This window comes from Kytococcus sp. Marseille-QA3725, assembly GCF_054950055.1.
The window spans coordinates 1,363,408-1,477,106 of sequence record NZ_JBUCLA010000001.1; the positions used below are offsets into that span (position 1 = coordinate 1,363,408).

Annotated in this window: 104 protein-coding genes, 2 pseudogenes and 1 riboswitch (2 of these 107 only partly in view); of the genes and pseudogenes, 36 read left to right on the forward strand and 70 right to left on the reverse strand. The window is 72.4% G+C overall.

Features of this window, described 5'->3' with window-relative positions:
• Together ACY8FT_RS06240 and ACY8FT_RS06245 are read left to right on the forward strand one after the other, a co-directional pair.
• Positions 1-237, forward strand: the 3' end of a protein-coding gene (locus ACY8FT_RS06240; RefSeq protein ID WP_462418035.1) for a hypothetical protein. It extends 312 nt beyond the left edge of the window; the window shows 237 of its 549 coding nt (coding positions 313-549); its start codon lies off the left edge, out of view; it ends in the stop codon at positions 235-237.
• Positions 238-267: 30 nt separating this feature from the next.
• Entirely contained in the window at positions 268-762 is a 495-nt protein-coding gene (locus tag ACY8FT_RS06245; protein WP_462418036.1) for a DUF2505 domain-containing protein, read from the forward strand.
• A 101-nt stretch (positions 763-863) separates the two neighbouring features.
• Here ACY8FT_RS06245 and pruA read toward each other — a convergent pair whose 3' ends face one another.
• The 4 genes from pruA to ACY8FT_RS06265 form a co-directional block, all read right to left on the reverse strand.
• Positions 864-2,492, reverse strand: a complete 1,629-nt coding sequence (gene pruA, locus ACY8FT_RS06250; RefSeq protein WP_462418037.1) for an L-glutamate gamma-semialdehyde dehydrogenase — start codon at positions 2,490-2,492, stop codon at positions 864-866.
• Positions 2,493-2,615: 123 nt separating this feature from the next.
• Positions 2,616-3,008 (reverse strand): hypothetical protein, encoded by a 393-nt coding sequence (locus tag ACY8FT_RS06255; protein ID WP_462418038.1) that lies wholly within the window; start codon positions 3,006-3,008, stop codon positions 2,616-2,618.
• A 4-nt stretch (positions 3,009-3,012) separates the two neighbouring features.
• Entirely contained in the window at positions 3,013-4,215 is a 1,203-nt protein-coding gene (locus ACY8FT_RS06260; RefSeq protein ID WP_462418039.1) for an AAA family ATPase, read from the reverse strand.
• Positions 4,212-4,850 (reverse strand): SAF domain-containing protein, encoded by a 639-nt coding sequence (locus ACY8FT_RS06265; protein WP_462418040.1) that lies wholly within the window; start codon positions 4,848-4,850, stop codon positions 4,212-4,214. Before ACY8FT_RS06265 ends, ACY8FT_RS06260 begins: the two co-directional genes overlap by 4 nt.
• Before the next feature lie 223 nt (positions 4,851-5,073).
• Here ACY8FT_RS06265 and ACY8FT_RS06270 point away from each other — a divergent pair, with 223 nt between their 5' ends.
• Entirely contained in the window at positions 5,074-5,283 is a 210-nt protein-coding gene (locus tag ACY8FT_RS06270; protein ID WP_462418041.1) for a helix-turn-helix domain-containing protein, read from the forward strand.
• Between the two features lie 3 nt (positions 5,284-5,286).
• Here ACY8FT_RS06270 and ACY8FT_RS06275 read toward each other — a convergent pair whose 3' ends face one another.
• Positions 5,287-5,829, reverse strand: a complete 543-nt coding sequence (locus ACY8FT_RS06275; RefSeq protein WP_462418042.1) for a hypothetical protein — start codon at positions 5,827-5,829, stop codon at positions 5,287-5,289.
• Positions 5,830-5,981: 152 nt separating this feature from the next.
• On the opposite strand from ACY8FT_RS06275, the gene ACY8FT_RS06280 reads away from it, so the two are divergent.
• Positions 5,982-6,707, forward strand: coding sequence for a LysM peptidoglycan-binding domain-containing protein (locus ACY8FT_RS06280; protein ID WP_462418043.1), 726 nt, complete (start codon positions 5,982-5,984; stop codon positions 6,705-6,707).
• On the forward strand, positions 6,704-7,090 hold the full coding sequence (locus tag ACY8FT_RS06285; RefSeq protein WP_462418044.1) for an Rv3235 family protein: 387 nt from the start codon (positions 6,704-6,706) through the stop codon (positions 7,088-7,090). Before ACY8FT_RS06280 ends, ACY8FT_RS06285 begins: the two co-directional genes overlap by 4 nt.
• Position 7,091: 1 nt before the next feature.
• Here ACY8FT_RS06285 and secA read toward each other — a convergent pair whose 3' ends face one another.
• Positions 7,092-9,794, reverse strand: coding sequence for a preprotein translocase subunit SecA (gene secA / locus ACY8FT_RS06290; RefSeq protein WP_462418045.1), 2,703 nt, complete (start codon positions 9,792-9,794; stop codon positions 7,092-7,094).
• Positions 9,795-9,924: 130 nt separating this feature from the next.
• On the opposite strand from secA, the gene ACY8FT_RS06295 reads away from it, so the two are divergent.
• A complete protein-coding gene (locus ACY8FT_RS06295) occupies positions 9,925-12,492 on the forward strand; it encodes a GNAT family N-acetyltransferase (protein ID WP_462418046.1) in 2,568 nt (855 codons plus the stop codon).
• A 90-nt stretch (positions 12,493-12,582) separates the two neighbouring features.
• Here the strand turns inward: ACY8FT_RS06295 and ACY8FT_RS06300 are convergent, their stop codons facing one another.
• The 10 genes from ACY8FT_RS06300 to ACY8FT_RS06345 form a co-directional block, all read right to left on the reverse strand.
• Entirely contained in the window at positions 12,583-13,938 is a 1,356-nt protein-coding gene (locus ACY8FT_RS06300) for a winged helix-turn-helix domain-containing protein (RefSeq protein WP_462418047.1), read from the reverse strand.
• Positions 13,874-14,623 carry a ribosome hibernation-promoting factor, HPF/YfiA family gene (hpf, locus tag ACY8FT_RS06305; RefSeq protein ID WP_462418048.1) on the reverse strand — a complete coding sequence of 250 codons (750 nt, stop codon included), beginning with the start codon at positions 14,621-14,623 and terminating at the stop codon, positions 13,874-13,876. Before hpf ends, ACY8FT_RS06300 begins: the two co-directional genes overlap by 65 nt.
• Before the next feature lie 168 nt (positions 14,624-14,791).
• Positions 14,792-15,481, reverse strand: coding sequence for a ComF family protein (locus ACY8FT_RS06310; protein WP_462418049.1), 690 nt, complete (start codon positions 15,479-15,481; stop codon positions 14,792-14,794).
• Between the two features lie 69 nt (positions 15,482-15,550).
• Complete coding sequence (locus ACY8FT_RS06315; protein ID WP_462418050.1) at positions 15,551-17,311, reverse strand: LpqB family beta-propeller domain-containing protein; 1,761 nt, start codon at positions 17,309-17,311, stop codon at positions 15,551-15,553.
• Positions 17,308-18,927, reverse strand: a complete 1,620-nt coding sequence (gene mtrB, locus ACY8FT_RS06320) for an MtrAB system histidine kinase MtrB (protein WP_462418051.1) — start codon at positions 18,925-18,927, stop codon at positions 17,308-17,310. Before mtrB ends, ACY8FT_RS06315 begins: the two co-directional genes overlap by 4 nt.
• Positions 18,928-18,931: 4 nt before the next feature.
• Positions 18,932-19,648, reverse strand: a complete 717-nt coding sequence (mtrA, locus tag ACY8FT_RS06325) for an MtrAB system response regulator MtrA (RefSeq protein WP_462418052.1) — start codon at positions 19,646-19,648, stop codon at positions 18,932-18,934.
• A gap of 50 nt (positions 19,649-19,698) precedes the next feature.
• Complete coding sequence (locus ACY8FT_RS06330; RefSeq protein ID WP_462418053.1) at positions 19,699-21,102, reverse strand: mycothione reductase; 1,404 nt, start codon at positions 21,100-21,102, stop codon at positions 19,699-19,701.
• Between the two features lie 52 nt (positions 21,103-21,154).
• The gene (locus ACY8FT_RS06335; RefSeq protein WP_462418054.1) at positions 21,155-22,309 is read right to left on the reverse strand and encodes an SIS domain-containing protein; all 1,155 of its coding nucleotides are present in this window, start codon (positions 22,307-22,309) and stop codon (positions 21,155-21,157) included.
• Between the two features lies 1 nt (position 22,310).
• Positions 22,311-23,774: a phosphomannomutase/phosphoglucomutase gene (locus ACY8FT_RS06340; protein ID WP_462418055.1), complete on the reverse strand. Its 1,464-nt coding sequence runs from the start codon at positions 23,772-23,774 to the stop codon at positions 22,311-22,313.
• A gap of 20 nt (positions 23,775-23,794) precedes the next feature.
• Positions 23,795-24,193 carry a DUF3499 family protein gene (locus ACY8FT_RS06345; RefSeq protein WP_462418056.1) on the reverse strand — a complete coding sequence of 133 codons (399 nt, stop codon included), beginning with the start codon at positions 24,191-24,193 and terminating at the stop codon, positions 23,795-23,797.
• Positions 24,194-24,207: 14 nt separating this feature from the next.
• Here ACY8FT_RS06345 and ACY8FT_RS06350 point away from each other — a divergent pair, with 14 nt between their 5' ends.
• Positions 24,208-24,624: a hypothetical protein gene (locus ACY8FT_RS06350; protein ID WP_462418057.1), complete on the forward strand. Its 417-nt coding sequence runs from the start codon at positions 24,208-24,210 to the stop codon at positions 24,622-24,624.
• Between the two features lie 20 nt (positions 24,625-24,644).
• Here the strand turns inward: ACY8FT_RS06350 and ACY8FT_RS06355 are convergent, their stop codons facing one another.
• Both ACY8FT_RS06355 and ACY8FT_RS06360 read right to left on the reverse strand, forming a co-directional pair.
• Positions 24,645-24,911: a WhiB family transcriptional regulator gene (locus ACY8FT_RS06355; RefSeq protein WP_462418058.1), complete on the reverse strand. Its 267-nt coding sequence runs from the start codon at positions 24,909-24,911 to the stop codon at positions 24,645-24,647.
• A 140-nt stretch (positions 24,912-25,051) separates the two neighbouring features.
• On the reverse strand, positions 25,052-26,056 hold the full coding sequence (locus tag ACY8FT_RS06360; RefSeq protein ID WP_462418059.1) for a DNA-3-methyladenine glycosylase family protein: 1,005 nt from the start codon (positions 26,054-26,056) through the stop codon (positions 25,052-25,054).
• Between the two features lie 115 nt (positions 26,057-26,171).
• On the opposite strand from ACY8FT_RS06360, the gene ACY8FT_RS06365 reads away from it, so the two are divergent.
• The 3 genes from ACY8FT_RS06365 to ACY8FT_RS06375 are packed head-to-tail and all read left to right on the forward strand — an operon-like array spanning position 26,172 to position 28,348.
• Positions 26,172-26,873 carry a TIGR03089 family protein gene (locus ACY8FT_RS06365; RefSeq protein ID WP_462418060.1) on the forward strand — a complete coding sequence of 234 codons (702 nt, stop codon included), beginning with the start codon at positions 26,172-26,174 and terminating at the stop codon, positions 26,871-26,873.
• 52 nt (positions 26,874-26,925) lie between these two features.
• Positions 26,926-27,708: a CoA transferase subunit A gene (locus ACY8FT_RS06370; RefSeq protein ID WP_462418061.1), complete on the forward strand. Its 783-nt coding sequence runs from the start codon at positions 26,926-26,928 to the stop codon at positions 27,706-27,708.
• A 1-nt stretch (position 27,709) separates the two neighbouring features.
• Positions 27,710-28,348 carry a CoA transferase subunit B gene (locus ACY8FT_RS06375; RefSeq protein ID WP_462418062.1) on the forward strand — a complete coding sequence of 213 codons (639 nt, stop codon included), beginning with the start codon at positions 27,710-27,712 and terminating at the stop codon, positions 28,346-28,348.
• A 78-nt stretch (positions 28,349-28,426) separates the two neighbouring features.
• Here the strand turns inward: ACY8FT_RS06375 and ACY8FT_RS06380 are convergent, their stop codons facing one another.
• A complete protein-coding gene (locus tag ACY8FT_RS06380) occupies positions 28,427-29,401 on the reverse strand; it encodes a glycosyltransferase family 2 protein (protein ID WP_462418063.1) in 975 nt (324 codons plus the stop codon).
• 92 nt (positions 29,402-29,493) lie between these two features.
• On the opposite strand from ACY8FT_RS06380, the gene ACY8FT_RS06385 reads away from it, so the two are divergent.
• Positions 29,494-30,747: an LCP family protein gene (locus ACY8FT_RS06385; protein WP_462418064.1), complete on the forward strand. Its 1,254-nt coding sequence runs from the start codon at positions 29,494-29,496 to the stop codon at positions 30,745-30,747.
• 61 nt (positions 30,748-30,808) lie between these two features.
• On the opposite strand, the gene ACY8FT_RS06390 is transcribed toward ACY8FT_RS06385, so the two are convergent.
• From ACY8FT_RS06390 to ACY8FT_RS06410, 5 genes are all read right to left on the reverse strand, one after another.
• Positions 30,809-31,942: a polysaccharide deacetylase family protein gene (locus ACY8FT_RS06390; protein WP_462418065.1), complete on the reverse strand. Its 1,134-nt coding sequence runs from the start codon at positions 31,940-31,942 to the stop codon at positions 30,809-30,811.
• 300 nt (positions 31,943-32,242) lie between these two features.
• The gene (locus ACY8FT_RS06395; protein ID WP_462418066.1) at positions 32,243-33,412 is read right to left on the reverse strand and encodes an acyl-CoA dehydrogenase family protein; all 1,170 of its coding nucleotides are present in this window, start codon (positions 33,410-33,412) and stop codon (positions 32,243-32,245) included.
• A 103-nt stretch (positions 33,413-33,515) separates the two neighbouring features.
• A complete protein-coding gene (locus tag ACY8FT_RS06400; protein ID WP_462418067.1) occupies positions 33,516-34,088 on the reverse strand; it encodes an NYN domain-containing protein in 573 nt (190 codons plus the stop codon).
• Positions 34,089-34,106: 18 nt separating this feature from the next.
• Entirely contained in the window at positions 34,107-34,670 is a 564-nt protein-coding gene (purE, locus tag ACY8FT_RS06405) for a 5-(carboxyamino)imidazole ribonucleotide mutase (protein WP_462418068.1), read from the reverse strand.
• Positions 34,667-35,884 carry a 5-(carboxyamino)imidazole ribonucleotide synthase gene (locus ACY8FT_RS06410; protein WP_462418069.1) on the reverse strand — a complete coding sequence of 406 codons (1,218 nt, stop codon included), beginning with the start codon at positions 35,882-35,884 and terminating at the stop codon, positions 34,667-34,669. Before ACY8FT_RS06410 ends, purE begins: the two co-directional genes overlap by 4 nt.
• A 63-nt stretch (positions 35,885-35,947) precedes the next feature.
• Between ACY8FT_RS06410 and ACY8FT_RS06415 the strand changes: the two genes are divergently transcribed.
• Positions 35,948-36,604 (forward strand): GtrA family protein, encoded by a 657-nt coding sequence (locus tag ACY8FT_RS06415; RefSeq protein WP_462418070.1) that lies wholly within the window; start codon positions 35,948-35,950, stop codon positions 36,602-36,604.
• 4 nt (positions 36,605-36,608) lie between these two features.
• On the opposite strand, the gene ACY8FT_RS06420 is transcribed toward ACY8FT_RS06415, so the two are convergent.
• The 5 genes from ACY8FT_RS06420 to ACY8FT_RS06440 form a co-directional block, all read right to left on the reverse strand.
• The gene (locus ACY8FT_RS06420; protein WP_462418071.1) at positions 36,609-37,646 is read right to left on the reverse strand and encodes a sensor histidine kinase; all 1,038 of its coding nucleotides are present in this window, start codon (positions 37,644-37,646) and stop codon (positions 36,609-36,611) included.
• Positions 37,647-38,369, reverse strand: coding sequence for a response regulator transcription factor (locus ACY8FT_RS06425; RefSeq protein WP_462418072.1), 723 nt, complete (start codon positions 38,367-38,369; stop codon positions 37,647-37,649).
• Positions 38,366-39,175 carry an enoyl-CoA hydratase/isomerase family protein gene (locus tag ACY8FT_RS06430; protein ID WP_462418073.1) on the reverse strand — a complete coding sequence of 270 codons (810 nt, stop codon included), beginning with the start codon at positions 39,173-39,175 and terminating at the stop codon, positions 38,366-38,368. Before ACY8FT_RS06430 ends, ACY8FT_RS06425 begins: the two co-directional genes overlap by 4 nt.
• Positions 39,168-40,379 carry an adenylate/guanylate cyclase domain-containing protein gene (locus tag ACY8FT_RS06435; protein WP_462418074.1) on the reverse strand — a complete coding sequence of 404 codons (1,212 nt, stop codon included), beginning with the start codon at positions 40,377-40,379 and terminating at the stop codon, positions 39,168-39,170. Before ACY8FT_RS06435 ends, ACY8FT_RS06430 begins: the two co-directional genes overlap by 8 nt.
• Positions 40,380-40,445: 66 nt before the next feature.
• Positions 40,446-41,396, reverse strand: coding sequence for a biotin--[acetyl-CoA-carboxylase] ligase (locus ACY8FT_RS06440; protein ID WP_462418075.1), 951 nt, complete (start codon positions 41,394-41,396; stop codon positions 40,446-40,448).
• Positions 41,397-41,549: 153 nt separating this feature from the next.
• On the opposite strand from ACY8FT_RS06440, the gene ACY8FT_RS06445 reads away from it, so the two are divergent.
• Entirely contained in the window at positions 41,550-43,163 is a 1,614-nt protein-coding gene (locus ACY8FT_RS06445) for an acyl-CoA carboxylase subunit beta (RefSeq protein ID WP_462418076.1), read from the forward strand.
• Positions 43,160-43,525, forward strand: coding sequence for an acyl-CoA carboxylase subunit epsilon (locus tag ACY8FT_RS06450; protein WP_462418077.1), 366 nt, complete (start codon positions 43,160-43,162; stop codon positions 43,523-43,525). Before ACY8FT_RS06445 ends, ACY8FT_RS06450 begins: the two co-directional genes overlap by 4 nt.
• A 272-nt stretch (positions 43,526-43,797) precedes the next feature.
• On the opposite strand, the gene ACY8FT_RS06455 is transcribed toward ACY8FT_RS06450, so the two are convergent.
• Both ACY8FT_RS06455 and ACY8FT_RS06460 read right to left on the reverse strand, forming a co-directional pair.
• Positions 43,798-44,304 carry a DUF559 domain-containing protein gene (locus ACY8FT_RS06455; protein WP_462418078.1) on the reverse strand — a complete coding sequence of 169 codons (507 nt, stop codon included), beginning with the start codon at positions 44,302-44,304 and terminating at the stop codon, positions 43,798-43,800.
• Positions 44,305-44,915: 611 nt separating this feature from the next.
• Positions 44,916-45,572, reverse strand: a complete 657-nt coding sequence (locus ACY8FT_RS06460) for an MOSC domain-containing protein (protein WP_462418079.1) — start codon at positions 45,570-45,572, stop codon at positions 44,916-44,918.
• Between the two features lie 151 nt (positions 45,573-45,723).
• On the opposite strand from ACY8FT_RS06460, the gene ACY8FT_RS06465 reads away from it, so the two are divergent.
• The 3 genes from ACY8FT_RS06465 to ACY8FT_RS06475 are packed head-to-tail and all read left to right on the forward strand — an operon-like array spanning position 45,724 to position 48,507.
• Positions 45,724-47,442, forward strand: coding sequence for a DUF885 domain-containing protein (locus tag ACY8FT_RS06465; RefSeq protein ID WP_462418080.1), 1,719 nt, complete (start codon positions 45,724-45,726; stop codon positions 47,440-47,442).
• 34 nt (positions 47,443-47,476) lie between these two features.
• Entirely contained in the window at positions 47,477-47,815 is a 339-nt protein-coding gene (locus ACY8FT_RS06470; RefSeq protein WP_462418081.1) for a cupin domain-containing protein, read from the forward strand.
• Entirely contained in the window at positions 47,812-48,507 is a 696-nt protein-coding gene (locus ACY8FT_RS06475) for a Maf family protein (RefSeq protein WP_462418082.1), read from the forward strand. The genes ACY8FT_RS06470 and ACY8FT_RS06475 overlap by 4 nt, the downstream gene beginning before the upstream one ends.
• Before the next feature lie 24 nt (positions 48,508-48,531).
• Here the strand turns inward: ACY8FT_RS06475 and ACY8FT_RS06480 are convergent, their stop codons facing one another.
• The 4 genes from ACY8FT_RS06480 to ACY8FT_RS06495 all read right to left on the reverse strand — a co-directional run bounded on the left by ACY8FT_RS06480 (position 48,532) and on the right by ACY8FT_RS06495 (position 53,999).
• Complete coding sequence (locus ACY8FT_RS06480) at positions 48,532-49,587, reverse strand: lipase family protein (RefSeq protein ID WP_462418083.1); 1,056 nt, start codon at positions 49,585-49,587, stop codon at positions 48,532-48,534.
• Between the two features lie 487 nt (positions 49,588-50,074).
• Entirely contained in the window at positions 50,075-51,688 is a 1,614-nt protein-coding gene (locus ACY8FT_RS06485) for an acyl-CoA carboxylase subunit beta (RefSeq protein ID WP_462418084.1), read from the reverse strand.
• Positions 51,689-51,695: 7 nt separating this feature from the next.
• Entirely contained in the window at positions 51,696-52,880 is a 1,185-nt protein-coding gene (locus ACY8FT_RS06490; RefSeq protein ID WP_462418085.1) for an acyl-CoA dehydrogenase family protein, read from the reverse strand.
• 153 nt (positions 52,881-53,033) lie between these two features.
• Positions 53,034-53,999 carry a PfkB family carbohydrate kinase gene (locus ACY8FT_RS06495; protein WP_462418086.1) on the reverse strand — a complete coding sequence of 322 codons (966 nt, stop codon included), beginning with the start codon at positions 53,997-53,999 and terminating at the stop codon, positions 53,034-53,036.
• Between the two features lie 56 nt (positions 54,000-54,055).
• Here ACY8FT_RS06495 and ACY8FT_RS06500 point away from each other — a divergent pair, with 56 nt between their 5' ends.
• The gene (locus ACY8FT_RS06500; protein ID WP_462418087.1) at positions 54,056-55,840 is read left to right on the forward strand and encodes an acetyl/propionyl/methylcrotonyl-CoA carboxylase subunit alpha; all 1,785 of its coding nucleotides are present in this window, start codon (positions 54,056-54,058) and stop codon (positions 55,838-55,840) included.
• A 783-nt stretch (positions 55,841-56,623) separates the two neighbouring features.
• Here the strand turns inward: ACY8FT_RS06500 and ACY8FT_RS06505 are convergent.
• Positions 56,624-58,057 carry an NAD(P)H-quinone dehydrogenase gene (locus tag ACY8FT_RS06505; RefSeq protein WP_462418088.1) on the reverse strand — a complete coding sequence of 478 codons (1,434 nt, stop codon included), beginning with the start codon at positions 58,055-58,057 and terminating at the stop codon, positions 56,624-56,626.
• Positions 58,058-58,141: 84 nt separating this feature from the next.
• On the opposite strand from ACY8FT_RS06505, the gene ACY8FT_RS06510 reads away from it, so the two are divergent.
• Both ACY8FT_RS06510 and ACY8FT_RS06515 read left to right on the forward strand, forming a co-directional pair.
• On the forward strand, positions 58,142-58,990 hold the full coding sequence (locus ACY8FT_RS06510; RefSeq protein WP_462418089.1) for a purine-nucleoside phosphorylase: 849 nt from the start codon (positions 58,142-58,144) through the stop codon (positions 58,988-58,990).
• A 59-nt stretch (positions 58,991-59,049) separates the two neighbouring features.
• The gene (locus tag ACY8FT_RS06515; protein ID WP_462418090.1) at positions 59,050-60,774 is read left to right on the forward strand and encodes a phospho-sugar mutase; all 1,725 of its coding nucleotides are present in this window, start codon (positions 59,050-59,052) and stop codon (positions 60,772-60,774) included.
• 64 nt (positions 60,775-60,838) lie between these two features.
• Here ACY8FT_RS06515 and ACY8FT_RS06520 read toward each other — a convergent pair whose 3' ends face one another.
• Positions 60,839-61,507 carry a PH domain-containing protein gene (locus ACY8FT_RS06520; protein WP_462418091.1) on the reverse strand — a complete coding sequence of 223 codons (669 nt, stop codon included), beginning with the start codon at positions 61,505-61,507 and terminating at the stop codon, positions 60,839-60,841.
• A gap of 79 nt (positions 61,508-61,586) precedes the next feature.
• Between ACY8FT_RS06520 and ACY8FT_RS06525 the strand changes: the two genes are divergently transcribed.
• Both ACY8FT_RS06525 and deoC read left to right on the forward strand, forming a co-directional pair.
• The gene (locus ACY8FT_RS06525) at positions 61,587-62,240 is read left to right on the forward strand and encodes a uridine kinase family protein (RefSeq protein WP_462418092.1); all 654 of its coding nucleotides are present in this window, start codon (positions 61,587-61,589) and stop codon (positions 62,238-62,240) included.
• 98 nt (positions 62,241-62,338) lie between these two features.
• Positions 62,339-63,148: a deoxyribose-phosphate aldolase gene (gene deoC, locus ACY8FT_RS06530; RefSeq protein ID WP_462418093.1), complete on the forward strand. Its 810-nt coding sequence runs from the start codon at positions 62,339-62,341 to the stop codon at positions 63,146-63,148.
• Between the two features lie 76 nt (positions 63,149-63,224).
• Here the strand turns inward: deoC and ACY8FT_RS06535 are convergent, their stop codons facing one another.
• From ACY8FT_RS06535 to ACY8FT_RS06565, 7 genes are all read right to left on the reverse strand, one after another.
• Entirely contained in the window at positions 63,225-64,526 is a 1,302-nt protein-coding gene (locus ACY8FT_RS06535; protein WP_462418094.1) for a thymidine phosphorylase, read from the reverse strand.
• A gap of 110 nt (positions 64,527-64,636) precedes the next feature.
• Entirely contained in the window at positions 64,637-64,741 is a 105-nt protein-coding gene (locus ACY8FT_RS06540) for a methionine/alanine import family NSS transporter small subunit (protein WP_462418095.1), read from the reverse strand.
• Entirely contained in the window at positions 64,738-66,360 is a 1,623-nt protein-coding gene (locus ACY8FT_RS06545; protein WP_462418096.1) for a sodium-dependent transporter, read from the reverse strand. Before ACY8FT_RS06545 ends, ACY8FT_RS06540 begins: the two co-directional genes overlap by 4 nt.
• 172 nt (positions 66,361-66,532) lie before the next feature.
• Positions 66,533-66,940: a cytidine deaminase gene (locus tag ACY8FT_RS06550; RefSeq protein WP_462418097.1), complete on the reverse strand. Its 408-nt coding sequence runs from the start codon at positions 66,938-66,940 to the stop codon at positions 66,533-66,535.
• A gap of 62 nt (positions 66,941-67,002) precedes the next feature.
• Positions 67,003-68,667 carry a Na+/H+ antiporter NhaC family protein gene (locus ACY8FT_RS06555; RefSeq protein WP_462418098.1) on the reverse strand — a complete coding sequence of 555 codons (1,665 nt, stop codon included), beginning with the start codon at positions 68,665-68,667 and terminating at the stop codon, positions 67,003-67,005.
• Between the two features lie 123 nt (positions 68,668-68,790).
• Positions 68,791-69,960, reverse strand: coding sequence for a quinone-dependent dihydroorotate dehydrogenase (locus ACY8FT_RS06560; protein WP_462418099.1), 1,170 nt, complete (start codon positions 69,958-69,960; stop codon positions 68,791-68,793).
• The gene (locus ACY8FT_RS06565) at positions 69,957-71,105 is read right to left on the reverse strand and encodes a mannose-1-phosphate guanylyltransferase (protein WP_462418410.1); all 1,149 of its coding nucleotides are present in this window, start codon (positions 71,103-71,105) and stop codon (positions 69,957-69,959) included. The genes ACY8FT_RS06560 and ACY8FT_RS06565 overlap by 4 nt, the downstream gene beginning before the upstream one ends.
• 65 nt (positions 71,106-71,170) lie before the next feature.
• On the opposite strand from ACY8FT_RS06565, the gene ACY8FT_RS06570 reads away from it, so the two are divergent.
• Entirely contained in the window at positions 71,171-72,337 is a 1,167-nt protein-coding gene (locus ACY8FT_RS06570; protein WP_462418100.1) for a glycosyltransferase family 4 protein, read from the forward strand.
• 48 nt (positions 72,338-72,385) lie between these two features.
• Here the strand turns inward: ACY8FT_RS06570 and ACY8FT_RS06575 are convergent, their stop codons facing one another.
• Together ACY8FT_RS06575 and trpS are read right to left on the reverse strand one after the other, a co-directional pair.
• On the reverse strand, positions 72,386-72,913 hold the full coding sequence (locus ACY8FT_RS06575; protein WP_462418411.1) for a 2'-5' RNA ligase family protein: 528 nt from the start codon (positions 72,911-72,913) through the stop codon (positions 72,386-72,388).
• An 18-nt stretch (positions 72,914-72,931) separates the two neighbouring features.
• The gene (gene trpS, locus ACY8FT_RS06580; protein ID WP_462418101.1) at positions 72,932-73,975 is read right to left on the reverse strand and encodes a tryptophan--tRNA ligase; all 1,044 of its coding nucleotides are present in this window, start codon (positions 73,973-73,975) and stop codon (positions 72,932-72,934) included.
• 139 nt (positions 73,976-74,114) lie between these two features.
• Here trpS and ACY8FT_RS06585 point away from each other — a divergent pair, with 139 nt between their 5' ends.
• Positions 74,115-75,107 carry a malate dehydrogenase gene (locus tag ACY8FT_RS06585; protein ID WP_462418102.1) on the forward strand — a complete coding sequence of 331 codons (993 nt, stop codon included), beginning with the start codon at positions 74,115-74,117 and terminating at the stop codon, positions 75,105-75,107.
• 59 nt (positions 75,108-75,166) lie between these two features.
• Here the strand turns inward: ACY8FT_RS06585 and ACY8FT_RS06590 are convergent, their stop codons facing one another.
• The 4 genes from ACY8FT_RS06590 to purN form a co-directional block, all read right to left on the reverse strand.
• Positions 75,167-75,511, reverse strand: coding sequence for a DUF3017 domain-containing protein (locus ACY8FT_RS06590; protein WP_462418103.1), 345 nt, complete (start codon positions 75,509-75,511; stop codon positions 75,167-75,169).
• On the reverse strand, positions 75,495-76,343 hold the full coding sequence (locus tag ACY8FT_RS06595; RefSeq protein WP_462418104.1) for a bifunctional 5,10-methylenetetrahydrofolate dehydrogenase/5,10-methenyltetrahydrofolate cyclohydrolase: 849 nt from the start codon (positions 76,341-76,343) through the stop codon (positions 75,495-75,497). Before ACY8FT_RS06595 ends, ACY8FT_RS06590 begins: the two co-directional genes overlap by 17 nt.
• 57 nt (positions 76,344-76,400) lie before the next feature.
• Positions 76,401-78,029, reverse strand: a complete 1,629-nt coding sequence (purH, locus tag ACY8FT_RS06600; RefSeq protein ID WP_462418105.1) for a bifunctional phosphoribosylaminoimidazolecarboxamide formyltransferase/IMP cyclohydrolase — start codon at positions 78,027-78,029, stop codon at positions 76,401-76,403.
• A 22-nt stretch (positions 78,030-78,051) separates the two neighbouring features.
• Positions 78,052-78,130, reverse strand: a riboswitch (ZMP/ZTP riboswitch).
• Position 78,131: 1 nt separating this feature from the next.
• Positions 78,132-78,743 carry a phosphoribosylglycinamide formyltransferase gene (gene purN, locus ACY8FT_RS06605; RefSeq protein ID WP_462418106.1) on the reverse strand — a complete coding sequence of 204 codons (612 nt, stop codon included), beginning with the start codon at positions 78,741-78,743 and terminating at the stop codon, positions 78,132-78,134.
• A gap of 72 nt (positions 78,744-78,815) precedes the next feature.
• Between purN and ACY8FT_RS06610 the strand changes: the two genes are divergently transcribed.
• The gene (locus ACY8FT_RS06610; RefSeq protein ID WP_462418107.1) at positions 78,816-79,520 is read left to right on the forward strand and encodes a prepilin peptidase; all 705 of its coding nucleotides are present in this window, start codon (positions 78,816-78,818) and stop codon (positions 79,518-79,520) included.
• A gap of 121 nt (positions 79,521-79,641) precedes the next feature.
• Here the strand turns inward: ACY8FT_RS06610 and ACY8FT_RS06615 are convergent, their stop codons facing one another.
• Entirely contained in the window at positions 79,642-80,508 is an 867-nt protein-coding gene (locus ACY8FT_RS06615) for a DUF2382 domain-containing protein (protein ID WP_462418108.1), read from the reverse strand.
• A gap of 208 nt (positions 80,509-80,716) precedes the next feature.
• On the opposite strand from ACY8FT_RS06615, the gene ACY8FT_RS06620 reads away from it, so the two are divergent.
• Entirely contained in the window at positions 80,717-81,124 is a 408-nt protein-coding gene (locus ACY8FT_RS06620) for a hypothetical protein (protein ID WP_462418109.1), read from the forward strand.
• Here ACY8FT_RS06620 and ACY8FT_RS06625 read toward each other — a convergent pair.
• The gene (locus ACY8FT_RS06625; RefSeq protein WP_462418110.1) at positions 81,111-82,382 is read right to left on the reverse strand and encodes a cell division protein PerM; all 1,272 of its coding nucleotides are present in this window, start codon (positions 82,380-82,382) and stop codon (positions 81,111-81,113) included. The two genes, ACY8FT_RS06620 and ACY8FT_RS06625, sit on opposite strands and share 14 nt — an antisense overlap.
• Before the next feature lie 404 nt (positions 82,383-82,786).
• Between ACY8FT_RS06625 and ACY8FT_RS06630 the strand changes: the two genes are divergently transcribed.
• From ACY8FT_RS06630 to ACY8FT_RS06645, 4 genes and pseudogenes are all read left to right on the forward strand, one after another.
• Positions 82,787-82,924 carry a hypothetical protein gene (locus tag ACY8FT_RS06630; protein ID WP_462418111.1) on the forward strand — a complete coding sequence of 46 codons (138 nt, stop codon included), beginning with the start codon at positions 82,787-82,789 and terminating at the stop codon, positions 82,922-82,924.
• 202 nt (positions 82,925-83,126) lie between these two features.
• Entirely contained in the window at positions 83,127-83,888 is a 762-nt protein-coding gene (locus ACY8FT_RS06635) for a hypothetical protein (RefSeq protein WP_462418112.1), read from the forward strand.
• A gap of 811 nt (positions 83,889-84,699) precedes the next feature.
• A pseudogene (locus ACY8FT_RS06640) lies at positions 84,700-85,705 on the forward strand (IS110 family RNA-guided transposase); the annotation flags it as partial.
• Between the two features lie 157 nt (positions 85,706-85,862).
• Positions 85,863-86,162 (forward strand): hypothetical protein, encoded by a 300-nt coding sequence (locus tag ACY8FT_RS06645; protein WP_462418417.1) that lies wholly within the window; start codon positions 85,863-85,865, stop codon positions 86,160-86,162.
• Positions 86,163-86,268: 106 nt separating this feature from the next.
• Here ACY8FT_RS06645 and ACY8FT_RS06650 read toward each other — a convergent pair whose 3' ends face one another.
• The 3 genes from ACY8FT_RS06650 to ACY8FT_RS06660 all read right to left on the reverse strand — a co-directional run bounded on the left by ACY8FT_RS06650 (position 86,269) and on the right by ACY8FT_RS06660 (position 88,834).
• Entirely contained in the window at positions 86,269-86,436 is a 168-nt protein-coding gene (locus tag ACY8FT_RS06650) for a hypothetical protein (RefSeq protein ID WP_462418113.1), read from the reverse strand.
• A 54-nt stretch (positions 86,437-86,490) separates the two neighbouring features.
• The gene (locus tag ACY8FT_RS06655) at positions 86,491-86,718 is read right to left on the reverse strand and encodes a hypothetical protein (RefSeq protein WP_462418114.1); all 228 of its coding nucleotides are present in this window, start codon (positions 86,716-86,718) and stop codon (positions 86,491-86,493) included.
• An 808-nt stretch (positions 86,719-87,526) separates the two neighbouring features.
• Positions 87,527-88,834, reverse strand: a complete 1,308-nt coding sequence (locus tag ACY8FT_RS06660) for an ISL3 family transposase (RefSeq protein WP_462417288.1) — start codon at positions 88,832-88,834, stop codon at positions 87,527-87,529.
• 85 nt (positions 88,835-88,919) lie between these two features.
• On the opposite strand from ACY8FT_RS06660, the pseudogene ACY8FT_RS06665 reads away from it, so the two are divergent.
• A pseudogene (locus tag ACY8FT_RS06665) lies at positions 88,920-89,990 on the forward strand (IS30 family transposase); the annotation flags it as partial.
• A 79-nt stretch (positions 89,991-90,069) separates the two neighbouring features.
• Here ACY8FT_RS06665 and sucD read toward each other — a convergent pair.
• From sucD to pcrA, 3 genes are all read right to left on the reverse strand, one after another.
• Positions 90,070-90,963, reverse strand: a complete 894-nt coding sequence (gene sucD / locus ACY8FT_RS06670; protein WP_462418115.1) for a succinate--CoA ligase subunit alpha — start codon at positions 90,961-90,963, stop codon at positions 90,070-90,072.
• A gap of 2 nt (positions 90,964-90,965) precedes the next feature.
• Entirely contained in the window at positions 90,966-92,150 is a 1,185-nt protein-coding gene (sucC, locus tag ACY8FT_RS06675) for an ADP-forming succinate--CoA ligase subunit beta (protein ID WP_462418116.1), read from the reverse strand.
• 137 nt (positions 92,151-92,287) lie between these two features.
• Positions 92,288-94,795 carry a DNA helicase PcrA gene (gene pcrA / locus ACY8FT_RS06680; RefSeq protein ID WP_462418117.1) on the reverse strand — a complete coding sequence of 836 codons (2,508 nt, stop codon included), beginning with the start codon at positions 94,793-94,795 and terminating at the stop codon, positions 92,288-92,290.
• A gap of 57 nt (positions 94,796-94,852) precedes the next feature.
• Between pcrA and ACY8FT_RS06685 the strand changes: the two genes are divergently transcribed.
• Positions 94,853-95,206, forward strand: coding sequence for a hypothetical protein (locus ACY8FT_RS06685; RefSeq protein WP_462418118.1), 354 nt, complete (start codon positions 94,853-94,855; stop codon positions 95,204-95,206).
• Here the strand turns inward: ACY8FT_RS06685 and ACY8FT_RS06690 are convergent.
• Positions 95,169-95,936 (reverse strand): NUDIX hydrolase, encoded by a 768-nt coding sequence (locus tag ACY8FT_RS06690; RefSeq protein ID WP_462418119.1) that lies wholly within the window; start codon positions 95,934-95,936, stop codon positions 95,169-95,171. The two genes, ACY8FT_RS06685 and ACY8FT_RS06690, sit on opposite strands and share 38 nt — an antisense overlap.
• Before the next feature lie 80 nt (positions 95,937-96,016).
• On the opposite strand from ACY8FT_RS06690, the gene ACY8FT_RS06695 reads away from it, so the two are divergent.
• Complete coding sequence (locus ACY8FT_RS06695; protein WP_462418120.1) at positions 96,017-97,114, forward strand: lysylphosphatidylglycerol synthase transmembrane domain-containing protein; 1,098 nt, start codon at positions 96,017-96,019, stop codon at positions 97,112-97,114.
• A gap of 245 nt (positions 97,115-97,359) precedes the next feature.
• Here the strand turns inward: ACY8FT_RS06695 and ACY8FT_RS06700 are convergent, their stop codons facing one another.
• The 7 genes from ACY8FT_RS06700 to guaB form a co-directional block, all read right to left on the reverse strand.
• Positions 97,360-97,836, reverse strand: a complete 477-nt coding sequence (locus tag ACY8FT_RS06700; protein ID WP_462418121.1) for a hypothetical protein — start codon at positions 97,834-97,836, stop codon at positions 97,360-97,362.
• Between the two features lie 413 nt (positions 97,837-98,249).
• The gene (gene guaA / locus ACY8FT_RS06705; RefSeq protein WP_462418122.1) at positions 98,250-99,839 is read right to left on the reverse strand and encodes a glutamine-hydrolyzing GMP synthase; all 1,590 of its coding nucleotides are present in this window, start codon (positions 99,837-99,839) and stop codon (positions 98,250-98,252) included.
• Between the two features lie 43 nt (positions 99,840-99,882).
• Complete coding sequence (locus tag ACY8FT_RS06710; protein ID WP_462418123.1) at positions 99,883-100,254, reverse strand: DUF3817 domain-containing protein; 372 nt, start codon at positions 100,252-100,254, stop codon at positions 99,883-99,885.
• A 31-nt stretch (positions 100,255-100,285) separates the two neighbouring features.
• Positions 100,286-101,065, reverse strand: coding sequence for an SURF1 family protein (locus tag ACY8FT_RS06715; protein WP_462418124.1), 780 nt, complete (start codon positions 101,063-101,065; stop codon positions 100,286-100,288).
• On the reverse strand, positions 101,062-102,456 hold the full coding sequence (locus ACY8FT_RS06720; RefSeq protein WP_462418125.1) for a YncE family protein: 1,395 nt from the start codon (positions 102,454-102,456) through the stop codon (positions 101,062-101,064). The genes ACY8FT_RS06715 and ACY8FT_RS06720 overlap by 4 nt, the downstream gene beginning before the upstream one ends.
• 118 nt (positions 102,457-102,574) lie before the next feature.
• Positions 102,575-103,696 (reverse strand): GuaB3 family IMP dehydrogenase-related protein, encoded by a 1,122-nt coding sequence (locus tag ACY8FT_RS06725; RefSeq protein WP_462418126.1) that lies wholly within the window; start codon positions 103,694-103,696, stop codon positions 102,575-102,577.
• A gap of 71 nt (positions 103,697-103,767) precedes the next feature.
• Positions 103,768-105,264, reverse strand: a complete 1,497-nt coding sequence (guaB, locus tag ACY8FT_RS06730) for an IMP dehydrogenase (RefSeq protein ID WP_462418127.1) — start codon at positions 105,262-105,264, stop codon at positions 103,768-103,770.
• Between the two features lie 150 nt (positions 105,265-105,414).
• Between guaB and ACY8FT_RS06735 the strand changes: the two genes are divergently transcribed.
• Positions 105,415-105,708, forward strand: coding sequence for a WhiB family transcriptional regulator (locus tag ACY8FT_RS06735; RefSeq protein ID WP_462418128.1), 294 nt, complete (start codon positions 105,415-105,417; stop codon positions 105,706-105,708).
• 42 nt (positions 105,709-105,750) lie between these two features.
• Here ACY8FT_RS06735 and ACY8FT_RS06740 read toward each other — a convergent pair whose 3' ends face one another.
• From ACY8FT_RS06740 to ACY8FT_RS06755, 4 genes are all read right to left on the reverse strand, one after another.
• Positions 105,751-105,981 (reverse strand): RNA-binding S4 domain-containing protein, encoded by a 231-nt coding sequence (locus tag ACY8FT_RS06740; protein WP_462418129.1) that lies wholly within the window; start codon positions 105,979-105,981, stop codon positions 105,751-105,753.
• A 95-nt stretch (positions 105,982-106,076) separates the two neighbouring features.
• Positions 106,077-107,693, reverse strand: coding sequence for a chaperonin GroEL (gene groL, locus ACY8FT_RS06745; protein WP_462418130.1), 1,617 nt, complete (start codon positions 107,691-107,693; stop codon positions 106,077-106,079).
• A 111-nt stretch (positions 107,694-107,804) separates the two neighbouring features.
• Positions 107,805-108,101, reverse strand: coding sequence for a co-chaperone GroES (groES, locus tag ACY8FT_RS06750; RefSeq protein WP_462418131.1), 297 nt, complete (start codon positions 108,099-108,101; stop codon positions 107,805-107,807).
• Positions 108,102-108,314: 213 nt separating this feature from the next.
• Entirely contained in the window at positions 108,315-109,547 is a 1,233-nt protein-coding gene (locus tag ACY8FT_RS06755) for a phospholipase D-like domain-containing protein (RefSeq protein ID WP_462418132.1), read from the reverse strand.
• A gap of 165 nt (positions 109,548-109,712) precedes the next feature.
• Between ACY8FT_RS06755 and ACY8FT_RS06760 the strand changes: the two genes are divergently transcribed.
• Together ACY8FT_RS06760 and ACY8FT_RS06765 are read left to right on the forward strand one after the other, a co-directional pair.
• Positions 109,713-110,990 (forward strand): THUMP-like domain-containing protein, encoded by a 1,278-nt coding sequence (locus tag ACY8FT_RS06760; RefSeq protein WP_462418133.1) that lies wholly within the window; start codon positions 109,713-109,715, stop codon positions 110,988-110,990.
• Positions 110,991-111,072: 82 nt separating this feature from the next.
• Positions 111,073-113,699, forward strand: partial view of an efflux RND transporter permease subunit gene (locus ACY8FT_RS06765; protein WP_462418134.1) — the 5' portion only. It continues 544 nt past the right edge of the window; only the first 2,627 of its 3,171 coding nucleotides appear in the window; the start codon lies at positions 111,073-111,075; the stop codon falls past the right edge of the window.

Sequence of the window (113,699 nt, forward strand, 5' to 3'; positions counted from 1 at the left end):
GCCCGCGCCCTGGAGCACGAGGGGGCGGCTCCTCACCTGCTGCCGGCCCTGCACGGGCTGGCCGACGCACTGGGCACCTTCGCCGACGACCTGACCGAGATCTCGCTGCGGCACCGGGCCGCCAGCCCGCGCGGGGACGGTCCGGCGGCCCAGCCGATCGGCTCGCTGCGAGCCGCCAAACGGCTGGCGGCCTCCTGCCGACGGGTGACCGAGGCGCTGGAGCGCTCCGACGGCTAGCGTGAGCCACCACCCCACCCAGGAGGAACCGTGAGGATCGAGCACCGCTTCACCCTGCCCGCAGACGTCGACCGCGTGATGGCCATGGTCGCGGACCCCGCCTACGTCGAGGACAAGATCCGCCGCACCGGTGCGCTGGAGCACTCGGTGGACGTCTCCACCGACGGCCCCGGACCGGTCATCCGCACCACCCGCAAGATGGGCGGCGAGCGCCTGCCGCAGGCGGCCCGCCGCCTCGTGGGCGACGGCGTGACCCTGCACGAGGAGCAGGAGTGGGACGCCCCCGCCGCCGACGGCACCCGCACCGGCCGCCTCGTCGTCACCACCGCCGGCGCCCCGGCCCGCCTGGAGGCCGACCTGCGCCTCGAGCCGAAGGGCGACCAGACCGACTTCGTGACCACCGGTGACTTCACCGTCAAGGTGCCCCTGCTGGGCGGCCAGCTGGAGAAGCAGGCCGAGCCCTACGTGGGCAAGGTCATCGGCCTCGAGGAGCGCGCCTCCCGGGAGTGGCTCGCCACCCACTGAGCACCGAGCGGGCGGGTCGCCACGCGATCGCCCCACCCACGCACTGAGGCGGCCGCCCCGGGAATGTCCCGGGACGGCCGCCTCAGTGCGTGACCGTGGCCTCAGCCCATGTAGGGGTAGGCCTCGGTGGTCGGGGCGTCCCAGGTCTCCTTGATGGAGCGGGCGGACACCCAGCGCAGCAGGTTCATCTTGGAACCGGCCTTGTCGTTGGTGCCCGACGCGCCGGAGCCGCCGAAGGGCTGCTGCCCGACGACCGCACCGGTCGGCTTGTCGTTGACGTAGTAGTTGCCGGCCGAGAAGCGCAGCACCTTCGAGGCCTCCTGGATGACCGTGCGGTCGCGGGCCATCAGTGCGCCGGTGAGCGCGTAGTCCGTGACGTCCTTCATCTGCTCGAGCATCGCGTCGAACTTCGCGTCCTCGTAGACGTACACCGCGATGATCGGGCCGAAGTACTCGGTGGTGAGCATCTCGTGCTCCGGGTCGTCCACCACGACGACGGTCGGGCGCACGAAGTAGCCGACCGAGTCGTCGTAGGTGCCACCGGCCACGATCTCGACCTTCGGGTCGGCGTGGGCCTTGTCGATGGCCTCCTTGTGCTTCGCGAAGGCACGGTCGTCGATGACGGCGCCCATGAAGTTCGAGAAGTCCGTGATGTCACCCATCGGCAGCGCGTCGGTACGGCGGGCGACCTCGTCCTTGATCTCGGCCCACATCGACTTCGGCACGTAGGCGCGCGAGGCGGCCGAGCACTTCTGGCCCTGGTACTCGAAGGCGCCGCGCAGCATGGCGGTGATGACCTTCGCCGAGTCCGCGCTCGGGTGGGCGACCAGGAAGTCCTTGCCACCGGTCTCGCCGACGATGCGCGGGTACTGGCGGTAGGTGTCGATGTTGTCGCCGATCTGCTTCCACAGCGCCTTGAAGGTGCCGGTGGAGCCGGTGAAGTGCAGGCCCGCGAAGTCCGGGTCGTTGAGCACCACGTCGGAGATGGCCGGGCCGGTGCCGTGCACCAGGTTGATGACGCCGGCGGGCATGCCGGCCTCCTCCAGCAGCTCCATGACCAGCTGGGCCGCGCGGGCCTGGGTGGTCGACGGCTTCCACACCACGGTGTTGCCCATCAGCGCCGGGGCGGTCGGCAGGTTGCCGGCGATGGCGGTGAAGTTGAACGGGGTGACGGCGTAGACGAAGCCGTCCAGCGGACGCCAGTCGGTGCGGTTCCAGGTGCCGTTCGGGCTGACCGGCGGCTGCTCCTCGAGGATCTCGCGGGCGAACTGGACGTTGAAGCGCCAGAAGTCCGCCATCTCGCAGGCCGACTCGATCTCCGCCTGGTGCGGGGTCTTGGACTGGCCGAGCATGGTGGCCGCGTTGATGCGGGAGCGCCACGGGCCGGTGAGCAGGTCGGCGGCCTTGAGCAGGACGGCGGCGCGCTCGTCGAAGGACAGTGCCTGCCAGGCCGGGGCGGCCTCCTTGGCGGCGGCGACGGCCTTGCGGGCGTCGGCCTCGGTGCCGTCGCGCAGGGTGCCGAGCACCTTGGCGTGGGCGTGGGGCTGCACGACGTCGATCTTCTTGCCGGAGCCGGTGACGCGCTCCCCACCGATGATGTGCGGCAGGTCGACCGGGTTGCTCGCGATCTCCGCGAGCGCGACCTCCAACTCGGCCCGCTCCGGGCTGCCCGGGGCGTAGTCCTTGACCGGCTCGTTGTACGGCAGCGGCGGGTGCGTCACAGCATCCATGGATTCTCCTTCGCGCGATGCAGGGGGTGAGTGCCGGTCGGTGAACGCCGGCGGAGCGTCGGCTGTTCCCGCCGACGGACTCGACTCAATCGTGTCACGCGCGCAGGCGGCGCGGGAGCGGGGTCAGCCCAGCAGGCGACGCACCTCGTCCACCTCGGCGACGTCGTACCAGGAGAGCTCCCAGGGAGCCTCGGCCGGCAGGCGCCCGCCGGAGACGACGTCGTCGCCCAGGTGGAAGGCGGCCACGTCCGCGAGCCGGACCTCCACCGCCGAGGGGGTGGCGCCAGCGGGGGCCTCGACGTCCGCGGCCACGACGACGACCGGCCAGCCGTGCTCGGCCGCGTCGTCGGCGGCGGCGTCCATGCCCTCCTCCGCGGCCTCCTCCTCCGGCTCGACACCGGGCTGCCCGACCGGGTGCCAGCCGGCGGCCGGTGCCAGCGACCCGCCACCGGCCAGGGTCTCCAGCTCGGCGGAGGTGAGGGCGGCGAAGGCTCGGAGGCTGGGGTGGTTGCTCATGCGCTCATCGTGGCACGCGCTGCGCCACGGTCGCCGTGACGCCCGCCAGTCGGCGCCCCAACGACGAGCGCGGGGACTGCCAGACGACCGGCTCGCCGGACAGCAGGGCGCGGTCGACCACGGCCCGGTCCTCCGGCACCACGTGGTCCACCGGGCGCGTCAGATGGCGCTCGGCGGTCTCCCGCAGCTCGATCTCCCGGGCGGCGCTCCGGCGGGCACGGTTCAGCACCACCACCTGCGGGGTGCCGGGCACCACCGCGTCGAGCAGGTCCAGACCCCGCACGAGCCGCTGCAGGGCCACCGCGTCGGCACCACCCACGACCAGGACGAGGTCCGCGGCGGCCAGCACCGTGAGCGCCGCCGCGTTCCGGCGGGGTGCGCGGGTGTCGTAGGAGAGCAGCTCGTCGTCCTCCAGGGGTGAGGCGAGGTCGACGACGACCACCTCCGCCAGCAGCCGGGCGTTGTCGAGCACTGCCTCCAGCGCACTGGGGCGCACCTCCGGCCACCGGTCGGCGCGACCGATACCGCTGAGGAAGCGCAGACCGGGACGGACCTCCCGGGCCGCCCCGGCCAGCGCGGCCACGTCGAGCCGCCCCTCGTCCGCCGACCGGGTGGCGGCGACGAGCCCCGAGACCTCGTCGAGCAGGGCCAGGTGCTGGCCGAGGCCGGGTGCGTGGGTGTCGCCGTCCACCAGGAGGACCTCCCGCTCACCGGCGAGCCCGGCAGCGAGCTCGATCGCCAGCGTGGTGCGCCCCGGTGCGCCCGGTGGCCCCCACACGGCGACCACGCTCCCCCTGCCCTCCGGCTCGGCAACGTGCTCCTCGACCGGCCACGCGTCGGTCTCCTCCGGGCCGTCGGCCTCCACGCGCCCCAGGGTGTCGACCCACTCCTCCACGGTGGCCGTGTACGGGGCGACGGTGCCGATCCCCCACTGCGCCAGTCGGCGCTGGGCCGCCTCGTCGTGCGCCTCGTGGACACCCACGACGGCCACGTCGACCGAGCGCAGCGCGTCCACGCACTCGCGGTCCATGTCCCGCAGGGCGGCCGACACCACGGCGACCGTCCCGATCCCGGCCTCCGCCACCCCGAGGAGGTCGGCCACGTCCACGCAGCGACGGACCACCCGGGCACCCGGCACCTGGCTGAGGGTCGCCGCCAGCGGCGGGTCCCACTCGGGCTCGACCGCGATGAGGAGGTCCTGGCTCACGACTCCTCGCCGTCGCCCGGGACGCCGGTGACCGGCACGGCGGTCAGCGTCACGTCACCCGCGGTGGCCGCGAGCACCCCGACGACCTGGCTCGGTCGGACGAGGAGGTCGACCGCCACGGTCTGCTGGCCTCCGGCCAACCGCGCATCGGGCTGGTGGACCTGCACGACCTCCGCGGCCCGCAGCACCTGCTCCGGATCAGGGCGCGCGTCCTTCTCCGCCGGAGCGCGGGTGGCCCACAGGTCCACGCGCGTTCCGGGCGAGAGCACGGCGGCACCGCCCGGGGCGATCTCCAGCGAGACCTGGCGAAGGTCCACCTCGTCCCGGGCCCCCAGGTCGGCGGTCGCCACGTACTCCCCGGCCCGGATCGGCTGGAGGAGGGTCCGCTGGCCGCTCGGGGGCAGCGGGCTGTCGCCGGTGAGGTAGACGTCCTCCGGGGAGTCCCCGCTCACGGGCTCGAGGTCCTCCAGGGTCAGCTGGTGCCCGGTGGGCAGGTCCCGCGCGGCCACCCAGTGGCGCGGCCCCTCCCCCTGCCCCAGGAGCGAGGCACCGGTGAGGGTGGCCGAGAGCACGAGGGCGGCACCGACCAGCAGCCGGGCGTCGGTCCACCGGGGACGTCGGAGCCGTTGCGCCACCGGGCTCCGGGGAGCCTCCGAACCGTCCTGCTCTCTCCGCTGCACGTTCCTGCCGAACACCATGCCCCGCTCCCGGTCTGCTGTGGACGAACCCGACCCGCCACCACCCTGCCCGCCTAGGATGAATGCGGGATGTCCAGCGGGTCAGGGTTCGGTGTGGAGTCCCGACGCGCGCACCGGCCAGCCCGATGGGCCACCCGGCCGCCCGAGCACAGGAGGAAGCATGGCCCGACGTTTCATGGCGCTCAGCGACGTCGCCGAGACCCTCGACGTCTCCGCCAGCCAGGCCTACGCGCTGGTCCGCTCGGGCGAGCTCCCCGCGATCAAGGTGGGTGGTCGCGGCCAGTGGCGGGTGGAGATCGAGGAGCTGGAGAAGTACATCCAGCGCCAGTACGAGGCCACCCGCGCGATGGTCGAGGCCCCCGAGGGCTGAGCCTCAGTCGTCGCGGCTGCTGATCCAGCAGACGGCCGCGAAGGCGACGGTCTCCGTCGCGGTCCCCCGCCGGGGGTCCTCGCCCGCCACCAGGTCCAGGTGGTCGCCCATGACCCGGTCGATGCGCCCCTCGACCACGTGACCGGCCACGGAGGCGACCCGGACCGGCACCCGGTCTCGGGAGAGCCCGCGCAGCACCGTCACCCAGGTGAGCCGCCTCCGGGCGTCCCCCTCTGCCGGGCGGGAACGCGGGCCGAGACCGAGCACGGTGTGCACTGCCGTCAGCGGCACCACGAGGGTGGTGCGCCGGCCGCCGAGCCGGAGCCAGTCCCGGCCGAGGTCCCGCAGGGTGCCGGTGAGCGTCCCGCCGTCCGCGGTGCGCAGGGTCACGCCCCGGTCCAGGTGGGCCGCGAGGCGGTCGGCCAGGACGATGCCCGCGCGCTCGACGCGCACCCGCTCGGCCACCTCGTCCTCGAGCTCCGCCCTGCGCTGGGCGGCCAGCTGCCCCTCCAGGTCGGCGAAGAGGTCGTCCCAGCGGGAGGTCATGCGGTCACCGTAGCGAGGACTCCGAGCACGCCGTCCTCACGCCATCCACAGCCTGTGACGACAGGCTTCATCAAACGACACCAAACCGCTACATTCACCACCAGACGGTGACCACGGGGGTGGACACGCCCCTTCGACGACGGGTGATGGCGATGGAGTGGACGGACACGGCCCCGCAGCGGGTCGCGGGAGTGCGCCCGGTGGTGGCGCGCGTGCTGGTGGCCCTGGTGGCCACCGGGTGCTGCCTGGCGGCCTGGGTGGTGGGGCACGACGCGGTCGCCGGGGCGACGGCCGCGTGGCACGCGCCCGACCCGGTCGAGCCGCTCGGGTGGCTGGTGCGAGCGGGTCTGGCGGTCGTGGTGGCCTGGCTGGCGGGAGTGTTCACGCTCGAGGCCCTGGCCGGACTGCCGGGCTGGGTGGGCAGGAGCGTCGGCGAGGTCCGCGACCGGCTGGGCCCCTGGGGCGGCGGCGCGCTGGTCTCGCTGTGCTTGGGAGTGCTGGGCGCCCCGGCGGCGGCCCACGCCGACGGGCCGCAGGACCCGCTGGACCTCACCTCGCTGACGGCTCCGGCCTCGGCCTCCGCCCCGGCCGCCGAGGCTCGCCCTGCGGAACCGTCCACCTCCCGGGAGGGAGCCGAGTCACCCGGGACGGAGTCGACGACCGCGGATGAGGCGGTGGCCGTGGTGGTGCAGGAGGGCGACACTCTGTGGGACATCACCGCCCGTCACCTGGGCCCGGGCGCCTCGGCGGCCGACGTCGCCCGGGAGTGGCCGCGGTGGCACGAGGCGAACCGGGAGCGGCTCGGGGACGACCCCGACCTGCTGCTGCCGGGCACCCGGCTGATCGTCCCGACCGAGCCGGCGGCAGGTGCCCGGTGAGCACGCGGGGACTCGCTCCGGCCGTCGACTTCTTCGACCGGCAGCCCACCGCCACCCGGGACCTGCCGCCCGCCCTGCCCTGGGCGGCCCACCTGAGTCGCAGCATGGTCGAGGTGATGGAGGGCTCCCGAGACGCCCAACAGCTCGCCCGCTGGGTGACCCCGGAGATCCTCACGAGACTGGCACGCCGCAACACCCTGTCCCGGCGCCTCGGCACGGCCACCGGGTCCACCGGGGTGCGGACCGTGCGCGCCTGCCACGTGCGCGACGGCATCGTGGAGGTGACCGCCGTCGTCGTGGTGCGGGGTCAGGTGCGCGCGCTGGCCCTGCGCCTGGAGGGACTGGACGGCCGCTGGCTGCTCACCGTCCTGGAGATGGGCTGACTCAGCGCCCCTGCCGGGCGGCGCGTCGCTGGGCGCGGTTGCCCTGCTCACCGCTCCCGGTGCGGCGCTCCACGGTGCCCTCGGCGGTGGGCGCAGTGTACTGCCACCGGGCCTGGTCCTCGTTGGCGTCCACCGCCCCGCCGTGCTGACGGCGCCGCTGACCGGTGGAACCGCTGCCCTCGTCACCGGGCTCCACGTGGAAGAGCCCCATGACGGCCTCCTCCTTGATGGAGTCGGCCATGACGCCGAACATCTGGTAGCCCTCGCGCTGGTACTCCACCAGCGGGTCGCGCTGCGCCATCGACCGCAGGCCGATGCCCTCCTTGAGGTAGTCCATCTCGTAGAGGTGCTCGCGCCACTTGCGGTCCAGCACGCCGAGCACGACCCGGCGCTCGAGCTGCCGCATGGTGTCCTCACCGGTCTCCCGCTCGCGGTCGTCGTAGGCGTGCTGGGCGTCCGAGGTGAGCTCGTCGATGAGCATCGTGGCGTCCACGCCGCCGATGCCGCCGGCGTCCTCGACGATGTCGTCCACCGTGAGCGACACCGGGTAGAGCTCCTCCAGGGCGCCCCAGAGGGTGTCGAAGTCCCAGTCCTCGGCGTACCCGGAGGAGGTGGCCGCCTGCACGTAGTCGACGATCACGTCGTTGATGAAGTGGCGCACCTGGCTCTCCAGGTCGGCCCCCTCGAGCACCCGCTTGCGCTCGTCGTAGATGACCTCGCGCTGCCGGTTGAGCACGTCGTCGTACTTGAGCACGTTCTTGCGCGACTCGAAGTTCTGGCTCTCCACCTGCGTCTGGGCCCGCTCGATGGCCTTGGTGAGCATGCCGTACTCCAGCGGCTCGTTCGGGTCCGTCCCCGCCATCGCGCGCTGCATGAGCCCGGAGTTGAACCGGACCATGAGGTCGTCCTCGAGCGAGAGGTAGAAGCGGGACTCCCCCGGGTCGCCCTGGCGGCCGGAGCGGCCGCGGAGCTGGTTGTCGATGCGGCGGGAGTCGTGGCGTTCGGTGCCCAGCACGTACAGGCCGCCGAGCTCGAGCACCTCGTCGTGCTCGGCCTGCACGGCCTTCTCGGCCCGCTCCAGCGCCTCGTCCCAGGCCGCCTCGTAGGCTTCCGGCTGCTCGTCGGGGTCCAGCCCGCGCTTCTTGAGCGAGGCCACGGCCATGAACTCCGGGCTGCCGCCGAGCATGATGTCGGTACCGCGACCGGCCATGTTGGTGGCCACCGTGACGGCACCCTTGCGGCCCGCCTCGGCGACGATCGCGGCCTCCTGCTCGTGGTACTTCGCGTTGAGCACCTCGTGCTTCACGTTCCGTTGCTTGAGCTTCTCCGAGAGGTACTCGGACTTGCCCACGCTCGTGGTGCCCACGAGCACCGGCTGGCCCTTGCGGTGGCGCTCGACGATGTCCTCGACCACCGCGTTGAACTTGCCCTCGGCGTTCGCGAACACCAGGTCCGACCGGTCCTCCCGCTGCATCGGGCGGTTGGTCGGGATCGGCACGACCTCCAGCTTGTAGATCTGGTGCAGCTCGGCGGCCTCGGTCTGCGCCGTACCCGTCATGCCCGAGAGCTTGTCGTACATGCGGAAGTAGTTCTGCAGGGTGACCGTCGCCAGGGTCTGGTTCTCCTGCTTGATCTCCACCTTCTCCTTGGCCTCGATGGCCTGGTGGATGCCGTCGTTGTAGCGGCGGCCCTTCAGCAGACGCCCGGTGTTCTCGTCGACGATGTGGACCTCGCCATCCATGACGACGTAGTCCTTGTCCTTCTTGAACAGCTCCTTGGCCTTGATGGCGTTGTTCAGGTAGCCGATGAGCGGGGTGTTCCGGGCCTCGTAGAGGTTGTGGACACCGAGGTAGTCCTCCACCTTCTCGATGCCCGACTCGAGCACGCCGACGGTGCGCTTCTTGACGTCCACCTCGTAGTCACCGGTGGCCTCGATGCCCTTGAGGCGGTCCGCGGCGGTGCCCTTCTCCAGCATCTGGGCGACGGTGGCGAAGGTCGAGTACCAGCTGGTCGCCTGGTCGCCGGGGCCGGAGATGATCAGCGGCGTGCGCGCCTCGTCGATGAGGATCGAGTCGACCTCGTCGACGATCGCGAAGTGGTGCCCGCGCTGCACGAGGTCGTCGGGCGACCAGGCCATGTTGTCGCGCAGGTAGTCGAAGCCGAACTCGTTGTTCGTGCCGTAGGTGATGTCCTTGGCGTACTCGGCCCGGCGCTGGGCCGGGGTGAGCTTGGAGAGGATCACTCCGGTCTCCAGGCCGAGGAAGCGGTGGACGCGGCCCATCAGCTCGGCCTGGTACTCGGCCAGGTAGTCGTTGACGGTGACGACGTGCACGCCCTCGCCGGAGAGGGCGTTGAGATAGCTGGGGAGGGTGGCCACCAGGGTCTTGCCCTCACCGGTCTTCATCTCGGCCACCGAGCCCTGGTGGAGCGCGGCGCCGCCCATCACCTGCACGTCGAAGTGCCGCTTGCCCAGGGTGCGGACGGCCGCCTCGCGCACGGTCGCGAAGGCCTCGGGCAGCAGCGCGTCGAGGGACTCCCCGTCGGCGATGCGGGCCTTGAAGCGGTCGGTCTGCTCACGCAGCTCGGCGTCGGTGAGGCCCTGGACCCCCGCCTCTTGGGCGTTGACCGCATCGGCGATGCCCTGCAGGCGCTTCAGGACGCGGCCCTCGCCGGCGCGCAGGACTCGGTCGATGATCTTCGGCACGGGTGGTCTCCTCCAGGTGTTCCGGCGCCGTGGCGGGGCCCTTGCGGCGCCGACGGCCCGGTCAGCCTAGTTGACGCACTCCCGTGCAACCTGCGCGACCGGGCGGGGCGCGCGGTGTTGGATGGGGCGCATGCCCGAGACGCACCCGCCGCACCCCGACGACGCCCGCGAGACGGGACGCCCCGGTACCTCCCCGGAGACCGCCTGCCCGACGCTGGAGGCCGACGGCGTGCGCCTGCGCCTGCACCGGGCCGACGACGTCCCCGCGGTCGTGGAGACGAGCAACGACCCGGTGAGCGTGTACTGGACGACGGTCCCCCAGCCCTACGGCACCGGTGAGGCCGAGTGGTGGGTGGGCCACATGCGCGAGGAGTGGGCCGAGCGCGCGGCCGGGGACGCCTCGAGGGTGATGGGCTGGGCGATCGACGCCCGCGACGAGGCGGGTGAGTGGACCTTCGCCGGTCAGGTGGAGGTGCGCCCCATCGGCGGTGGGGTGGGCGAGCTGGGGCTCGTGCTGCACCCGGCCCTCCGCGGACGCGGGCTCATGGTCCGCGCGGGTCGGCTGGCCATGCTCTGGGCCACCGAGCACGGGGGCCTGTCGGTGCTGCACTGGAAGACGGCGGTCGGCAACTGGGCGTCACGCCGGGTGGGCTGGCGGCTCGGCTTCCGGTTCTCCGACGCGGTGCGTGGGCTCATGCCGCAGGAGCGCGCCACCTTCGACGGGTGGGTCGGCACCTGGCGCGCCGGTGAGCCGACCGAGCCCGTCCACCCCTGGAACGTGCCGGCCCCGCTGGAGGCAGCCGCCGGGGCGGACGCGTCCGGTCGGCCGACGGCGGCCGTGCGGCTGCGCGCGTGGACCGAGGACGACCGGCCGGCCACCGACCAGACCGACGAGCTGGGCGAGCGCTTCATGTCCGGCATGGTCGCGCCGAGCGAGCCGGAGGCGTACACGGAGTGGCTGACCGGGCAGCGGACCCGCATGGCCCTCGGGGAGATGGTGGGCTGGGCGATCGTCGATCCGGTGACCGACGAGGTGGCCGGCGCGATCCAGCTCTTCCGACTGGGCCACCCGTTCACCCCCGGGACAGCCGAGCTCGCCTACTGGCTGTTCCCACGAGGCCGTGGGCGGGGCCTGGTGCACGCCGCGCTCGTGCGGCTGACCGAGCACGCGTTCACGCCCGCAGCCGAGGGCGGGTTGGGGCTGGCACGGATCTCCGCCCGGTGCGACGCCTCCAACCACGGCTCGGCGGAGGCGCTGCAGCGAGCCGGGTTCGACCTGGTGGGCGTCGAGCGCGACAGCGGTGGGCGGGGCGAGGCCCTGGACGACCGCTTCCTCTTCGAGCTGGTGAGCGCCGCCGAGCCGGCCCGCACCCCGGGGGGTGCCCGCCCGCAGCCCCCGGCACCACGCCCCGCCGCGGTGGCGCGGGCCCGCGACGCCCGGGTGCTGACCGCGCCGACGCTGACCGGGGAAGACTTGGTGCTGCGCACGTGGCGGGAGGACGACCTGCCGGCGCTGGCAGACGCCTTCGCCCGCGGCTCCCTCGGGGAGTACGTCCCCGACGCCGAGGGGACCCGGCACTGGCTGCGGCAGCGGCGCGAGCGCATGGTGCGGGGCACCGACGTGGTGTGGGCGGTGGAGGGCGCCCCGGGCACGGCCGTCGCCGGGCAGCTGCTGGGCGGGGTGAACGCCCAGAAGCTGGCCGACCGGTTCGCGCCGCACGCCGTGGAGATCGGCTACTGGACCCACATCGACCACCGTGGGCAGGACGTCCCCGGCCGGGCGCTGGAGCTGCTGCTCCCCCACCTCATGGCACCGGTCTGCGAGGGCGGACTCGGCCGCACGCAGGTGGACGCCGTGACGCACGACGACAACCTCGCCTCGCAGCGGGTCCTCATGAAGGCCGGCTTCGAGCGAGTCGGCGAGCGGGCACCGCGGGCACCGGCCCCGGCCGACTCGGCCCCTAACGCCGCTGCACCGGTCGAGTCCCTCTCCCTGCGCGGTGCCGTGGACGACGGGTCGCGCCGCCCTCGCCTCGTGGACTGGCGGCTGGACGCCGGCCAGGACCGCGCCGAGCAGGCCCGTCGCCACGAGGAGCGGCGCGTCGTCGTGGCGGAGCTCGCCGCGACCACGGGCCGGAGCGAGGAGCTGGCGCTGACGGCGCTGTCCACCGACGAGGCCGACCTGGAGCGGGTGGTCGAGGCCTGCCGGGACCCCGAGTCCATCCGCTGGCTGGGAGGGCCGGGCATCATCCGCCCCGACTACTCCCGGAACGACGCGGAAGGCTACGCCGTGGGCCTGGCCAACGGGGCGCTCACGGGCACCTGGGTGGGCTGGGCGATCCGCGAGGACGACGGGCGGCTCGTCGGCATGATCGACGTGCAGGGTCTCGGCGAGGCCCACGAGATCGGCTACTGGGTGCACCCGGACGCACGGGGCCGCGGCATCGTCGGTGCCGCGCTGCGCGCCGTGGTGCGGCACGCCCTCACGCCCCGGGCCGACGGTGGGCTGGGGCTGCCACGGCTGTTCATCCGCCACGCCGTCGGGAACGCGGCCTCCCAGCGGGCCATCGAGGCAGCGGGGTTCCGGCGCATCGGCACGGCACGGCGATCGGCCCGCCTGGGCGACGGGTCCCTGGTGGACCACGTGCACTACGACCTGCTGCCCGAGGACCTGGAGGGCCCCGCCCCCGTGGCGTGAGCAGCGTGCCGACGAGCCCCGCCCGGGGCCGGCCCGGAGGGAGCGGCCCTCGCCACCGGGCTCGGTGTACCGGCGCACCGCCTCCCGCGCTCAGGCCTCCGGGTTGGGGCGGGGTGCGGCGCGGTCCACCTGCCCCAGGCCGAGCCAGGCCGCCATCTCCGCCAGTGCGTCGTCGAGCTCGGGGAGCATGGCGGGGTCCCAGCCGGGCTCGGTGTGGAGGGTCGGGGCCCGCAGCACACCGGCCGCCCGGTCGGCCTTGAGGTCCACCCGGGCCACCAGGGCGTCGCCGAGCAGGAAGGGCAGCACGTAGTAGCCGTGCACCCGCTGCTCAGCCGGGGTGTAGATGCCGATGCGGTACCGGAAGCCCCAGAGCGCCTGCGCCCGCTCCCGCTGCCAGACGACCGGGTCGAACGGGCTGAGCAGGGCCCTCGCACCGACCGGCCGGGGACGGGGTGCGTCCCGGTGCAGGTAGACGGGCGTCGAGGGCGTCGACCAGCCGGGCACCTCGACCTCGACCAGCTCACCGGTGGCCACGAGCTGCTCCACCGCCGGAGCCGACTGCGCCACCGAGAGACGGGCGTAGTCCCGCAGGCAGCGCAGCGTCCCGATGCCGTGGGCCCGGGCCGCCCGACGCACCAGCTCCACGAAGGCCCGCTCCTCCGGCAGCGGCTCCTCCCCCAGCGGTCCCGCCGCGACGACCTCGGCGGGTAGCACTTCCTGCGGACGTGCGAAACGGCGCGCGAAGGACGCGGTGCGCCCGGTCGAGGTCAGCTCCCCGGCCCAGAAGAGGTGCTCGCAGGCCGCCTTCACCAGCGACCAGTTCCACCCCCAGTGCTCGTTCCCGACCTCCTCGGTGTGCTCGAGCACCTGCTCCACCTCGGCCGCGGTGAGGGGCCCGTGCTCCGCGACGGCACCGCGCACGCGCTCCACCAGCCCGGGGTGCTCCCGGGCGACCGCGCGCATGCCGCCCCAGGCCTCGCGGTGCGCTCGGCGCATGCGGAAGCCGTACAGCGGCCAGTCCTCCACCGGGACCAGTGACGCCTCGTGGGCCCAGTACTCCACGAGGCGGTGCCGCGCACGGCGGCCCGTCGGTCCGCGCCCGTCGCGCAGCCCGTCCAGCTGGGTCGTGTCGTAGGGACCGAGGCGGGCGAGGAAGGGCAGGTACTGACTGCGTGCCAGGACGTTCACCGAGTCGATCTGCACGATCCCCATCCGCCGGGCGGCCGCCACCAGCTGGAGGCGGCCGACGTCGGCGGGGCGGGAACGGCCCAGCCCCTGGGCCAGCAGGGCCACGCGGCGCGCCGCCCGCAGCGTCAGACGCTGCGGGCGGCGCGTGGTGGGAACCGGGCCGGTCACCTCCAGCCCACCCGTGTGGAAGACGTCACGCGGCGTCGCTCCCAGCGGCGTCCCGGTCGGCCGACTGCGCGCCCGCGCCGTCGGCGGCACCGGTCTGCTCCTGGCCCTGGTCGAGGTGGATCACGCCGTAGCTCCAGCCCCGCCGGCGGTAGACCACGCTCGGCCGCTGCGTCTCGGCGTCCACGTAGAGGTAGAAGTCGTGGCCGACGAGCTCCATGCGGGCGAGGGCCTGGTCGAGGGTCATCGGGTCCGCCTCGTGCACCTTCGTGCGGACGCTGATCGGGCAGTTCACGTCACCGCCCAGCCCCGCGACGACGGGGTCGCTGGGCAGCATCTCCAGGTCCACGCCGGCCTCGACGAGCTCGGCCTCCTTCTGGTGGCGCTTCGCCTCCTCCACGAGCGACTCGCCCGTGGGCACCGTGTCGAGGTCCGCGGTGGCCTCCGCCACGGACGCGGCCTTCGGGCGCCCCTTGTGGATCTTGCGGCGGTCCTTGAGGCGGCGCAGGCGCTCGGTCACCTTCGCGAGCGCCGCGTCGAGGGCCTCGTACTCGCGCTCGGCCGACGCCTCGGCCCGCACCACGGTCTTGCGGTCCTGGCAGGTGATCTCGATGCGCTCGGCCCCCTCCGCGCGGCGGGGGTTCGGCTCGTGGCTCCACAGCACGTGACAGGCCGTGACGTCCGGGGCGATGCCGGCCAGCTGCTCCAGCTTCTCGTCGAGATGACGGCGGAAGCGGTCGGTGACCTGGGCACGGCGGCCGGTGACGGTGATCTGCATGAGTCCTCCTGAAGGTGGGGCCGCCGGTTCGGGCGGCCGAAACGCGGTGGTCGGTGCACCTGCTGGTGTGTTCCTCAACCACCCCCTTCACTGCGGGGCTCCATGGAGAAACACTACGTCGCCCCCGGCCCCCGGACAAGGGTGGAGACCCTCCCCTCACGCGGCCGTTCAGGGCACCCGTGCGCAGCACACGGCGCCCACCCACCGCGGGTGCAGCGGCGCCAGCGCGTCCCGGCAGGCCCGCAGCGTGGACCCGGTGGTCACGACGTCGTCGAGCACCACGACCGCCTCCGGCAGCCGGGGCGGCGGGACCCGGCCCCGCACGTGCACGCGCCCGGCGAGGTTCTCCCGCCGCTGGCCCCGGCCCAGTCGCGACTGGTCCCGCACCGCGCCGGCCATCCGCAGCGCTGGCAGCACCCGGACCGTGGGCGTCCCGGCACGGGCCGCCGCGGCCCGCGCGAGGTCGGCGACGGGATCGTCACCCCGGGCCCGACGGGCGGCGCCGCGCGAGGGGGCCGGGACCACCAGCAGCTCGATCCGGTCGACGGCGAGGCCGAGGTCGGCGGCGGCCGCCGCCCGCGCCACCTGCAGCACCGGGGCCGTCACCGCGGCCAGCACCGCCCGCACGTCCCGTCGCTCGCCGTCCTTGTATGCCCGCACCAGGGCGCGCAGCGAGCCCGTGTAGTCCCCGGCCGCCCACAGGGGCACGCCGCCGAGCCGCCCGGTCACGACGCCCGGGGCCAGCTCCACGGCCAGGGACTCCAGGCAGTCCCCGCACCAGCGCCCGCCCGGCGCCCCGCACCCGGCGCAGGAACCGGGCACCGCGAGGTCACCGAGTCGCGCGATTCCGTCCAGCACGTCCCCACCCCACCGCACCGGCGGCGGGCACGGGGACGAGCCGGAGCCCGGCTGTGGATGAGCGCCCGGTCAGCGCCCCGGGACCACGACCTCGCTGGCCACGTTGGCCACGAACCAGGTGGATCCCGCCCGCGTCAGAACGCGGCCACCGTCGGTCGTCACGAGCAGGCCGTCCTCCCGCTCGGCGGGGTAGCCGCTGATCGACACGGCGTTGTCCACGGTGCCCTGCAGCTCGGTCCAGCCGCCCAGCTCGGTGCGCCAGACCTTCTGCTCCCCGCCCGGGCCGGCGGTCCCCAGCACCGCGAAGGCCTGCTCGTCGATCCACGCGATGTCCTCCACACCCGAGTCCACCTCGGGCGCCACCCGCGACGGCTCGGTCAGCGAGGTCGGCTCCCCGTCGGAACCGCGCTCCACTCCGACCAGCGCCACGCGCTCGCCCTCGTCGCCCTCCAGGACCACGAGGGCCCGGGTGCCGTCGGGAGCGAGCCGGATCTCCCGGATCCGCCCCCGGTCCAGCCACGGCACCTCCAGCGACTCCGGCCGCGCCTGCTGGCTCCCGGTGTCGAGCACCAGCACCTCCGAGTCGTCGTCGGTCTCCTGCGTGGTCCAGAGGAAGCCCAGGCGGTCCAGGCTGGGGGCCGACAGGGCCCCCTCGGTCTCGTGCGTCGTGGGCCGGCCGTCCCGCCAGACACCCAGTCGTCGGTCGTCGACCGCGGCCAGCGTGCGGAAGTCGCTCGACACGGCCAGCCGCTCCCAGCTCGCCGGCAGCTCGGGCACCTCGAGGGCCTGGGGCCGGGGCGCCGACTCGAGCTCGGCCGAGGCGGGGTCCGCCGCGCGGAGGCGGTCCCGTTGGTGCAGCAGCACCAGCGGGACGTCCACCGAGACCACCGAGTAGCCGGCGCCCTGCGGGTAGGCCAGCGTGTCGCCGATGGCGTCGCTCGCCGTGTCCAGCGTGCTCCCGCCCGCCTCCAGCGAGACCGCGTCGACCGACGGCAGCTGCCGCATGGTGGCCGTGTACTGGGCCCAGGCGAGGTCCCGGTCGGCGCCGTCGGCGGAGGTCATCGCCTCCGAGAGACGCAGGGTGGCGACCCCGTCGGAGACCGGGACCGCGGCCGACTCCAGGCGTGCCCCCGGCGGGACGCCCGTGGTCAGCGCGCCCTCCAGCCCCTCGGGCACCGCCTCGGACTGCAGCCGACCCAGCGCGCTGGCCATGCCCTCGCCGTCGCGCACCCAGCGCTGCTCCGGCACGAGCTCCTCGGTGACCGCCGACCCCCAGTGCACCTGGACCGGCTTGTACAGACGCTGGAAGTCGGCCCGGGACATGACGCTGCCGACCTCCTCGGGCAGGTCGTCCACCCGCCACTGCCCATCCACCTGGCGGACGTGGAAGGTGAGGTCCTGCTGCTCACCCGGCGGCATCTCCCGGAAGCGACCGTGGGCGTCGACGCTGCCGATCATGCCCAGGTCCAGGCGCACCCGCTCCCCCGCCACCTGTGTCACGGCCTGCTGGGTGCGGTCGTCGTAGACCATGATGCGCCGCTCCGGTCGCCAGTCCGCGCTGGCGGCGTCGGTGAGGTACTGCCGCGCCACCCGGTGGTCCCCGCTGTCGTCGATGCCCGCGCGCAGGAAGCCGGCGACCACCTCCTCCGGGGTCGCATCCTTCTGCGGCGGCTCGACCTCCACCGAGACCTCCTGCCGGGGTGTCTCGTCCAGTGCCGGCCCCTGCTCCACCGGCGACTGCTCCGGGATGGCCGAGCACCCCGCGGCCCCCAGGGCCACCGCGGCGGCCCACGCGACGGCTGCGGCCGCCCTGCGCTGTCCCCGGTTCACGGCATCTCCTCGATCTGGTTCCGACAGGTGTCGTCGGACGGGTGCGGGGCACGCAGCGCGATGGGTGACCCGCCCACGTCCTGCCCCTCGCGGCGGGGCACGGTCAGCCGGAAGGTCGCACCCTGCCCCGGCCGGGAGGACACCTGCAACCAGCCGCGGTGCTCTCGGGCGTCCCCGGCGCAGATGCTCAGGCCCAAGCCGGTGCCACCGGCCGTGCGGTTGCGGGCCGGGTCCGCCCGCCAGAAGCGGTCGAAGACCCGGTCCATCTGGTCGTCGTCCATGCCGATGCCGCTGTCGGACACCGCGACCGCGACCGCCGAGTAGTTGCCGTCGAGGCGGACCACGACGGGCTCCCCCTCCGCGTGGTCGATCGCGTTCACCACCAGATTGCGCAGGACGCGCTCGATGCGGCGCTCGTCCACCTCGGCCACCACCGCGGCCTCGGTGCCCGGGTGCTCCACCCGCAGCTCCACACCGGCCCCGGCCGCCAGCTCGGCGTGGGCGTCGACCACCCGCTGCGCGACCTCCGCGAGGTTGACCGCGCGCCGCTGCAGCTGCACCTGTCCCGCGTCCTGGCGGGAGATCTCCAGCAGGTCGGTGAGCAGCTGGTCCAGGCGCTCGACCTCACCGTGGAGCAGCTCCACCGAGCGGGTGTTCACCGGGTCCAGCTCGTCGCGCCCGACGTGGAGCACGTCGCTGGCCATGCGGATGGTGGTCAGCGGCGTGCGGAGCTCGTGGCTCACGTCGCTGACGAAGCGCTGCTGCAGGTTGGACAGGTCGCGCAGCTCCACGATCTGCCGCTGCACCACGTCCGCCATCGTGTCCACCGAGGTGCCCAGGCGCCCCAGCTCGTCGTGCCCCCGCATGCCGGTGCGTCGGTCGAGGTCGCCGGTGGCGATCTGCTCGGTGGTGCGGGTGACCCGCGAGAGGGGGTCCAGGGCGATGTGCGTGACCACGAAGGTGATGAGCCCGGCGATGCCGAGCAGGCCCAGCCCGCCGAGGGCGAACGAGGAGCCGACGATGCCGAGGGTCCGCTGCTCGTTCTCCAGCGAGTGGAAGAGGAACATGTCGTGCGGTCCGACCCCGGGGACCTCCACGCGGGCCGCCACCAGCACCGTCGGCCCCTCCTCGCCGGTGGCCGTCGTGCGCGTGATGATCGAGTGAACGTGGTCGGGGTCCTCCTGGAGCCGCTCCACCAGCTCATCGGGCACCTCGGTCACGGACGCGTCGGGACGCTCCACCGGCGAGAGCCCGTCGTCGTTGCCCGGGGAGCGCACCAGGGCCACGCGCCGGGAGGGATCGTCGCCGGGGGTCGAGTTCGCCCGGACGACGTCGGTGGCCGTCGTGTAGAGGGTCGCGTTGTCCGCCCGGTCGAGGGAGTCGAACTCGCGCTGCGCCTGCCCGACGGCGGTCACCGACTCCGCCATGGCCGCGTCCACCCGGCTGCGCAGCAGCCGCTCGCCGATGGCCTGGTACAAGGACACCCCGAGCACCAGCGAGAGCAGCGCCGTCAGCAGCAGGCTGACGACGATGGTGCGGAAGCGCAGCGAGGTGCGCCAGGCCCGCCGCAGCGTGCGGACCAGGGCCACCGGGGCCGCGAGCGGACGCAGGAGCACGGCCTCAGGCCGAGGGCGCGCCGGCTCGGTAGCCGACGCCGCGCACCGTCTGCACGATGCAGGGGTTCTCCGGGTCGCGCTCGATCTTCGCCCGCAGGCGCTGGACGTGGACGTTCACCAGCCGGGTGTCGCCCGCGTGCTGGTAGCCCCACACCTGCTGCAGCAGCGTCTCGCGGCTGAACACCTGCATCGGCTTGCGGGCCAGGGCCACGAGCAGGTCGAACTCCAGCGGGGTGAGCGAGATGACCTCGCCGTCCCGCGTCACCATGTGGCTCTCGACGTCGACGGTGAGGTCCCCGACCGTCAGCTTCGACTGCTGCGGCGGCGTGTAGCGACGCATGCGGGCCCGGGTGCGCGCGAGCAGCTCCTGCGGCCGGAAGGGCTTCTGCACGTAGTCGTCGGCACCCGACTCGAGGCCGGTCACCACGTCGTGGGTGTCGGTCCGCGCGGTGAGCATGATGATCGGCACCCCGGACTCGGCCCGGATCTCGCGGCAGACGATCATGCCGTCCTTGCCGGGCAGCATGACGTCCAGCAGCACCAGGTCCGGCTCCGCCTCGTGGAAGGCGTCCAGGGCACGGGCCCCGTCCCCGCAGGTGGTGACCTCCCAGCCCTCCTTGCGCAGGACGATCCCCAGCATCTCCGCGAGCGCGGAGTCGTCGTCGACGACGAGGACGTGTCCCTGCGCCGACCCTGCGGGCGGCGGAGTTGCGGCAACCATGCCCGCAGGATATCGAGACCCCCGGGGACGGGTCCGCGGGCCGTGCGGGGTCAGTCCGTGTCCGACCCGAAGGGCGCCAGGTCGAGCCCGAGGAGGGCGTTCTCCACCACCTCGGACAGGGCGGGGTGCGGCCAGTAGCGGCCTCGCGCCCAGCGGTGGGCGTGCTCGCCGCTGAGCACGGCCTCGCCGAGGAGGTTCACCAGCGTCGCGGCCTGGTGGCCCATCACCCAGCCGCCCAGCACGGCCCCGGAGTCCGCGTCGGCCACCACCTGGCAGCGCCCGACCGTGTCCTCCATCGCCCAGCCGTAGGCGACGTGCGCGTACTCCTGCTCGGCGGTGACCACGGTGCGGCCCTGCTCCCGGGCCTCCTCGGCGGACAGGCCGATGACGGCGATCTCCGGGTGGGTGAACACCGCTGCGGGTATGGGGACGGCTGGGAAGCGCTGCAGGTCGTCGGGGTGCACGACGTTGTGGGAGACGGCGCGGGCCTGCGCATTGGCGACGTGCTTGAGCATGACCGGGTCGCAGACGTCACCGAGCGTCCAGACCCCCTCGGCCGAGGTGCGCCCGAACTCGTCGGTCACCACGAAGCCGCGGCCGTCGGTCTGCACCCCCGCGGCCTCGAGCCCGAGGTCGGCGGTGTTCGGCACCCGGCCGGCGGCCACCAGCACCGCGTCGGTGTCCAGGGTGGAGCCGTCGGACAGGGTGAGGCGGGCGCCTTGCCCCGTGCTCTCCGAGGCAGTGACCTCCGCGCCCAGCCGCACGTCCCAGGTGGCCTGCGCGAGCGGCAGGAAGTGGTCCTGCAGGGCCTGCGGCAGGTCGGTGAGCAGCCCGTCGCCGCGGACGAGCAGCGTCACGCTGGAGCCGAGGGCCGAGAAGATGTGCGCGAACTCGACGGCCACCACGCCCCCGCCGACGACGACGAGCCGCTCGGGCAGCTCCTCCAGCCGCATCACGGTGCGGTTGGTGTGCCCCGCCGCGCCCATGATCGGCTCCAGCGCCGGGGGCACGCGCGGGGAGGAGCCGGTGGCGACGACCACCTGGTCGGCGGTCAGGGTGGCCGTGCCGCCAGCGTGCAGGGAGACCTCGAGCTCCCGCTCGCCGGAGAACCGCGCCCAGCCCTCGTAGAGGTCGGTGTCACCCCCGTCGCGGCGGTACTCGGCCCCGCCGGCGCTGATCGGGTCGATGCGGGCGAACACGCGGTCCCGGACGTCCTGCCAGCGCACGCCGTCCAGCGTCGCGTCCACCCCGAGGCGCCCGGCGTCGCGGATGCCGTCGGCGATCCCGGCGGCCCAGACGAACATCTTGGTGGGGGTGCACCCGTTGTTCAGGCAGGTGCCCCCGAAGACGCCACCCTCGACGATGGCGACCCGCTTCCCCTGCCACGCGTCGGTGGGCAGGGAGTTGCCCGAGCCCGAGCCGATGATGACGACGTCGTAGTGCTCCTGAGCCATGCCCGCAGCCTATGCGGCCGCCGTCCGACCGGTGGGACGCGGTGCGACGGGGTCAGCCGAGGTCGCGCAGGTCGGCCAGGTGGGGCGACCGGGACGGGTCGAGACCGAGGCCGACGGCCAGGTAGGTGGCGGTGAAGTCGACCCGCGCCACCAGCCAGGCGAGGTCCACCAGCGGCTCGTGGCCGGCGGTCAGTCCGTCCAGGACGCGCACCCCGGCGCCCGTCGCGATGGAGGAGACCCGCTGCGCCATGGGGCCGAGCTCGTCCCGGCCCAGCAGCCACAGGCCCAACGGGGGCCGGGAGGGCGCGTCGAGGAAGGGGTCGGCGAAGATGTCGCGACCGCCGTCGGCCGCCCGCCCCTGGGTGGCCCGGGAGCCCTCACCGGTGGCGTAGGGCCCGTCGAAGCACGCCACCACCTCGCTGGCGGCGTAGGGCAGCTCCCCGGAGGTGGCCGGGATGCGCCCGGTGCGGCTGAGCATGCTCGCCGCCCGGCGGGCCGCCACCCCGGCGGCCGGACCGTCACCGAGCACGATCGGCAGCGTCTCGGCCAGTGACAGCGCGGTCGACTTGGCGGGGTTGACGAAGGCCTCCGAATCCGGCCGGCACTCCTCGGCCACCGAGTCCAGGGTGGAGGCGATGCCCTCCCAGAGATCGCCGGTCGCCTCCAGCAGCCCGACCTCCCTCAGGGCCAGCAGCACCGGGACGAGCATGCCCCACAGCGCGGTCCGGGAGCTCACCGGTCCCGCACCGACCGGGACGTGCACCCCGCGCGCCCGCTGCGCCGCGTCGGACAGCGGGGTGTCGGACGCCCCCACCGTGAGGACCGCGGCGCCGCGTCGGGCGGCCTCGTGGGTCAGCTCCACCGCGCCGGCCTCGTGCCCGGAGAGGGAGAGGCCGACGACCAGGTCCAGCGGCCCCACCCAGGCCGGCAGCGGACCCGCGGTGAGCACGTGGACGGCCGTCGGCGAGCCCTGCCCGACGACGAGGTCGACCACCTCCCCCACGATCGTCGACCCGCCGGCGGCCACCACGACCACGGCCCGCGGCCGGTGCGCGACGGCCAGCCGATCGATGCCGGCCTCGTCGGCCAGGGTGAGCGCCTGACGCACCTGGGCACCGGCCGTCGCCAGGGCCCGCAGGCTGCCCGCGGCGTCGCAGCGGGCCAGGTGGTCCGGGTCGTCCAGCAGGGCCTCGTCGACGAAGGGCACGTCAGTCCTCCTGCCGCACCAGCGCGAGCACCGCGTCGCGCACCCGGTCGGTGAGCTCGCGGGAGTCCGACTCGACATTCAGCCGCAGCAGCGGTTCCGTGTTGGAGGCGCGCAGGTTGGCCCGCCAGTAGCCGACCTCCTCCCCGTCGAGGGCGGAGCCGGTGAGCGTGAGCCCGTCGAGCCCGTCGCTCTCCGCACCCTGCTCGACACCCCAGGCACGCACCCGCTCGGTGGCCGCGACCGCGTCCCGGATGCGGGAGTTGATCTCCCCGCTGGCGGGGTACTTCTCGTAGGGCGCCATGACCTCCGAGAGCGGCCGGTCCTGACCACCGAGCGCGGCGAGCACGTGGAGCGCGGCGAGCATGCCCGTGTCCGCGAACCAGAAGTCCTGGAAGTAGTAGTGCGCCGAGTGCTCTCCCCCGAACACCGCGTCGTGCCGCGCCATCTCGTCCTTGATGAAGGAGTGGCCCACCCGGGTGCGCACGGGGCGGGCACCCGCCGCCTCGATGACCTCCGGGACCACCCGGGAGGTGATCGCGTTGTGCACCACGGCCACGTCCGAGGGGTCTGCTCCCGCCTCGACGGCGCGGGCGATCTCCCGCTGCGCCACCAGGGCGGTGATCGCGCTCGGGGTCACCGGCTCCCCGCGCTCGTCGACGACGAAGCAGCGGTCGGCGTCGCCGTCGAAGGCCAGACCGAGGTCCGCCCCGGAACCACGCACCGCGGCCTGCAGGTCGCGCAGGTTCTCGGGCTCCAGCGGGTTGGCCTCGTGGTTCGGGAAGCTGCCGTCCAGCTCGAAGTAGAGGGGCTCCACGCGGAGTCCGTCGACCACGACGTCGTCCCCGCCCCCCAGCACCTCCGGCACCGTGTGGCCGGCCATGCCGTTGCCGGCGTCCACGACCACGTGCAGCGGGCGGGAACCGGACAGGTCCACGAGCGAACGCAGGTGCTCGGCGTACTCGCTCGTCAGGTCCCGTGCGGTGAGCCCACCGGGGCGCTCGGCGGCGGCCCGCTCGTGCAGGTCGCCCCGGTCGAGGATCCACTGGGCCAGGTCACGCACCTCGGCCAGACCGCTGTCCTGCCCGACCGGCCGGGCGCCGGGGCGGCAGAGCTTGATGCCGTTGTACTGCGCCGGGTTGTGGGAGGCGGTGAACATGGCCCCCGCCAGCCCGAGGTGGCCGGCCGCGAAGTACAGCCCGTCGGTGGAGCACAGCCCGATGGGCGTGACGTCCACCCCGTGCAGCGTCAGGCCGGCGGCGAAGGCCTCGGAGAGCTCCGGGCTGCTGGGACGCATGTCGTGCCCCACGGCGACGCCCTCGATCCCCTCGGGCAGCACGACGGTCTGCGCGAAGGCCTCCCCCAGGGCCCGGGCGACGCGGGGGTTGAGCTGCTCGGGCACGAGCCCGCGGACGTCGTAGGCCTTGACGAACTCGGCGAGCGGGGGCTGGGGGGACTGGGTGCTCATGGACGCAGGGTAGTGCGCCCTCAGCCGTCGTCGCCCCCGGAGACCAGACGGAGCCGCGGGCCGTCCGCACCGTCGCCGCGACGACTGGCAGGATCGGGGCGCCCGGCCTGCTCGTCCGCCCCGCGCGCGTCGCGGTGGTCGCGCACGGCGTCGGCCAGTGCACCGATGTCGGCGACCGCACCGGTCGGGTCGTCCAGGTCGACCTGCAGCCGCATCACCTGCCACCCGCGGGGTGCGGTGAGGCGGGCCGTGTGCTCGGCGCAGAGGTCGTACACGTGGGGCTCGAGCTCCGCCACGAGGGGACCGACGACGACGGTCTGCTCGGCGTAGACGTAGGTCAGGGTGGAGGCCGCCGGCTGCGCACACCCCACCTTGCTGCACAGTCTGGGGCTCGGGTCTTGGGCAGGCACAGGTCGCACACTACGCTCGCCGCATGACCAGCCGCGCCTCCCGCGCCGGGAACGCCGGACGTCGGCGCATGCTGCGCCGCGGGCGGGACCTGCGGGGACCCCTGCTGCCGGCCGGCTCCCCCGGCCGGAGGGACCGCCACGACCAGTTCGCCGAGGTGGCGCACGAGGCCACCGCCAGGGTCGCCGAGCGTGCCGGGCTCCGGCCCGACGAGTGGGGGCTGACGGTGCTGGTGGCGCCGCACCACGACGTGCCCCCGGAGCACCGCCTCGGACACGTCGAGGCGGCGGGCTCCCGGTGGGAGGTCGTCCTGCACCGCCTGGCGCTCACCGTCGACCTGGACCCGGCAGCGGACCCGGAGCTCGTGGTGGAGTGCACGGTCGCCCGACTGCTCGGTGCCGCCCTGGGACGCCCGGCAGAGGACCTGCACCCCGACGCCTGAGGCCGGGAGCCGCGGATCGCTCAGGCGCTGAAGACCGCACGGCGCTTGAGCTTGCGCCGCTCGCGCTCGGACAGCCCACCCCAGATGCCGAAGCGCTCGTCGTTCTCGAGCGCGTAGTCGAGGCACTCCGAGCGCACGTCGCAGCCGGTGCAGACCCGCTTGGCCTCCCGGGTGGAACCGCCCTTCTCGGGGAAAAAGGCCTCCGGGTCGGTCTGGGCGCACAGCGCCCGCTCCTGCCAGCTCGGAGCCGCCTGATCGGCGAACCCGATGATCTGAAGTTCGTGCACGGTTTCCTCCTCGACCCTGGGGCCCGTCAGCACGTGGTGATCTCGGTTGCGATGGACGCCACCACTCGCACAGGTGGCACCCGCCACCCCTCTCGGGCGGCGGTGTTGCGTGGAATTACACCGGTGCAACTCCCCGCGTGTCAAGCCGGTGAACGAGGCCCCGATGGTGTATGGCCACCCCGCGCGGTGGGCAGGTGCGTGCGCGGCGCGAGCCGGGGACCGCGACGTCCGGCGGGGTCCGCCGACCACCGTCCGAGCAGCATCTGCACCCGGTAGCGCTGCCCCGCGTAGGGGGCCAGGACCCGCGCCAGGTGACGGTCGTCCCCGGCCTCCCCGGTGAGCACCGCGGTGACGCGCCCGGCGACGTGGTAGTCGCCCCAGCTCACGGCATCGGGGTCACCCAGCGCCCGCTGGGCGACCTCCGCCGCGGTCCACGGGCCGATGCCGGGCACGGTCCGCAGCGCCCGGTGGGCGGCGTCGAGGGCCTCGCGGTCGTCGGGGCGGGCGCGGTCAGCCAGTCCCTCCAGCCGGGTGGCCACGCGGGCGGCCCGCTGCAGCGCGTCGGAGCGGGCCGAATCGATGCCGCACCGGCTCCAGGTCCACGAGGGCACGCGCAGGACGGCCGCGGGGTCCGGCGGGGCGAGCAGGCCACGCTCCCCCGCCGGACCGGGCGCCCGGGTGCCGGCCGCCCGCACGAGCGCCCGGTACCCGGCGAAGGCCTCCTGCCCGGTCACCTTCTGCTCCAGCACCGCCGGCAGGAGGGCGTCCCACACCCGGCGGGTCCGCGGCACGCGCACCCGGGGCGACCAGCGGGCGTGGGCCCGTTCGAGCACCGGGTGGCGCGGGTGGAGCCGATCCGGCCGGTCCAGCGCACCGACCAGCTCGGGCACGCCGTCCAGCAGCCACTCCACCACCCCGGGGCGGCCCCAGGCCCGGGCAGCCAGGGGTCCCGCGGCGCCTCGCAGCTGCAGCGTCCCCGGCCCGTCGGGCGTGGTGACCCCGAGCACGAGCTCGTCCGGCCCGAGCCGCAGCACGGTCGGGTCACCCGCACCGCGTCGCAGCGGGGAGAGGGTGTCCACGAGGTCAAGCGCCCAGGGAGCCCGCCACAGACGGGTCCCCTCGTGCACGCGCGCTGCGGAGGTCATCGGTCCAGTGTCCCCGCCGGGCCGTACGATGCACGAGGACGCCAGCCGTCCACCCACCGCGCGAGATGACGCGCACCCCCTCACGCACGCGCCCCGGGCGCGGGAAGGCCCCCAGATGACCACACCGGCGACGGTGCTGGAGCAGTTCACCACCCAGGATCCCCAGTCCCCCCGACTGACCTGCTTCGACGACGTGCGCGGCGAGCGCATCGAGCTCTCGGGGGCGGTGCTGGCCAACTGGACCGCCAAGGCCGCCAACGTCCTCCAGGAGGAGTTCGACGTGGAGCCCGGTTCGGTGGTGGTCGTGGACCTGCCCCGTGGCCACTGGCGGACGGCCTACTGGGTGCTGGCCACCTGGGCCGTCGGGGCCGTCGTGGCGCTGGACCCCCACGAGGGCGCGGACGTGCTGGTCACCACCCGCCCCTCCTCCGACCTCGCGGACGACTCCGACGAGGTCGTCGCGGTCACCCTCCACGCCCTGGCCCGCGGCTGGGAGGGCGAGGAGCTGCCGACCGGCGTCTTCGACGACGCGGCGGAGCTCGCCAGCTTCGGCGACGGGTTCACGCCCTGGCACGAGGTCGAGGACGACCACGTCGCCCTGGTGCTCGGCGGCGAGCGCTGGACCATGGCCGAGGTGGCCGAGACCGTCGAGGCGGGACGCGTGCTGGTGCACCCGGACGACCCCGTCCGCCACGTGCGCACGCTGCTCGGCGTCTGGGCCGCTGGCGGCTCGGTGGTCACGGTCGTCTCCGAGGGGCCGGTCGACCCCGACCAGCCGCGCTTCACGGCCGAGGGCGTCACGCGCTCGGCGACCTGAACCCCTGAGCACCCGGAACGTGAGGCGCGTCACTCCCGGTTAGGCTGCGGCCATGGACAAAGTGGTCGCTTCAGCACAGGAGGCCGTCGCCGGCCTCGAGAACGGAATGCGCGTCGCCGTCGGGGGCTTCGGCCTGTGCGGCATCCCGCAGACCCTGATCGGCGCGGTGCACGAGGCGGGCGTCACCGACCTCGAGGTCGTGTCGAACAACTGCGGGGTCGACGGCTGGGGCCTGGGGGTCCTGCTGGACGCCGGCCGCCTGCGCCGCGTGGTCGCCTCCTACGTCGGCGAGAACAAGGAGTTCGCCCGCCAGTACCTGGAGGGCGAGCTCGAGGTGGAGCTCACCCCGCAGGGCACGCTCGGCGAGAAGCTGCGCGCCGGCGGCTCGGGCATCGCGGCGTTCTGGACCCGCACCGGCGTCGGCACCCCCGTCGCCGAGGGCGGCATGCCGTGGAAGTACGACGCGCAGGGCGCGGTGGCCGTGGAGTCCCCCGCCAAGGAGACCCGCGAGTTCACCACCCTGGGCGAGACCCACGAGTACGTGCTCGAGGAGGCCCTCCCCTGCGACTTCGCGCTGGTGCGCGCCGCCAAGGGCGACCGTCACGGCAACCTCGTGTTCAACAAGACCGCCGCGAACTTCAACCCGGTGGCCGCCATGGCCGGTCGGGTCACCGTCGCGGAGGTCGAGGAGCTCGTCGAGCCCGGTGAGATCGACCCGGACGACGTGGACCTCCCCGGCGTGTTCGTCAAGCGCGTGCTGGCCCTCACCCCGGAGCAGGCCGCCGACAAGCGCATCGAGAAGCGCACCGTCACCGAGACCACCCAGGAGGCCTGACATGTCGCTGACCCGTGAGCAGATGGCCGCCCGCGCAGCCCGGGAGCTGCACGACGGCGACTACGTGAACCTCGGCATCGGCATGCCGACGCTCGTGCCCAACTACGTGGACGACGACGTCGAGCTGGTGCTGCAGTCCGAGAACGGCATCCTGGGCGTGGGGCGCTACCCCACCGAGGACGAGGTCGACCCCGACCTCATCAACGCCGGCAAGGAGACCGTCACCGTCCGACGCGGTGCCAGCTTCTTCGACTCGGCCCTCAGCTTCGGCATGATCCGGGGCGGCAAGATCGACGCCGCGATCCTGGGTGCCATGCAGGTGTCCGAGCAGGGCGACATCGCCAACTGGATGGTGCCCGGCAGGATGGTCAAGGGCATGGGCGGGGCGATGGACCTCGTGCACGGCGCCAAGAAGGTCGTGGTGCTCATGGACCACACGGCCAAGGACGGCACCCCCAAGATCGTCCGCGAGTGCTCGTTGCCGCTGACCGGCAAGCAGGTCGTGCAGCGCATCATCACCGACCTGTGCGTCATGGACGTCACCCCGCAGGGCCTGGTGCTCCGCGAGCTGGCGCCGGAGGTGACCGAGGAGCAGGTGCGCGAGCGCACGGACGCACCGTTCACCGTCGACCTCGACTGAGACACACCACGCAGGGACGCCCCCGGGACCGATGGTCCCGGGGGCGTCCCTGCGCGTGGTCGAGCGGGCCCCTGGGGCTCAGCGTCCGACGATGCGGCGGCGCAGCTCGCGCGGGCTGGTGAGGAAGCCCCAACCCCAGGCCATGTGCATGGTGGCGATGACGGCGGGCACGCGGGCGGCCACCACCGGCTCCTGGTCCCGGGCCTCCCAGAGCCCGCCCGCGGTCACGGCCGCGAGGTAGGTGGCCGGCACCACCAGGGCCGGGCGCCACCGCGTCCCCACCAGCGCCCCTGCGGCACAGGCCAGCAGAGCGGTCGGCGGTGCGAGATAGCGCGCGTTGATCGACCCCTCGTGCAGCGCGGCGACGACGCGGCGCCACCGGCCGTAGTCCCGGTACTGCCGCGCGAGGGCGGGGATGCTGCGCCGCGGCCGGTAGTCCACCCGGAGCTCGGGCGTGAACCAGACGAGTCCACCGGCCTGCCGGATCCGCCAGTTCATCTCCCAGTCCTGCGCGCGGTCGAAGCGCGTGTCGTAGCCACCCACCCGGTCCAGCCACTCACGGCGGAAGCACCCGAGGTACACGGTGTCCGACTCCCCCTCGGCCCCGCCGGTGTGGAAGCGCGCCCCGCCGACACCGATGCGCGAGCCCATCGCCACGGCCACCGCGCGCTCGAAGGAGGTCCGGCCCACGGCGTGCATGATGCCGCCGACGTTGGCCGCCCCGGTGCGCTCGAGCACCTCGCAGGCGGTCCGCAGGTAGCCCGGTGAGAGCTCTCCGTGGGCGTCCACGCGGACCACCACGGGGTGCCGGGCGGCCGCCAGAGCGGCGTTCAGGGCGTCCGGCGTGCGGCCACTGGGGTTGTCGACGACGACCACCCGCGGGTCGCGGGCGGCCAGGTCCGCGGCGATCTCCGCCGTCCGGTCCCGGGACGGACCGACGGCCAGCACCACCTCGAGCTCTCCGGGTGCGTCCTGGGCGAGGACCGCCGCGACGGAGTCCGCCAGATCAGCCTCCTCCTCGAGGACGGGCATGATCACGCTGATGGCACTCATGCGGACATTGTGCGTTCGCCCGCCTCACAGATCGCGCACACACGCCGCGGTCGTACCCGGGGCTCACAGGACCGTGTCCTAGTCTTCGTGAGGTGACCGACCGCCATGACGACCGTGACCTCAGCGCCTGGGAGGCCGCCGGGTCCCACCGGGACCTCGACGGACAGGGGCGCCGCCGGGTGACCTCCCGGGGCCGGGCGACCGCGCCGCGGTCCTCCGACTCCCCGGCCGTCGGGGGCCGAGCACCCCGGGACACCCCCCGAGCAGGCGCCGGCCCCCGCCCGTCCCGACGGTCCGACGGCATGCGCTCGGCGGACACCCGGTACGACGACCGGAGGTACGCAGGCGCCCCGTACGACGACGCGCCGTACGACGAGGCCCCGCGTCGCGCCCGACGCTCCCGGTTCCGCCGCGTGCTGGCGGTCGTCGCCGGTCTGCTCGCGCTCTGGCTCGTCGCGACCGCCTGGGCGGTCGTCGACTCCTGGCGCCAGGTGGGTCGCACGGAGGCCATGCCCACCTGGGAGGGGCGTCCCGACGACACCGCGGGACGCAACTACCTGCTGGTGGGCTCGGACTCCCGGGAGAGCCTGTCCGACGAGGACCGGTTGCGCCTGGGCACCGGCGGCGGCGAGGGACGTCGCACGGACACGATCATGCTCGTGCACGTGCCGACCTTCGGCGCCCCGACCTTGGTGTCGATCCCCCGCGACTCCTACGTGCCCGTCCGCGGCATGGGGAAGAACAAGATCAACTCAGCCTACAACGTCGGCGGGGCCCCGCTGCTGATCGACACCGTCGAGCAGAACACCGGCCTGCGGATCGACGGGTACAGCGAGATCGGCTTCGGCGGCTTCACGGACGTCGTCGACAGCCTGGGCGGGGTGGAGCTGTGCCCAAAGACCGACATCAACGACGCCAAGGCGCACCTGGACATCAAGGCCGGCTGCCAGGAGATGGACGGTGTGACCGCCCTGGCCTACGTGCGGGCCCGCTACTTCGACCCGCGTGGCGACCTGGGACGCGTCGAGCGACAGCGCGAGTTCCTCAAGGCCATCAGCTCCGAGGCCCTGAAGCCCACCACCCTCCTGCTCCCCTGGGAGCTGCACGACGTGGGCACGGCGGTGACGCCCAACCTGACCGTCGACGAGCACGACTCGATGCTGGAGATCGCCATGGCCCTGAACGCCGTCCGGCGGGCGAGCGGTGGTGACCGGCAGGTGACGGTCCCGGTCAGCGACTCGACGCTTCCCACGCCGCACGGCTGGGCCGTGCAGTGGGACGAGGAGCGGGCCGGTGAGCTCTGGAAGGCCCTGCGCGAGGGCGAGGACCCGCCCGCCGTCGAGTGAACCCACGTCGAGGGCCCCGCCGGAACACATCCGGCGGGGCCCTCGACGGGCGGTCAGCGGATCAGCACATCGGCAGGGTCCTGAACGTGTAGCCCTTCGCACGCAGGCGCTTGATGACGTCGTCCAGCGCGCCCACGGTCTGCGAGCGGTTGCCACCCCCGTCGTGCATCAGGGCGATGCCACCGGGGGTCATGCGGTTGACGATCTCGTCGGCGATGGCGCGCTCACCGGGACGCTCCCAGTCGTTGCCGCCGGCGGACCAGAGCACCGAGTACTCGAAGCCCGCGGCCCCGGCCACCGAGTGGACGCGGTCGTTGGTGGCACCGTACGGCGGGCGGAAGCACTTGCGGCCCCCGCCGATCTGGTTCTGGGTGCGCACCAGCTCGTTGCGGATCTGGCTGTCGCTGCGCTTCCGCAGGTCCGGATGGTTCCAGGAGTGGTTGGTGACCTTGTGCCCCTCGGCCCGCGCCTGCTTGACCAGCCCCGGGTAGGACTGGGCCCAGCTGCCCACCGCGAAGAAGGTGGCCGGGACGTCGTAGCGGTCCAGGACGTCCAGGACGCGCGGCGTGTAGACCGGGTTGGGACCGTCGTCGAAGGTCAGGTAGGCGACCTTCTGACCGGTCGGCCAGGTGGTGACGCGCTCGGACGGCTTCGTGCCGGGGTCCGAGCGGGTCACGGCGGTGGAGACCCAACGGTGGTCGCCCACGCGCTGCCATCCGTTCACCACCGGCCCGGTGAGGCGGGTGCCCCCGGACAGGCGCTGCACGGCGGAGTACTCGGTGGACGGACCGAAGCGCACGTTGGTGGTGCCGATGGTCCAGCGCGTCCGGCTGGCCCCGGGGCCGTCGGTGTGACCGAGGTACACCCACTCGCCGGCACGGAGCCGGCCCCAGCCGTTGGCCACCTGCGAGTACTCCACCGGCTTGCCCGGGGACAGCACCCGGACCGCCTTGTAGCTGCTGCGGGGACCGGTGCGCACCGTGGTGGACCGGTCGGTCACCCGGAGCGTCCAGCTGCCCGCGGGCGTGACCTTCTCCTGGTGCTCGGTGCCCTCGCCGTGGCTCGGGGCCGCCCGACCCGACTCGGTACCGGGCGGCGTGATGTCGTCGGCGGCGTGCGCGGCGACGGGCGTGCCCGTCATGACGAGTGCTGCGAACAGGGCCGCGATGCGGCGCGGCGTGCGGTGTGCGGACATGCTGGTTTCTTTCCCCCTCCGGGCGGTCGACCCGTCGTCAGTGGACGGGGCCGCGACCGGCCGCGGACGCACGACGACGCCCTTGGACCCCCCGGTACCGCGCCCCCGTGCGGTACGTCTCGATGCTAGTGGCACCTGCGCGCACCACCCTCACCGGGCCCTCACGAAGCACTCACAGCTCGCTCACGGCCACGGTCCCGGCCGTCCGGTCACCGCCGTGACCCCGCACGCGACGGTCCCCGGTGACCTCCGCGGGGAGGCACCGGGGACCGGGTGGGCGAGCCGCTGGCGGGCGCTCCGTCAGGAGGGCAGCCCCTTGAGCAGCTGACGCGCCATCACCACGCGCTGGATCTGGTTGGTGCCCTCGTAGATCTGGGTGATCTTCGCGTCGCGCATCATGCGCTCCACCGGGAAGTCCTTGGTGTAGCCGTAGCCACCGAACAGCTGCACCGCGTCGGTCGTGATCTCCATGGCCACGTCCGAGGCGAAGCACTTGGCCGCCGCACCGAAGTAGCTCAGCGCGGGGTCGTCACGCTCGGACTTGGCCGCGGCGTTGTACACGAGCTGCCGGGCGGCCTCGAGCTTCATGCCCATGTCCGCGAGCATGAACTGCACGCCCTGGAAGTTCGAGATCGACTGGCCGAACTGCTCGCGCTCCTTGACGTAGTCCAGGGCGGCGTCGAGGGCTCCCTGCGCGATGCCGATCGCCTGCGCCCCGATGGTGACGCGGGTGTGGTCCAGCGTCTGCAGCGCGATCCGCAGGCCCTGACCGCGCTCCCCCACCATGCGGTCGGCAGGGATCACGCAGTTGTCGAAGAGCAGCTCGCGGGTGGGCGACCCCTTGATGCCGAGCTTGCTCTCCGGCTCGCCGAAGGAGAAGCCCTCGTCGTCCTTCTCCACCACGAAGGCGGTGATGTTCTTGCCGCGCTCGCCGTCGGGATCGGTGACCGCCATGACCGTGTAGTAGTCGGAGACGCCCGCGTTCGTGATCCACGACTTCTGGCCGTTGAGCACGAACGAGCCGTCGGCCTGCTCGGTGGCGGAGCAGCGCATGCCCGCGGTGTCCGAGCCCGCGCCGGCCTCGGACAGGCCGTAGCTGAACATCGCCGCGCCCTCGGCGACCGGCGGCAGGTACTTCTGCTTGAGCTCCTCGCTGCCGGCCAGGATCAGCGGCATGGTGCCCAGCTTGTTGACCGCGGGGATCAGCGAGCTGGAGGCGCAGCCGCGGGCAACCTCCTCGATGACGATGGCGGTGGCCAGCGCGTCGGCACCCAGGCCCTCGTACTCCTCGGGGATGTGCGGGGCGTGGAAGGCCGTCTCGCGCAGCGCGTCGTAGGCCGCCTGCGGGAACTCGCCCGTCGCGTCCACCTCGGCCGCGGCCGGGGCGATCTTGTCGCGCACGAGCGGGCGCAGGGCCTCGCGGACCGTCTCGTGGAACTCGTCGGGCGTGTACAGGTCGAAGTCGCTCACGGGGTCATCGTACGGCGCGCCCCCAACGGGGCGTGAGCCGCGTCACGAGGCGTGGCGCGAGTGCGCCCGGGGCCGGCGACCGACCACCGGGACGACATGCGGCTCAGAGGAACTCGAGCGGGTTGAACTCCGAGATCGGGATGATGCGCATGCGCGGCAGGCGCGCGTTGAAGGCCTTCACCTCGTACTCGAGGTCGAAGGTCTCCATGCCCTGCTCCTCGAGCTCGACGAAGCCGGCGTTGCGGTACTCGCGGAAGCCCATGAGACCCAGGCGACGGTCCTCGTCGTCCAGCAGCCGGGTCATCTGCGGCAGGAAGTCCCCGTCGTGGCTGACCAGCACCACGTCGTCAGTGCGCTCGGCCAGGGCCTCCAGCGTGCGCTGGATGGCGATGTCGACGACCTTCTCGTCCGGTCCGCCCGACAGCGGGATCGGCTTGTAGCCGATGGCCATGAGGGCCTGCACGAAGTTCATCGGCAGGTGGTCCTCGATGGCGGCCAGGAAGAACAGGCCGTTCACCGGCTGGTCCCAGGCCCCCTGGATGTGGGTGAGCAGCCGCTCCCAGCGGGGCCGCTCGTCGGGCTGGGGACGCCGTCCGAGGCAGTTGCCCAGGGTGGCGTCGATGTTCTCCCCGTCCACCAGGAGATAGGTGTTCCGCTCGGTCACGGAGGTGCTCATGGTCTCGTCCTCGACTCGTCAGCGGGGCTCGCCGGGGGCCTCGTCGCCCGCCGTCCCGTGCAGCCTACGCGTGAGCGCCTCGCCCTTCGCGTGGGCCGCGTCCCGCAGCGAGGCCTGGAAGCCGACCATCCGCTCGCGCAGCGCCAGCGCCTGCTCGTCGGTGCCGGCGGCCAGCATGCGGGCGGCCAGCAGCCCGGCGTTGCGTGCCCCGCCGACGCTGACGGTCGCCACCGGCACGCCCGCCGGCATCTGCACGATCGACAGCAGCGAGTCCATGCCGTCCAGGTGCTTCAGCGGCACCGGCACCCCGATGACCGGCAGCGGGGTGACGCTGGCGAGCATGCCGGGCAGGTGGGCCGCTCCCCCGGCCCCGGCGATGATGACGCGGTACCCGGCATCGGCGGCCTGCTCACCGTGGCGCAGCATCTCCTGCGGCATGCGGTGCGCCGAGACCACCTGGACGGTGTGGCTCACCCCGAGCTCCTCCAGCGCCTGTGCCGCGGCCTCCATGACCGGCCAGTCGCTGTCGGAGCCCATGACGATGGAGACGTCGGCGGGTGCGGTGGCGTGCAGGTGGGTCATGCGTTCGCTCCTTCGTGGGTGCCTTCCAGGACGCCCCGGGCGGCCTCGGCACGCTGCCGGAGCTCCTCCAGGTCGTCGCCGCAGACGGTGACGTGCCCGACCTTGCGTCCGGGCCGCACCTCCTTGCCGTAGAGGTGCACGCGGGCCGCAGGGTCCTCCGCGAGAAGGCGGCGGGAGGCCGCGTGCAGGCCCGTCACCGAGCCGCCCAGGACGTTCGCCATGACCGTGTGGGTGCTGCGCGGGCAGGTGTCCCCCAGCGGCATGTCCAGCACCGCGCGCAGGTGCTGCTCGAACTGGCCGGTCACCGCACCGTCCTGCGTCCAGTGCCCGGAGTTGTGCGGCCGCATCGCCAACTCGTTGACGACCCACCCCCGGTCCTCGTCGGTCGGCGTGCCGGTCTCGAACAGCTCCACGGCCATCACCCCGGTCATGTCCAGGGTCTCGGCCAGCTGCTCGGCGGTGCGACGCACGTCCTCGCCGAGCGCCTCGTCGAGCTCCGCGGCCGGCGCCTCGACCCGGGTGCAGATCCCCTGCTCCTGGACGGTCTCGACCACCGGCCACGAGCGCACCTCGCCGGAGGGGGTGCGGGCGACCATCACCGCGAGCTCGCGCCGGAAGGGCACGGCCTGCTCGGCCAGCAGGGGCTCCCCCGCGGCCCGCTCGAACCAGGAGCCGGCGCGGTCCAGCGAGGCGGCGTCGTCCAGCAGCATGACGCCCTTGCCGTCGTAGCCGCCGCGCGGCGTCTTGAGCACCACCGGCCACTCGCCGCCTGCGAACTCCTCGAGCTCGGCAGCGGTGGTCACCTCGGCCCAGCGCGGCACGGGCAGCCCGGCCTCCTGCAGGGCACGGCGCATCACGATCTTGTCCTGCGCGTGCAGCAGGGCGCCGGGCCCGGGGTGGAGCGCGACGCCCTCGGCGGCCAGCTGCTCCAGCAGGTCGGTGGGCACGTGCTCGTGGTCGAAGGTCAGGACGTCGCTGACGCGGGCGAGCTCGCGCAGCCGATCGAGGTCGTCGGCCTGACCCACCGGGGTCTGGGCGTACACCTGGCCGGCGGCGGCACCCGTCGACTCGACGAGCACGACGACCCCGAGACCGAGCTCGGTGGCCGGACCGGCGCACATGCGGGCGAGCTGGCCGCCGCCGACGATCCCGACGACGGGAGCCCCCTGGGGGACGAGCGGGCGGGCCACGGACGTGAGGGAGGCATCTGTCACAGGCGGAGGATATCCACCGCGCGGTGGAGCCCCGCCGTGGGACCGCCGCGTACCGTGGGCCCAATGAGCAGCGAGCCCCCTCACCACACCGGCCTGCGGCGCCTCATCGACGTCCTCACGAGGGAGGTCAGCAAGTTCGGCGTCATCGGGCTGCTCGCCTTCATCATCGACGCCGGGCTCTACAACCTGCTCATGTACGGCCCCGCCCTCTCGACCCACGCCACCGCGGACGGGGCCCTCGGTGAGCACCCCCTGACCAGCAAGGTGCTCGCCACCGCGACCGCCACCGCGTTCGCCTGGCTGGGCAACCGCTACTGGACCTTCCGGCACGCCCGCCGCTCCGACGTGGCCCGCGAAGCCGTGCTCTTCGTCGTGTTCAACGTCCTCGGCCTGCTCATCGCCCTGGTCTGCCTCTGGTTCAGTCACTACGTGCTCGACTTCCGCTCGCAGCTGGCCGACAACATCTCCGGCAACGGGGTCGGGCTGGTGCTGGGCACCCTGTTCCGCTTCTGGGCCTACCGCACCTTCGTCTTCACCGAGGAGCTGGGTCAGGAGGAGGCCGCCCGCCACCGGGAGGACGACCTGGGCGCCCCCACGCCCTTCGACGGGGTGGACCTGGTGACGCACGACGACGCCGGCCTGGTGCGCCCCTACGGGGTGGAGGACGACGACGTGCTCACCGGCGAGGGCGGCCCGCGACCGGTGGACAACGCCGCCTGAGGGCTCAGCGGGTCGGGGACTCCGCCGGCTCGGACAGGAACACCCCGAAGGTGGCGTGGCGCTCGTCGAGCAGCTCCAGCCGGCCCCCGACGGCGCTGATGATCTGCCGGGCCAGGGCCAGGCCCCGACCGGTGCCCGCACCGGCCGTCACGTCGCGCTCGAAGATCCGGTCGGCGATGTCCGGCGCGATGCCCGGGCCCTCGTCGCTGAGCACGAGCTGCACCGAGGGGCCGTTGTGCTCGATGTGCAGCGTGATGATCCCGGCGCCGTAGGTGATCGAGTTCTCGATGAGCGTGGAGAGCACCTGCGAGAGCACGCCACGGGGGCACGCGACGTGGACCCCGTAGGCGCCGGTGACCCGCATGCCTCTGCGCCGAGAGGTCAGCAGCGGCTGCCACTCGTGCTGCTGGGCCGCGATGATCTCGTCCAGCGAGAGCACGTCGGTGCTGGCCAGCGCCGAGCTCTTGGCGCTCTCGAGCATCTCCTCGACCACCGCGGTCAATCGCTCCACCTGCGTGTGGGCGCCGTCGGCGAGCTCGCGGGCCTCCTCGGCCGACTCGGCCAGGGCCAGCTCGTCCAGACGGATCGTCAGCGCCGACAGCGGGGTCCGCAGCTGGTGGGCGGCGTCCCCCGCGAGGCGCCGCTGCGAGGTGACCATCTGGGTGAGGTGCACCGCGCGGCGCTGGACCGCGTCGGCGAGCTCGTCGATCTCGGTGATGCCGGTCGGCTCCGGCCGGGCCCGGGTGCTCTCCCCCGTCCCCATGCCGGGGATGCGGCGGGCCAGCGCCTGGATGGTGGTCTCCGGGGCGGCCAGCGCCTCGTCCACCCGGCCGGCGTTGAGGACCGCCGTCAGCCGCAGGCCGGCGAGCACGGCCAGCGGCACGGCCAGCCACGCCCACAACGGCGGGCCCGGCAGGTCCGAGGTCGCCCAGAGGCCGATCACGACCGCCACCAGCAGCGGCAGCAGGGCGCAGAGCTGCGCCACCCGGACCGACCGGGAGACGACGGACAGCCAGAGCCGCCGCAACGTGACCCGCGCCACCTACCCCTCCGTCACGAGTCGGAAGCCGACACCGCGCACGGTGGCGACGAAGCGCGGGTTCGTGGGGTCGTCGCCCAGCTTCTTGCGGAGCCCGGAGACGTGCATGTCCAGCGTCTTGGTCGAACCCACCCAGTCGGTCTGCCAGGCCTCGCGCATCAGCTGGTCCCGGCTGACCACCCGGCCGCGGTCGCGGACCAGGATGTGCAGCAGGTCGAACTCCTTGGCGGTGAGCATGATCTCCTCACCGTCCACCCAGACCCGACGGGCGGAGGAGTCGATCCGCAGCCCGGTGTCGTCGTCCCCGGTCTCGGGGACGGGCTCCCGCGGGGCACGGCGGCGCAGCAGCGCCCGCACACGGGCGTGGAACTCGGCCAGCCGGAAGGGCTTGGTCACGTAGTCGTCCGCGCCGGCGTCGAGACCGACGACCGTGTCGATCTCCCCGGCGCGCGCGGTCAGCATGAGCACCGGGAAGGTGTGGCCCTCGGCGCGCAGCCGACGGCAGACCTCCAGCCCGTCCATGCGGGGCAGACCGATGTCCAGGACCAGCAGGCTGCAGCCCTCCCGCGCCGTGAGCAGCGCGGTGGGGCCGTCGTTGACGACCTTGACGTCGAAGCCCTCCCGGCGCATGGCGCGAGCCAGCGGCTGCGCGATGTCGTCGTCGTCCTCCGCCAGGATCGCGACGATCGGGTCGCCCGTCTCCTGCACGGTGCTCTTGTCGTTCACTTGCCCGGCCACCTCGGTGCTCGCTTCTCGGCGAAGGCGGCCACGCCCTCGGCCCGGTCTCCGGAGAAGGCGGTGGCCCGCCAGCACGCGTCCTCGACCTGCAGCCCGGTGCGCAGGTCGACGTCGGAACCCAGCCGCATCGCACGCTTGGCGCTGCGGAGACCCACCGGGGAGTTGCGCCCCACGACGGCAGCCATCTCCAGGGCACGCTCACGGGCGCTCCCGGCCTCGACCAGCTCGTCGACGATGCCCAGCTCGGCGGCCTCCGCGGCGGGGTACTTGGCCGCGGTGAAGATCGCCCGCGCGGCCCGGCTCCACCCGATGCGCCGGGTCAGCAGCTGGGTGCCGCCACCGCCGGGGATGACGCCGACGGAGACCTCCGGGAGGCCGAGCAGCGCGCCCTCGCCGGCGACGATGACGTCGCAGGACAGGGCGATCTCGAGCCCACCGCCCAGGGCGAAGCCGTCGACGGCGGCGATGGTCGGCATCGGCAGGTCGAGCACCCCGCCGTAGGCGCGCTGGGTGACGGGGCGCTGCTCCATCAGGTCGGCGTCGGTGAACGAGTTGCGCTCCTTGAGGTCCGCGCCCACGCAGAAGGCCTTCTCGTGGGCGCTGCTGACGACGACGCAGCGCACGTCACTGGCCGCGAGCTCGTCCGTGGCGGCGGAGAGCCGGCGGGCCATCTCCGTGCTGATCGCGTTCATGGCGCCGGTGCGGGCGAGCACCAGCTCGGCCACCTCACCGTCCTCGCCGTGACGCTCCACGCGGACCCAGTCCGCGGCGTCCACGGGGGTGGGGTCACTCATCTCTCTCTCCCAACGTCGGGTGGTCCCGGACCGAGGCTCCGGGAGGGACGGACAGCAGGTGGTACGGCGTCACCGGGCCGATGCCGTGGAGCGAGCGCTGCGGAAGCTCGGCGAACCGCCAGGCCGGGTCCTCCGACAACGCGCCGGCGGTGGCCGGGTCGGTCAGCACGGTCCCGGCGGCAGCGGAGGTGGTGAGCCGGGCCGCCCGGTTGACCGTGTCACCGTAGACGTCCCCCAGCCGCAGCAGCACGCGACCCGTGGACACGCCGACGCGGAGCGGCGGCAGCATCGGGTCCTGGTTGGCCGAGCGCACCAGGTCGTGGGCGATGAGGACGGCCGAGCGGGGGTCCAGCGCCTGGTAGAGGACCTCGTCACCGATGGTCTTGACCACGCGGCCCCGGTAGCGGGCCACGACGTCCACCGTCAGCTCCTCGAAGCGGGTCACCAGACGCGCGATCTCGCCCTCGTTGGAGTGGGCGACGCGCTCGGAGAACGAGACCATGTCGGCGAAGCCGACCGTGCGCGTCACGCCCGCGGCGAGCTCCTCCGAGGTGGCGTCGGCGAACAGGGTGGACAGCGAGGCCGTCAGGTGGCGGCGCCAGGCGTAGCCGATGAGCTGCTCGAGGTCGTCGGCGAGGTCGGCCAGCACCAGGCCGGTCGAGGAGGCCACCTCCGGGGTGACCCGCTCGGCGATCCCCTCCGAACCGCCGGTGACCGCGGTGATCGCGGCCTCCTCACCCTCCTCGCGGGTGCGCCGGGAGCGTGCCCCCTCGAGACTCTGGAGCCGCTCGGCGATCACCTCGGCCTGCCAGGTCGCGAGCCGCTCGGTGGTGGTGCCGATGCCGCGGGTCAGCCCGATGAGGACGTCCTCGTCGATCTCGTGGCGCTCCAGCAGCCGGCGGGCGACGGTGAGCGCCTCGAGGTCGGCGTTGCTGAAGACGGTGTCCTCGGCCCGGACGTTCTGGAAGCCCAGCGAGCGCCACAGACGGCGGGCCACGCGCAGGGGGACGCCGGCGTGGCGGGCGACCTCGCCGCGACGCATGGTGCGGCGGCGACCGAAGATCCGCTCCGCGATCGCATCCATGGTGCGCGCGGGCTGTTCGGAGCGGTCAGCCGCACGGAAAGGGGGGACGACGGAGGGGAGCGAGTGGTTCAGGAGCGGCTGCTCACCGTGGATGGGCCGCACGTCACGCATGCCCTCCATCTGGCTCCTCTTCCCACGACGCTCCGGACCGACCCCATAGTGTCACGTACATCACGTCCGGGTACATCACGTCATCCTTCGCAGGTGCACGACGTCGGCCGCCCCGTACTCCTGCGCAGAAGGGGCTCCCGGACCCTCACCGCGCACGAGCAGCCCGCCGGATTCCGCCAGGCCCTCGGCCGTGCCCCGCACCTCGTCGCCGCCGGGCAGGTGGAGCCGGACCCGCTCCCCGACCGTGAGGCTCACGGCCGAGAGACGGTCCACCAGCGTGGGACCGGACCGGCCGTCCCCCTCCTGCTGCCAGCCGGTCGCGAGCCACGCCGCGTGCCAGACGGCCAGCCGGTGCAGGACGGCGACCATCACACGCTCGCGCAGGTCGGCGGGCGGCGCCGCGGCCGGCGTGTCGGCACCCGCCCCGGCAGCACCGGCGCCCTCGCGCGCCACGGCGGCCAGCTCCCCCTCCACCGAGGCGTAGCGGTCCGCCACCTCCCCGAGGTCGCCGGCGGGCTCCCACACGTTGAGTCCGATCCCGGCGACGACGGTGCGGCCGCCGTCCCCGACCTGGCAGAGGATGCCGCAGAGCTTGCGGCCGGTGGTGCGCGAGAGCACGTCGTTGGGCCACTTCACGCCGGTGCGCAGCCCGAGGCCGGCCAGGGCCTCGTGGACCGCGGCCCCGACGCACAGCGGGACCTGCCCCCGCTGGGGCGCCCGGCTGGCCGCGAGCGCCTGCCCGACGGCCTCCGCACCGTCGTCCAGGGGCAGCACCACCGACATCGCGAGCCCGGACCCGGGCGGGTTCTCCCAGCCGCGTCCCAGCCGACCGCGACCGGCGGTCTGGTGATCGGTCGAGACCACCGTCCAGGGGCGGGAGGAGGCCGCGGCGAGCGGCTGGGTGCTCGGCAGGGCGGCGTGGTGGTCCAGCCCGGCCGCCAGGGAGAGCAGGGCGCCGGCGACGGCGTCGGCGGGGCCGCCCCGGTCGGCCGCGGCGGCGCGGAGCCCGTCCCGCACGGCGGCCACGTTGGCTCTGCTGTTGTTCCCAGATGGCTGGTCTTGGTTTGTTTTTTTTTTTTTTTTTCCAAGCAAAAGACGGAATACGAGTTGAAGAGAGGTCTGGGGGCCTGGGAGTTGTGTAAAAGAGGTCTGTCACAGGGCAACGTTAAGGTGACCGCCATGACCGACCACGGATCCCCGGGCAGCGAGCCCGAGATCGACCTGACCACCACCGCCGGCCGCCTCGCGGAGTTCGAGCGGCGCCGCCACGAGGCCGTGCACGCGGGCTCCGAGCGCGCCGTCGAGAAGCAGCACGCGAAGGGCAAGAAGACCGCCCGCGAGCGCATCGAGGCCTTCCTGGACGAGGGCTCCTTCGTCGAGCTCGACGAGTTCGCGCGGCACCGCTCCACCAACTTCGGGCAGGAGAAGAACCGCCCCTTCGGTGACGGCGTGGTGACCGGCTACGGCACGCTCGAGGGCCGCACGGTCTGTGTCTTCGCGCAGGACTTCACCGTCTTCGGCGGCTCGCTGGGCGAGGTCTTCGGCGAGAAGATCGTCAAGGTCATGGACCTGGCCATGAAGATCGGCTGCCCGGTCGTCGGCATCAACGACTCCGGCGGCGCCCGCATCCAGGAGGGCGTGGTGGCCCTGGGCCTGTACGCGGAGATCTTCCGCCGCAACGTCCACGCCTCCGGCGTCATCCCGCAGGTCTCCCTGGTCATGGGCCCCTGCGCCGGTGGTGCGGTGTACTCGCCGGCGATCACCGACATCGTGGTGATGGTCGACCAGACCAGCCACATGTTCATCACCGGTCCGGACGTCATCAAGACCGTCACCGGCGAGGACGTGACCTTCGAGGAGCTCGGCGGCGCGCACACCCACAACGCGACCTCCGGCGTGGCGCACTACCTGGCCAGCGACGAGGCCGACGCCCTGGACTACGTGCGGGAGCTCATGAGCTACCTGCCGCAGAACAACCTCGACGAGCCGCCGGTGTTCGAGGCCGAGGACGCCACCGCCGACGTGGACGAGGCGCTGGACACGCTCATCCCGGACTCGCCGAACATGCCCTACGACATGGTCACGGTCATCGAGTCGATCGTGGACGACGGCGACTTCCTGCAGGTGCAGGAGCTGTTCGCGGCCAACATCGTGTGCGGCTTCGGTCGGGTCGAGGGGCGCTCGGTGGGCGTCGTGGCCAACCAGCCCATGCAGTTCGCCGGCACCCTGAACATCGACGCCTCGGAGAAGGCCGCGCGCTTCGTGCGCATGTGCGACGCGTTCAACGTGCCGGTGCTCACGCTGGTGGACGTGCCCGGCTTCCTGCCCGGCACCGACCAGGAGTTCGGCGGCATCATCCGCCGCGGCGCCAAGCTGCTCTACGCCTACGCCGAGGCCACCGTGCCGCTGGTCACCGTCATCACCCGAAAGGCCTACGGCGGCGCGTACGACGTGATGGGCTCCAAGCACCTCGGTGCGGACGTGAACTTCGCCTGGCCGACCGCGCAGATCGCCGTGATGGGTGCTCAGGGCGCGGCCAACATCCTGTACCGCAAGCAGCTCGCGGCCGCCGAGGCCGAGGGTGGCGCCGAGGCGATGGAGGCCGAGCGGGCCAAGCGCATCGCCGAGTACGAGGAGACGCTGGCCAACCCGTGGATCGCTGCCGAGCGCGGCTACGTCGACGCGGTCATCCGTCCCGCCGACACCCGCGCCGAGGTGGCCAAGGCGCTGCGGGCCCTGCGCACCAAGCGCGAGACCCTGCCGCCCAAGAAGCACGGGAACATCCCGCTGTGACGCCCGCGACGCGGAAGAACGACTCCCTGGCCGGGCAGGACGCGCCGGGGGCTGGCGCGGATGACGACGTGGCGGCCGAGGGGGCGGCCCCTGACGCCGGGGCGACCTCCCCGGACGCAGCGGCTGGCGGCACGGCTCCTGGCGCCGAGACGCCGGCCGCCGAGCCCGTCGTCGTGGTGCCCGGCGGCGCGTCGGCCGAGGAGCTGGCGGCCCTGACGGTGGTCTTCACCGCTCTGGGATCCGGCGGGAGCGAGGGCTCCGGCCGGCCGGCCACCGGTCGCTGGGGCGCCCCCGGCACCGGTGCACGACGCACCCCGCAGCCGGGCCCCGGTGCCTGGCGCGCGTCCGGCCTGCCGCGCTGAGCCGAAGCCCCGCCCTCCGAGGCCCTTGATCACCGAGAGCGCAATCAATGGTGCTCTCACACGTCCCGGCAGGGTGCTGTCCGCCATCCATTGCGCTCTCGTCAGCTGAGAACGCAATGGATGGCGGACAGCAGGAACGCAAGGCGGCCCGGGCTCGACCCGGATCCGCCCCAGACCAGGTTCCGGGCGCCCATGGCAATGTCGATCGCCGTGTGCGCCTGGTGGCCTCAGGCCCCACAACGACCGCGGATGGAAGCCAACCCACGACCTCATCAGCCCTGCAGAGCCCCCAGGAGCGCCTCACGCAGCGCTGCCGGACGGCGCAGGTCCCGGGCCGTCGCCCGGATGACCTTCCACCCAGCTGCCTCAAGAGCACGAACCCGCGCGATGTCGTGATGCCACTGCCGCCGGTCCGTCCGGTGGTGGTCCCCTTCGTACTCGACGACGACCCGCTGCTCTCGCCACACGAGATACCCCTGGGCGATCCACCCACCGTTCTCGTCGAGAATCCGCCCACCGACCTCCGGAGCCGGCGCACCCCAGGACAGCACCAGCAGGCGCAGGGTGGTCTCCGGGGCCGATGCCGCCCCACCGTCCGCCAGCTCGAGGGCCGTCATGGCATTCCGGTAGCCCCGCAGACCCGGCCGCATGGCCCGGGCCAGGTGGTCCAGCGTCACCTCCCCCTCATCAGGGCAGGTCCGTCCGAGAACGGCATCCGTGACGGCCACGAGGCCCTGCGCGTCCAGCATCGCGGTCAGCTGCGCCCAGGTCGCCGTCAACGACGCACACGAGAGTCCGGCGACGTCGGTCGTCCGAAGGTCCCGCAGCTGGTGCCCCACCACTCCCCGTCGCCGCGGCGGCCGCTGGGGTCGAAGGGCGGCAACGTGGACCGGCTCGTCCCTCCGCCACCTCCAGGGCAAGGGGAAGTTCAGCAACCGGGCCGCCGTGACGTGGCTGATCACCAGCCCGGAAGGAAGCACCTCGAGAACCGCCCGCGCGACGTCCGCCGGCGTCCTGGCCCCTTCCACGAGCAGCCCCTGGGTCGGACTCCATGCACCTCGCCCCCGCAGCCTCGCCCGGGAAGTGGGTGCGCCCGAGGTCGAATCCACGCGGTGGCCGCTACGCGTCCGGTACACGATCAGGTTGTTCTCCCCCATGACCCCCATGGTGAAGGTCTCGGCCACGACGCAACCCTCGTCATCCACAGCTGCCAGACCGCCATCCGTGGCGTCCTCGGCTGCCTCGTCGGGGCGCTGTCCGCCCTTCGTTGCGCTCTCGCCGTGTGAGAACGCAACGAAGGGCGGAGAGCCATGGTTCGCACGGATGCGGGGGGGGGACCGTGCGGAGGCTGCACGGCCGGCGGGGGCAGCTTGCCGAGGCGGGCCGGCTCTCAGCCGCGGCGGGCGAGGGCGTCCACGTGACGCTGGTGGTACATCTCCGGCAGGCAGGCGGCCTCCACCAGGGCTCGGGAGGCGTCCAGGTCACCCATCGCCCCGGCGAAGGCGGTCAGCATGGTCACGCCGTGGGCCGGAGGCTCACCCAGCACGAGCTCGTCCCCACGCCGCACCATGCCCGGCCGCACCACGCGCAGGTAGATGCCGCAGCGCCCCCGGGCGGTGAAGCGCTTGAGCCACCCGCGCTCGTCCATCCACGCCGCGAAGGTGCGGCACGGCGAGCGCGGGATGGACACCTCGAGCTCCGCCGTCCCGACACGCACCGGCTGGTTCAGCACGAGCGCCTCGAGGTCCACCCCCTCGGTCGTGAGGTTCTCCCCGAAGGACCCGTCGGCGAAGCTCCGCCCCAGCTCCTGCTCCCAGCGGTCCAGCTCCTCGCGCGAGTACGCGTAGACCGCCTTCTGCGCCCCGCCGTGGTGCTCGCTGTCCCCGACGGTGTCGCCCCGCACCCCCGGCCCGTCGCCGTAGGACGACCCGGGTGCGAACACCTCGATGAGCTCGGTCGGCCGCTTGTCGATGCCGCTCACCCGGTCCGCACCACCGGGGTCGTCCTGCGGGTGGGCGACGTTCACCGAGCGGACGCGGGGCTGCATGGCGGCATGCTAGGTCATGCCGCGCACCGCCCCGGGCCGTTCACGTCACCTCGGCCCGTGCACACCGGACGGCAGCCCCGGGGCCCGCCGCAACCACCGGTTCCGCCGCAGCCGCGAGCCGCTCCCCGACCGCCCGGCATAGGCTCACCCCATGACCGACGTGATGCAGAACACCCAGGGTGCCTCGCGGGAGAAGACGGCGATCGACGCCATCGCCGACGCCCACCTGGCCGCCGAGGTGGCCCTCTCCCCGCTCAGCGCGACCTACCTGGGGGTCCCGGGGGACGAGAGCCGGCTGGACGACGTCTCCCCCGCAGGCCTAGAGAAGCGCGCCGAGCTGGTGCGCGAGACCCTCGGCAAGCTCGATGCCGCGCAGCCGGCGGACGAGACCGACCGCGTCACCCTGGAGGCCATGCGCGAGCGCCTCGGGCTGGAGCTCGAGATGCACGAGGCGCTCATCCCCCACGCCTCGCTGAACAACATCGAGTCGCCTCTGCAGCACTTCCGCGACGTCTTCGACCTGATGGCCACCGACACCGCCGAGCACTGGCGGACCGTGGCCCAGCGCCTCGGGGCGGTCGCCGGGGCCCTCGACGGGTGGTTCACCTCCTTGGCCCACGCCCGCAAGCACGGCAGGGTGCCGGCCGTGCGGCAGGTGCGTGCCTGCATCGGCCAGTGCGAGGACAACGCGGCCGACGGCGGTTTCTTCGACGCCTTCGCCGAGGGTGCCGTGCTGGCCGACGGATCCCCGCTGCCGCAGGACGTCCGCGAGCTGCTCACGGCGAACGCCCGCGCCGCGCAGGCGGCCTACGCGGCGGCCGGTCACCGCCTGGCCGAGGAGGTGCTGCCGAGCGCCACCCCCGAGGACGCCTGCGGCATCGAGGCCTACCGCCTGCACTCGCGCTACTTCCTGGGTGCGGAGATCGACCTCGAGGAGACCTACGCGTGGGGCCAGCGCGAGCTCGCTCGCATCCACGGCCTGATGCAGCAGACCGCCGAGCAGATCAGGCCCGGCGCGACGGTCAAGGAGGCCGTCGCCGTGCTGGACGCCGACCCGGCCTACACGCTGCACGGCAAGCAGGCCCTGCAGGAGTGGATGCAGGGCAAGGCCGACGAGGTGATCACCGAGCTCGGCGGCACGCACTTCGACGTCCCGGCCCCGGTGCGCACCATCGAGTGCATGATCGCCCCCACCGAGACCGGCGGCATCTACTACACCGGACCCTCCGACGACTTCTCGCGGCCGGGACGCATGTGGTGGTCGGTGCCCAAGGGCGTCACCGAGTTCTCCGCCTGGCGCGAGCTGACGACCGTCTACCACGAGGGCGTGCCGGGCCACCACCTGCAGGTGGCGCAGACGGTGTTCCGCAAGGAGCTGCTCAACGACTGGCGCCGGCTGTCGGCCTGGACCTCCGGCCACGGCGAGGGCTGGGCGCTGTACGCCGAGTGGCTCATGGCCGACCTGGGCTGGATGGACGACCCGGGCAACCGCATGGGCCTGCTCGACGGCCAGGTGCTGCGCGCCGCCCGGGTGGTGCTCGACATCGGCTTCCACTGCGGCTTCGAGGCGCCGGAGGAGGTCGGCGGCGGAGCCTGGGACTACGACAAGGCCTGGGACTTCCTCACCCGCTACGTGAACACCGAGGAGGGCTTCCTGCGCTTCGAGCTCGACCGCTATCTGGGCTGGCCGGGGCAGGCACCGAGCTACAAGATCGGCGAGCGGCTCTGGCTGGAGCTGCGCGACGAGTGCCGCGCCCGGGCCGAGGCCCGTGGCGAGGAGTTCGACCTGCGGGCCTTCCACCGCCGCGCGCTGGACCTGGGCGGCATGGGCCTGGACACGCTGCGCGAGGCGGTGCTGCGCGGGGCGTGACCCGGGTGGTCGCGTCCGGCACTAGGGTCGGGGCATGACCCAGACACCCAGCTCCGCCGAGTGCCCCGTCGTCACCGGTGTCGTCGCCGACACGCCGGTCGAGTCCGGGCGCGTCCGCACCACCACGCTGGTCGACGACGAGGCCGTGCGCACCATCGCCTTCGCCGTCGACGCCGGTCACGGCCTGTCCGAGCACACCGCCCCGCACCGCATCGCCATCACCGTGGTGGCCGGCGCGATGGAGTTCACCGTCGGCGGCACCACGCACCAGATGCGTCCCGGCGACGTGGTGAACCTGGCCGCCGGCATCCCGCACGAGGTGCACGCCAGCGAGCCGACCCACTTCGTGCTCACGATGGTGAAGTCGGCGTGACCGACCACCCCGCCGTCGTGGCCGCACCCGCCGAGCCGGGGCGGCGGCTCGTCCTGGCGAGCCGGTCCCCCTCGCGGCGGGCGCTGCTGTCGGCCGCCGGCATCGAGGCCCGCGTCGAGGTCTCCGGGGTGGACGAGGACGCCGTGCTCGCCGCTGCCGAGGAGTCCCGGGGGGAGCGCCTCGGGCCCGAGGAGGTCGCGCTGCTGCTGGCGCAGGCCAAGTGCGAGGCCGTGGTGCCGCAGGTCGAGGACGACGCCGACGCCTGGGTGGTGGTCGGGTGCGACTCGGTGCTCGAGGTCGACGGGGAGGCCTTCGGCAAGCCGGGCACCCCCGAGGTGGCCGCCGAGCGCTGGCAGGCGATGCGGGGGCGCACCGGGGTGCTGCACTCGGGGCACTGGCTGGTGGACCTGCGCGACACCGACCCCGAGGGTGAAGCCGGTTCCGGCGCCACCACCGGCGGGGTGTCGTCGACGACGCTGCACTTCGCGGACGTCGGCGACGACGAGATCGAGGCCTACGTGGCGACCGGCGAGCCGCTGGAGGTGGCCGGGGCGTTCACCCTGGAGGGGCGGGCATCGGCCTTCATCACGCGCATCGAGGGGGACCCCAGCGGTGTGCAGGGCCTGTCGATGCCGGTGCTGCGGGAGCTGCTCGGCCAAGCAGGGCTGTCCGTGCACCAGTTCTGGGACTGAGCACGGGCGGGGGCCGTGGCCCCCTCAGAAGCTCCCGCAGGTGTCCACCGGGGTCCGGCCGGCGAAGAGGGTGGAGAAGAACGTCGCCTGGCTGAGGCTGTGGGGCACGTAGCCGCCGACGTGGGTGGGCGTCGCCGCCGAGTAGAGGCGCACGCCCGCCCCGCCGGAGCACCAGTCGCGGGCCATCTGCCGCCCCTGGGCGTAGGGCAGCGTGTCGTCGGCGAGCGAGTGCGTGACGACCGAGGGGACCGCCGGCGCACGGGTACCGAGCCGGTTGGCCTCCACGGCCGCCTTCAGCCGCTCGTCCGTGGCCAGCAGCTCGGAGATGCTGCGTCCGTCGCGGGTGAAGTCCTCGCTGTCCTGGAAGGACTGCTTCATGGCCCACGGCACGCACTGGTTCCGCGCCTCGGCCACCTTCGCCAGCCCCCGCTCGTTGAGGACGCGCTCCAGGTCCAGGTCGTGCTCGGCCTGCAGCCCCACCAGCGCGAACCAGACGAGGCCCGACATCATCGACCCGTCCAGACGGGGTGCCACCTGGGTGAGGTCAGCGGCCGGCGCCCCGATGGCAGCACCCCGGACGTCGACATCCGGAGCGTACTCCCCCGCCATCTCCGTGGCCGCTGCCGATGCGGAGCCACCCTGGCTGTACCCGGTGAGTCCGACCCGGGCGCCCTGCAGGCCGAACGCGTCGGTGCGCGTGGCGACGCGGGCGACGTCCAGGAGGGCCCGGCCCTGCGGGGTGCGGGCCATGTAGGTGTGCTCCCCCTCGGTGCCCAGGCCCTGGTAGTCGGTGACGGCCACGGCGTACCCCTGGCGCACCAGGTTCCGGATGCCCTCCATCTCGTAGTACTGGTGCATCGAGGCGCTCCGAGAGGGTGCGCAGGCGTCGCCGAGGCCCTGGGTGCCCGGGGCGAGCGCCACGACCGGCCGCTCCCCCTCACCGCGCCAGGGTGCCTTGGGCACCACGACCATGCCCGAGGTCGCGACGGTCTCGCCGTCGGAGTTCGTGGAGGTGTAGAGCACGCGCTCGGCCGTGTACTCCAGCCGGTGGACGTCACCCGGGTCGAGGAGGAAGTCCATCTCCTGGCGGCGGGGACCTCGGCGGTGCCCGCACCGGCTTCCCCGTCAGCGGTGGACGCGTGGACCGGGAGGGTCAGCGCCGCGGTCAGGCACAGGGTGAGAGCGGGCAGCGAGCGGCGCATGGGCGTCCTTCCAGGGTCGGTTAGGGGGATCACACCACGGTGGCCGGGACGGGACACAGCCCACCTCACGAACCGTTGCCGAACCTTGGGCAATCCCCGACCGAACCCAGCACCGGTGCGGAATCCGGCAGGCAGCAGCATCCGGCTTCGGCACCGGTGCTGAGTTCGGCGGCGGGGCGACGACGAGGCGGGACGGGTTGCCAGGAGGCACAGGCAGCCCATCCACGCGACGCCCCACACACATCGCGGGACGCCCCACAGACACCGCGCACGCCAACGGGCCCCACCGAACGAGCCGGTGGGGCCCACGCACGCACTGGGCCTCCCGGGGATGTCCCGAGAGGCTCAGCAGTCCGCGCGACGGATCAGACCGGCGGCACGTCCCGGCGCCGGGTCGAGAAGGTGCGCTCGCGCCCGCGGGCGAACTCCAGGCGCTTGAGCAGCTCCTCGCGCAGCGCGTCGGCCTCGATGATCCCGTCGATCACGAGGTCCGAGGCGAGCCGCTCGAGGTCGACGTCCTCGACGTACTCCTCGCGCTTCTCGTGCACGAACTGCTCGCGCACCTCGGGGCCCTGCTCGGCCTCGATCTCGGCGATCTTGTTGGCGTACACCGCGTTCACGGCGGCCTCGGGCCCCATCACCGCGATGCGGCCGGTGGGCAGCGCCAGCGTCGCGTCGGGCGCGAAGCCCGGGCCCCCCATCGCGTACAGGCCCGCGCCGTAGGCCTTGCGCACCACGATGCAGAACTGCGGCACCGTCGCCGACGAGACGGCCGAGACCATCTTGGCGCCGTGGCGGATGATGCCGGTGCGCTCCACCTCGGAGCCGATCATGAAGCCCGGCACGTCCACCAGGTAGAGCAGCGGGATCGAGTAGGCGTCGCACAGCCAGATGAAGCGTGCCGCCTTGTCGGCGGAGTCGGTGAACAGCACGCCGCCCTTGACGGCGGAGTTGTTCGCGACGACGCCCACCGTCCGGCCGTCCATGCGACCGAAGCCGATGACGAGCTCGGGGGCGAACAGCTCCTTGATCTCGAAGAAGCTGTCGTCGTCCACCAGGCCGTCGATCACCTCGTGGATGTCGAAGGGCACCGACTCGCTCTCTGGGACCGTGGTGCGCTCCAGCGGCGCCTCGGGTTCCTCGGCCTCGTACGGCTCCAGCTCGGTGTGCCAGTTCTGCGGCACGTACGAGAAGTACATGCGGGCGGTTTCGATGGCCTCGGTGTCGTCCTGCACGAGGATGTCGCCCACGCCGGAGACGGTGCAGTGCATGCGCGCACCACCCATCTCGTCGAGGGTGACCTTCTCGCCCACGACCATCTCGGCCATGCGGGGGCTGCCCAGGTACATCGAGGCGTTGCCCTCCACCATGATCACCACGTCGGTGAAGGACGGGATGTAGGCGCCACCGGCGGCCGACGGGCCGAACAGGCAGCAGATCTGCGGCACCTTGCCCGAGAGCGCCACCTGGTTGTGGAAGATCCGCCCGGCTCCGCGGCGGCCCGGGAAGAGGTCCACCTGGTCGGTGATGCGGGCGCCGGCGGAGTCCACGAACCAGAAGACCGGCAGCTCCTCGCGCAGCGCCATCTCGGTGGCGCGCACGATCTTCTCCACGGTGCGAGCGCCCCACGAGCCCGCCTTCACGGTCGGGTCGTTGGCGATGACGATGGCGGGGCGGCCGTCGACGGTGCCGCGGCCGGTGACCACGCCGTCGGCCGGCAGGTTGCCGGCCGTGGCGTTGGCGTAGCGGGCGTCCTCGACGAAGGAACCCTCGTCGAAGAGCATCGCGATGCGGTCGCGGACGTAGAGCTTGTTCTGCTTCTCGAGCTTGGCCGCGGCCTTCTCGGTGGGTGCGCCGGAGGCCGCGTGGGCCTCGTTGAGGCGGCGGCGGACGTCGCCGACCTTCTCGTCCCCGCCCGGGGTCGGCTCGGCGAAGGGCTGCACGCCCGGGGTGTCGGCTGCGCTGGTGGTGGTCGTCATCGGTGGATCAGGCCTCCAGCCCCAGGTCGCGGGCGATGAGCATGCGCTGCACCTCGGAGGTGCCCTCGCCGATCTCCAGGATCTTTGCGTCGCGGTAGAAGCGGGCCACGGGGTACTCCTCCATGAAGCCGTTGCCGCCGAACACCTGGGTGGCGATGCGGGTGGCGTCCATCGCGGCCTCGGTCGAGTACAGCTTGGCGATGGAGGCGGCCTTCTTGACCTCCTTCATCGAGCGGCGGCCGGCCTCGAACTCGTCCTTCAGCCAGGCGGCCTTGTAGGTGAGCAGGCGCGCGGCCTCGACCTTGACCTGCAGGTCGGCCACCTGGAAGGAGACGCCCTGGTAGGCACCGATCGGCTTGCCGAAGGCGGTGCGGGTCTTGGCGTACTCGGTGGCGTGCTCGAGGCAGGCCTGCGCGAGGCCGACCGCGAGCGCGGAGATGGCGATGCGGCCATCGTCCAGGGTCTTGAGGAACTGCTTGTAGCCCTCGCCCTGCGCACCCAGCAGGTTGGCCTCCGGCACGCGGCAGTTCTCGAAGGTCAGGCCGTGGGTGTCGGAGATGTGCCAGCCGAGCTTGCGGTAGGCCGGCTCGACGGTGAAGCCCGGCGTGCCCGAGGGCACGATGATCGCGCTGATCTCCGGCTTGCCGTCCTCCTTGGTGCCGGTGCGGGCGGTGACGGTCACGCAGGAGGTGATGTCGGTGCCGGAGTTGGTGATGAAGGCCTTGGAGCCGTTGATGACCCACTCGCCGTTCTCGACGGCGGCCTTCGTGCGGGTGCCGCTGGCGTCGGAGCCCGCGTCGGGCTCGGTGAGGCCGAAGCCGGCCAGGGCCTTGCCGGCCACCAGGTCGGGCAGCCACTGCTGCTTCTGCTCGTCGTTGCCGTAGGTGAGAATCGGGTTGATGCCCAGGCCCACGCCGGCCGAGAGCGTGATGCCCATCGACTGGTCCACGCGCCCCAGCTCCTCGATGGCCAGGCACAGGTAGGTGAAGGGGCCCTCGTCGTCCAGGCCGGCGCCACCGAACTCCTCGGGCACCACCAGGCCGAACAGGCCCATCTCGCCCATCTTCGGGATGAGCTCGGTCGGGAAGTACGACTCGGCGTCCCACTTCTCCACGTTCGGGGCGATCTCCGCCTCGGCGAACTGGCGGACCACCTGACGGAAGTCCTCGTGGTCCTTGGAGAGCTCGAACATGCGGGGCCTTTCCTCGGGGTCTGTGACTGCTGACGTCGTCCTGGTGACCGCGCCGGGGTCGCCCTCACGAGGGGCCGGCACCGTGGTGGCGCGCATCACACCACCGCAGAGCATATGCGCTACCCATCGGTGGGCGGCGCGCCCCGGGGCGAGTCAGGCCCGGTCGGCCAGGAAGGCGTCGGTCTCCGCGGCGTCGGGCGCGGTGTCCGGCCCCGGGCGGGTCACGGTGAGGGCCGCCGCGGCGTTCCCCCGGCGGCAGGCCGTCACCCAGTCCTCCCCCGCCAGGTGGGCCGCGAGCATCGCACCGCAGTGGGTGTCCCCCGCCCCGTTGGTGTCGACCGGCTCCTGCGGGAAGCCGGGCACCTCGACGGTGCCGTCGCCGGGCGCGACCACGGCGCACCCGGCGTCCCCGTCGCGCACGACGACCACCGGCACCGGCGTCCCCCCGTCGGTCAGGTGGTCGGCCGCGGCCCGGGCCGCCTCCACCATCGAGCCGGCCGCCCGCCCGACCAGCGCGTCGGCCTCGGCGAGGTTGGAGGTCCAGACGGTGGTGCGCTCCAGCACCTGCCGCCGCACGTCGCCGGAGAGGCCCGCGAACACCGCGCCCGGGTCCAGGCACACCTCGACCCCCTCGGGCAGCCCACCCAGGAACTCCAGCAGGGGTCCGCGAGTGGGCTCCAGCAGCGTGTAGCCGGAGACGCACACGACGTCACCGGGCGCCACCCGCGCCGTGGCGAGCGAGTGGGCGGTGACGCGTCGCTCGGCTCCGCGGGTGGTGATGAAGGTGCGCTCGGCGTCGTCCTCCACCAGCACCACGCACACCCCGGTGTCCAGCTCCTCCACCACGGGTGCGCTGGCGGCCACGTCCGCTGCCGCGAGCGCCTCGCGCACGAGGTCGCCGCGCGGCCCGGCGCCGACGGACCCCGCGTGGACGGCAGCCGCCCCCTGCCTGCGAGCGGCCACCAGCGTGGTCACCGCTCCCCCGGCGTACCGGGCGTTCGAGCGGGCCATCACGTTGTCCCCCGCGGCCGGGAGCGCCGGGACGTGGAAGACCTCGTCCACCAGCGCCTGGGCGGTGTGCACGAGCCGGGAACCCACCGGGTGGGCGTGTGCGTCCATGGGCACAGAGTGCATCACGCGCGAGGGGTGAGCCGCGCCACGTTAGAGTGCCGCCCATGGCTCCAGTGACCTCCGTGCTCATCGCCAACCGTGGCGAGATCGCCGTCCGCATCGCCCGCGCCTGCGCTGACGCAGGCATCCGCTCCATCGCCGTCTACGCCGACGCAGACCGCGATGCCCTCCACGCCAAGGTGGCCGACGAGGCCTACTCCATCGGAGGCAACACCCCCGCGGAGTCCTACCTGGTGGTGGACAAGCTGCTGCAGGTGGCGAAGGACGCCGGCGCCGACGCGGTGCACCCCGGGTACGGGTTCCTCTCCGAGAACGCCGACTTCGCGCAGGCCGTCATGGACGCCGGTCTCACCTGGATCGGCCCGCCCCCGGAGGCCATCGACTCCCTGGGCGACAAGGTGAAGGCCCGCCACATCGCCGACGCGGCCAAGGCCCCGCTGGTGCCCGGCACCAAGGACCCGGTCGAGTCCTCCGACGAGGTGCTCGCGTTCGCCGACGAGCACGGCCTGCCGGTGGCCATCAAGGCCGCCTACGGCGGCGGTGGCCGTGGCCTGAAGGTCGCCCGCACCCGCGAGGAGATCCCCGAGCTGTACGACTCCGCCGTGCGCGAGGCCGTGGCCGCGTTCGGCCGTGGCGAGTGCTTCGTGGAGCGCTTCCTGGACTCCCCCCGCCACGTCGAGACCCAGTGCCTGGCCGACCAGCACGGCAACGTCGTGGTCGTCTCCACGCGCGACTGCTCGCTGCAGCGCCGTAACCAGAAGCTCGTCGAGGAGGCCCCGGCCCCCTTCGTCACCCCGGAGCAGGACGCCGAGCTGCGTCGCGCCTCGAAGGACATCCTGAAGGCCGCCGGCTACGTCGGCGCCGGCACCTGCGAGTACCTCATCGGCACCGACGGCACCATCTCCTTCCTCGAGGTGAACACCCGTCTGCAGGTGGAGCACCCGGTGACCGAGGAGGTCACCGGCATCGACCTGGTGCGCGAGCAGTTCCGCATCGCCGCCGGCGAGGAGCTCGGCTACGACGACCCGGAGGTGCGCGGCCACTCCATCGAGTTCCGCATCAACTCCGAGGACGCGGGACTGAACTTCATGCCCTCCCCCGGCACCGCGACGACGCTGAAGGCCCCCGCCGGTCCCGGCGTGCGCATGGACTCCGGCATGGTCGAGGGCGATGCCGTCGCCGGCGCCTTCGACTCGATGCTGGCCAAGCTGATCGTCACCGGCCGCACCCGCACCGAGGCGATCGAGCGCTCCCGCCGCGCGCTGGACGAGTTCGTCGTCGAGGGCATGCCCACCGTGCTGCCCTTCCACCGCGCCGTGGTGCGTGACGAGGCCTTCGCGCCGACCGACCCGGACCAGCCGTTCAGCGTGCACACCCGCTGGATCGAGACCGAGTTCGACAACCAGATCGAGCCGTACTCCGGCCCGACCGCCGACGCCGAGGAGAAGGCGCCGCGGCAGGAGATCATGGTGGAGGTCAACGGTCGCCGCATGGCCGTGACCCTGCCCGGCGACCTCGCCCTGGGTGGCGGTGGTGCGGCCGGTGGCGGCGCCCGCAAGAAGGCCCCCAAGCGCAACCGTGGTGGCGGCGGTGCCGCTGCGGTTTCCGGCGACGCGGTGACCGCGCCGATGCAGGGCACCATCGTGAAGGTGGCCGTCGAGGAGGGCGCCACCGTGGCCGAGGGCGACCATGTGGTCGTGCTCGAGGCCATGAAGATGGAGCAGCCCATCAAGGCCCACAAGGCCGGTGTGGTGACCGGTCTGAGGGCCACCGTCGGCGAGACGGTGAACAACGGTGGCGTGATCTGCGAGATCAAGGACGCCGAGTGAGCTGAGGCGCACCTGCGCCGAGCCTGCACGAAGGGGCCCCGTCGACCGGACCAGGTCGGCGGGGCTCCTTCGCGTGGGCGGCGCACCGGGCCAGCGGTGCCCGGTTTTGCGGGCCGCGCTGCAGGGTCCTGCGATTGTGCGGCACCACCCATCACAGTGCTGCGTTCGTGCAACACCACCCAGCACCGTGCTGCGTTGGTCCCACGGCGTGGGACGAACCCAGCACCGTGATGCCCTGTCGTCACGGGCATCCCCGCCGACGGCACCGAGCAGGAGCTCACCGACTGGTCCGCCGGCTCGGGCAGCGTGCACCGTTCGACCCGGAGACCGCATCGAACGGTGCACCAGCCCGGACATCGGATCTGGAACCTCGCCACCCCACCACCGAGTCGTCGAGATTCGCCGTTCACCCTGCTCAGTCGTCGCCTCTCGCAGCTTCAGGCGGCGCTGAACCGCACAACGCGACGACTGAGCTGGGGCCGGGGCGCGCAAGGGCCCAGGCCGTCCCGGACGCTTCTCGGCGATGGGGCCCTGACGCTGCGCGGACGGCGCTCCGCCACGTCCCCCTCCTCGCCCCCACACCGGGTCGTCGTGTTTGGCAGTTCAGACCCGCCGAAACCGCCGAACACGACGACCGAGCGGCCCCTGCGTGTGGGGCGGCCACCGAGCGGCCCAGGACACGGCGCGCCACGGCACGACCACTAGGCCGTGGGCGAGGCCCCTGCGTGTGCGTGCACCGTTCGCCTCGCGGACCGACGCGAACGGTGCACGGCCCCGCCCGGCTCAGTTCTCCCGAGTGTGCAGGCGGCGGGCGGCCTCGGCGATCGTCCCGGACATGGACGGGTAGACGGTCGTCGTGCTGGCCACCTGGTCCACGGTCAGGCGGTGGTGCACGGCCAGGGCCACCGGGTAGATGAGCTCCGAGGCCTGCGGGCCCACCACCACGCCGCCGACGACGACGTCCGCGCCCTGGGTGGCGTAGAGCTTCACGAAGCCGTGGCGCACGTTGCGCATCTTGGCCCGGGGGTTGTTGGCCAGCGGCAGCATGACCTCGTTGACGCGGACCGTGCCCTCGTCGATCTCCTTCTGCCCGATGCCGACCGTCGCGATCTCCGGGTCGGTGAAGATGTTCGAGCTCACCCCGGCCACCCGCAGCGGGGAGACGGCCTCGCCCAGCGCGTGGCTCATGGCGATGCGCCCCTGCATGGCGGCCACCGAGGCCAGCGGCAGCACGGCCGTGCAGTCACCGGCGGCATAGATGCCACGGACCGTCGTGCGCGAGACCTTGTCCACCACGATGTGGCCGGAGTCCGCGGTGTGGACACCGGCCTCCTCCAGGCCCAGGCCGTCGGTGTTCGGCACCGAGCCGACGGCCATGATGCAGTGCGAGCCGGTGACGGTGCGCCCGTCGGTCAGCGTCACGAGCACCTTGTCCCCCTGCCGCTCCACGGACTCGGCGCGCGAGCCGTTCATGACCTCCATGCCGCGCTCCCGGAAGACCGTCTCCAGCACCTCGGCGGCGTCCGGGTCCTCCCCCGGCAGCACGCGGTCGCGCGAGGAGACGAGCACGACCTCGCAGCCGAGCCCGAGGTAGGCGTGCGCGAGCTCGGCACCGGTCACACCGGAACCGACCACCACGAGCTTGCGGGGCAGCTCGGTCAGGCCCCACACCTGCTGCCAGGTGAGGATCCGCTCCCCGTCCGGCCGCGCCGTGGCCAGCTCGCGGGGCGAGGAGCCCGTGGCCAGCAGGATCGTGTCCGCGGTCAGCGTGGAGGTGGCGCCGTCGGTGGCGGTGACCTCGACCTCGCCGGACCCCAGCAGGCGCCCCCGCCCGTTGAGCACCGTCACCCCGGCCTCGTCCAGCGAGGTGCGGATGTCCGCCGACTGCGCCGCCGCCAGGTCCGTGACGCGCTTGTTGGCCGTGGCGAGGTCGGTGTGCACCTCCACGCCGTGCAGCACCGGCTCCCGGGTGGCCGGGTCGCCGTCGTCCTCGGAGAACTCGAGCCCCATCCGGCTGGCGTTGAGGAAGCGGTTGCGGTACTCCGCCGTCGCGATGAGCGTCTTGGAGGGGACGCAGTCGGTGAGCACCGAGGCTCCCCCCAGACCGGTCTCCTCGACCAGGGTCACGGTGGCCCCGGAGGCCGCCGCGGTGAGGGCGGCCTCGTACCCGCCGGGACCGCCGCCGATGATGATGACCTGAGCTGCGCTGTCGACCATGCCCCCATCCAACCACCGAGGCGGGGCGCGGGGTGCGGGCCGTCTTGGCCCACGAGAGGGGCCCCGGGTCGTTAGGGTGGACACGTGGTGCACCCCGAGAATCCCCGCCCGTTCGACGACCCGGCCGCCGACCCCCGGGAGATCGCACGACGCGCAGCGCAGGACGTCGCCCGACTCTCCGGTGTCGAGCGGCACGACATCGCCCTCACCCTGGGCTCCGGCTGGGGCACGGCCGCCGACCTGCTCGGCGAGCCCGTCGCCTCCTTCGACCAGTCCGAGGTGACCGGCTTCCCGCCGCCGGCCGTGGCCGGCCACTCCAGCACCATGCGTTCCCTCGCCGTCGAGGGCGAGGACGGCCGCACCCGCCGGGTGCTGGTGTTCGGCAGCCGCACCCACTTCTACGAGGGCCACGGGGTGCGCCCGGTGGTGCACACGGTCCGCACCGCAGCGGCCGCGGGCTGCTCGGTCATGGTGCTCACGAACGGCTGCGGCGGGCTGCGCCCCGAGTGGGCGCCCGGCACCCCGGTGCTCATCAACGACCACATCAACCTCACCGCGAGCTCGCCGCTGGAGGGCGCGACCTTCGTCGACCTCACCGACCTGTACACCGCCCGCCTGCGAGAGGTCGCGCGCACGGTCGACCCCGACCTGGACGAGGGGGTGTACGTGCAGTTCCGCGGACCGCACTACGAGACCCCGGCCGAGGTCCGCATGGCGCGCACCCTGGGCGGCGACCTGGTGGGCATGTCCACCACGCTGGAGGCCATCGCGGCCCGGGAGGCGGGCATGGACGTGCTGGGCCTGTCGCTGGTGACCAACGCCGCCGCCGGCATCAGCGAGGACCCCCTGAGCCACACCGAGGTGATCGAGGCCGGCCGCGCCGCCGCGGACCGTTGCGGGTCGCTGCTGGCCGGGATCGTCCCCCGCCTCTGACCCACCCGACACACACCGACCACCGAGCGACACGTCGCGCACCTTCGAACGGAGACACCGTGGAGCCCACTGCCGCAGACCAGCAGGACCTGTTGGAGCGCGCCCGGACCTGGCTGGCCGACGATCCCGACGAGACCACCCGTGCCGAGCTGCAGGAGGTCGTCGACCGGGCCCCCGACGACCCGGCCGCGATGGCCGACCTCGCCGACCGCTTCAGCGGCCTGCTCGAGTTCGGCACCGCCGGGCTCCGCGGAGCCCTCGGGGCCGGCCCGCACCGCATGAACCGTGCCGTGGTCATCCGCGCCGCCGCCGGCCTGGTCCGCTGGCTGCAGCAGCGCGGGACGAACCCGGTGGCCGAGCCGACCGTGGTGATCGGCTACGACGCCCGCCACGGCAGCCACCAGTTCGCCCTGGACACCGCGGCCGTGTTCGTCGCCGCCGGTGGCTCGGCCATCGTGCTGCCCGAGCCGCTGCCCACCCCGGTGCTCGCGTTCGCGATCCGCCACATCGGCGCCGACGCGGGGGTGATGGTCACCGCGTCCCACAACCCCCCGCAGGACAACGGCTACAAGGTGTACCTGGGCGACGGCAGCCAGATCGTCCCGCCGGTGGACGCCGAGATCGCCGAGCAGATCCGGGCCGTCGAGTCGGTCGCCTCCGTGCCGCGCGCGACCGAGGGGTGGATCACCGCCACCGACGACGTGCGCGAGGCCTACCTCAAGGGCGCAGTGGGCGTGGTGGACCCGGAGGGCCCCAAGCAGGTTTCGGTCGTCTACACGGCCCTGCACGGCGTGGGCAACGACCTCGTGGTCGAGGCGTTCGAGGAGGCCGGCTTCCCCAGCCCCAAGACGGTGTCGACGCAGTCGGAGCCCGACCCCGACTTCCCGACCGTCGCGTTCCCCAACCCGGAGGAGTCCGGGGCGATCGACGAGGCCCTCGCCCTGGCCTCGCGCATCCAGCCGGACGTCGTGATCGCCAACGACCCGGACGCCGACCGCTGCGCCGTGGCCGTGCCGGACCCCGAGGCCGTCAGCGACGAGGACCCGGCCGGCTGGCGCATGCTGCGCGGTGACGAGGTGGGCGCCCTGCTGGGCAACCACATCCTGCGCCGCGCGGCCGAGCAGGGGGGCCTGCCCGAGGGCTCGGTGTTCGCGAACTCCATCGTCAGCTCCCGCCTGCTCTCGCGCATGGCGGCCGCCGCCGGCGTGGAGCACGTCGAGACGCTCACCGGCTTCAAGTGGATCGGTCGCGTGGAGCAGCTGGCCTTCGGCTACGAGGAGGCGCTCGGCTACTGCGTCGACCCGGAGCACGTGAAGGACAAGGACGGCGTGAGCGCGGCCCTCATGGTGGCCGAGCTCGTGGCCCGGCTGCGCTCCGGCTCACGCACCCGCACCGTGCTGGACCTGCTGGACGACCTGGCGCTGGAGCACGGCGTGCACGCCACGGACTCGTTCAGCATCCGCGTCGAGCAGCTCTCGCAGATGCAGACGGTCATGTCCGCCCTGCGCGCCGAGCCGCCGAGCTCGCTGGGCGGCTCCGCGGTCGTCGAGGCCGACGACCTGACGCAGGGCTGGCGGGGTCTGGAGCCGACCGACGGCCTGCGCTGGGTGCTCGAGGACGACACCCGCGTCATCGTGCGCCCCTCGGGCACCGAGCCGAAGGTGAAGGTCTACCTGGAGGTCGTGGTGCCGGTGGAGTCCGGTGACCTGCCGGCCGCCAAGCACCTGGCCCAGGAGCGCCTGGCCACCGTGCGCGCGGAAATGGAGCGCCTCACGGCCCTCTGAGCCACAGGTCCTGGAGACGCTCCGCGAGGCGGTGCCGGTTGGTCCCGGCACCGCCTCGCGTGGTTCAGAGCACCAGCAGCGCCAGCGGCACCAGCACACCGAGTCCGAGCAGCACCGCCGCCACCGGCGAGACCTCGCGCGTCGTCGGCCGCGGGTCGGCCTCCTCGTGCCCGCCGGCCAGCGCGTCGGCGTGGGCGTCTCGCGCCCCCCGCACCGTCGCGGCGAGACTCTGCAGGTCCGGCAGCATCTCGATCTCGGGCTCGACGGGGCCCTCCCCCGGGCCCGCGTCGAGCGGCCGGATGAGGCCCAGCCCGGTCACGTCGGCCGAGTGCTCCACCCGGGAGGGGTCCCGGTAGGACGAGCCGACGGCCCACGCCCGATGCTTCCCGGTCTCTGACTCCACCTCGAGGCTCCAGCGCGAGCCCACGCGGCGCACCCGCTGCCACGGGACGTCCACGGTGCGCACCGGGTTCACGATCGTCACGCCCCGCTCGTCCATCGCGATGCGGGGGCGCCACAGCAGCACCCACGCGAGCGCCGCCCCGGAGAGGGACAGCAGGGCCGCGGTCCACGAGAAGGGGCGGGTCAGCGCCGCCATCACCAGGAAGCCCGCGGCCAGCAGCCACGAGATCACCGCGAGCACACGGGCGCTCCGCGGGTGCACCAGCTGCGCCGGGCGCCGCCTCGTCGGCGAGCCGGCGGGGCGGGTGCTGTCGGTGGGCTGGTGCGTCATCGAGGAGGTCTCCGAGCGTTGCGGGGGGCGGTCGAGCGCTCCGGCACTGGTCCGGCGCGCGCACGTAGGATCATCCCCCATGGCCGACGATCCCTCCGCCACCACCTCGCCGGACGCCGCACACCGCGCGCAGGTGCTGCTCCTGACCGGGCCCAGCGGATCAGGCAAGACCCGGCTGGCGCGCCGGCTCGGCCAGACCCACGGCTGGCCACTCGTGCCGCTGGACGACTACTACCACCCGTTCGACGCCCCGGACCTCCCCCGCCGCCCGGACGGGCTTGTCGACTGGGACCACGTGGGCACCTGGGACGTGGACGCCGCCGAGGCGGGCCTGCACGCCCTGGTGGGCACCGGTGCCACCGAGGTGCCGACCTACGACATCTCCACCTCCAGCGTCGTCGGCCGGCGGACGGTCGAGCGCGGCGACGCACCGATCGTCGTGGCCGAGGGCATCTTCGCCGCCCACCTGGCCCCGCGGCTCGAGGAGGTCGGCCTGCTCGCCGCGGCCTGGTGCATCACGGCCGGCCCGTGGACCACGTTCGCGCGGCGGCTGGCCCGGGACCTCGCCGAGCGCCGCAAGCCGCCCGCGGTGCTCTGGGAGCGGGGCAACCGCCTGCGGCGCACCGAGCCGCAGTTCGTCGCCCAGCAGCGCACCCTCGGCGCGCGGGTCATGTCGCCGCGCGACGGGGAGCACACCGCCGCCGTGCGCTGGGGCGCCGGTCGCGGGGTCTGAGCACCGGGGGTCCGGGCCGCGACAGGTCCGGGCGTGCGACGTCCGCCCGCGCGACCGACCGGAAGGTCGGACGTGGCACCGCGAGTAGGCTCGGGGCCATGACTGCACGCCTCACCCCCGGCACCGAGCTCACCCTGCAGCAGGTGGCCGACCTGTTCGACCACGCCCTGCTGAAGCCCGAGCTGACCACCGACGACGTGCGCTCCGGCGTCCAGGAGGTGGCGGCGCTCAACGCCTTCAGCGTCTGCGTGCGGCCCAGCGACATCCGCCTGGCGCGCGAGACCATCGCGGCGACGGTGGCCTCCGGGGCCGACGAGGGCGACGGGGAGCCCAGCCGCACCACCGTGTGCACCGTGATCGGCTTCCCGCACGGCACCACGTCGACGGCCACCAAGGTGGCCGAGGCCGAGCAGGCGATGACCGACGGGGCCACCGAGCTCGACATGGTGCTGAACATCGGCCGCCTGCGAAGTGGCGAGGTCGACGCCGTGCGCGAGGACATCGCGGCCGTGGTGCAGGCCGGTCACGCCCGGGGCGTGCCGGTGAAGGTGATCTTCGAGACCGCCCTGCTCGACGACGAGCAGAAGGTGGCCGCCTGCCGCGCCTCCGAGCAGGCCGGCGCCGACTTCGTGAAGACCTCCACCGGGTTCGCCGGCGGCGGTGCCACCCTGCCGGACGTGCGCCTCATGCGGCAGAACACCGCGGAGGACGTGCAGGTGAAGGCCTCCGGCGGGGTGCGCGACGTCGACACCCTGCTGGCCATGCTGGCCGAGGGGGTCACCCGCATCGGAACCAGCTCCACGGCCGCGCTGCTGGACGGGGCCCGCGAGCGGCTGGCCGCCGGCACGCTCGTGGTGCCCGAGCCCGCGGAATCGCTGGCGACTCCGCAGCCCGACAGCACCTACTGAGGCCGGCCCGGACACACGCCGCCCCCGAGCCCGTGCGGGCTCGGGGGCGGCGGCGCGTCCGCGGGGTGCGCGGTCGTCAGCCCGCGATGCGGTCGATCACCAGCGAGCGCTCGAACGGCTCGGCCGACGGGTCGATCGTCACGGCCCCGTCCAGCGTGTCGACACCGCGCTGCAGGCGCTCGGCCGTCTCGGTGTGGCAGGTGAAGAGCACCTGACCGGCCTCGACGCGCTCGCCGACGCCCACGTGCCAGCGCACACCGGCGCCGCCCTGCACCGGGTCCTCCTTGCGGGCCCGACCGGCCCCGAGCCGCCACGCGGCGAGGCCCACCTGGTAGGCGTCCATCGCGGTGAGCACGCCGGTGGTCTCCGCGATCACCTCGGCGGTGTGCTCCCCCAGCGAGAGCTCTGCCTCGGCGTCACCGCCCTGCGCGGCGATCATCTGCTTCCAGACCTCCAGCGCGCGGCCGGAGTCCAGCACCTGCTCGACGTCGACCTCCTCGGCCCCCTCGACGCCGGAGGCCAGCACCATCTCCCGGGCCAGGGCGAGCGTCAGCTCGCGCACGTCGGCCGGACCGCCACCCTGGAGCACCTCGACGGACTCGACGACCTCGAGCGCGTTGCCGGCGGTGCGGCCCAGCGGCGCGGACATGTCGGTCAGCAGCGCGACGGTGGTCACGCCTGCCGCGTTGCCCAGGGCCACCATTCGCTCGGCGAGGGCCCGTGCATCGGCCTCGGTCTTCATGAACGCACCGGAGCCCACCTTCACGTCCAGCACCAGGGCACCGGTACCCTCCGCGATCTTCTTGGACATGATCGAGCTCGCGATGAGCGGCATCGCCTCGACGGTGCCGGTCACGTCGCGCAGCGCGTAGAGCTTCTTGTCCGCCGGGGCCAGCCCCGTGCCGGCCGCGCAGATGACCGCGCCGACCTCCTCGAGCTGCGTCATCATCTCCTCGTTGGAGAGGTCCGCCCGCCAGCCCGGGATCGCCTCGAGCTTGTCCAGGGTACCGCCGGTGTGGCCCAGACCGCGGCCGGAGAGCTGCGGGACGGCCACCCCGCAGGCGGCCACGAGCGGCGCCAGCGGCAGGGTGATCTTGTCGCCCACGCCGCCGGTGGAGTGCTTGTCGGCGGTCGGGCGGCTGAGGGTGGAGAAGTCCATCCGCTCGCCCGACGCGATCATCGCGTTCGTCCAGCGCTCGATCTCCGCCGGTTCCATGCCGTTGAGGTAGATCGCCATCGCCAGGGCCGACATCTGCTCGTCGGCCACGTCTCCCCGGGTGTAGGCGTCGATCACCCAGTCGATCTGCTCGTCCGACAGGCGCTCCCCGTCGCGCTTGGTGCGGATGATGTCCACGGCGTCGTGCTGCTGTGCGCTCATGGCCACCATGGTTCCACGCCCGGCCACCCCGGGGCACGCGTGCTCCACGCACCGCGGCCCGCCCTGCAGGTGGCAGGACGTGCCGCGGTGGGACAGGATCGAGGCGGTGCTCAGTCCTCGTCCGGGTGCGCCATCAGGTGCGCGAGGGAGACACCGAGGGCTCCCCAGATGGCGGTGAGGTACAGGACCATCATCACGATCGCACTGGTGCTCATGCGCGGCTCCCTTCCATGGGGTGGACGTTGTCCGGGTCGTTCAGGTCGTTGCCGTCCTCGTCGAGCTCGTGCTGCGGGATCAGCTTGTGCTCCTTGCGCCACGGGACGAAGGTCAGCAGCACCGAGAGCACCACCATGGCGGCGGTCAGGCCCCAGCCGAAGGTGTTGAGCAGCTGGTCCGGGTAGCCCTCGTAGTTCTCGGCCAGCAGGCCGGTCACCGACTGCCAGATGGTCGTGGCCAGCACCAGCGGGGTGATGACGGAGACGCACAGCATCCAGATCTTGCCGACCTTGAACGAGCTGACCGCGTTGAGGTGGTCGGCCAGGGCGGGCAGGGCCCGGGCGATGAGGCCGACGGACACGGCCATCAGGCACGTCGCTCCGACGAGGATCACGTTGTTCACCCAGTTGTCGGTGATGTCCAGCACGTACAGGCCGGTGGTGCGCGGGTAGAGGAGCATCGACGCCGCGGCCATCGCCACGCCGGTGATCAGCGTCGAGGCCCGCGGCGGGACGCCGAACTTCTCGCCGAAGGAGGCGCCGACCACCTGCATGAGGCTGATGAGCGAGGTGATGCCGCCGACCAGCAGACACCCGAAGAACAGTGCCCCGAAGAGGGAGCCGAAGGGCATCTCGTTGATCAGGGCGGGGAAGACCACGAAGGCCAGGCCGGGTCCGCTGGCGACGGCCTCGCCGACGGGCACCTGCTGCTGCGTGGCGAGGAAGCCGATGCAGGCGAACACGCCGATGCCGGCCAGCACCTCGAAGCCGGCGTTGGAGAAGCCCACGACCAGGCCGGAGCCGGTCAGGTTGGTCCGGCGCTTCAGGTAGGAGGCGTAGGTGAGCATCGCGCCCATCGTCACCGAGGTGCTGAAGAACACCTGGCCGTAGGCGGCGACCCACACCTTCGGGTCCTTGATGGCCGACCAGTCGGGGGTGAAGAAGGCGTCGAGCCCCTGGGCCGCGCCCTCCAGGAAGAGCGCACGGATGACCAGCGCGGCGAAGGTGAGGATGAGCAGCGGCAGGAAGATCTTGTTGACCAGGCCGATGCCCTTGTCCACGCCGATGAACACGATGGCGATGCTGGCGATCCAGATGCCCGCGAGCGCGATGGCGGTCGGCGTGACGAACGAGCCGAGCGCCGCCGGGTCGGTGATCTGCAGGAAGTCCTCGTTGAAGAAGGTCTCGGTGTCCGAGCCCCACTTCTTGCCGAAGGAGAAGAAGAAGTAGCGCACGGCCCACGCCAGGATCACCGCGTAGTAGGTGGTGATGGCGAAGCAGAGCAGCGCCTGCATCCAGCCGAAGGGCTCCAGCCAGCGACGCACGCGGCTGAAGGCCAGTGGCGCGGAGCCACGGTTCTTGTGCCCCAGCGAGTAGTCGAGGAAGAGCAGCGGGATGGCCGCGGTGACCAGGGCCACCAGGTACGGGATGAGGAAGGCGCCGCCACCGTTGGCGTAGGCCACGTACGGGTAGCGCCAGATGTTGCCGAGACCAACGGCGGACCCGATGGCGGCGAGGATGAAGACCGTGCGCCCGGAGAAGGCTTCACGACCGGCCGACTCACGTGCCGGCGCGTCGGACGGGCGGTACGCGGACGCGCCACCAACGGATGGGGACATCTCTGACCTCGTGGGTGTCGTAGGGACAACAGGCAGAGGCATCATTGCCCGGGGCCCCGCAGACCCCAAGGGTTTGCGGGGCCCCACGACCGATCGTTGTGCAAACGTGATGCGGCTCACGACACCGCGCACCGGGACCGATCCCGGCATCCTGGGGCCAGATGGCTGCCCCTCAGGCGAGGTCGTCCGGGCCGAAGGCCAGCGGCACCAGCTCGGTCACGGTGAGCGGGTGGCCGTCGGGCGTCATGACGAGGCAGTCCCCTCCCCCGTGCTCGACGAGCAGCTGACGGCAGCGGCCGCAGGGCATGACCACCTCGCCGTCCCGCTGAACGCAGGCGACGGCCCGCAGCCGCCCACCACCGGTGGAGACGAGCTGGCTGACCATGCCGCACTCGGCGCACAGGGTGACACCGTAGCCCGCGTTCTCGACGTTGCAGCCGCTCACGACGCGGCCGTCGTCGACCAGCCCCGCCGCACCCACGGGGTAGTTCGAGTACGGCGCATAGGCCCTCGCCATCACCGCCCGGGCGGCGTCCAGCAGGGCGTCCCAGTCGATCGTCGTCTCGTCCGCTGCGTGCATGCCGCTCCTTCCGGTGGGGTGCACCCGACCCGTCGGGGGCACCCCACCGACGGTAGCGGCCGTCAGACCGCCTCGCCGGCGTGCGGGGGCCGGGCGACGCCCGCGGCGCGCAGGCCCAGCACCAGCAGCAGCACCGACAGCAGCGCCGCCAGTAGGCCGAACCAGCCGTTGCCGGTGGCACCCTGCACCAGGTAACCGACCAGCGAGGCGGCTCCACCCGCCATCGCGTAGGGCAGCTGGGTGTTGACGTGCAGCGGCAGCGAGGTGCCGGCGCCGGTGGCCGAGAGGATCGTCGTGTCGGAGATCGGCGAGCAGTGGTCGCCGAGCACGGCGCCGGCCAGCACCGCGCCGAGCGCGGGGACCACCATCTCCGGGGCGTCCACCGCGATGAGCAGCTCGCCACCGATGGGCAGCAGGATGCCGAAGCTCCCCCAGGAGGTGCCGGTCGCGAAGGCGATGACGGCGGCCACCAAGAAGAGCGCGGCCGGCAGCCACACCGCCGGCAGGCCGGAGGTCTCCACCAGGTGGGCCAGGTACTCACCGGTCCCCAGCTCGCCGATGAGGGCTGCGGTCACCCAGGCCAGCACCAGCACGATCACCGCGGGCAGCATGGAGCGCACACCGTTCACCCAGCCGAGGACGAACTCCTTGAGACCGAAGCGGGACTCGGCCCTCGTCTCGGCCAGGTACACACCGACGGCCACGAGCAGACCGAGCAGACCACCCCAGGCCAGGGAGTGGGTCACCTGCGTGTTCTCGAACATGTCCATCACCGATGGCGAGGACACCCCCGCGGCCACGGCCTCCCGGTACCCGGTGACGAACAGGGCAGCGACGACGCCCAGGGTCAGCGCCAGGAAGGGAGCGATCAGGCCGAGGATGCGACCGGGGTGCTTCACGGGGAGGTCCTCGGTGAGCTCACCGCCGGGGTTCTCGCTCGGGTCGATCGCGTCGCCGGTGCGCAGCGCCCGGGACTCCTCGCGCAGCATCGGGCCCGCGTCGACGCCGAACAGGACCACCAGCGCCACGAGCAACAGTGCGACCCACGCGTAGTAGTTCACCGGCAGGGTGGCCAGGAAGGCACTCAGCGGCGAGTGGTCCAGACCGGCGTCGGCCACGATCGGCGCCACGAGCAGGATGATGCCGGCTCCCCAGCTGGAGAAGGGAGCGAGCACGCAGACCGGCGCCGCCGTCGAGTCGATGAGGTACGCGAGCTTGGCGCGCGACACCCGGCGGGCGTCCGTGACCGGCTTGGAGATCTGCCCCACGGCCAGCGCGTTGAAGTAGTCGTCGATGAAGATCGCGACGCCCAGCAGTGCAGCGAGGCCCTGCGCCCCGCGCCGGGTGCGAATGTGCCCGGAGGCCCAGTCCGCGAAGGCCCGGGCACCACCGCTCATGGTGATGAATGCGGTGATGACCCCGAGCATGAAGAGGAACAGGATGATCAGCGCGTTGTAGTCGTTGAAGCCCCGTTCGGCCGGGTCGCCGGTGAACACCCAGAAGATCTCCACCAGGGCCGTGCCGATCTCCTTCACGGCCTTCACCACGTCGCCGTCGAAGAGCACCAGGGCGGCAGCGACGATGCCAGCCCCCAGCGAGACGCCCACCCGCTTGGTGGCCACCACCAGACCGACGGCGAGAAGAGGCGGCAGCAGGCTCAGCCAGGGGACGGCCTCGAGCCACGAGCTCTGCTCGGCGGCGGCCTGGGTGGCGGTCAGGTGGATCATGAGCGGATCCTAGAGGGCCGCAGCGGGACGCCGGGCCGCTTCAGGAGGCGCTCCGGCATCCGACGGGAGCACCGGAGATCCTCCGGCGCACCGGGCGACGCGCCGGAGGATCTCCGGTGCGGTTCAGGTCTGCGCCGCGATCCCCGCCACGAGCGCGGGGCCCGCGTAGATGAAGCCGGTGTACACCTGCACCAGGTCGGCCCCGGACGCTCGCAGGGCCGCGCCGTCCTGCGGGGTCATGACGCCGCCGACGCCGATGAGCGGCAGGTCGGTGGCCGCGGCGAGGGTCGTCACGACGCCACGGGCTCGCTCGGTCAGTGGGGCCCCGGAGACGCCACCGGGGCGCTCCCGGCGGTGCATCCACGCGTGGTCCCCGGGCGTGAGGCCGTCACGGGACAGAGTCGTGTTGGTCGCGATCATCCCCGCGACGCCGGCCTCCCGGGCGATCTCGGCCGCACCGGTGAGCGCCGCGTCGTCCATGTCGGGCGCCACCTTGCACAGCACCGGCACCGGCAGCTCACCCGCACGGTCGGCGCGGCGCGCCTCGGCGTCGACGACTCCCCGCAGCAGGTGGCGCAGCGGCTCCGGGTCCTGCAGGCCCCGCAGCCCCGGGGTGTTCGGCGAGGAGATGTTCACCGCCAGGTACTCGGGCAGTCCCGCCGCGACCTCGACGCAGCGGACGTAGTCCTCCAGCGCGCGGTCCAGTGGCGTGTCCTTGTTCTTGCCGACGGACAGACCCACCGGGATCGTGAGGCCACGGTCGCGGGCCTCGCGCAGGCGCTGCACCGCGGCCTCGACGCCCGCGTTGGGGAAGCCCATGGCGTTGAGCACGGCCCGGCTGGCCGGGAGCCGGTGCACGCGGGGACGCGGGTTGCCCGGCTGCGGGCGCGGGGTGACCGTGCCGAGCTCGACGTGGCCGAGGCCCATCGCCTGCCAGGCGAGCAGCGCGTGCCCGTCCTTGTCCGCGCCGGCGGCGAGGCCGACCCGGTGCGGGAAGCGGGCACCGGTGAACTCGATCCCACCGGCCGGCTCGGCGCCCGGCGCCAGTCCCCCGGTCACGGCGGCCAGTGCCGTGAGCGCACCGGGCACCTGCTCCACCGCGGCGGCCAGCCGCAGCGTCGTGTGGTGGGCGGACTCCGCGTCACCGCCTCCGAGGCGGAAGAGCACGGGCCGCGCGAGCCGCTCGTACCCGGTGGCGAGCAGCGCCTCGCGGGCGTGCGCGATGCGCGCGCGGCGGTGTGCGGGTTCCTCAGGGGGATTCACAGGTGCCTCGGGGCGGTGCGGCTGCGTCACGTCAGGTCCTCCCGACCGAGCTCGTTGAGTCGTGCCACGACGCCCTTGACGTCCTGGGCCCGCTCGCGGGTGGTCACCAGCACGGCGTCGGGGGTGTCCACCACGACGACGTCCTCCAGCCCCATGGTCACCACGGTGCGGCCCTTGGAGGTCATGACGAAGCCGGTGGCGTCCTCGCCGATCACCTCACCGCCCCCGGTGGTGACCAGTCCGTCGACCTCACGACCGGCACCGAGCCGCCCGAGCACCGCACCGAGCGAACCGAAGTCGCCCACGTCGTCCCACGGGAAGTCGCCTGGCACGCAGGCGACGTCGCCGGTGGCGGCGGCCGGCTCCGCGACGGCGTGGTCGATCGCGATCTTGGTGATCGGCGACCACAGGTCGGGCAGGCGGGCCAGGTCGTCGTCCGCCGCGATGGCCTTCAGCGCCTCCACCATCTGCGGGTGGTTGCGGCCCAGCAGGTCCAGCAGCGCAGAGGCCTTCACCACGAACATGCCGGCGTTCCAGCGGTACCCGCCCTGGGCCAGGAAGGCCTCGGCACGCGCGGCGTGGGGCTTCTCGTGGAAGGCCTCCACGGCCACGGCCGACGGGGCACCGTCCACGTCCAGCGGCTCCCCCACCCGGATGTAGCCGAAGCCCGTGGCCGGTCGCGTCGGCTCGATGCCGATGGTCACCAGCTTGCCGGTGCGGGCGACCGCCACCGCCTCGCGCACGCAGGCGTGGAAGGTCGACTCGTCCCCGATCAGGTGGTCGGCGGCGAACGAGCCGATCACGGCCTCCGGGTCGTGCCGGGTGATGATCGCGGCGGCCAGACCGATCGCCGGCATCGACTCGCGCGGCTCGGGCTCCACCACCAGGCCGTCCGTGCCGAGCCCCGGCACCCCGCCGCCCAGCTGCTCACCGGTCACCTGCTCGCGCACGCGGTCGGCGTGGGCGCACCCGGTGACGATGGTGATCCGGTCACCGGCCAGCGGCCGCAGGCGGTCCAGGGTGCTCTGCAGCATCGACCGCCCCCCACCGGTCATGTCCTGGAGGAACTTGGGGGCCGACGAGCGGGAGACCGGCCACAGGCGGGTTCCGGAACCCCCCGCAGGAACGATCCCCCAGAACCCGTCGACGGTCTCGCTGCCGGTGCCGGTGGTCATGGTGCCGAACACTATCCGGCGCGCCGGGTTGGACAACTCGGCCTCCTCGGGGCACCGTGACTCGGGTGCGCGTCGCCATCGTCACCGAGTCCTTCCTCCCCGCTCTGAACGGAGTCACGACCAGCGTCTGCAAGGTGCTCGAGTGCCTGGCCGACGCCGGGCACGAGGCGGCCGTCGTGTGCCCCCGCTCCTCCACCCTGGCTCCCGAGGACCAGGTGCCGACCACCTACGCGGGCTTCCCCGTCCACCCGGTGGCGTCCGTGCCGGTCCGCAAGTTCCGGGTGGGCATGCCGGGCTACGACACCGAGGCCGTGTTCCGCGGCTTCAGGCCCGACGTGGCCCACGTGGCCTCCCCCTTCGTGCTGGGCGTCAACGCCCTGTCGGTGGCCCGGCAGCTGCGCGTCCCGACGGTGGCGATCTACCAGACCGACATGCCCAGCTACATCCGGCAGCACTCCGGCCCCGCGGGCCACATCGCGGCCACCGCGGCCTGGCGGTGGATCCGCCGCATCCACGCGCAGGCCGACCTGACGCTCGCCCCCTCGCAGGCCGCGCTGTCCGACCTGCGGGCCCACGACATCCCGCGGACCGCGCTGTGGGGGCGCGGCGTGGACGCCAAGCTGTTCCACCCCGACCGCAAGCAGACCGACGCGGTGCGCCGCCTCAAGGCCGAGCTCGCCCCGAACGGCGAGGTGCTGCTGGGCTACGTCGGCCGACTGGCCCCGGAGAAGGAGCTGCACCGCTTCCTGGAGCTCGCCGACCTGCCGGGGGCGCACATGGTCTTCGTCGGGGACGGTCCGAGCCGCGCGCTGCTGGGCCACCAGTTCCCCGACGCCGCGTTCCTCGGTCGCAAGGAGGGCGAGGACCTGGCGAACGCGTACGCCGCCTTCGACGTCTTCGTCCACGCCGGAACCCGCGAGACCTTCGGCCAGACGCTGCAGGAGGGTGCTGCGGCGGGGCTGCCCGTGGTGGCACCGGCCCGGGGTGGTCCGCTGGACCTCATCGAGCACGGCGGCACCGGCTACCTGTTCGACCCGGACCGGGCCGGGTCGCTCCGTGAGTGCGTGGCGCACCTGGTGACCGGCCCCGACGCAGCGGCCCTGCGTGAGCAGATGGGGCGCGACGGCCGCACCGCCGTGGAGAGCCGGTCGTGGACGGCCATGGTGGACCGCCTCATCGAGTACTACGAGCAGGTGATCCCGCTCCACGCCGCCGGTCGCCGCGTCGTCTGAACGGCGCACGACGTCCGGGGCCCCGCGCCCACCCGTGGGCCGAGCCGCTCAGAGCTCCCGGCAGGTGCCCGTGCCGAGCTCCCACGAGTCGAGCGGGCGCCACACCCCGTCGGGGCCCGCGACGTAGCGGGTGAAGTGGTCCACCGTGAACACCGCGGAGAAGTCGGCGAGCATCTCCATCGCCCGGTCCAGGGAGCCGGCCGGGACGTTGTGGGCGATCGTCACGTGCGGGTGGTACGGGAACTGCAGCTCCATGCCCAACGGTCCGTCGTGCACCAGCGACTCCAGGCGCCGGCACTCGTCCGCTCCCCGGACGAGCGGGCTGTAGACGACCTGCGAGACGGGACGGAAGGTCTCGGTCCCCCGCAGCTCCACCGTGAACGGGGTGACGGCGGACGCCGCCCGGGACAGGTGCCCGGCCACCAGTGACCGATCCGCCCGCGGCATGGTCAGCGGCGGCATCAGGGTGATGTGGGTCGGGACCGCGTGCGCTTTCTCGTCGCCGAGGTCCCGACGGGCCTTGCGCAGCTCGTCGGCCCACGGCCCGGGAACGGGGATCGCGACCCCGATGTCCATCGTCACGTCGGTTCTCCCTCAGGCCCGCGTCGCGGGAAGGAATCCCATCGCCTCGCGAGCACGTTCGAGCACCGGCGCCGCCTTCTCCCGGGCCTGCTCGGCCCCCTTAGCCAGGATGCGGTCGAGCTCCGCCGGGTCGTCGAGGAGCTCCGCAGCCCGCTCCCGCGCGGGGGCGAGCAGTGCGTCCACGGCCTCGGCGGTGGCCACCTTCAGCGCACCGTAGCCCTGCCCCTCGAAGCGCTCCAGCAGCGCGTCCACCGTCTCCCCGGAGGCGACGGCGTGGATGTTCAGCAGGTTCGTCACGCCGGGCTTGTTCTCCTGGTCGTACGCGATCACGGCGTCGTTGTCCGTGACGGCGGACTTGAGCTTCTTGGTGGAGGCCTTCGCCTCCTCCAGCAGCCAGATGACGCCCTTGTCGGTGCTCGCCGACTTGCTCATCTTCTGCGTGGGCTCCTGCAGGTCCATCACCCGTGCGGACTCCTTGGTGACCCGGTACTCGGGCACCACCAGGGTGTCGCCGAAACGGTGGTTGAACCGCTGCGCGAGGTCCCGCGTCAGCTCCACGTGCTGCACCTGGTCGTCACCCACCGGCACCAGCGCGGTGTCGTAGAGCAGGATGTCCGCCGCCATGAGCATCGGGTAGGTGAACAGGCCCACCGTCGTGCTGCCGGTGCCCTGCTTGGCGCTCTTGTCCTTGAACTGCGTCATGCGGCTGGCCTCGCCGAAGCCGGTCAGGCAGTTCAGCAGCCAGGCGAGCTCCGCGTGCTCCGGGACGTGCGACTGCACGAACAGCGTGGAGCGCTCCGGGTCGACACCACCGGCGATGAACTGCGCAGCCGTCCGCCGGGTGCGCTCGCGCAGCAGCTCCGGGTCCATCGGCACCGTGATCGCGTGCAGGTCGACCACGCAGAAGAGGGCCTCGTGCCCGTCCTGCATCGGCCCCCACTGCGACAGGGCACCGAGGTAGTTGCCCAGGTGCAGCGAGTCGGAGGTGGGTTGCATGCCCGAGAACACCCGAGGCGTCCCGGTGCGCTGGTAACCGACGGCGGAGTCGACACTCATGCGCCCCATTCTGGCACTGGCCGCCACCTCGCTTCCCACCGTCCTCACGACGCCCCCCCTGCACCCGCCCGATGCGGCCACCGCTCCACCCGGGCAGTACCGTGGGCGCAGATCCACGACACACGTACAGGAGGTTCTCGTGACCCACCCCGTCAAGGTCGCCGTGACCGGCGCCGCCGGTCAGATCGGCTATTCGCTGCTGTTCCGCATCGCCGCCGGTGAGCTGCTCGGCCCGGACACCCCGGTCCAGCTCCGCCTGCTCGAGATCACCCCAGCCCTCCCGGCCCTCGAGGGCGTCGTCATGGAGCTCGACGACAGCGCCTTCCCGCTCCTCGCCGGCGTGGAGATCGGCGACGACGCGCACAAGATCTTCGACGGCGCCAACGTCGCCATGCTGGTCGGCGCCCGCCCCCGCGGCAAGGGCATGGAGCGCTCCGACCTCCTGGAGGCCAACGGCCAGATCTTCACCGGCCAGGGCAAGGCGCTCAACGACAGCGCCGCCGACGACGTCCGCATCACCGTCACCGGCAACCCGGCCAACACCAACGCGCTCATCGCGATGAACAACGCCCCGGACATCCCCACCGAGCGCTTCTCCGCCCTCACGCGCCTGGACCACAACCGCTCCCTGGCGCAGCTCGCGCGCAAGGCCGGTGTCTCCACCACCGACATCCGCCGCATGACCATCTGGGGCAACCACTCGGCCACCCAGTACCCGGACATCTTCAACGCGGAGATCAACGGCAGGAACGCCGCCGAGGTCGTGGACGACCAGCAGTGGCTGGAGAACGACTTCATCCCCACCGTCGCCCAGCGCGGTGCGGCCATCATCGAGGCCCGTGGCTCCTCCTCGGCCGCCTCCGCCGCGACCGCGACGATCGACCACACCCGCACCTGGCTGCAGGGCACCGCCGAGGGCGACTGGACCTCCATGGCCGTCCGCTCCGACGGCTCCTACGGCGTGCCGGAGGGCCTGATCTCTTCCTTCCCGGTCACCACCGAGGACGGCAACTGGGAGATCGTCCAGGGCCTGGACGTCAACGACTTCTCCCGCGGCAAGATCGATGCCTCGGTCGCCGAGCTCTCCGAGGAGCGCGACACCGTCCGCGAGAAGGGCCTCATCCAGGGCTGACGCCCCGGAACAGCCAGAACGGGCCGGTCCCCTCCCAGGGGGCCGGCCCGTTCCGTCGTTCAGAGCTCGATGAGGCGCGACATCATCCACAGCAGACCGGCGGTGACAAGCCACATGAGCACGTCCACCACCCGGCTGCGCGTCACCAGTCCCCCCGCCGCCCGCTCGGGCGCCACCGAGCGCGCGACGGCGGCGATGACCGCCCCCACCGCCATCACCACGATGGCGGGGCGCACGTGGTCGACCGCCACCATCACCAGCCCGGCGACGACGAACAGCGTCGGCACCCACCACAGCCCCAGGTCCACCAGCGTGTCGCACGGGTGGATGTCCGGCCCCCGCTTGTCCGCGAGCGGACCGCTCCACCCCGTGCGGAGCTCGTGGTCGTCAGGAACCGGCGGCACGCTCGGCGGCCTCGACAACGTTCTGCAGCAGCATGGCCCGCGTCATCGGACCCACGCCACCGGGGTTGGGGCTCACCCAGCCCGCCACCTCGGCGACGTCCGGCGCGACGTCGCCGACGATCTTGCCGTCCACGCGCGAGACGCCCACGTCGAGCACCGCGGCACCGGGCTTCACCATCTCCCGCGTCACCGTGCCCGGCACACCGGAGGCGGCCACGATGACGTCCGCGGCCTTCAGGTGCGCCGGCAGGTCGCGCGTGGCGGTGTGCACGACGGTCACGGTCGCGTTCACCTCGCGCAGCGCGAGCATGAGCGACAGCGGCCGTCCCACGGTCAGCCCGCGGCCGACGACGACCACCTCGGCGCCGGACAGCGGCACGTCGTGGCGTCGCAGCAGCTCGATGATGCCGGCCGGCGTGCAGGCACGCGGCGCGGGCACCCCGTGCACGATTCTGCCGAGGTTGTAGGGGTGCAGCCCGTCGACGTCCTTGTTTGGCGCCACGCGCGAGAGCAGCGCGAACTCGTCCAGCCCGGTGGGCTGCTGCACGAGGAAGCTGGTGACGCGGTCGTCGTCGTTCAGCTCGTCGATGAGCCGCTCCACCGTCGCCTGGTCCGTGCCGGCCGGCAGGTCGTGCCGGTAGCTTGGCAGGCCAATCTCCTTGCAGTCCTTGTGCTTGGCCCCCACGTACCACTGGCTGCCGGGGTCCTCCCCCACCAGCACCGTCGCGAGACCCGGGGTGTGTCCGGCCTCCAGCAGGGCACTCACCCGACCGGTGAGGTCCGTCTTGATCTGCTGGAGTACCTGCCGGCCGTCGAGGATGCGCGCAGTCATGGCGACATGTTCCCACGGCCGGTGCGCGCCCCCACGGAGGGCGCGCACCCCGCCGGATCAGTGCGCGAAGTGGCGTGTGCCGGTCAGGTACATCGTCACGCCGGCCTGCTGCGCGGCGGCGACGACCTCCTCGTCCCGCTTGGACCCACCGGGCTGGACGACAGCCTCCACGCCGGCGTCCAGCAGCACCTGCAGACCGTCGGCGAACGGGAAGAACGCGTCCGACGCCGCGACCGAGCCCCGGGCCCGCTCGGCACCGGCACGGGAGACCGCCAGCTGGCAGGAGTCCACGCGGTTGACCTGCCCCATGCCGATGCCGACGCTCGCGCCGCCCTTGGCCAGGAGGATCGCGTTGGACTTGGTCGCCCGCACCGCACGCCAGGCGAACTGCAGGTCGGCCAGGGTCTGCTCGTCGGCCGCCTCGCCCGAGACGAGCTGCCAGTCGGCGGCGTCGTCGCCAAGGGCGTCGAGCACGTCGCGCTGCTGCACCAGCAGACCGCCGCTGATCGGGCGCTGCTCGAGGCCGCCGCGCTCCGGCGCCCGGGCCGTCAGCAGCCGGATGTTCTTCTTGGCCTGCAGGATCTCCCGCGCCTCGGGCGCGAAGGAGGGCGCGACGACCACCTCGGTGAAGATGTCCTTCACCGTCTGGGCCATCTCCACGGTCACCTCGCGGTTGGCGGCGATGATGCCGCCGTAGGCGCTCACCGGGTCGCACGCGTGGGCCCGGGTGTGCGCGGTCGCGATGTCCGGCCCCACCGCGATGCCGCACGGGTTCGCGTGCTTGATGACGGCCACGGTCGGCTGGTCGCCGTGGTCGTGGGCGGCACGCCAGGCGGCGTCGGCGTCCACGTAGTTGTTGTAGCTCATGGCCTTGCCGTGCAGCTGCTCCGCACCGGCCACGCCCGGCGCCGGGGCGCCGCCGGCCACCGGCTCGCGGTAGAGCGCGGCGGACTGGTGCGGGTTCTCGCCGTAGCGCAGGGTCTCGGCCAGCTCCCACGCGGCCGACCGGTCGGCGGGGAACACCACGGCCGGCTCCCCCGCGTCGGTCCCGGCGTCCACGGCCCCGTCGGAGTCCACGTCCACCGCGCCGTCCTGCGCCATCCAGGTGGAGACGGCCACGTCGTAGGCCGCGGTGTGGGCGAATGCCCGGGTGGCCAGGCGCTGACGCGCCGCGAGGTCCAGGCCGCCGCCGCGCACGGCCTCGAGCACCTGCGGATAGCTGGCCGGGTCCACCACCACGGCGACGCTGCCGTGGTTCTTGGCCGCGCCACGCACCATCGACGGCCCGCCGATGTCGATCTTCTCGATGATCGCGGCACGGTCCGCGCCGGAGGCGACCGTCTCGGCGAAGGGGTAGAGGTTCACCACCACCAGGTCGAAGGCGGCCACGCCCAGCTCCTGCAGCTGCTGCTCGTGCTCGGGCCGGGTGCGGTCGGCCAGGATGCCTGCGTGGACGGCCGGGTGCAGCGTCTTGACGCGGCCGTCCAGGCACTCGGGAAAGCCGGTGACGTCCTCGACGGCGGTCACGGGCACGCCGATCTCCCGCAGCCGGGCGGCGGATCCGCCGGAGGAGACGATCTCGACGCCGGCGTCGGCCAGACCCCTGGCCAGGTCGTCCAGGCCGGTCTTGTCGAAGACGCTGATGAGCGCGCGGCGGATGGGGCGGACGGTGGACTCGTTGCTCACGGTGACTCCCGTTCGGTCGGTTGCGGGGCACCCAGGCGGGCGATGCCCACGATGCGTCACTTCCCGGTGGTCCTCCACCCGCGCCAGTCGTGTGGGCTCAGTCTAGGGGAGCTCGGGCAGGCCCTCCTCCGCGATGCGGGCGAGCTCGGTGACCAGCATCTCCCGCTCGGTTTGCTTGATGCGCTCGTGCAGCGTCGCCTCGTCGTCGCCGCGCAGCACCTCGACAGCCCGCTGCGCCACGATCGGCCCGGTGTCCACGCCGCCGTCGACGACGTGCAGGGTGCAGCCGGTCACCCGCACCCCGTGCGCGAGGGCGTCCCTCACCCCGTGTGCCCCGGGGAAGGACGGCAGCAGCGCCGGGTGGGCGTTGAGCGTGCGGCCGCCCCAGGCGGAGAGGAAGGCCGCACCGAGGATGCGCATGAAGCCCGCCGAGAGCACCACGTCGGGCCGGAGCTCCCCCACCGCGGCGGCCAGCGCCGCGTCCCAGGCCGCCCGGTCCGCGTGGTCGCGCGGGGCGACGATCCGGGTGGGCAGCCCGTGCTCCTCGGCCCGCCGGAGCCCGTCGGCGGGCCGGTCGGCCAGCACGCCGACCACCTCGAAGGCGGCGCCGTCGGCCGCGGCGTCGAACACGGCCTGGGCGGTGGATCCTGCTCCCGAGAGCAGCACGACCACACGGAGGCGGTGAGGGGCAGGGCGGCGGGTGGTCTCGGTCACGGGCGACAGGGTAGCCAGCGGCCTGTGGACGACCCAGTCGGAGGACGGCACCGGATGGCTAGCGTGCGCCCCATGACCACCACGGCCGCCGTCCTCGCCTGCGTGTGCGGCGTCCTGGCCCTGCTGGTCGGCGAGCGCATCCGTTCCCGCCTGGCCGCCGGGGTGCACCGTCGCGACACGGACGAGCCCGACCCGGTCCCCCGCTTCCCGTGGCTCCCCTGGGCCTGCGCGCTGGGAGCGGCCGTCCCCGCCGCCGTCGGCACCCCGGTGGTGCAGGTGGCAGCCGCGGGGTCACGCGACGGGCTGCCGGTGGTGCTCTCCGGCCTACTCGGTGGCACCGTGGTGCTCGTGGGCGCGGCGGCCTCGGCCATCGACGTGGACGTCCACCGCCTGCCCAACCGGCTCACCCTGCCGACAGCGGCGGTGGTGCTCACCGTCCTGGCCCTGGTCGCACTGGTCACCGGGGACTGGTCGTCGTTCACCCGGGCCGTGCTCGCGGCCGCGTCCCTCTGGGCGGCCTTCTGGGTGCTGGCCTTCCTGACCGCCGGCGGCATCGGCCTGGGAGACGCCAAACTCGCCCTGTCCACCGGGCTGCTCACCGGCTGGCTGGGCTGGGGGCCGTTCCTGCTGGCCGCGTGGGGTGCGTTCGCCGTCGGCGCCGTCGCGGCCCTGGTGCTGATGTTCCTCGGCCGGGCCACCCGGACCACGCACGTCCCCTTCGGCCCGTCGATGGTGCTCGCGACTTGGGCCTGCTGGGTGCTGACCCTGGCCCGTTGAGCGGCCGCGCTCCCCTGTCCGCACGCCCGCACACGCCGGGAGCCCCCGTCACCCGGTGGGGGACGGGGGCTCCCGGCGGGGCCCCGGGGTGGCGGTCAGCGACCGTCACCCACGAGGTGCATCAGATGCGGCCGTCGCGGTCGACGTCCACGTCGTCACCCTCGACCTCGACGCGCTCCTTGCGCACGGAGTCGGACACCTGGACGTTCTCGGTGTGACGCTCGGTCTCGATGCCGACCTCCTCGACGGCCACGGTCTCCTTGGAGACGACCGGGCGCTCGTTCTTGAGGTCCACCGACACCTCCTCCTCACGGAAGGCGTCACGGCCGTCGGTCGCGCGACCGTCCACCGGGCGGCTCACGACCTTGGCGGTCTCGGTCTCGACCGGCACGGAGACGGTCTGCTCCTCGGTGTCCACGTACTTGCGCAGACGGAGGTTGCCGCCCTCCTCACGCTGGGTGCCGACCTTCAGGCGCTCCTCGTGGCGCACCATCGAGTCGTCGTCCACGTCCACGCGGTCACGGTCGCGGTCCATGTCGCGGTCGTCCACGCGGTCACGGTCGCGGTCCATGTCGCGGTCGCGGTCAGCGGCCACACCGGCGGTGCCAGCGGCGCCGGCGGTGCCCACCGCGGCGTCACGGTCACGATCGCGGTCGCGGTCCATGTCGCGGTCGTCGGCGCCCATGTCGTAGTAGCGGTAGAGCTCACGCTCCTGCTCGGCGTCCAGGTGCTGACCACCCTCGACGCGCGGGGCGTCCTTCACCTGCTCCTTGGTGTACTTGACGGTCAGGCCGTCGTCGGAGGTCGAGGCGCCGGCCAGCGGCACGAACGACTGCGAGGTGCCGAACAGGCCCGTGTTCACGGTGGCCCACTCGGGCTCGTTGGTGCGGTCGTCCAGGTAGATCTCCTCCACCTTGCCGATCTTCTCGCCGTCGGCGCCGTACATCGTGCCGTTGCGCAGGGCGCGGAGCTGGTCCTTGCTGAACATTCCGTCCTCCTAATCCGGCCTCGACGACCGGACGGTCGGTTCCCCGTGAGGGGCTTCTCTTCCAACCTAACCACCGCAGACGGGCTCGCAACCCGAGAGCGGGAGAACCTTGCGTGGGACATGTCACGGCCTGAGAGCGGGGAAATCCACCGCATACACTCGGCCGCGCCCGCGGTGGAACCGCCGCCCCCGACCCAGCAGGAGACCCGTGTCCCAGCCCGCCCGTCCCCCTCAGGGACGCCTCCCGGATGCCCCGTCGCCCGAGATGCTGCGGGACTCTCGCCGCGCCGCCCTGCTGCTGATCACCGGCGTGCTGCTCGGCATGCTGCCGATGCCGTGGAGCCTCGTCGCGGCCGTGGCCCTGCTGCCCAGCCTGTACTTCTTCGTCCGCACCCTGCGGGCCCAGATCGGCACGTCCCCGGCGCCCGCGGTGCTGTGGACGGCCCTGGGGTTCGTGTTCGCGTCCATGTCCCTGGCCGGCACGCTGCTGCCCTACCTGTTCTTCAACCACTCCATGGCGCTGCAGGAGTGTGTGACGGCCGCCAACACGCTGCAGGCCGAGTCCGAGTGCACGCAGGACTGGACCAGCACGTTCAACCAGTTCACCGGCGGCTGAGCAGCTGCTCGACCCCCATCCGCAGGGCGGCGCCCAACAGCAACTCGCCCCCCAGCGCCAGTCCCCACCACGCGGGCGGTCCCATGCCATCCAGCGGGCCCGGCGCGACCCCGGCGGCGACCAGCGGGCCGACGGCGGTGAGGAAGACGGCGACCAGCAGGCAGGCCACGGCGCTGCGCACGGCGACGCCCACCCAGCCGGACCCCTCCACGAACTGCTCGGCCTGCGCCCGGGCCCGTGGCGGCACCAGCGTGCCGAGGGCGACGGGCACCAGCAGCACCGCCCACCACGCCGGGCTGAAGGTGCCCGCGTCGGGCAGGGCGGCCAGCAGCGGCACGGCCGGCAGCGCCCCGTCCGGGGAGCCCCCGGGGGTCAGGGCGCCCTCCCCCAGGTGCACTCCCGCCCCGGAGAGCCAGGCCCCGGCCCATGCCAGGGCGCTGGGGAACCACCCGAGTTGGACGAGCACCAGCAGCACCGAGGCGGCGCCCGTGGCACCGAGCTGCCCCTGCACGGCGGAGACCTGCGACCAGTGGGCGAGCACGGTCACCAGCGCGACGGCCAGGGATGCGGCAGCCAGCTCCAGCAGCGTGCGCGTGGCCGGCGCCAACGCGTCCTGAACGGCCTCCCCCGCGTCCCGCGGCCAGTCGGAGAACCAGACGTCCCGCCGCTCGGCGGTGCACGCCGACAGCAGCCCGCAGAGCGCGGCGAGCCCCGCGACCAGCAGGAGCCCCAGCGTCCAGGTCATCGGTGCGGCGAGGCCACCCCCACCGGCCACAAGCACGGGCAGCACGTGCCCCAGGACGTATCCCCCGGCGACGGCCCCGGCGGACGCGAGCACCACGTCGTCCCCCGCCTGGCCTTCACCCGCGGACTCCACGCGGGTCACCAGCGTGCGCACGGCCCGCCAGACGCCCCACGCCCCCAGCACCGCCAACAGGGTGGGGCCGCCGTGGAGCGTGAGCTGCTGGCCGTCGGCCGTCGCAGCGCTCTGACCGACCGTGGTGGCGGCACCATGCGCCAGGGCGTTGGCGCGGAGCCCCACCCCCACGGAATCAGCGGCCTCCCACTGCCCGGAGGGAGACGCAACCCACACCACCAAGGTGACCAGGACGGAGAGCAGGTGCACCACCAGCGCGGCCACCAGGCCCCAACCACCACCTGCGACCAGCGCGGGCCCGAGGGGTGACCGGTCGAGCCCCCTGCGCCGGACGGGGCGGCGAGTGGTGGCGGAGCGCGGGTCGGGGCGGGGGGTCGGCATCGCCGCACATCATGCCTCGCAGGGGCCGGAGCGCTTGTGGAGTGCCACGCGGGGACTTGCCCTCACCGCTCAATGAAACCCAAATGCCCTGCAGGGCTGTGCGATACAAGCCCCCCGGTTCACGGGTCAGCGGGCCGACGACGCACCGAGCATGCACCACCGGTGAGTGAACCGAGGGGATGACCACGGGGTACACGGCACCACGTCGAACGACCACCCGGCACGGAGGCGCGCGTCGTGCGCTCCTGCTGACCGCAACCCTGGCCCCGGGTGGCCTCACCGCCTGCGGGAACTCCTCGGACAGCACACCTGCGACCACGCCACCCACGGTCGAGTCCCCGGAACCGGCGGAGTCGACGACCAGCGCCCAGGCGCCCCAGCCACAGGACCCCCCGAAGGACGGCGTGCGCACAGCGGCACGAGACGCCCGGACGCGCCTCCGGGTGGAGCCGTCATCGCGCTCCGGGCTGGTGAACCAGCCGATTCTCGACGGCTACACGGCCGAGCTGGCCACGCGCGGGGCGACGCACGCGGCGCCGTGACGCGCTGCCCCGACGCACACGAGTCGCATCTCGTGACCACCAGCCTGCGACGTGGCACAGATCTCTCACCTGGCACGGAGAGCCCCCACTGCCCCCTAACGAGTTTCCGTTCTCCCCAGGAACGGGTACTGTCCCTTCTGCAACTGCTGCAGCGATGCAACAGTCCACTCAGACCACACTTTTCCTTTCTCAAAGAGTCATCATGACCACCAACACCAACCTGACCTCGCGTCGCCAGGTCGCCAAGGGCATGGCCTGGACCGTGCCGGCCGTCGCCGTCACCGCCGCCGCCCCGGCCGTCGCGGCGTCCGCGGTGGAGTACGAGTTCCTGGGTGGCGTTGCCGCCGGCCAGTCTCTGGATCTCGTCAGCTGCGCAGGCGGCGACGGCCTCCTTACGGGCCTGAAGATCGACAACATGGACCCCTTCTACGGCGGCAATCCGGCCGGCGTGGCCGTCGGTGAGGTGAACGGCGCCCCGACGACCACGGCGACGTTCGAGGCACCGCTCCAGTACGTGGTGGCCTTCCCCGCCGACATGATGAACCAGGACGTTCTGCGGTTCGACCCCGACGGCCTGTTCCAGCAGACCGCCGGTACCAACTGGAGCGCCCCCGAGGTTTCCGTCGTCGAGATGACGAACCCGGACGGTGTCACCCAGGACTACGCCCAGTTTGTCTTCACCTACGAGCCAGCCCCCACCGGCGAGACTGTGGATGAGGGTTACATCAACGGCTGGGCAGGCACCGAACTGGCTGGCAACTTCCGATTCAACTCCCAGTACTGCGGCTCCCGGGGCGAGCCCGTTGCCACGAGCTACTTCGCTGGCGGCTTCAACGGCGAGTGGAGCGATGAAGCCACCGGTACCTTCACGACGACGGAGGGTTACGTCGGCAACCTCGGCCTCATCCAGGGTGCCGGCGGTCCGGGCTGGGTCCGCCTGACCGACTCGCGCGACACGCTCTGAGTTCCACCCTCCACGCGTAGTCGCGGAGGACCGCTAAGCCGAGGGGCCTGTGAGGGAGTTTTCTCTCATCACAGGCCCCTCGGCTTTCCTTGATCCCCACGAAACATCCAGTGAGTCGTGACCATTCGGGCGCTCCAGCCGACCCGAGCGGGTCAAGCAACGGTGGCTTGGCAGCCCGATCCCGCCAACTAGGCCACCAACCCCGCGGACACCCCAAACCGAACCCCTCCCGGGCCCGGGCCACCGGGCACGCCGCACCGAGCCTTGAATCCACACCCTCGCACCCGCGAGGCCTCGCGCCGCAGGGCCCATGACATACCTTGGACCACAGACCCGCCGCCACGACGTCAAGCAACCAGCCTGCCCGCAGGCCCGACTGAGCAACAGCGCAAACTACGCTTTCACGCTGCGCGGTCACCACTCCCCCGACCCTCCTCCCCCAGCATCTGGCCGTCACACGCGGTGGGGCAGAACATGCACCCGCGGGGGGACCGACGAATACAGCGAGGCTCTGGACCACTGACACACCAGTGGCGCGCCTCACATAGAAGCAAGAAGTGCCCTCGTTACCTTCTTGGTGCTCCCACTCCGTGGGGGCTGGTCGCTAGGCCGGGTATGACTGATTTCCCCTGTCGTGGTCATGATCCGGGGGGGGTGTTGTCGCCCGGTCCGGTGGCCCGGTGATGACTGCTAATAGGGACCCGGCCCCGACCTGAACTTCGGAGGTCTCAACGCAGACGTGGATGCCAGCACACCGCGGCCTGACCCCTGGGGCGACCATGGTTCTGAGCACCTCACAGGAGGACCGCCAGTGATCACCACCGACCAGATCGCCGTGTACATCGGGCTGGACGTCGGCAAGCAGGAACACCACGCCTGCGCTCTGGACCCCGGCGGAAACAGGCTGCACGACAGACCCCTGCCGCAGGACGAAACCCGCTTACGGGAACTCTTCCCCCAGCTGGCCGACCACGGGACCGTGCTGGTCGCGGTGGACCAACCCGCCTCGATCGGCGCCCTGCCCATCGCCGTGGCCCGCGAGGTCGGCGCCCACGTGGCCTACCTGCCCGGGCTGGCGATACGCCGGATCGCTGACCTGCACCCCGGCAACGCCAAGACCGACGCCCGCGACGCGTACGTGACCGCCGAAGCCGCCCGCACCACGCCCCACGCCCTACGTGCCGTGGACACCGGCGAGGAAGCCCTGGCCGATCTGCAGGTCATCATCGGGTTCGACGACGACCTCGCCGGCGAAGTCACCCGCGTGACCAACCGGATCCGGGGCCTGCTCACCCAGATCCACCCCGCCCTGGAACGCGCCATCGGGGCCCCGCGCCACCCACGACGCCCTCATGGAGGCATGGGCCAACAGACCGTGACCGTCCCCGGCACCACCGCCGCAGAAGTCGTCCTGCCCCAACTCGCCGGACAGCTCACCCACTTGCTGGAACAGCGCAAGGCCGTCGCGGCCCAGGTCGAGGAGATGCTCGATGCGCACCCTCTTTCCCCGGTCCTGACGTCCATGCCCGGCATCGGCGTCAGGACCGCAGCACGCATCCTGCTGGAAGTCGGCGACGGCAGCTCGTTCCCGACCGCAGGCCACCTGGCCGCCTACGCCGGCCCAGCCCCTGCCACCCGCCGATCCGGTACGTCCATCCGCGGCGAGCACCCCAGCAGGGCAGGCAACAAACAATTTCTTCCTCGCAGCCTTCGCCGCCCTGTCAGACCCCACCAGCCGCGCCTACTACGACCGCAAACGAGCTCAAGGCAAGAAGCACAACGCTGCCCCGATCTGCCTGGCCCGACGCCGCTGCGACGCCCAGTCCGACCCGACCAACGTGACCCTGAACGGTCCGCTCGAGCTCGTCGTCGCCTACCCCCCAGGGCATGGTGGACACCAGCGCGGCCAACAACGGCTTCACCGCCACCACCGGCGGCTCCAACTGGTCCGGCCCGGCATGCAGCACTGCAGAGATGACCGACCCGAACGGAACCACGATCACCTACGACGTGTTCACCTTCACCTGGAACGGCGGCCTGACCCACCCCGCCACGGTCGAGCCCGAGACCTGGGACAACACGCTGCTGGAGGGCTCCTTCACGGTCAACACCGGCGGGTACTGCGTGGTGGAGCAGAACAGGCAGTACTACTTCGCCAACTACTACGCCGGTGGCGACGGCTCGCTGCAGGACACCGGCGGCTTCACCACCGACAACGGCTTCACCGGCCAGCTCGGCAACATCGGCTGGGTCGAGTACCGCCCCATGCAGTGATCCCCATCCCGACCCCATGCTGAGAGGCCCCGCACCCAACCGGGTGCGGGGCCTCTCAGCATGCACGCGGGGCCATTCGGCCCCGACGCCCTGCGTACGTCGCGCGTCAGGCCACGGCGTAGCCGATGGGCGAGAAGTGGAGCTGCTGGTAGTTCGGGTGCCCCGTGACAGCGCCCGGGACGGTGACCGCGAGGGCGTCCTGGTACACGCTGGTGCCGGTGGCGCCCTGGTGCAGGGACAGCCAGCTGCCAGTCTGCCCACCGGGGGTGAACACGTCCAGCGTCGCCGGGCCGTTGGCCAGCGCGCCGGAGGGGTCGTTCTCGTAGGCCTACCGGATGTAGGTGTTGCCGACCAGCTTGGTGGACACCTGCGAGCCGTCGGACATCGTGGTGGAGCCGGTACCGGTGCTAGTGAGCACGGGATTGGCGTTGAATCCGCTCATGACGGTGGGCTGGCAGGCAGTGGAGGCCGCAAGAGCCGGCGCAGCAGCGATGGTGGCGATGGCGGGTGCACTCCAGGCGGCACCCTTCACCACGTGGCGGCGGGAGATCGACATGATCAGGACGCCTCTCTCTGTGCGTGGGACGTGGGATTGACTTCTGACGAATAATTCTCAGAAGACCTCCTGCCCCAATCCTCAGCGATTGATGAATTTATTCGGCCGCAGTCGACCTCACCTTCTCCACATGTGCCGTGCATCACGTGTTGAACGATCCACTGGATCAACAGACCATGAATCACCCGCTGGAGGGAATTGCCATCGAGAGGCGACTCCGGCCGTGATGCGAATCATTCCCACGTTACGTCACCTGATTCCGCGAAAGCGGAGAGCACGATTCTGGAACGCTCTTTCTCTCACTCTTGACACAACAGACGACGCGCCGCCTCTCACTGCCCTCCCCTCCCCAGGGAGTAACCCGGGCTCCGGAGTTAGGGGAGACACGAAGGGGCCCCCGCGCCCTCGGCGGGTTCTAGTGGTCCTCGCAACACCCTGTTCTTCAGGGAGTTGCGAGGACCATGTGGTTGTCTGAGGTCAAGAGCGCGTTCTGGGCGGCGTTGGATGCTCATCAGGGGAATGTGCGGGCTGCTGCGCGTGCGGTCGGGGCGAACGAGAACACCGCTGCTGGGTGGGTGCGCAAGGCGGGGTTGTCTGGTCGGGGTCGGCCGGGGACAGGGCCTCATCCGCGGCGGGGTGAGTACGACCGGTTACGTGCTGCTGGAGTCACCCGTCGGGATGCCGCCGAACGGGTCGGGGTGCACGTGCGTACGGCCGAGGACTGGGACCGGGGAGTGCGCAGGACCAACGGGGCCAGGATCTATCCCGATGGGCGACGGGTGGACTACACCACGGGTATGACGGCTCTTCACGAATGAGGGTGTAGCGCGGGTCTGAACCCTCCGGCTTCGAGCAGCGACCGAGCGATGTAGTGGGTGAGGTTGCGGAAGCCGAGGGCGGAGCCGCGGAGGTGTTCGAGTCGCCCGTTGATGGCCTCGGTCGGGCCGTTGCTGGTGCCGGGGCGGTCGAAAAACGCGAGGATGTCGCCCGCCCGCTGCTTCATGGTCCGGCCGAGCTTGCGGACCTCGACGAGCGCCGCGGGAACGCCGCTGCTGATCGCAGCGATCACCTCCTGCATCATCGCCTTCGCTTTCTTCTTGTCGGGCTCCCGGTAGGCCGCGACGATGCGCTGGTAGATGCCCCAGGTCGCCTCGACCTCGACGTGCTCCTCGCTCGCGAACACTGCGTCCAGGCGTGCCCGCTGCCGGTCGGTGAGCAGGCTCGCCCCGGTGTGCAGGGTGCGGCGGGCTGTGTAGAGCGGGTCGCCCTTGAGCCCGCGGTGACCGGTGGTGTCTTGCTGGACCCGACGCCGGCAGACATCCAGCGCGTCGCCGGCGAGGCGGACCACGTGGAACGGGTCCATGACGGGGACGGCGTCGGGGAGTTCCTCGGCGGCAGCGGTCTTGAACCCGGCGAAGCCGTCCATCGCGACCACCTCGATCCGCTTCGCCCAGTCCGCAGGGCGGGCGGCGAGCCACTGCTTGAACACCGCCTTGGAGCGGCCCTCGACCATGTCCAGCAGCCTCGCCGGCCCGGTCTTGTTCCTCGCGGGCGTGAGGTCGATGATCACGGTGACGTACTTGTCGCCCAGCCTCGTGTGTCGCCAGACGTGCTCGTCGACACCGATCGTGGTGACCCCGTCGAACCGGGCGGGGTCGTCGATCAGGCGCCGCTTGCCTTCCGCGAGGACGGCGGCGTTCGCGGCACTCCAGGACACCCCGAGACCTGCGGCGACGCGGGTGACGGTGAGGTGGTCGATGACGATGCCCCGCAGCGCCCACTCCAGGCCGCCGCGGGAGATCTTCGCACGCGGCGCCGCTGCCCGCGTCATGTCCTGCCGCCACGTGCGCCGGCAGTGTCCGCACCGGTACCGGCGCACCCGCACCAGCAGGGTCGTCGGCCGGTGCCCGAACGGCTCGTGCGCCAGTCGACGCGTGACCGTGTCCCGCGGCACGCCCTCGACGCCGCACGTCCGACACCACGGGTCGTCCTCGACGACGCGGCACTCGATCGTGGCCCGATCCGGCTCGATCAGCTGGCCGACGGCGACGAGGCCGAGCTCGTCGAGGCGGCAGAACGTGGTCAGGTCAGGGGTCGCGAAAGTAGGGTGGAGCACGTCGAGGTCTTTCGGGATGGCGAGCGTGAAGAACTTCCATCATCCGGGAGACCTCGACCCCTACCCGGCCACCGACGCGCTCAACCGACTACACCGTCAACTGCGAAGAGCCGGTATGACCAGGATCGTGTCGGTAGAGCCCTCCCTGTCGGTGGTGGAGAAACGCCTGCACCCCAGGTATCTGACCGTGACGGACCGGGAGACCATCGCTGACCTGCACCGGCAGGGCATGTCGTTGCGAGGGATCGCCCGGGTGCTGGGCCGGTCGGCGTCCACGGTCAAGCGGGAACTGGACACGTACAGCACTGGCGGGGTGTACCTGCCCCACCGGGCCCAGCGGGCCTGGGCCCGGTCGCGGGCCAGGCCGAAGGAGTCGAAGCTGGCTCGACCGGGAGCGCTTCGGGACTACGTCAGCGAGAAACTCGCCCTGCGGTGGTCCCCGGAACAGATCAGCCGTTCCCTGCCAGGGGCGTTCCCGCAGGACGACACTGTGCGGGTGAGTCACGAGACGATCTACCAGGCGTTGTACTTCCAGGCCCGCGGCGGATTGCGCCGCGAGGTGGCCACCGCGTTGCGGACCGGGCGGGCCCGCCGGGTGCCCCGCACCAGGCCCGATCAGCGGCAGAAGAGGTTCACCGACCCGATGGTCATGATCAGTGATCGTCCCGCGCAGGTGGAAGACCGGGCCGTGCCGGGCCACTGGGAGGGTGATCTGATCCTGGGCGCTGGTGGACGCAGCGCGATCCTGACCTTGGTGGAACGCTCCACCCGGTACGTGATGCTCGGGCACCTGCCCGGTGGGCACACCGCTGAGGAGGTCCGGGACGTCCTGGTCGACCTGATCGGGACCCTGCCAGAGCACCTGCGTGGGTCGCTGACCTGGGACCAGGGGTGCGAGATGGCCGCTCACCGGCAGTTCACGATCGCCACCGGTGTACCGGTGTACTTCTGCGACCCACACTCACCCTGGCAGCGCGGGTCGAACGAGAACACCAACGGACTGCTGCGGCAGTACTTCCCCAAGGGCACCGACCTGTCGGTCCACGGCCCGGCCGAACTCGAATACGTCGCCCAGGAACTCAACGGCCGCCCACGCAAAACGCTCGGCTGGGCAAACCCAGCCGAGCGCCTGCGTGATCTACTGACAACCAACTAGGCCATCAGGTGTTGCGAGGACCCCTTGAAACCGCCCTCTCGGGTGCGGGGGCCCCTTCGCAGGTGGCCTCAGGGCCTGGTCAGCCCTGGATGCCCTTCATGATCTCGCGCATCAGGTCAGCGGTCTGGGACGGCGTCTTGCCGACCTTCACGCCCACGGCCTCGAGGGCCTCCTTCTTGGCCTCGGCCGTACCGGAGGAGCCGGAGACGATGGCGCCGGCGTGGCCCATGGTCTTGCCCTCCGGGGCGGTGAAGCCCGCGACGTAGCCGACGACCGGCTTGGAGACGTTGTCCTTGATGTACTCGGCGGCGCGCTCCTCGGCGTCACCACCGATCTCACCGATCATCACGATGGCGTCGGTCTCGTCGTCCGCCTCGAACGCCTCGAGGGCGTCGATGTGGGTGGTGCCGACGATCGGGTCACCACCGATGCCGATGGCGGTCGAGAAGCCGAACTCACGCAGCTCGTACATCATCTGGTAGGTCAGTGTGCCCGACTTGGACACCAGGCCGATGCGGCCGGCGCCGGCGATGTCGGACGGGATGATGCCGGCGTTCGACTTGCCGGGGCTGATGATGCCCGGGCAGTTCGGGCCGATGATGCGGGTCTTGCCGTTCTTGCGGGCCTCGGCCCAGAACTCGGCGGTGTCCTGCACCGGGATGCCCTCGGTGATGACCACGGCCAGGCCGATCTCGGCCTCGATGGCCTCCATGACGGCGCCCTGGGAGAACTTCGGCGGCACGAAGAGCACCGACACGTTCGCGCCGGTGGCCTCCATGGCCTCCTTCACGGAACCGAAGACCGGGACGCTCTTGCCGCCCTCGAACTCGACCTCGGTACCGGCCTTCTTCGGGTTCACGCCACCGACGACGTTGGTGCCCGAGGTCAGCATGCGCTGGGTGTGCTTCATGCCCTCGGAGCCGGTCATGCCCTGGACGATGACCTTGGAGTCGTTGTTCAGGAAGATCGCCATGCTCAGTTCTCCTTCGCGGCCAGCTCGGCAGCCTTCTCGGCGCCGCCGTCCATCGTGTCGGCAATGCTCACCAGCGGGTGGTTGGCCTCCGCCAGGATGCGGCGGCCCTCCTCCACGTTGTTGCCGTCCAGGCGGACGACCAGCGGCTTCGTGGCGTCGTCACCCAGCATCTCCAGGGCCTTGACGATGCCGTTGGCAACGGCGTCGCAGGCGGTGATGCCGCCGAAGACGTTGACGAACACGCTCTTGACCTGCTCGTCGCCCAGGATGACGTCCAGACCGTCGGCCATCACCTCGGCCGAGGCGCCACCACCGATGTCGAGGAAGTTGGCCGGCTTGGCCTTGCCACCGGTCTTGTCCTCGCCGGCGTAGGCGACGACGTCCAGGGTGGACATCACGAGGCCGGCGCCGTTGCCGATGATGCCGACGTTGCCGTCGAGCTTCACGTAGTTGAGGTCCTTGGCCTTGGCCTTGGCCTCCAACGGGTCGGCGGCGTCCTTGTCCTCCAGCTCGGCGTGGTGCGGCTGACGGAAGTCGGAGTTGCCGTCCAGCGTGACCTTGCCGTCCAGGGCGATGATCTCGCCGTCCTCGGTCTTGACCAGCGGGTTCACCTCGACCAGCGAGGCGTCCTCCTCGGTGTAGACCGTGTACAGCTTCTGCAGGACGTCGGCGATCTTGTCCTGGGAGTCGGTGAAGCCGGCGGCCTCCACGATCTCCTTCGCCTTGGCGTCGTCCAGGCCGACCGACGGGTCGATCTCGATGCGCGCCAGGGCCTCCGGGCGCTCGACGGCGAGCTGCTCGATCTCGACGCCGCCCTCCTTGGAGCACATGGCCAAGTAGGAGCGGTTGGTGCGGTCCAGCAGGATGGAGAAGTAGTACTCCTCGGCGATCTTGGCACCCTGGGCGATCATCACCTTGTGCACGGTGTGACCCTTGATGTCCATGCCGAGGATCTGACGGGCGGCCTCCTCGGCCTCCTCCGCCGACTTGGCGAGCTTCACACCGCCGGCCTTGCCACGACCACCGGTCTTGACCTGGGCCTTGACGACCACGACACCACCGGACTTCTGCCCGATTCGCTCCGCGGCAGTCCGAGCGTCCTCCGGGGTGGTGGCGACCTCACCGGCCAGCACCGGCACCCCGTGCTTCTCGAACATGTCACGGGCCTGGTACTCGAAGAGATCCACGAGTTGACACCGTCCTCACGATTTCGACTGTTTGTGACGACCCGCGTGCACGGGTCTGCCTCCAGCGACTCTAGTCGGTCCTCGGAGGCCCGATCCCGGCGGTGGACGCGACCTGGGTCACGTTCGACCGCGCGGTCTCAGAGCTTCTCGACCGGCGCGTAGCGCAGCAGCAGCCGCTTGGTGCCCAGGTCGCCGCCGAAGTCGACGTGCGCCATCGCCTTGTCGCCGGCACCCTCCACCCGGACGACCGTGCCCAGGCCGAACGAGTCGTGCGTGACCCGGTCGCCCGCGTCCAGCGCGATGACCTTCTTGCTGCGCTCGGGGGCGATGCGCCCGGCCAGGCGTGCCACGGCGGGCTGGCTGGTCGGGGCGTGGGCGGCCGTCGAGCCCTCCCGCTCCCACTGCAGCAGGTGCTCGGGCAGCTCGCCGAGGAAGCGCGACGGCGGGTTGTACTGCGGCGACCCGTAGGCCGACCGGACCGTGGCACGCGACAGGTGCAGCCGCTGCTGGGCCCGGGTGATGCCGACGTAGGCCAGCCGGCGCTCCTCCTCGAGCTCGTCCGGGTCGTTCAGCGAGCGCATGTGCGGGAAGGTGCCGTCCTCCAGCCCGGTCAGGAAGACGACCGGGAACTCCAGCCCCTTGGCCGAGTGCAGCGTCATGAGCGTCACCACGCCCTGCCCGTCGTCCTCCTCGGCCCCGGCGTCGGTGTCCGCCACCAGCGAGACCTGCTCCAGGAAGGCCGACAGGTGCTCGACCCCGCTGGCGGTGCCCTCCGACGGGCTGTCCGGGTCCGCGGCGGCCTCGTCGAACTCCCGCCCCACGGAGACCAGCTCGGCCAGGTTCTCCAGCCGGCTCTCGTCCTGCGGGTCGTCGGAGTCCCGCAGCTGCTGGGCGTAGCCGGTCTGCTCCAGCACTGCCTCGAGGACGTCGGCCACCCCTCCCCCGGCCTCGGCGACCGTGCCGAGGGCCTCGAGCAGCGAGGAGAAGCTCTGCACGGCCCGCAGGGAGCGCGTGGCGAGGCCGGGTGCCTCGTCGGCCCGGGCGAGCGCGGCGACGAAGGGGATGCGCTCCCGCTCGGCCAGCGCCACCAGGGCACCCTCCGCGCGGTCGCCGATGCCGCGCTTGGGCACGTTGAGGATGCGCCGCAGGTTCACGGTGTCGGTCGGGTTCACCAGCACCCGCAGGTAGGCCAGTGCGTCCTTGATCTCGCGGCGCTCGTAGAAGCGGGTGCCGCCGACCACGCGGTAGGGCAGGCCGACGCGGACGAACACCTCCTCCAGCGCCCGCGACTGGGCGTTGGTGCGGTAGAACACCGCCACGTCACCAGGGGTCGCGTCACCGGCGTCCACCAGGGCGTCGATCCGCTCGGCGACGAAGCTCGCCTCGTCGTGCTCGTTGTCGGCCACGTAGGCGACGATCTTCTCCCCGTCACCCGCCTGCGACCACAGGTTCTTGGCCCGCCGGCGCTCGTTGCGCTCGATGAGCGTGTTGGCCGCGGTCAGGATCGTCTGCGTGGAGCGGTAGTTCTGCTCCAGCAGGATCGTCGTCGCCTCCGGGTAGTCCGTCTCGAACTCCACGATGTTGCGGATGGTCGCGCCGCGGAAGGCGTAGATGGACTGGTCGGCGTCACCGACCACGCACAGCTCGGCCGGCGGGACGGCGTGCTCGGCGCCCTGCTGCCCGGGCTCGGGCACGCCGGTGGCCCCGGCCCCTCCGGTGAGCTCGCGGACCAGCACGTACTGCGCGTGGTTCGTGTCCTGGTACTCGTCCACCAGGATGTGACGGAAGCGGCGCCGGTAGTGCTCGGCCACCTGCGGGAAGGCCTGCAGGATGTTGACCGTCATCATGATGAGGTCGTCGAAGTCGAGCGCGTTCGCCTCGCGCAGCCGCTGGCTGTAGCGGGTGTAGACCTCCGCGATCGCACGGTCGTAGGGGTTGTTCTCGGCCACCGTCGCGGCGAACGCCTCGGCGTCGAGCAGCTCGTTCTTGGCCGCCGAGATGCGGTGCCCCACCACACCGGACGGGAAGCGCTTGGGGTCGAGGTCCAGCTCGCGGACCACCAGGCTGATCAGCCGCTGGCTGTCCGCGGCGTCGTAGATGGAGAAGGTGGAGCGCAGCCCGACCGTCTTGGCCTCGCGCCGCAGGATGCGCACGCAGGCCGAGTGGAAGGTGGACACCCACATGGCGCGGGCTGGCGGGCCGACGAGCGCCTCGACGCGCTCGCGCATCTCGGCCGCGGCCTTGTTGGTGAAGGTGATGGCCAGGATCTGCCCGGGGTGGACGCCCCGGAAGCGCAGCAGGTGCGCGATGCGGTGGGTCAGCACCCTCGTCTTGCCCGAGCCGGCCCCCGCGATGAGCAGCAGCGGCGACCCGGAGTGCACCACGGCCTCGCGCTGCTGCGGGTTCAGACCGGTGAGCAGGTCCTCCTCGGTGCCCGCGGACCCGCTCGCCGCGCGGTGGCGGGCACGGGCCGACCCGGTGGATGGCGGCGGAGCGCCCTCACGCGCCCAGTCGGGCACGCCGTCCGGCCCCACCCCGGAGTCCTGCTTCGGCACTCCCTCGCCCTCGGCCGCTCCCCCGGTCGACGAGCCCACGGGCCCTGCAGCGTTGCCGAACAGGTCGAGTTCTGCGAAGGGATTGCTCATGGTGGGTCCATCGTAAGTCGCAGCCACGACAACCTCCGGCCCTCCTACGATGACCGGATGCACACCATCTTTGAGCTGTTGGCCGTCGTGCACCTGTTGGGCATGGCAGCGCTGGTGGGCGGCTGGCTCGTCTCACTGCGCACCGACGTGATCAACACCGTCATGCTCTGGGGCGCACGGGTGCAGCTGCTCACGGGACTGCTGCTGGTGCTGCTGGCCGAGACCGACGGGATGCCGCTGGACCACGCGAAGATCGGGGTGAAGGTGGTCATCTCGCTCATCGTGGTGGGGCTGTGCGAGATCGCGGCCGACAAGGAGCGCCGCGGCGCGGAGGCCCAGGCCCTGCGGAACTCCGCAGGTGGCCTGGCCGTGCTCAACGTCCTGGTCGCGAGCCTCTGGCACCTGTTCTGAGGTGGACCGCGCGCTGCAGGTCCGCCACGTTGCGGCGGATGCGTCCACCCACCCGCTCGTCGTCCAGGGCGACCCAGGCCGCCCGGGTGGTGGAGCCGCCGACGTCGTGCACGACCGGCTCGAGCTCCTCGGCCACCGTGGCCGCCCACACCAGGCTGATGCCGTGGTAGTCCTCCTCGACCCCGTCGCCCCGCCGGCCGCGGCCGGTCCAGGAGCGCACCGTCAGCGGCTCGGCCCCGGCGATCTCGTGACCGGTCTCCTCCCACACCTCGCGGGCCAGGGCCTCGGCGAAGGTCTCCCCGGGGTCCACACCGCCACCGGGCCAGTTCCAGAACTCGGTGTCGGTGTAGTCGTCCCAGAGGCCGGTCAGCAGCACCCGCTCGCCGGCCGCGTCGAAGACGACCGCGTGGGTGGCCACCCGCTGGCGCCGCTCGGGGGACCCGACCTCCACCACCATGCCCGGGGTGGCCGGCTCCGGGAGGTCCTGCGGGTCGTGGCCGTCGGAGAAGTCCAGCACCAGCGGGCGCTCCAGCGACCCGCCGCGCGGGCTCTCGCGCAGGTCCCCCGCATCGACCCGCGGGTGCGCGCCGGGCACGGCCGGGGCACCCATCTCGGCCGCCAGCCAGGTCGGGTCGACGCCGTGGCCGACGGCCAGCACGACCTCGCCCACCCGCACGAACAGCGGGATCGGGCCCGTCGGGTCGGGGCGGTGGAAGGTCTCCTCGTCCATGCACCCCATCCCACCACGCGGGGTGGGTGTCCGCCCCGAGTCGGGGGTGCACGACGCACGCGTGATGCAGGATGTTCGCGATGACCGACCACTCACCGGGCTCGACCGCCATCTCGGCCCTCGACGACGACCTCGATCCCCAGGGCGCCTCGCTGTCCCCGGCCCGGATCGCCTCGGCCTTCCTGGGGCTGGGGATCGCGGGCACCATCATCATCTGGGGCCTGCCGTGGATCGCGGACACGACCTGGACGCAGATCGGCACCCAGCTGGGCCGGCTGTCGGGGCCGAACATCGCGTGGCTGACGGGGCTGACCTCGGTCGCGGTGCTCTTCTACACGCTGGTCATGACCGGCTCGATCCGCGGGCTGAAGACCGGTCAGGCGGTCATCTCGAACCTGGTGGGCACGATGATCTCCACGACCTTCCCGCTCGGCGGTGCGGTCGGCGTCGGTGCAACCTATGCGATGTTCCGCAGCTGGGGGTTCCCCCGCAAGGATGTGTCCTCGGCGCTGACGGTGATCGGCGTGTGGAACATCCTCGGGCGGGCGGCGCTGCCGGCGATCGCGGCGGCGTGGATGCTCTACGAGGCCGTGGGCACCCTGCCCAGGCAGGTGGTGCTCTCGCTGATGATCGGCGGCGGTGCCGGTGGTGGGCTGCTCGTCGGCTTCGTGCTGGCGGTGGCCTCGCGGACCGTCGCCGGGGCGATCGGGTCGAGCATCGGGTGGCTCGCGTCGCCGTTCATCGCCCGGCTGGACGTGGAGCGGGAGGACTTCCGGCAGGTGGCGCTCGACCTGCGGGAGCGGATCGCCACGACCGTGCGCACCGGCGGCTGGACCATGACGCTCGGGATGGCCGGCTTCCTCGGCTTCTACGCCGTCGTGTTCTGGCTGTGCCTGCGGTTCATGGGGGTGGACATCTCGCCGGTGCAGGCCTTCGCGGCGTACGCGGTGGGGCGTCTGCTGACGGCGTTCCCGGTGACCCCCGGCTCGATGGGCGTCACCGAGGCGGGGGCCCTGGCGATCCTGGTGGCCGGCGGGGCGAGCCCGGCCGGCGCCTCGGCGGCGGGGTTGCTGTTCAGCCTGTTCACGAACGTGCTGCACGTGCCCGCCGGCGTCGTGGCCGGGGCCGTGTGGATCCTCACCGCCGGCCGCGCCGGGAACCGCCCCGGGACGCAGTAGGTCGGACGGGGAACCGGGCGCGTTCGCGGCCAGGGCGCCCTCGGAGGAGCGTCCCGACGCGGTGAGGCGTGGGGTAGCGCGGTGAGGTGTGGGGTAGCGCGCCGTCGAGGGCGCGTTACCCCACACCTTTCCGCGTTGGGAGGCCCTGAGCTTGGTGACGACCCGGTGCCGTCAGGCGGGTTCTGAGGAGATGCAGAAGGAGGGTGGAGCCTTGAAGGCTCCACCCTCCTTCTGCATCTCAAGGATCAGACCTTGTGGCAGTTCTCGTCGCCCCTCTGGGCCACCGTGGTGGTCAGCACCTGCCCGTTGGAGAGCACGACGTTGACCGTCCAGAAGTTCGGCAGGATGCCCTGCGGGCTCGGGCATGCCGCCAGCTTGGTCACACCGCTGTAGGTGATGGCGAAACGACCCGACGGGCCCGTGGTCCCGTCGACGCAACCGTCAGGGCCGGGCGTGTAGGTGCCGTTGGCACCCGAGCCACCGTCGAAGTGCATGTTGAGGTCCCACGAGGGCCGGCTCACGCCGTCGGGGTAGACCACGTCCCGTAGGTTCGCGGTGGTCGACACCGTGGTCTTCCACCCAGGGGACTTCGGGGTCCACGGCATCGCCGACAGGTTCTGGCCGCGACGGTTCGAGGTCGAGTTGCCGACCCAGAACGCACCCGGGCCGGACGACGTCTGGCCGATCCGGTTCGCGATCCACCACTTGTAGTCGACGCTCACGATCGTGACACCCTCGGGCAGGTTGTCCACGAAGATCTGAGCACCGACGTCCAGACTCTGGGTGGTGGCACCGGGGGTGGTGCCGACGCCCCCCCCCAGTCGTAGGTCGGCCCACCCGAGACGCGGAGCGTCGGGGTGCAGGCGCCGGAGGCGGCAGTCGCCGGCGCAGCGGCGGCCATGGTGACGGCGGGCACGGTCCAGACAGCGCCCTTGGCCACCGAGCGACGCGGGATCTGGGAGTTGCTCATGAGGAGTCCTTCAAGTCAGCGGGCGCCACCGGGCGAAATCCCAGGCCACCCCGCCCGCCGCGGCACTCAGAACCTGAGGGAAACCCCGCCACGCGCACCCTCTTGCCTTCCGGCACAAGAGAATCAACCCGTGACGTGATTTTCCTCACAGCAGGCTGCGGCGAGTCACTCCCACTCGATGGTGCCCGGCGGCTTGCTCGTCACGTCGAGCACCACGCGGTTGACCTCGTCGACCTCGTTGGTGATGCGGGTGGAGATCCGCTCGAGCACGTCGTAGGGCAGGCGCGTCCAGTCGGCGGTCATCGCGTCCTCGGAGCTCACCGGGCGCAGCACGATCGGGTGGCCGTAGGTGCGACCGTCTCCCTGCACACCCACGCTGCGCACGTCCGCGAGCAGCACCACCGGGCACTGCCAGATGGAGTCGTCCAGGCCGGCGGCCGTGAGCTCCTCGCGCGCGATCGCGTCGGCGGCGCGCAGCGTCTCCAGCCGGTCAGCCGTCACCTCGCCGATGATGCGAATGCCCAGCCCCGGCCCGGGGAAGGGCTGGCGCGCGACGATCGCCTCGGGCACACCGAGCTCGCGGCCGATCGCGCGCACCTCGTCCTTGAAGAGCATGCGCAGCGGCTCCACCAGCCCGAACTGCAGATCGTCGGGCAGGCCGCCCACGTTGTGGTGCGACTTGATGGTGGCCGTGCCCGAGCCGCCACCGGACTCGACGACGTCCGGGTAGAGCGTGCCCTGCACGAGCCACTTCACCGGGTGCTCGTCCCCGGTGTGCTCCCCCGCTCGGCCGGCGACCACGTCGCGCGCGGCCTGCTCGAAGGTGCGGATGAACTCTCGGCCGATGATCTTGCGCTTGGTCTCCGGGTCGGTCTGACCGGCGAGCGCGCCGAGGAACTGGTCGGTCGCATCCACCGTCACCAGGTCGACCCCGGTGGCGGCCACGAAGTCGGTCTCGACCTGCGCCCGCTCGCCCGCGCGCAGCAGACCGTGGTCGACGAACACGCAGGTGAGCTGGTCGCCGACGGCCTTCTGCACCAGTGCCGCGGCCACCGAGGAGTCGACGCCACCGGAGAGGGCGCACAGCACGCGGTCCTCCCCGACCTGCTCACGGATGTCCGCCACCAGTGTCTCGATGACGTGCTCGTTGGTCCAGCGGCCCTCGAGCCCGGCGCCGTCGCGGAGGAAGTTCTCGAGCACCTCCTGCCCGTGCGCGGAGTGCATGACCTCGGGGTGCCACTGCACGCCGAACAGCCGCCGCTCCCGGTCCTCGATGGCGGCCACCGGGGCACCGGGGGTGCTGGCCGTGGTGACCATGCCGGCCGGGGCCTCGCTCACGGAGTCGCCGTGCGACATCCACACCGACTGCGTGGCAGGCTGCCCGGCGAAGAGCACCGAGTCGACGCCCTCGGTCACGGTGGCCGGGGTGGAGCCGTACTCGCGCTGGCCGGTGCGCGCCACGGTGCCCTCCAGCGCCTGCGTCATGGCCTGGAAGCCGTAGCAGATGCCGAACACCGGCACCCCCGCCTCGAGCAGGCCGTCGGCCAGGCGCGGGGCACCCTCGGCGTAGACCGAGGACGGGCCGCCGGAGAGGATCAGCGCCGCCGGCTCCTTGGCCAGCACCTCCTCGGCAGGCATGTCGTGCGGCACGACCTCGGAGTAGACGTTCGCCTCCCGCACGCGCCGGGCGATGAGCTGGGCGTACTGGGCGCCGAAGTCGACGACGAGAACCGGGTTTGACTGGAGGTCACTCACGGCGGGCAAGCCTACCGTCGGCCCGTGCGTGCCGGTGCGCGACTCAGCGCCGCCGGCCGGCCTGCAGCGGACCGTCGATCTGCAGGCGGGCGTCCTTGGTGACCTTGCGCTCCATGACGAAGGACCAGAACGGGATGCAGCCGGACACCATGATCCACAGCATGCGGCCCAGACCCCAGTGGAGCGCGAAGCAGAGCACGGCCGTGGCCACGACGTAGGCCATGAAGATGAACCCGTGGATGGGCGACCACAGCTCGCTGTAGCGCGGCAGGTCGAAGCCGTACTTGGCCACCATCACGCCGATCAGCACCAGCAGGGCGAACGACTCCACGAACGCCAGGACCTGCCAGACCTTCAGCTTGGTGCGGATGGTGGGGTCGTCGGCACTTTGCGGACGCATGACGGGGTCGACCACGGTGACTCTCCTGGTGGGGGAAATCGGTCCCTCAGGCTACCTCTGCCCGCTTGGACTCGTCGTAGAGCATGCGCACCGCGACCCACACGCCGAAGCCCGCGAAGAGCCACCACTGCAGCGCGTACCCGGCGTTCTGCCAGTCCAGCCCGGCCGACTCCGGCGGGGGCGGCGGCACGTCCTGCAGCCCACCGGTCGTCAGGTCGACCGCGCTGCCGCCGACGGTCGCCTCCTGCGCGAAGACGAAGCCGTTGTGCACCGGCGGCGGCCAGGTGTTGGCCAGCCACGCGAGGTCCACCGAGCCGTGCACCTCGTCGCTCCCGCCCCGGGTGGACGAGGGCTCCTCGCCAGCGTCCAGCGCCCCGGTCAGGTCGAGCCGCTCGTCCGCCCCGTCGGGCAGCGGCGGTGCGTGCTCCGGCACCTCCCCCGGCAGGAAGCCGCGCAGGACTGCCAGGCTCGCGCCGTCCGTGGTCTCGAAGCGAGAGATGACCCACGACCCGGTCCGGTCACCCAGCCGACGCTCGGGCACCAGGAACTGCTCGCCGGTGAACGACCCACTGGTGGTGACGGTGCGGCCCCGCTCGGCCGCCGGGAAGGACTCCCCGACCGGCAGCACCTTCTCGAGCGGCGCCGGCTGACGGGAGCGAGCCTCCTCGAGGGCCTTCTGCTGTCCGTCCTCGGTGGCGTTGTGGAGCTGCCACAGCCCGAGGCGCCAGAAGAGCACCACGAGCCCCACCACCACCGCGGCGAGGACCCACCACCGGGGGGTGGACCGGAAGTACCGCCAGGCGCGCGCGTGGGGGCTGTGGGTCACTCGTCGGACCCGGGACTCTCCGCCGTGTCGTCGAACACCTGGATAGAGCCCACGTAGTTGGCCATCCACACCTTGTGCGTGGCGTCGTCGTAGGTGATGCCGATGGGGTGGTGACCGGCCGGCACCTCCTGGATCTCCTCCATCGTCTCGGTGTCGATCTTGCTCATGGAGTCGCTGTAGTAGTTCACGACGTACAGCGCGGTGCCGTCGCCGGAGATGTCCATGGAGCGCGGCTCGTTGCCGGTGTGCACCTCGCCGAGCACCTTGCCGGTCCTGGCGTCGAGCTTGCTGATGCGGCTGGTCTCGTACTGCTTGTAGGCACCGGAGGCGACCACGTACAGGTACTTGCCGTCCGGCGAGACCACGACGTGGCGGATGCGCTCGCCGGGCGTCGCGAACACCTCGGCCTTCTTGGCCCCGGGCTCGATCCTGTAGACGTTCGAGGTGCCCATGGCGGTGGCGAAGGCCGTCCCGTCGGGGGCGAAGTCGATGCCGCGGGCCCAGCGGCCCAGCTCGATGCGCCCGGTCTCGTCGCCCGACTCGAGGTCGATGACCGACAGGTTGTAGTCGCACCAGTTGGAGACGAGCATCGTCTTCTCGTCCGGGCTGATGGCCGCGTACTTGGGCACGGCCCCGGCGGCGAAGGCGTCCTTCACCTCACCCGACTCGACGTCGACCTCGTAGATGTAGCCCTTGTCGGTGACCTCGCCCTTCTCGCACAGGTCGCCACCGTGCGGGCTGAAGCCCGGACCGTACATCTGGTAGTTGGTCACGTAGGCCGTCTTCCCGTCCTGCGTGAACGCGGCCTCCACCGGGGCGCCCTGCACGGTGCCGCTGCCCTCGGTGTCGAAGTCGTCGAGGTCCACCTCGTCGCTGATGGTGTGCACCAGGTCGTGGCTCTCGGCGTCGTACACCGTCATCGTGTGCTGGTACATCATGTTGTTCGCGATGACCTTGCCGCGGTCGTTGGAGACCACGGACTTGGGCCGGATGTCGCCCTTGATGGTGTCCACCTGGCGCAGGAAGGTCTCGTTGGCCGGCTTCTCGGGGTCCGACGGCTCCAGGGGGGCCGACGCCTTCTCGGAACCGTCGTCGGAGGACCCCCCGGAGGCCGGGGACTCGCTCCCGCTCGCCCCGTCGCCCGACTCGCCGCTCCCGGACCCGGTCGTGGCCTCCGCGTCGCCGGACTCCCCCTCGCCGGACTCCGTGGCCCCACCCGACGCGTCGGCCGACGAGGACTCCCCGGCCGACGCGGAGGCGGTGCTCTCCTGCTCGGGCGCGTCACCGCCCTCCTCGCCGCCGGAGCAGGCCGACAGGGCCAGGGCCGACGTCAGGAACAGGGCGGCACCAGCGCGCGCCCGGGAAGGGTGGACGAAAGAGGTGGTACTCACGGGATCTCCCACGGTCGCGGGTGTGGCGGTGGTCCGCGATGGCTCCCCCGCCCGGTCGGCGCCGCACACGACGCAGGCCCCGATGATACCCGGGGCCCGCGTCGTCGGAGGGAAGGGCTCAGGCGCCCTGGTAGGGCGCGAGGACGACCTCGACGCGCTGGAACTCCTTGAGGTCGGAGTAGCCGGTGGTCGCCATCGCGCGCCGCAGGGCGCCGACGATGTTCGTCGTGCCGTCGGCGGTGTCGCCGGGACCGGTGAGGATCTGCTCCATCGAGCCGACCGTGCCCACCTCGACGCGCTCGCCGCGCGGCAGCTTCTCGTGCCACGCCTCGGCGCCCCAGTGGAAGCCGCTGCCGGGGGCCTCGTCCGCACGGGCCAGGGCAGCGCCGAGCATGACCGCGTCGGCACCGCAGGCGACGGCCTTCACGACGTCCCCCGAGCGCCCCATCGAGCCGTCGGCGATGACGTGCACGTACCGGCCACCGGACTCGTCCATATAGTCGCGGCGCGCGGCGGCCACGTCGGCGACCGCGGTCGCCATCGGCGCGTGGATGCCGAGCGTCAGGCGGGTGGTGTGCGCCGCGCCGCCGCCGAAGCCCACCAGCACGCCGGCGGCCCCGGTGCGCATCAGGTGCAGCGCGGCGGTGTACGAGCCCGCTCCACCGACGATCACCGGCACGTCGAGCTCGTAGATGAAGCGCTTGAGGTTCAGCGGCTCGGCCTGGCTGGAGACGTGCTCGGCCGAGACCGTGGTGCCACGGATGACGAAGAGGTCCACCCCGGCCTCCACGACGTCACGCCAGTACTGCTGCGTGTTCTGCGGCGAGAGCGCACCGGCGACGGTCACACCGGCCTCGCGCAGCTGCTGCAGGCGCGCGGTGATGAGCTCGGGCCGGATGGGGGCGGAGTAGGCCTCACGCAGGGTCGCCCGCGCCTCGGCCGGGTCGGCCTTCGCGATGCGGCGCAGCAGCTCCTCCGGCTCGTCGTGGCGGGTCCACAGACCCTCGAGGTCGAGCACCGGCAGACCGCCCAGCCGACCGAACTCGATGGCCGTGCTCGGCGACATCACCGAGTCCATCGGCGCCGCCATCACGGGCAGGTCGAAGTGGTAGGCATCGATCTGCCAGGAGGTGGACACCTCCTCGGGGTCCCGGGTGCGACGGTTCGGGAGCACCGCCACGTCCTCGAAGGAGTAGGCGCGACGCGCCCGCTTGCCACGGCCGATCTCGATCTCGTTCACACCGCCACCCTACCGGCGGGGGTCCCGACCGGAAGACCGGTCGGGACCCCCGCGAGGCCCGGCGGTGCGGGTCAGCGGCCGGTGTAGTTGGGGGCCTCCATGACCATCTGCACGTCGTGCGGGTGGGACTCGATGAGCCCGGCGGTGGTGATGCGCACGAAGCGGCCGTTCTCCTTCACCTCCGACAGGGTGCGGGCGCCGACGTAGAACATCGACTGCCGCAGACCGCCGACGAGCTGGTAGACCACCGCGGAGAGCGGGCCGCGGTAGGCGACCTTGCCCTCGATGCCCTCGGGGATCACCTTGTCGTCCTCGGAGACGTCGCCCTGGAAGTAGCGGTCCTTGGAGTAGGAGACCCCGCGGCCGCGCGACTGCATGGCACCCAGCGAGCCCATGCCGCGGTAGCTCTTGAACTGCTTGCCGTTGATGAAGACCATCTCGCCGGGGGACTCCTCGCAGCCGGCCAGCAGCGAACCCACCATGACGGCGTCCGCCCCGGCCACCAGGGCCTTGGCGATGTCGCCGGAGTACTGGAGGCCGCCGTCGCCGATGAGGGGGACCCCGGCGGGGCCGGCGGCCTTCGCGGCCTCGTGGATGGCGGTGATCTGCGGGACGCCCACGCCGGCCACCACGCGGGTGGTGCAGATGGAGCCGGGGCCCACACCCACCTTGATGGCGTCCACCCCGGCGTCGACCAGGGCCTGCGCACCCTCGCGGGTGGCCACGTTGCCGGCCATGATGTCCACGTGCGCGGCCGACGGCTCGGCCTTCAGGCGGGCGACCATGTCGCACACGCCGCGGGAGTGGCCGTGGGCGGTGTCCACCACCAGCAGGTCCACCCCGGCGTCGACCAGGGCCATGGCCCGCTCCCAGGAGTCACCCCAGAAACCGACCGCCGCGCCGACGCGGAGACGACCCGCGTCGTCCTTGGTCGCCAACGGGTACTGCTCGGTCTTGGTGAAGTCCTTCACCGTGAACAGGCCCCGGAGCACGCCGTCGTCGTCCACCAGGGGGAGCTTCTCGATCTTGTGCTCGGCGAGCTTGGCCAGCGCCTCGTGCTTGTCCACGCCGACCGGCGCGGTGACCAGCGGCGTGCGCGTCATGACCTCGCCCACCGTGCGCTCCATGTCGGTCTCGAAGCGCAGGTCGCGGTTGGTGATGATGCCGACCAGACGGCCGCCCTCGTCGACGACCGGGAGGCCGGAGACGCGGAAGCGACCACAGGTCTCGTCGACCTCACCGAGGGTCGCGTCGACGGTGGTGGTCACCGGGTCGCTGATCATGCCGTTCTCGGAGCGCTTGACGCGGTCCACCTGGGCGGCCTGGTCGGCGATGGAGAGGTTGCGGTGGAGGATGCCGATGCCCCCCTGGCGGGCCATGGCGATGGCCATGCGGGCCTCGGTGACGGTGTCCATGGCGGCCGAGAGCATCGGGATCGCGACCTCGATCCGCTTGCTGATGCGCGTGGTGGTGGTCACCTCGCTGGGGATCACGTCACTCTCGCCGGGGAGGAGCAGGACGTCGTCGTAGGTGAGTCCGATGGGCGCGAAAGTGTCCGGGTTCTCCATGGGAGAAGTTTAGCGACCTGCACGCTGTGGCAGGGATCACTCGACTCAAGTGCATGAGATGTCCATCATCGGGGTAGGAAATACGAGTCGGACCACGAAATGTCGTCCGGCAGACCGACACGAACCCGTCTCGCACGTCTGAGGTAACCCATGGACAGCACTGCACGCCAACCCGGCCCCGTCGCCGATCTCTGGGACTGGCAGTTCGAGGGCCTGTGTCGGACCACCGACCCGGAGGAGTTCTTCCACCCCGAGGGGGAGCGGGGAGAGCGCCGCCGCCGGCGGGAGGAGAAGGCCAAGCTCGTCTGCGCCCGTTGCCCCGTCATCGACCCGTGCCGTGAGCAAGCCCTGGCCGCCCGTGAGCCCTACGGGGTGTGGGGTGGGCTCTCGGAGTCCGAGCGCGAGCAGCTCATCGCACGCCGGGAGGCGCCGCGGACGGCCTGAGCCGGTGGCGCGGCCATGCCGCGCCCTCCCCCGTGGCCCCGGTCAGGAGCGCTCGACGAGGATCTCCCCCACCGGGGTGCCCACCACCTGCCCGGGGCGCAGCTTGCGTCCCCGCTGCGTGCAGGTCTCGCCGTCGACCGACACGTCACCGGCCTGGATCACCTCACGGGCGATGGCGCCGTCGTCGACGACGTTGGCCAGCTTGAGCACCTGCCCGAGCGTGATGAAGTCGTCGGAGATGGACACGCGCAGGGGCTCGGGTGACTGGCTCATGCCCCCAGTCTCCCCCATCGCACCCGCGCCCGGCACGACGACGGCGGGGCCGGGCCCCCGCAGGAACCCGACCCCGCCGCACGGGTGGGACGGCCTCAGTGGCTGTGGCCGTGGCCCTCGTTCTCGTCCTTCTTCTCGACCGGCTTGTCCACCACCAGGGTGTCGGTGGTGAGCACCAGCGCGGCGATGGAGGTCGCGTTCCGCAGCGCGGAGCGGGTCACCTTCACCGGGTCGATGATGCCGGCGGCCACCATGTCGACGTACTCGCCGGTGGCGGCGTCCAGGCCGTGACCGGCCTTCTCCTCGGCCACCTTCGCCGCGGCGACGTGGCCCTCGAGGCCCGCGTTCTCGGCGATCCAGCGCAGCGGCTGGTTGAGAGCGGCCTGCACGGTGCGCACGCCCACGGCCTCGTCGCCGGAGGTGGAGCCCAGGAGCTCCTCCAGCGCGGCGGCGGCCTGCGTCAGGGCGGTGCCACCGCCGGCGACGATGCCCTCCTCGATGGCCGCACGGGTGGCGGCGACGGCGTCCTCGACGCGGTGCTGCTTCTCGGTCAGCTCGGTCTCGGTGTGCGCACCGACCTTGATGACGCACACGCCGCCGGCCAGCTTGGCCAGGCGCTCCTGCAGCTTCTCGCGGTCCCAGTCGGAGTCGGTGTTCTCGATCTCCTTGCGGATCTGGGCCACGCGCTCCTCGACCGCCGAGGCGTCGCCACGGCCGTCGATGATGGTGGTCGCGTCCTTGGTGATCTGGATGCGGCGGGCCGAGCCCAGGGACTCCACGCCGGCGGAGGTCAGCTTGAGGCCGACCTCCTCGGAGATGACCTCCGCGCCGGTCAGGATCGCGATGTCCTGCAGCATCGCCTTGCGGCGGTCACCGAAGCCCGGGGCCTTCACGGCGGCGACCTTCAGGCTGCCGCGCACGGTGTTGACCACGAGGGTCGACAGGGCCTCGCCCTCGACGTCCTCGGCGATGATGACCAGCGGCTTGCCGGTCTCGACGACCTTCTCCAGCAGCGGCATGAGGTCGGCGATGTTCGAGATCTTGCCGCCGTGGATGAGGATCAGCGCGTCCTCGTGGACGGCCTCCATCCGCTCGCTGTCGGTGACGAAGTACGGGGACAGGTAGCCCTTGTCGAACTGCATGCCCTCGGTGTAGTCGAGGGTCAGCTCGGTGGTGGAGGACTCCTCGACGGTGATGACGCCGTCCTTGCCGACCTTGTCGAAGGCGTCGGACAGCAGCTCGCCGACCTCGGGGTTCTGGGCCGAGAGGGCGGCGACCTTGGCGATCTCCTCCTTGCCCTCGACCGGGCGGGCCGCGTTGACCAGGTGGGAGTCGACGGCCTCGACCGCCTTCTCCATGCCGCGCTTCACGCCGGCCGGGCTGGCGCCGGCGGCGACGTTGCGCAGGCCCTCGCGAACCATCGCCTGGGCGAGCACGGTCGCGGTGGTGGTGCCGTCACCAGCGACGTCGTTGGTCTTGGAGGCGACCTCCTTGACCAGCTGGGCGCCGAGGTTCTCGTAGGAGTCCTCGAGCTCGACCTCACGGGCGATGGTGACGCCGTCGTTGGTGATGATCGGCTGGCCGTAGGCGCGCTGCACCACGACGTTGCGGCCCTTGGGGCCGAGGGTGACCTTGACGGTGTCGGCGAGCTGGTTGACGCCGCGCTCCAGCGCCTTGCGGGCGTCGTCGTTGAATTCGAGCATCTTGGCCATGGAAGGCCCTCCTTGCAGTGAGTCAGGGGGTACGACGCGAGCCACGCCCCGCCCTCAGGGCTCCGGGCGTGGCTCGCGGGGCGGTGCCGGTTCTCCCGGCGCCTCGTGCGCTCAGCGCTCGATGATGGCCAGCACGTCGCGGGCGCCCAGGATGAGCACCTCCTGACCGTCGTACTTCACCTCGGTGCCGCCGTACTTGGAGTAGATGACGCGGTCGCCGACGGAGATGTCCATCGGCACGCGCTCGTCACCGTCCTCGTTGAAGCGGCCGGGGCCGACGGCGATGACCTCGCCCTCCTGCGGCTTCTCCTGGGCGGTGTCGGGGATGACCAGGCCGGAGGCGGTGGTCTGCTGGGCGTCGACGGCCTTGACGACGATGCGGTCCTCGAGGGGCTTGATGGTGGCCATGGGACCTTCCTCTCTCTGGGAGCGGCACCGGTGACCCCGGTGCACGCGATGAGTTCTTCGAGTCGGCGCCGGCGGGTGTGCGACTCCCGGGCCCGTCGCGGTGGTCCCGGCAGCTGGCACCCGGCGGCGCTGAGTGCCAGCGCCAAATCTAGGCACGCCTCTGGCACTCGGTCAACTCGAGTGCCAGAGGCGTGCGGAGGTGCGGGGACGGTCTCAGAGGAGGGGCTGCAGGGGCTGCAGCAGGCGCTCGATGCCACGGGCCCACCAGGCGCGGCTGCGCCACTCCTCGAGCGTCAGCCGGCGGCAGTTCGTGAGGTCGTGCTCGAACACCTCCTGCATGTGGCGCGCCTGGCCCTCGTCGACGATCTCGAGGTTCACCTCGTAGTTGCCGGTGAGCGACAGGCGGTCGATGTTCGTGGTGCCGACGGTGGCCCACCGGCCGTCGATCACGGCGGTCTTCGCGTGCACCATCGCGTGCTGGTAGAGCCAGAGCTCGACCCCGCCCTCGAGCAGCTTCTCGAAGTAGTAGCGCGCCACCCAGTCCGCGACCACGTGGTTGGACCGCTCGGGCAGGATCACCTTGATGTCCACCCCGCGGCGCCGGGCCCTGAGCAGGTCCTCGAGGATCTCCGGGTCCGGGATGAAGTAGGCCTGCGTGATCCACACCGACTCCGCGGCCCGGTCGATCGCCTCCAGGTACATGCCCCGGATCGGGAAGAGCAGCTTGGAGGGCACGTTGCGGAAGGCCTGCACCGGCTGCCCCCACTCACGCCCCAGGACGTCGGCGAGCACCGGCTGGTCCGGGCGCCGGTAGCGGTTCCAGAAGTCCACGAAGACGTCGGCGAGCTCCAGCGTGGTCGACCCGGTCACCCGCACGTGCGTGTCACGCCACTGCGTCGCGTACTGCTCGCCGATGTTGTACCCGCCGACGAAGCCGACCTCCTCGTCCACGACGAGGATCTTGCGGTGGTCGCGCCCCCAGTGGCGCGGGCCCAGCAGCACCTGCGGGCGCAGCACCGGGAACTCCAGCTTGTGCACCCCCTCGGGCCAGCGCTTGAACTCCCGGGAGACGACCAGGTTGGCGAGGCCGTCGAAGATGACGTACACCGCGACACCGCGCTCGGAGGCCGCGACGAGCGCCTCCTTGAAGCGCCGGCCCACGGCGTCGTCCTTGAGGATGAAGGACTCGAACAGGATCTCCTCGCGGGCCGACTCGATGGCCTCGAGCATGTCCCGGTAGACGTCCTGGCCGAAGGTGTAGGTGGTGATGGTGCTGCGGCCTGTCGCGGTGTCGACCGGCTCCACGGTCGGGAACGAGCGGACCGGCGGCGTGCGGCGTCGACGCCGGCGGTTGCTGACCACCAGCCCGGTGACCGCCGCCGCCTGGGCCGCTGCCTGCACCCCCGTCGCCCACAGCAGTGCCCGACCCACTGTGCGATGTGGCAAGACCCCTCCTCGTCCCGACCGGATGACCGCCCTGCCGCGCGGCAGGGCGCCATTCTAGGGAGCAGCGGGGGCGGGCCCGGCGCCGGTGCGAGACTGGGCCACCCGCCCGCCACCGCACCCGGGACCGCCGGGTGCGAGACGGCCCAGCCGAGGAGAGGACCCACCGTGACCGACACCCCAACGTTCGACGAGGACGCCCTCGACGACGCCGGGGTGCTGCACTCGGTGGCCCCCGGCACGGACCCCGCGCTCGACGCCCTGGTGGACGAGGTGACCGGCGCCGGTGCCGACGACCTGCAGGCGGCCGCCCGACTGCGCGCCGCCGGGGTGGGGCCGCGTCGGGCCGCGGCCGCGCTCTCCCAGGCCGAGCTCCGCGCGGCGGGGGGCGCGAAGTTCGGCGACCGGGCGGACTCCCTGCTCCTCACCCGTGCGGGCCTGGAGCAGGCCACCCGCTGGCAGGTGGCCCGGCTTCACGCCGAGCGCTTCGCGAGCGCCGGCATCGGGCACGTCACCGACGTGGGGTGCGGGCTGGGGGCCGACAGCCACGCCATCGCCGAGGCGGTCGGGGCGGTCACGGCCGTCGAGGCCGACGCGGTGACGGCGGCCGCCGCCGCGCACAACCTGCGCCCGGCGGGAGTGGAGGTCGTGCAGGCCGAGGCCGACGCCACGCTGCGGCCGCCGGAGGGCATCGACCCCGGCGACTGGGGGCTCTGGTTCGACCCCGCGCGCCGCACCGGCGTGGCGGACGCCCACGGGCGCGCCCGACGGGTCAGCGGACCCGGCCAGCTGCGCCCGAGCCTGGACCTCGTTCTGGAGCTGGCGAGTCGGGCCGCGCTCACCGGGTGCAAGGTCGGCCCGGGGTGGCGGCACGCCGACATCCCGCCCGGGGCGGACGCGCAGTGGGTCAGCCACGACGGCGACCTCGTCGAGGCCGTGCTCTGGGTGGGGGTGGGTACCTCGGGGACGCGCAGCGCCACCCGGCTCGCCGCGGACGGGACCGTGCTGGCGCAGGCGGACTCCTCCGCCCTCACCGAGGGACCGGTCGGGGCCCCCGCCCACCCGGTGCTGACGAGCGAGGACGACCTGGGCACGCACCTGTGGGAGCCGGACCCCGCCCTCGCCCAGGCCGGGCTGGTGGGCCTGTTGGCCCACGACGGGGCGGCCGAGACCGGGCCCGGGGTCGGGTGGCTGACCGCGGACCGGCCGGGTGAGGGCCCGTGGGTGCGCAATCACCGGGTGCTGGAGGTGCTGCCGCCCCGACCGAAGCAGCTCAACGCCTGGGCCCGGCGCTGCGGCGTCGGCGAGCTGGTGCTGCGCAAGCACGGGTCGGCGGTGGACCCGACCGCCCTGCGCCGCCGCCTGCGGACCAGCGGCACCCAGCGGGCAGTCCTGCTGCTCACCCGCATCGGGGACCGGCAGGTCGCGGTCCACCTGACCCCATAGACTCCGCTGCGGGCAGGCATCTCCGGGGGATCTCGCGGCCAGGTGCCTCCCCGATCCCGTCACTCCCCTCGGAGGCACCCTCGTGACTGCTCTCACCCGTCTGAGCCTGAAGAACCGCGCCTTGGTGGCGCTGGCCACCCTGTTGACGATGGTGGTGGGGCTGTTCTCCACCACCTCCCTCAAGCAGGAGCTGCTCCCCTCGCTGGAGTTCCCCTTGGTGGTGGCCGTCACCCCGGTGACCGGCGCCGACTCGGAGGTCGTCGAGTCGCAGGTGACCGAGCCGATGGAGCAGGCCGCGGAGAAGCTGGACGGCGTGGAGAAGGTCGAGTCCACCAGCTCCAACGGCCTCTCGGTGGTGCAGACGACGCTGGAGTACGGCACCTCGCTGGACGACGCGAAGGCCTCGCTGCAGGCCGAGATCGACGGTCTCGACCTGCCGGAGGGCTCCGAGCCGGAGGTGATCGTCGGCGCCTTCGACGCCTTCCCGATCATGCAGCTGTCGGCCACCGGCGGTGAAGACACCGACGAGCTCGTCGAGCGGCTCGAGACCACCGTGGTGCCCGCCCTGGAGAAGGTCGACGGGGTGCGCGAGGTGCAGCTCTCCGGTGTCAAGGACGAGCGGGTCGAGATCACGCTGGACCAGCAGAAGGCCGCCGCGGCCGGGGTGACGCCCGAGACCGTCGCCACCGCGCTGAAGTCCAACGGCGTGGTCGTCCCCGGAGGCTCCCTGTCCGAGGGCGACCAGTCGCTCGCCGTGCAGGTGGGGGCCACCTTCACGACGGTGGAGGAGCTCCGGGAGCTGCCGCTCGCCGCCCAGCCCGCCAGCGGCGGCGAGGGCGGTCAGGACCCCACCCTGGGCGACGTGGCCGAGGTCGAGCTCTCCGCTCCCCCGGCCACCGGCCACACCCGCACCGACGGCGAGCCCGCCGTCACGCTCGGGATCGTCAAGACGCCCGACGGCAACACCGTGGGCATCTCCCACGACGTGCAGGCCGAGCTGGACGACCTGTCCGGTGAGCTCGGCGAGGAGGGGCGGCTGGGCGTCGTGTTCGACCAGGCCCCCTTCGTCGAGCAGTCCATCCACGACCTCACGACCGAGGGGCTGCTCGGACTGGGCTTCGCCATCCTGGTGGTGCTGGTCTTCCTGCTCTCGCTGCGGCTCACGCTGGTGACCGCGGTCTCCATCCCGCTGTCGCTGCTGGTCGCGATGATCGGCCTGCACCTGGCGGGCTACTCCCTGAACATCCTCACCCTCGGCGCCCTGACCATCGCGGTCGGCCGCGTGGTGGACGACTCGATCGTCGTCATCGAGAACATCAAGCGCCACGTCGACGGCGGCGAGCCGAAGGCGCAGGCCATCCCGCGCGCCGTCGCCGAGGTCGCCGGCGCCGTCACCTCCTCCACCCTCGCCACCGCCGCGGTCTTCCTGCCGCTGGGTCTGGTGGGTGGCCAGGTGGGCGAGCTGTTCCGGCCGTTCGCACTCACGGTCGTGGTTGCCCTGCTGGCCTCGTTGCTGGTGGCGCTCACGATCATCCCGGTGCTGGGCTACTGGTTCCTCAAGGGCACGTCCCGCGACGCCGACCCCGTCGAGCGGGCGGAGCACGCGGCCCGGGCGGACGAGCCGGACTGGCTGCAGCGCGGCTACCTGCCCGTGCTGCGCACCGTCATCGGCCACCCGCTGCTCACCTGCCTGGCCGGGCTGCTGGTGTTCGGCGGCACCGTCGCGATGGCCGGTCAGGTGAAGACCGACTTCCTCGGCTCGGCCGGGGACACCCAGCTCAACGTCTCCCAGGAGATGCCGGCCGGCACCACCCTGGAGGCCACCGACGCCGCGGCGAAGCAGGTCGAGAAGCGGTTGCAGGGCGTCGACGGCGTCGAGACCGTCACCGCCGTCGTCGGGGACACCGGTGACGGCGCGGCCGCGATGACGGGCAGCGGTGCGAGCTCGTCCCAGTTCTACGTCGCCATGGCCGACGGGGCCGACTCCGAGGAGGTGCGCACCGCCGTCGAGGATGCGCTCGACGACGCCCCCGGTCAGGTCACCGTCTCCGGGGCCTCGGAGGACCCGAGCGCCGGGCAGACCCAGGTGATCGTCCGCTCCCAGGACGAGAAGGCCCTGGAGAAAACCGCGCGCGAGGTCGAGAAGGCGGTCGCCGGCGTCGAGGGCGCCGAGGAGGTCACGAACAACGTGGCCGACACCATCCCGTCGGTGCGGGTGGAGGTGGACCGCGCGAAGGCGCAGGCCGCGGGCCTGCCCGAGGCCCAGGTCGGCCAGCTCGTGCGCGGAGCCCTGGAGGGCTCGCCGATCGGGCAGGTCACGCTGGACGACGTCTCGCGCGAGGTCGTGGTCCAGCAGCCGCTTGAGCCCGGCTCGGTGAAGGAGCTGCGCGAGCTGCCGATCGGCGGCGGGCCCGAGGGCCCGGTCACCCTCGGTGACGTGGCGACCGTGGAGCAGGTGGACTCGCCGGTCAGCATCACCCGCACCGACGGGGAGCGCTCGGCCACCATCACCGCGGTGAACGGCACGGACAACCTCGGCACCTTCACGCAGGAACTCAACCGGGCCGTCGACGGGGTCGACCTGCCCGACGGGGTCGAGGTCTCCTACGGCGGCGAGAGCGAGGACCAGGCCGAGGCGTTCGCCCAGCTGGGTCTGGCTGTGCTGGCGGCGATCGGCATCGTCTACCTGATCATGGTCGCGGCCTTCCG

Excerpts from the sequence above, each read along its gene's own strand:
- pruA (WP_462418037.1), bottom strand. The coding sequence starts at position 2,492 with ATGGATGCTGTGACGCACCCGCCGCTGCCGTACAACGAGCCGGTCAAG.
- ACY8FT_RS06255 (WP_462418038.1), bottom strand. The coding sequence starts at position 3,008 with ATGAGCAACCACCCCAGCCTCCGAGCCTTCGCCGCCCTCACCTCCGCC.
- ACY8FT_RS06270 (WP_462418041.1), top strand. The coding sequence starts at position 5,074 with ATGGCCCGACGTTTCATGGCGCTCAGCGACGTCGCCGAGACCCTCGAC.
- ACY8FT_RS06275 (WP_462418042.1), bottom strand. The coding sequence starts at position 5,829 with ATGACCTCCCGCTGGGACGACCTCTTCGCCGACCTGGAGGGGCAGCTG.
- ACY8FT_RS06280 (WP_462418043.1), top strand. The coding sequence starts at position 5,982 with ATGGAGTGGACGGACACGGCCCCGCAGCGGGTCGCGGGAGTGCGCCCG.
- ACY8FT_RS06295 (WP_462418046.1), top strand. The coding sequence starts at position 9,925 with ATGCCCGAGACGCACCCGCCGCACCCCGACGACGCCCGCGAGACGGGA.
- hpf (WP_462418048.1), bottom strand. The coding sequence starts at position 14,623 with ATGCAGATCACCGTCACCGGCCGCCGTGCCCAGGTCACCGACCGCTTC.
- mtrA (WP_462418052.1), bottom strand. The coding sequence starts at position 19,648 with ATGGTTGCCGCAACTCCGCCGCCCGCAGGGTCGGCGCAGGGACACGTC.
- ACY8FT_RS06330 (WP_462418053.1), bottom strand. The coding sequence starts at position 21,102 with ATGGCTCAGGAGCACTACGACGTCGTCATCATCGGCTCGGGCTCGGGC.
- ACY8FT_RS06340 (WP_462418055.1), bottom strand. The coding sequence starts at position 23,774 with ATGAGCACCCAGTCCCCCCAGCCCCCGCTCGCCGAGTTCGTCAAGGCC.
- ACY8FT_RS06350 (WP_462418057.1), top strand. The coding sequence starts at position 24,208 with ATGACCAGCCGCGCCTCCCGCGCCGGGAACGCCGGACGTCGGCGCATG.
- ACY8FT_RS06360 (WP_462418059.1), bottom strand. The coding sequence starts at position 26,056 with ATGACCTCCGCAGCGCGCGTGCACGAGGGGACCCGTCTGTGGCGGGCT.
- ACY8FT_RS06365 (WP_462418060.1), top strand. The coding sequence starts at position 26,172 with ATGACCACACCGGCGACGGTGCTGGAGCAGTTCACCACCCAGGATCCC.
- ACY8FT_RS06370 (WP_462418061.1), top strand. The coding sequence starts at position 26,926 with ATGGACAAAGTGGTCGCTTCAGCACAGGAGGCCGTCGCCGGCCTCGAG.
- ACY8FT_RS06375 (WP_462418062.1), top strand. The coding sequence starts at position 27,710 with ATGTCGCTGACCCGTGAGCAGATGGCCGCCCGCGCAGCCCGGGAGCTG.
- ACY8FT_RS06380 (WP_462418063.1), bottom strand. The coding sequence starts at position 29,401 with ATGAGTGCCATCAGCGTGATCATGCCCGTCCTCGAGGAGGAGGCTGAT.
- ACY8FT_RS06390 (WP_462418065.1), bottom strand. The coding sequence starts at position 31,942 with ATGTCCGCACACCGCACGCCGCGCCGCATCGCGGCCCTGTTCGCAGCA.
- ACY8FT_RS06400 (WP_462418067.1), bottom strand. The coding sequence starts at position 34,088 with ATGAGCACCTCCGTGACCGAGCGGAACACCTATCTCCTGGTGGACGGG.
- purE (WP_462418068.1), bottom strand. The coding sequence starts at position 34,670 with ATGACCCACCTGCACGCCACCGCACCCGCCGACGTCTCCATCGTCATG.
- ACY8FT_RS06415 (WP_462418070.1), top strand. The coding sequence starts at position 35,948 with ATGAGCAGCGAGCCCCCTCACCACACCGGCCTGCGGCGCCTCATCGAC.
- ACY8FT_RS06430 (WP_462418073.1), bottom strand. The coding sequence starts at position 39,175 with ATGAGTGACCCCACCCCCGTGGACGCCGCGGACTGGGTCCGCGTGGAG.
- ACY8FT_RS06435 (WP_462418074.1), bottom strand. The coding sequence starts at position 40,379 with ATGGAGGGCATGCGTGACGTGCGGCCCATCCACGGTGAGCAGCCGCTC.
- ACY8FT_RS06445 (WP_462418076.1), top strand. The coding sequence starts at position 41,550 with ATGACCGACCACGGATCCCCGGGCAGCGAGCCCGAGATCGACCTGACC.
- ACY8FT_RS06460 (WP_462418079.1), bottom strand. The coding sequence starts at position 45,572 with ATGCAGCCCCGCGTCCGCTCGGTGAACGTCGCCCACCCGCAGGACGAC.
- ACY8FT_RS06465 (WP_462418080.1), top strand. The coding sequence starts at position 45,724 with ATGACCGACGTGATGCAGAACACCCAGGGTGCCTCGCGGGAGAAGACG.
- ACY8FT_RS06470 (WP_462418081.1), top strand. The coding sequence starts at position 47,477 with ATGACCCAGACACCCAGCTCCGCCGAGTGCCCCGTCGTCACCGGTGTC.
- ACY8FT_RS06480 (WP_462418083.1), bottom strand. The coding sequence starts at position 49,587 with ATGGACTTCCTCCTCGACCCGGGTGACGTCCACCGGCTGGAGTACACG.
- ACY8FT_RS06485 (WP_462418084.1), bottom strand. The coding sequence starts at position 51,688 with ATGACGACCACCACCAGCGCAGCCGACACCCCGGGCGTGCAGCCCTTC.
- ACY8FT_RS06490 (WP_462418085.1), bottom strand. The coding sequence starts at position 52,880 with ATGTTCGAGCTCTCCAAGGACCACGAGGACTTCCGTCAGGTGGTCCGC.
- ACY8FT_RS06495 (WP_462418086.1), bottom strand. The coding sequence starts at position 53,999 with ATGGACGCACACGCCCACCCGGTGGGTTCCCGGCTCGTGCACACCGCC.
- ACY8FT_RS06500 (WP_462418087.1), top strand. The coding sequence starts at position 54,056 with ATGGCTCCAGTGACCTCCGTGCTCATCGCCAACCGTGGCGAGATCGCC.
- ACY8FT_RS06505 (WP_462418088.1), bottom strand. The coding sequence starts at position 58,057 with ATGGTCGACAGCGCAGCTCAGGTCATCATCATCGGCGGCGGTCCCGGC.
- ACY8FT_RS06520 (WP_462418091.1), bottom strand. The coding sequence starts at position 61,507 with ATGACGCACCAGCCCACCGACAGCACCCGCCCCGCCGGCTCGCCGACG.
- ACY8FT_RS06525 (WP_462418092.1), top strand. The coding sequence starts at position 61,587 with ATGGCCGACGATCCCTCCGCCACCACCTCGCCGGACGCCGCACACCGC.
- deoC (WP_462418093.1), top strand. The coding sequence starts at position 62,339 with ATGACTGCACGCCTCACCCCCGGCACCGAGCTCACCCTGCAGCAGGTG.
- ACY8FT_RS06535 (WP_462418094.1), bottom strand. The coding sequence starts at position 64,526 with ATGAGCGCACAGCAGCACGACGCCGTGGACATCATCCGCACCAAGCGC.
- ACY8FT_RS06540 (WP_462418095.1), bottom strand. The coding sequence starts at position 64,741 with ATGAGCACCAGTGCGATCGTGATGATGGTCCTGTACCTCACCGCCATC.
- ACY8FT_RS06545 (WP_462418096.1), bottom strand. The coding sequence starts at position 66,360 with ATGTCCCCATCCGTTGGTGGCGCGTCCGCGTACCGCCCGTCCGACGCG.
- ACY8FT_RS06550 (WP_462418097.1), bottom strand. The coding sequence starts at position 66,940 with ATGCACGCAGCGGACGAGACGACGATCGACTGGGACGCCCTGCTGGAC.
- ACY8FT_RS06555 (WP_462418098.1), bottom strand. The coding sequence starts at position 68,667 with ATGATCCACCTGACCGCCACCCAGGCCGCCGCCGAGCAGAGCTCGTGG.
- ACY8FT_RS06565 (WP_462418410.1), bottom strand. The coding sequence starts at position 71,105 with ATGACCACCGGCACCGGCAGCGAGACCGTCGACGGGTTCTGGGGGATC.
- ACY8FT_RS06575 (WP_462418411.1), bottom strand. The coding sequence starts at position 72,913 with ATGGACATCGGGGTCGCGATCCCCGTTCCCGGGCCGTGGGCCGACGAG.
- trpS (WP_462418101.1), bottom strand. The coding sequence starts at position 73,975 with ATGAGTGTCGACTCCGCCGTCGGTTACCAGCGCACCGGGACGCCTCGG.
- ACY8FT_RS06595 (WP_462418104.1), bottom strand. The coding sequence starts at position 76,343 with ATGACTGCGCGCATCCTCGACGGCCGGCAGGTACTCCAGCAGATCAAG.
- ACY8FT_RS06610 (WP_462418107.1), top strand. The coding sequence starts at position 78,816 with ATGACCACCACGGCCGCCGTCCTCGCCTGCGTGTGCGGCGTCCTGGCC.
- ACY8FT_RS06615 (WP_462418108.1), bottom strand. The coding sequence starts at position 80,508 with ATGTTCAGCAAGGACCAGCTCCGCGCCCTGCGCAACGGCACGATGTAC.
- ACY8FT_RS06625 (WP_462418110.1), bottom strand. The coding sequence starts at position 82,382 with ATGCCGACCCCCCGCCCCGACCCGCGCTCCGCCACCACTCGCCGCCCC.
- ACY8FT_RS06635 (WP_462418112.1), top strand. The coding sequence starts at position 83,127 with ATGACCACCAACACCAACCTGACCTCGCGTCGCCAGGTCGCCAAGGGC.
- ACY8FT_RS06645 (WP_462418417.1), top strand. The coding sequence starts at position 85,863 with ATGACCGACCCGAACGGAACCACGATCACCTACGACGTGTTCACCTTC.
- ACY8FT_RS06655 (WP_462418114.1), bottom strand. The coding sequence starts at position 86,718 with ATGTCGATCTCCCGCCGCCACGTGGTGAAGGGTGCCGCCTGGAGTGCA.
- sucD (WP_462418115.1), bottom strand. The coding sequence starts at position 90,963 with ATGGCGATCTTCCTGAACAACGACTCCAAGGTCATCGTCCAGGGCATG.
- pcrA (WP_462418117.1), bottom strand. The coding sequence starts at position 94,795 with ATGAGCAATCCCTTCGCAGAACTCGACCTGTTCGGCAACGCTGCAGGG.
- ACY8FT_RS06685 (WP_462418118.1), top strand. The coding sequence starts at position 94,853 with ATGCACACCATCTTTGAGCTGTTGGCCGTCGTGCACCTGTTGGGCATG.
- ACY8FT_RS06690 (WP_462418119.1), bottom strand. The coding sequence starts at position 95,936 with ATGGACGAGGAGACCTTCCACCGCCCCGACCCGACGGGCCCGATCCCG.
- ACY8FT_RS06695 (WP_462418120.1), top strand. The coding sequence starts at position 96,017 with ATGACCGACCACTCACCGGGCTCGACCGCCATCTCGGCCCTCGACGAC.
- guaB (WP_462418127.1), bottom strand. The coding sequence starts at position 105,264 with ATGGAGAACCCGGACACTTTCGCGCCCATCGGACTCACCTACGACGAC.
- ACY8FT_RS06735 (WP_462418128.1), top strand. The coding sequence starts at position 105,415 with ATGGACAGCACTGCACGCCAACCCGGCCCCGTCGCCGATCTCTGGGAC.
- ACY8FT_RS06740 (WP_462418129.1), bottom strand. The coding sequence starts at position 105,981 with ATGAGCCAGTCACCCGAGCCCCTGCGCGTGTCCATCTCCGACGACTTC.
- groL (WP_462418130.1), bottom strand. The coding sequence starts at position 107,693 with ATGGCCAAGATGCTCGAATTCAACGACGACGCCCGCAAGGCGCTGGAG.
- groES (WP_462418131.1), bottom strand. The coding sequence starts at position 108,101 with ATGGCCACCATCAAGCCCCTCGAGGACCGCATCGTCGTCAAGGCCGTC.